Source organism: Frateuria sp. Soil773 (assembly GCF_001428405.1).
In the GTDB taxonomy this organism is placed as follows: Bacteria; Pseudomonadota; Gammaproteobacteria; order Xanthomonadales; family Rhodanobacteraceae; genus LMSL01.
Genome location: NZ_LMSL01000013.1, coordinates 1 through 97,463, shown reverse-complemented (window position 1 = coordinate 97,463; position 97,463 = coordinate 1). Strand labels below are relative to the sequence as shown.

The 97,463-nt window shown below is 65.6% G+C and carries 88 protein-coding genes and 1 pseudogene; 47 read left to right on the top strand and 42 right to left on the bottom strand.

Translation table 11 applies throughout. The features are described 5' to 3' along the window. Window positions 1-87: 87 nt before the first annotated feature. Window positions 88-885, bottom strand: a complete 798-nt coding sequence (locus ASG87_RS06530; protein ID WP_056002617.1) for a M48 family metallopeptidase — start codon at window positions 883-885, stop codon at window positions 88-90. Between the two features lie 121 nt (window positions 886-1,006). Between ASG87_RS06530 and ASG87_RS06525 the strand changes: the two genes are divergently transcribed. From ASG87_RS06525 to ASG87_RS19260, 4 genes are all read left to right on the top strand, one after another. Then, window positions 1,007-1,609: a TetR/AcrR family transcriptional regulator gene (locus tag ASG87_RS06525; protein WP_056002614.1), complete on the top strand. Its 603-nt coding sequence runs from the start codon at window positions 1,007-1,009 to the stop codon at window positions 1,607-1,609. Window positions 1,610-1,623: 14 nt separating this feature from the next. Continuing rightward, entirely contained in the window at window positions 1,624-2,553 is a 930-nt protein-coding gene (locus tag ASG87_RS06520) for an alpha/beta hydrolase (protein ID WP_056002611.1), read from the top strand. Window positions 2,554-2,904: 351 nt separating this feature from the next. Beyond that, window positions 2,905-6,495: a methylmalonyl-CoA mutase family protein gene (locus ASG87_RS06515; protein ID WP_056002608.1), complete on the top strand. Its 3,591-nt coding sequence runs from the start codon at window positions 2,905-2,907 to the stop codon at window positions 6,493-6,495. Then, window positions 6,492-7,478 (top strand): site-specific DNA-methyltransferase, encoded by a 987-nt coding sequence (locus ASG87_RS19260; RefSeq protein WP_200949019.1) that lies wholly within the window; start codon window positions 6,492-6,494, stop codon window positions 7,476-7,478. Before ASG87_RS06515 ends, ASG87_RS19260 begins: the two co-directional genes overlap by 4 nt. 24 nt (window positions 7,479-7,502) lie before the next feature. Here the strand turns inward: ASG87_RS19260 and ASG87_RS19910 are convergent, their stop codons facing one another. Continuing rightward, window positions 7,503-8,492 (bottom strand): MamI family restriction endonuclease, encoded by a 990-nt coding sequence (locus ASG87_RS19910; protein ID WP_157510924.1) that lies wholly within the window; start codon window positions 8,490-8,492, stop codon window positions 7,503-7,505. Between the two features lie 333 nt (window positions 8,493-8,825). Here ASG87_RS19910 and ASG87_RS19905 point away from each other — a divergent pair, with 333 nt between their 5' ends. Further along, the gene (locus ASG87_RS19905) at window positions 8,826-9,119 is read left to right on the top strand and encodes a hypothetical protein (RefSeq protein WP_157510923.1); all 294 of its coding nucleotides are present in this window, start codon (window positions 8,826-8,828) and stop codon (window positions 9,117-9,119) included. Between the two features lie 461 nt (window positions 9,120-9,580). Here ASG87_RS19905 and ASG87_RS06510 read toward each other — a convergent pair whose 3' ends face one another. Beyond that, window positions 9,581-10,597, bottom strand: a complete 1,017-nt coding sequence (locus tag ASG87_RS06510) for an alpha/beta hydrolase (RefSeq protein WP_235499583.1) — start codon at window positions 10,595-10,597, stop codon at window positions 9,581-9,583. 481 nt (window positions 10,598-11,078) lie between these two features. After that, a complete protein-coding gene (locus tag ASG87_RS06505; protein ID WP_157510922.1) occupies window positions 11,079-11,435 on the bottom strand; it encodes a hypothetical protein in 357 nt (118 codons plus the stop codon). A gap of 308 nt (window positions 11,436-11,743) precedes the next feature. Between ASG87_RS06505 and ASG87_RS19245 the strand changes: the two are divergent. Beyond that, window positions 11,744-12,023 (top strand): annotated as a pseudogene (locus ASG87_RS19245) (HigA family addiction module antitoxin). Window positions 12,024-12,131: 108 nt separating this feature from the next. Here the strand turns inward: ASG87_RS19245 and ASG87_RS06500 are convergent. The 8 genes from ASG87_RS06500 to ASG87_RS06465 all read right to left on the bottom strand — a co-directional run bounded on the left by ASG87_RS06500 (window position 12,132) and on the right by ASG87_RS06465 (window position 19,499). Then, window positions 12,132-12,869, bottom strand: a complete 738-nt coding sequence (locus tag ASG87_RS06500) for an alpha/beta hydrolase (RefSeq protein ID WP_056002600.1) — start codon at window positions 12,867-12,869, stop codon at window positions 12,132-12,134. A 351-nt stretch (window positions 12,870-13,220) separates the two neighbouring features. Beyond that, window positions 13,221-13,805: an urea carboxylase-associated family protein gene (locus ASG87_RS06495; RefSeq protein WP_157510920.1), complete on the bottom strand. Its 585-nt coding sequence runs from the start codon at window positions 13,803-13,805 to the stop codon at window positions 13,221-13,223. Window positions 13,806-13,851: 46 nt separating this feature from the next. Continuing rightward, on the bottom strand, window positions 13,852-14,082 hold the full coding sequence (locus tag ASG87_RS06490; RefSeq protein ID WP_056002594.1) for an Rdx family protein: 231 nt from the start codon (window positions 14,080-14,082) through the stop codon (window positions 13,852-13,854). After that, window positions 14,079-14,978: a haloalkane dehalogenase gene (locus ASG87_RS06485; protein ID WP_082582792.1), complete on the bottom strand. Its 900-nt coding sequence runs from the start codon at window positions 14,976-14,978 to the stop codon at window positions 14,079-14,081. The genes ASG87_RS06490 and ASG87_RS06485 overlap by 4 nt, the downstream gene beginning before the upstream one ends. Before the next feature lie 10 nt (window positions 14,979-14,988). After that, entirely contained in the window at window positions 14,989-15,570 is a 582-nt protein-coding gene (locus ASG87_RS06480; protein WP_056002591.1) for a TetR/AcrR family transcriptional regulator, read from the bottom strand. 384 nt (window positions 15,571-15,954) lie between these two features. After that, complete coding sequence (locus ASG87_RS06475) at window positions 15,955-17,625, bottom strand: sulfatase-like hydrolase/transferase (RefSeq protein ID WP_056002588.1); 1,671 nt, start codon at window positions 17,623-17,625, stop codon at window positions 15,955-15,957. A gap of 334 nt (window positions 17,626-17,959) precedes the next feature. Further along, window positions 17,960-18,646 carry a hypothetical protein gene (locus tag ASG87_RS06470; protein WP_157510919.1) on the bottom strand — a complete coding sequence of 229 codons (687 nt, stop codon included), beginning with the start codon at window positions 18,644-18,646 and terminating at the stop codon, window positions 17,960-17,962. A gap of 97 nt (window positions 18,647-18,743) precedes the next feature. Continuing rightward, a complete protein-coding gene (locus ASG87_RS06465; RefSeq protein ID WP_056002582.1) occupies window positions 18,744-19,499 on the bottom strand; it encodes a M90 family metallopeptidase in 756 nt (251 codons plus the stop codon). A 276-nt stretch (window positions 19,500-19,775) separates the two neighbouring features. Here ASG87_RS06465 and ASG87_RS06460 point away from each other — a divergent pair, with 276 nt between their 5' ends. The 4 genes from ASG87_RS06460 (at window position 19,776) to ASG87_RS06445 (ending at window position 25,027) form a co-directional block, all read left to right on the top strand. Beyond that, window positions 19,776-20,423, top strand: coding sequence for a glutathione S-transferase family protein (locus ASG87_RS06460; RefSeq protein WP_056002579.1), 648 nt, complete (start codon window positions 19,776-19,778; stop codon window positions 20,421-20,423). Between the two features lie 374 nt (window positions 20,424-20,797). Beyond that, window positions 20,798-21,733: a GlxA family transcriptional regulator gene (locus tag ASG87_RS06455; RefSeq protein ID WP_056002576.1), complete on the top strand. Its 936-nt coding sequence runs from the start codon at window positions 20,798-20,800 to the stop codon at window positions 21,731-21,733. A 213-nt stretch (window positions 21,734-21,946) separates the two neighbouring features. Next, the gene (locus ASG87_RS06450) at window positions 21,947-22,939 is read left to right on the top strand and encodes a VOC family protein (protein ID WP_056002573.1); all 993 of its coding nucleotides are present in this window, start codon (window positions 21,947-21,949) and stop codon (window positions 22,937-22,939) included. A gap of 783 nt (window positions 22,940-23,722) precedes the next feature. Beyond that, window positions 23,723-25,027 carry a Xaa-Pro peptidase family protein gene (locus ASG87_RS06445; protein WP_200949018.1) on the top strand — a complete coding sequence of 435 codons (1,305 nt, stop codon included), beginning with the start codon at window positions 23,723-23,725 and terminating at the stop codon, window positions 25,025-25,027. A gap of 63 nt (window positions 25,028-25,090) precedes the next feature. Here the strand turns inward: ASG87_RS06445 and ASG87_RS06440 are convergent, their stop codons facing one another. Next, window positions 25,091-25,567 carry a hypothetical protein gene (locus tag ASG87_RS06440; RefSeq protein WP_056002570.1) on the bottom strand — a complete coding sequence of 159 codons (477 nt, stop codon included), beginning with the start codon at window positions 25,565-25,567 and terminating at the stop codon, window positions 25,091-25,093. 585 nt (window positions 25,568-26,152) lie between these two features. On the opposite strand from ASG87_RS06440, the gene ASG87_RS06435 reads away from it, so the two are divergent. The 3 genes from ASG87_RS06435 to ASG87_RS06425 all read left to right on the top strand — a co-directional run bounded on the left by ASG87_RS06435 (window position 26,153) and on the right by ASG87_RS06425 (window position 29,195). Continuing rightward, window positions 26,153-26,947, top strand: a complete 795-nt coding sequence (locus tag ASG87_RS06435; protein ID WP_157510918.1) for an AraC family transcriptional regulator — start codon at window positions 26,153-26,155, stop codon at window positions 26,945-26,947. Between the two features lie 92 nt (window positions 26,948-27,039). After that, complete coding sequence (locus ASG87_RS06430) at window positions 27,040-27,693, top strand: LysE family translocator (protein WP_056002564.1); 654 nt, start codon at window positions 27,040-27,042, stop codon at window positions 27,691-27,693. Window positions 27,694-28,037: 344 nt separating this feature from the next. Next, complete coding sequence (locus ASG87_RS06425) at window positions 28,038-29,195, top strand: P1 family peptidase (RefSeq protein WP_082582796.1); 1,158 nt, start codon at window positions 28,038-28,040, stop codon at window positions 29,193-29,195. Window positions 29,196-29,343: 148 nt separating this feature from the next. Here ASG87_RS06425 and ASG87_RS06420 read toward each other — a convergent pair whose 3' ends face one another. Continuing rightward, a complete protein-coding gene (locus ASG87_RS06420; RefSeq protein ID WP_056002561.1) occupies window positions 29,344-30,246 on the bottom strand; it encodes a LysR family transcriptional regulator in 903 nt (300 codons plus the stop codon). 104 nt (window positions 30,247-30,350) lie between these two features. Between ASG87_RS06420 and ASG87_RS06415 the strand changes: the two genes are divergently transcribed. The 3 genes from ASG87_RS06415 to ASG87_RS06405 all read left to right on the top strand — a co-directional run bounded on the left by ASG87_RS06415 (window position 30,351) and on the right by ASG87_RS06405 (window position 32,136). Beyond that, on the top strand, window positions 30,351-30,599 hold the full coding sequence (locus ASG87_RS06415; protein WP_056002559.1) for a DUF2798 domain-containing protein: 249 nt from the start codon (window positions 30,351-30,353) through the stop codon (window positions 30,597-30,599). A 282-nt stretch (window positions 30,600-30,881) separates the two neighbouring features. Beyond that, window positions 30,882-31,439 carry a DUF3228 family protein gene (locus tag ASG87_RS06410; RefSeq protein WP_056002556.1) on the top strand — a complete coding sequence of 186 codons (558 nt, stop codon included), beginning with the start codon at window positions 30,882-30,884 and terminating at the stop codon, window positions 31,437-31,439. 145 nt (window positions 31,440-31,584) lie between these two features. Beyond that, window positions 31,585-32,136 (top strand): YdeI/OmpD-associated family protein, encoded by a 552-nt coding sequence (locus tag ASG87_RS06405; protein WP_056002553.1) that lies wholly within the window; start codon window positions 31,585-31,587, stop codon window positions 32,134-32,136. Between the two features lie 67 nt (window positions 32,137-32,203). Here ASG87_RS06405 and ASG87_RS06400 read toward each other — a convergent pair whose 3' ends face one another. The 3 genes from ASG87_RS06400 to ASG87_RS06390 all read right to left on the bottom strand — a co-directional run bounded on the left by ASG87_RS06400 (window position 32,204) and on the right by ASG87_RS06390 (window position 34,120). Beyond that, on the bottom strand, window positions 32,204-32,572 hold the full coding sequence (locus tag ASG87_RS06400) for a nuclear transport factor 2 family protein (RefSeq protein ID WP_056002550.1): 369 nt from the start codon (window positions 32,570-32,572) through the stop codon (window positions 32,204-32,206). A gap of 98 nt (window positions 32,573-32,670) precedes the next feature. After that, window positions 32,671-33,138 carry a MerR family transcriptional regulator gene (locus ASG87_RS06395; RefSeq protein ID WP_056002547.1) on the bottom strand — a complete coding sequence of 156 codons (468 nt, stop codon included), beginning with the start codon at window positions 33,136-33,138 and terminating at the stop codon, window positions 32,671-32,673. 271 nt (window positions 33,139-33,409) lie between these two features. Then, the gene (locus ASG87_RS06390) at window positions 33,410-34,120 is read right to left on the bottom strand and encodes a hypothetical protein (RefSeq protein WP_157510917.1); all 711 of its coding nucleotides are present in this window, start codon (window positions 34,118-34,120) and stop codon (window positions 33,410-33,412) included. A 226-nt stretch (window positions 34,121-34,346) separates the two neighbouring features. Here ASG87_RS06390 and ASG87_RS06385 point away from each other — a divergent pair, with 226 nt between their 5' ends. Further along, complete coding sequence (locus ASG87_RS06385) at window positions 34,347-34,829, top strand: hypothetical protein (RefSeq protein ID WP_056002541.1); 483 nt, start codon at window positions 34,347-34,349, stop codon at window positions 34,827-34,829. 25 nt (window positions 34,830-34,854) lie between these two features. On the opposite strand, the gene ASG87_RS06380 is transcribed toward ASG87_RS06385, so the two are convergent. Together ASG87_RS06380 and ASG87_RS06375 are read right to left on the bottom strand one after the other, a co-directional pair. Then, complete coding sequence (locus ASG87_RS06380) at window positions 34,855-35,661, bottom strand: DUF2884 family protein (RefSeq protein ID WP_056002538.1); 807 nt, start codon at window positions 35,659-35,661, stop codon at window positions 34,855-34,857. 119 nt (window positions 35,662-35,780) lie between these two features. Next, complete coding sequence (locus ASG87_RS06375) at window positions 35,781-36,641, bottom strand: DMT family transporter (protein ID WP_056002534.1); 861 nt, start codon at window positions 36,639-36,641, stop codon at window positions 35,781-35,783. A 398-nt stretch (window positions 36,642-37,039) separates the two neighbouring features. Between ASG87_RS06375 and ASG87_RS06370 the strand changes: the two genes are divergently transcribed. From ASG87_RS06370 to ASG87_RS06360, 3 genes are all read left to right on the top strand, one after another. Further along, on the top strand, window positions 37,040-37,483 hold the full coding sequence (locus tag ASG87_RS06370) for a helix-turn-helix transcriptional regulator (RefSeq protein ID WP_056002531.1): 444 nt from the start codon (window positions 37,040-37,042) through the stop codon (window positions 37,481-37,483). 34 nt (window positions 37,484-37,517) lie between these two features. Continuing rightward, window positions 37,518-37,928 carry a VOC family protein gene (locus tag ASG87_RS06365; protein ID WP_056002527.1) on the top strand — a complete coding sequence of 137 codons (411 nt, stop codon included), beginning with the start codon at window positions 37,518-37,520 and terminating at the stop codon, window positions 37,926-37,928. 132 nt (window positions 37,929-38,060) lie between these two features. After that, window positions 38,061-38,495: a DUF1801 domain-containing protein gene (locus ASG87_RS06360; protein ID WP_056002524.1), complete on the top strand. Its 435-nt coding sequence runs from the start codon at window positions 38,061-38,063 to the stop codon at window positions 38,493-38,495. A gap of 12 nt (window positions 38,496-38,507) precedes the next feature. On the opposite strand, the gene ASG87_RS06355 is transcribed toward ASG87_RS06360, so the two are convergent. Further along, on the bottom strand, window positions 38,508-38,981 hold the full coding sequence (locus tag ASG87_RS06355) for a hypothetical protein (RefSeq protein WP_056002521.1): 474 nt from the start codon (window positions 38,979-38,981) through the stop codon (window positions 38,508-38,510). A 16-nt stretch (window positions 38,982-38,997) separates the two neighbouring features. Next, complete coding sequence (locus ASG87_RS06350) at window positions 38,998-39,450, bottom strand: MarR family transcriptional regulator (protein WP_056002518.1); 453 nt, start codon at window positions 39,448-39,450, stop codon at window positions 38,998-39,000. Window positions 39,451-39,781: 331 nt separating this feature from the next. Between ASG87_RS06350 and ASG87_RS06345 the strand changes: the two genes are divergently transcribed. From ASG87_RS06345 to ASG87_RS06335, 3 genes are all read left to right on the top strand, one after another. Beyond that, window positions 39,782-40,675, top strand: a complete 894-nt coding sequence (locus ASG87_RS06345; protein ID WP_056002514.1) for a helix-turn-helix domain-containing GNAT family N-acetyltransferase — start codon at window positions 39,782-39,784, stop codon at window positions 40,673-40,675. 77 nt (window positions 40,676-40,752) lie between these two features. Continuing rightward, window positions 40,753-41,574, top strand: coding sequence for a helix-turn-helix transcriptional regulator (locus ASG87_RS06340; RefSeq protein WP_056002512.1), 822 nt, complete (start codon window positions 40,753-40,755; stop codon window positions 41,572-41,574). Between the two features lie 84 nt (window positions 41,575-41,658). Continuing rightward, complete coding sequence (locus ASG87_RS06335; protein ID WP_056002509.1) at window positions 41,659-42,258, top strand: DUF1579 family protein; 600 nt, start codon at window positions 41,659-41,661, stop codon at window positions 42,256-42,258. Between the two features lie 42 nt (window positions 42,259-42,300). On the opposite strand, the gene ASG87_RS06330 is transcribed toward ASG87_RS06335, so the two are convergent. Further along, entirely contained in the window at window positions 42,301-43,143 is an 843-nt protein-coding gene (locus ASG87_RS06330) for an SAM-dependent methyltransferase (protein ID WP_082582791.1), read from the bottom strand. Window positions 43,144-43,298: 155 nt separating this feature from the next. On the opposite strand from ASG87_RS06330, the gene cycA reads away from it, so the two are divergent. Both cycA and ASG87_RS06320 read left to right on the top strand, forming a co-directional pair. Beyond that, on the top strand, window positions 43,299-44,678 hold the full coding sequence (gene cycA, locus ASG87_RS06325) for a D-serine/D-alanine/glycine transporter (RefSeq protein WP_056002508.1): 1,380 nt from the start codon (window positions 43,299-43,301) through the stop codon (window positions 44,676-44,678). 154 nt (window positions 44,679-44,832) lie between these two features. Next, complete coding sequence (locus tag ASG87_RS06320; RefSeq protein WP_056002505.1) at window positions 44,833-45,168, top strand: hypothetical protein; 336 nt, start codon at window positions 44,833-44,835, stop codon at window positions 45,166-45,168. Window positions 45,169-45,215: 47 nt separating this feature from the next. Here ASG87_RS06320 and ASG87_RS06315 read toward each other — a convergent pair whose 3' ends face one another. Then, complete coding sequence (locus ASG87_RS06315; RefSeq protein WP_056002502.1) at window positions 45,216-46,469, bottom strand: MFS transporter; 1,254 nt, start codon at window positions 46,467-46,469, stop codon at window positions 45,216-45,218. 296 nt (window positions 46,470-46,765) lie between these two features. Then, entirely contained in the window at window positions 46,766-47,311 is a 546-nt protein-coding gene (locus ASG87_RS06310; protein ID WP_056002499.1) for a peroxiredoxin, read from the bottom strand. Between the two features lie 319 nt (window positions 47,312-47,630). On the opposite strand from ASG87_RS06310, the gene ASG87_RS06305 reads away from it, so the two are divergent. Further along, window positions 47,631-48,035: a hypothetical protein gene (locus ASG87_RS06305; protein WP_056002497.1), complete on the top strand. Its 405-nt coding sequence runs from the start codon at window positions 47,631-47,633 to the stop codon at window positions 48,033-48,035. A 198-nt stretch (window positions 48,036-48,233) separates the two neighbouring features. Here the strand turns inward: ASG87_RS06305 and nth are convergent, their stop codons facing one another. The 5 genes from nth to ASG87_RS06280 form a co-directional block, all read right to left on the bottom strand. Beyond that, window positions 48,234-48,869 carry an endonuclease III gene (gene nth, locus ASG87_RS06300; protein WP_056002623.1) on the bottom strand — a complete coding sequence of 212 codons (636 nt, stop codon included), beginning with the start codon at window positions 48,867-48,869 and terminating at the stop codon, window positions 48,234-48,236. A gap of 394 nt (window positions 48,870-49,263) precedes the next feature. Further along, window positions 49,264-49,875, bottom strand: a complete 612-nt coding sequence (gene rsxB, locus ASG87_RS06295) for an electron transport complex subunit RsxB (RefSeq protein WP_056002494.1) — start codon at window positions 49,873-49,875, stop codon at window positions 49,264-49,266. A gap of 11 nt (window positions 49,876-49,886) precedes the next feature. After that, the gene (locus ASG87_RS06290; protein ID WP_157510915.1) at window positions 49,887-50,396 is read right to left on the bottom strand and encodes a hypothetical protein; all 510 of its coding nucleotides are present in this window, start codon (window positions 50,394-50,396) and stop codon (window positions 49,887-49,889) included. Window positions 50,397-50,418: 22 nt separating this feature from the next. Then, complete coding sequence (gene metG, locus ASG87_RS06285) at window positions 50,419-52,518, bottom strand: methionine--tRNA ligase (RefSeq protein ID WP_056002488.1); 2,100 nt, start codon at window positions 52,516-52,518, stop codon at window positions 50,419-50,421. Window positions 52,519-52,635: 117 nt separating this feature from the next. Further along, entirely contained in the window at window positions 52,636-53,913 is a 1,278-nt protein-coding gene (locus ASG87_RS06280; protein ID WP_056002485.1) for an ectonucleotide pyrophosphatase/phosphodiesterase, read from the bottom strand. A gap of 260 nt (window positions 53,914-54,173) precedes the next feature. On the opposite strand from ASG87_RS06280, the gene ASG87_RS06275 reads away from it, so the two are divergent. The 3 genes from ASG87_RS06275 (at window position 54,174) to ASG87_RS06265 (ending at window position 56,377) form a co-directional block, all read left to right on the top strand. Continuing rightward, window positions 54,174-55,442, top strand: a complete 1,269-nt coding sequence (locus ASG87_RS06275; protein ID WP_056002482.1) for an MFS transporter — start codon at window positions 54,174-54,176, stop codon at window positions 55,440-55,442. Between the two features lie 2 nt (window positions 55,443-55,444). Further along, window positions 55,445-55,828, top strand: a complete 384-nt coding sequence (locus ASG87_RS06270; protein ID WP_200949020.1) for a VOC family protein — start codon at window positions 55,445-55,447, stop codon at window positions 55,826-55,828. A 120-nt stretch (window positions 55,829-55,948) separates the two neighbouring features. After that, the gene (locus tag ASG87_RS06265; RefSeq protein WP_157510914.1) at window positions 55,949-56,377 is read left to right on the top strand and encodes a hypothetical protein; all 429 of its coding nucleotides are present in this window, start codon (window positions 55,949-55,951) and stop codon (window positions 56,375-56,377) included. Window positions 56,378-57,237: 860 nt separating this feature from the next. Here the strand turns inward: ASG87_RS06265 and ASG87_RS06260 are convergent. Next, entirely contained in the window at window positions 57,238-57,750 is a 513-nt protein-coding gene (locus tag ASG87_RS06260; protein WP_056002473.1) for a methylated-DNA--[protein]-cysteine S-methyltransferase, read from the bottom strand. Continuing rightward, window positions 57,750-59,258: a DNA-3-methyladenine glycosylase 2 gene (locus ASG87_RS06255; protein ID WP_056002470.1), complete on the bottom strand. Its 1,509-nt coding sequence runs from the start codon at window positions 59,256-59,258 to the stop codon at window positions 57,750-57,752. Before ASG87_RS06255 ends, ASG87_RS06260 begins: the two co-directional genes overlap by 1 nt. A gap of 204 nt (window positions 59,259-59,462) precedes the next feature. Between ASG87_RS06255 and ASG87_RS06250 the strand changes: the two genes are divergently transcribed. After that, entirely contained in the window at window positions 59,463-60,791 is a 1,329-nt protein-coding gene (locus ASG87_RS06250; protein ID WP_162258328.1) for a S41 family peptidase, read from the top strand. A gap of 136 nt (window positions 60,792-60,927) precedes the next feature. Continuing rightward, window positions 60,928-61,116 (top strand): hypothetical protein, encoded by a 189-nt coding sequence (locus ASG87_RS06245; RefSeq protein ID WP_056002464.1) that lies wholly within the window; start codon window positions 60,928-60,930, stop codon window positions 61,114-61,116. 326 nt (window positions 61,117-61,442) lie between these two features. Here ASG87_RS06245 and ASG87_RS06240 read toward each other — a convergent pair whose 3' ends face one another. From ASG87_RS06240 to ASG87_RS06230, 3 genes are all read right to left on the bottom strand, one after another. Beyond that, window positions 61,443-62,054 (bottom strand): cytochrome b, encoded by a 612-nt coding sequence (locus ASG87_RS06240; protein WP_056002461.1) that lies wholly within the window; start codon window positions 62,052-62,054, stop codon window positions 61,443-61,445. Next, window positions 62,051-63,142 carry a catalase family peroxidase gene (locus ASG87_RS06235; protein ID WP_056002458.1) on the bottom strand — a complete coding sequence of 364 codons (1,092 nt, stop codon included), beginning with the start codon at window positions 63,140-63,142 and terminating at the stop codon, window positions 62,051-62,053. The genes ASG87_RS06240 and ASG87_RS06235 overlap by 4 nt, the downstream gene beginning before the upstream one ends. 374 nt (window positions 63,143-63,516) lie before the next feature. Further along, window positions 63,517-64,056 carry a ketosteroid isomerase gene (locus tag ASG87_RS06230; protein WP_056002455.1) on the bottom strand — a complete coding sequence of 180 codons (540 nt, stop codon included), beginning with the start codon at window positions 64,054-64,056 and terminating at the stop codon, window positions 63,517-63,519. 209 nt (window positions 64,057-64,265) lie between these two features. Between ASG87_RS06230 and hutU the strand changes: the two genes are divergently transcribed. The 3 genes from hutU to ASG87_RS19900 all read left to right on the top strand — a co-directional run bounded on the left by hutU (window position 64,266) and on the right by ASG87_RS19900 (window position 69,080). After that, window positions 64,266-65,936 carry a urocanate hydratase gene (hutU, locus tag ASG87_RS06225; protein ID WP_056002453.1) on the top strand — a complete coding sequence of 557 codons (1,671 nt, stop codon included), beginning with the start codon at window positions 64,266-64,268 and terminating at the stop codon, window positions 65,934-65,936. A gap of 113 nt (window positions 65,937-66,049) precedes the next feature. Beyond that, window positions 66,050-67,768 carry an ATP-binding protein gene (locus ASG87_RS19240; protein WP_082582789.1) on the top strand — a complete coding sequence of 573 codons (1,719 nt, stop codon included), beginning with the start codon at window positions 66,050-66,052 and terminating at the stop codon, window positions 67,766-67,768. 292 nt (window positions 67,769-68,060) lie between these two features. Further along, window positions 68,061-69,080 (top strand): DUF3800 domain-containing protein, encoded by a 1,020-nt coding sequence (locus ASG87_RS19900; protein ID WP_157510913.1) that lies wholly within the window; start codon window positions 68,061-68,063, stop codon window positions 69,078-69,080. Between the two features lie 206 nt (window positions 69,081-69,286). On the opposite strand, the gene ASG87_RS19235 is transcribed toward ASG87_RS19900, so the two are convergent. After that, the gene (locus ASG87_RS19235) at window positions 69,287-69,517 is read right to left on the bottom strand and encodes a helix-turn-helix transcriptional regulator (RefSeq protein WP_082582788.1); all 231 of its coding nucleotides are present in this window, start codon (window positions 69,515-69,517) and stop codon (window positions 69,287-69,289) included. A 282-nt stretch (window positions 69,518-69,799) separates the two neighbouring features. Here ASG87_RS19235 and ASG87_RS06220 point away from each other — a divergent pair, with 282 nt between their 5' ends. After that, window positions 69,800-70,465, top strand: coding sequence for a hypothetical protein (locus ASG87_RS06220; RefSeq protein ID WP_056002449.1), 666 nt, complete (start codon window positions 69,800-69,802; stop codon window positions 70,463-70,465). 120 nt (window positions 70,466-70,585) lie between these two features. Here the strand turns inward: ASG87_RS06220 and ASG87_RS06215 are convergent, their stop codons facing one another. The 3 genes from ASG87_RS06215 to ASG87_RS06200 form a co-directional block, all read right to left on the bottom strand. Continuing rightward, window positions 70,586-72,637, bottom strand: a complete 2,052-nt coding sequence (locus tag ASG87_RS06215; RefSeq protein WP_056002446.1) for an alpha/beta hydrolase domain-containing protein — start codon at window positions 72,635-72,637, stop codon at window positions 70,586-70,588. Window positions 72,638-73,339: 702 nt separating this feature from the next. Beyond that, window positions 73,340-74,560: a PQQ-dependent sugar dehydrogenase gene (locus ASG87_RS06205; RefSeq protein ID WP_056002440.1), complete on the bottom strand. Its 1,221-nt coding sequence runs from the start codon at window positions 74,558-74,560 to the stop codon at window positions 73,340-73,342. 702 nt (window positions 74,561-75,262) lie between these two features. Next, window positions 75,263-76,906, bottom strand: a complete 1,644-nt coding sequence (locus tag ASG87_RS06200) for an alpha/beta fold hydrolase (RefSeq protein WP_056002437.1) — start codon at window positions 76,904-76,906, stop codon at window positions 75,263-75,265. Between the two features lie 417 nt (window positions 76,907-77,323). On the opposite strand from ASG87_RS06200, the gene ASG87_RS06195 reads away from it, so the two are divergent. Further along, window positions 77,324-78,790: a PLP-dependent aminotransferase family protein gene (locus tag ASG87_RS06195; protein WP_056002434.1), complete on the top strand. Its 1,467-nt coding sequence runs from the start codon at window positions 77,324-77,326 to the stop codon at window positions 78,788-78,790. Window positions 78,791-79,269: 479 nt separating this feature from the next. On the opposite strand, the gene ASG87_RS06190 is transcribed toward ASG87_RS06195, so the two are convergent. The 3 genes from ASG87_RS06190 to ASG87_RS06180 form a co-directional block, all read right to left on the bottom strand. Next, entirely contained in the window at window positions 79,270-79,935 is a 666-nt protein-coding gene (locus ASG87_RS06190) for a dihydrofolate reductase family protein (RefSeq protein ID WP_056002431.1), read from the bottom strand. Window positions 79,936-80,296: 361 nt separating this feature from the next. After that, complete coding sequence (locus ASG87_RS20850) at window positions 80,297-80,596, bottom strand: hypothetical protein (protein WP_157510912.1); 300 nt, start codon at window positions 80,594-80,596, stop codon at window positions 80,297-80,299. 176 nt (window positions 80,597-80,772) lie between these two features. Continuing rightward, window positions 80,773-81,666, bottom strand: coding sequence for a LysR substrate-binding domain-containing protein (locus ASG87_RS06180; protein ID WP_056002426.1), 894 nt, complete (start codon window positions 81,664-81,666; stop codon window positions 80,773-80,775). A gap of 276 nt (window positions 81,667-81,942) precedes the next feature. Here ASG87_RS06180 and ASG87_RS06175 point away from each other — a divergent pair, with 276 nt between their 5' ends. Further along, a complete protein-coding gene (locus ASG87_RS06175) occupies window positions 81,943-82,353 on the top strand; it encodes a DOPA 4,5-dioxygenase family protein (protein ID WP_235499582.1) in 411 nt (136 codons plus the stop codon). Window positions 82,354-82,458: 105 nt separating this feature from the next. Here the strand turns inward: ASG87_RS06175 and ASG87_RS06170 are convergent, their stop codons facing one another. Continuing rightward, on the bottom strand, window positions 82,459-82,938 hold the full coding sequence (locus ASG87_RS06170; protein WP_056002423.1) for a VOC family protein: 480 nt from the start codon (window positions 82,936-82,938) through the stop codon (window positions 82,459-82,461). Between the two features lie 205 nt (window positions 82,939-83,143). Here ASG87_RS06170 and ASG87_RS06165 point away from each other — a divergent pair, with 205 nt between their 5' ends. The 10 genes from ASG87_RS06165 (at window position 83,144) to ASG87_RS19200 (ending at window position 97,134) form a co-directional block, all read left to right on the top strand. Then, the gene (locus ASG87_RS06165) at window positions 83,144-84,181 is read left to right on the top strand and encodes an acetamidase/formamidase family protein (protein WP_200949014.1); all 1,038 of its coding nucleotides are present in this window, start codon (window positions 83,144-83,146) and stop codon (window positions 84,179-84,181) included. After that, a complete protein-coding gene (locus ASG87_RS20575; protein WP_200949011.1) occupies window positions 84,172-84,453 on the top strand; it encodes a hypothetical protein in 282 nt (93 codons plus the stop codon). The genes ASG87_RS06165 and ASG87_RS20575 overlap by 10 nt, the downstream gene beginning before the upstream one ends. A gap of 1,751 nt (window positions 84,454-86,204) precedes the next feature. Further along, window positions 86,205-88,382, top strand: a complete 2,178-nt coding sequence (locus tag ASG87_RS06155) for a cysteine peptidase family C39 domain-containing protein (protein WP_082582787.1) — start codon at window positions 86,205-86,207, stop codon at window positions 88,380-88,382. A 37-nt stretch (window positions 88,383-88,419) separates the two neighbouring features. Continuing rightward, window positions 88,420-89,598 carry an efflux RND transporter periplasmic adaptor subunit gene (locus ASG87_RS19230; RefSeq protein ID WP_162258325.1) on the top strand — a complete coding sequence of 393 codons (1,179 nt, stop codon included), beginning with the start codon at window positions 88,420-88,422 and terminating at the stop codon, window positions 89,596-89,598. A 62-nt stretch (window positions 89,599-89,660) separates the two neighbouring features. Next, complete coding sequence (locus tag ASG87_RS19225; RefSeq protein WP_235499580.1) at window positions 89,661-90,293, top strand: ABC transporter ATP-binding protein; 633 nt, start codon at window positions 89,661-89,663, stop codon at window positions 90,291-90,293. Further along, window positions 90,290-91,504: an ABC transporter permease gene (locus tag ASG87_RS19220; RefSeq protein ID WP_082582784.1), complete on the top strand. Its 1,215-nt coding sequence runs from the start codon at window positions 90,290-90,292 to the stop codon at window positions 91,502-91,504. Before ASG87_RS19225 ends, ASG87_RS19220 begins: the two co-directional genes overlap by 4 nt. A 32-nt stretch (window positions 91,505-91,536) precedes the next feature. Next, a complete protein-coding gene (locus ASG87_RS19215) occupies window positions 91,537-92,748 on the top strand; it encodes an ABC transporter permease (protein WP_162258324.1) in 1,212 nt (403 codons plus the stop codon). A 20-nt stretch (window positions 92,749-92,768) separates the two neighbouring features. After that, a complete protein-coding gene (locus ASG87_RS19210; RefSeq protein ID WP_082582782.1) occupies window positions 92,769-93,389 on the top strand; it encodes a thioredoxin domain-containing protein in 621 nt (206 codons plus the stop codon). After that, window positions 93,386-96,178, top strand: a complete 2,793-nt coding sequence (locus ASG87_RS19205; protein WP_082582781.1) for a type 2 lanthipeptide synthetase LanM family protein — start codon at window positions 93,386-93,388, stop codon at window positions 96,176-96,178. Before ASG87_RS19210 ends, ASG87_RS19205 begins: the two co-directional genes overlap by 4 nt. Before the next feature lie 20 nt (window positions 96,179-96,198). After that, entirely contained in the window at window positions 96,199-97,134 is a 936-nt protein-coding gene (locus tag ASG87_RS19200) for a type II CAAX endopeptidase family protein (RefSeq protein ID WP_162258323.1), read from the top strand. Window positions 97,135-97,463 lie beyond the last annotated feature (329 nt).

Sequence of the window (97,463 nt, the reverse complement as noted above, 5' to 3'; positions counted from 1 at the left end):
GAACTGCGAGCGCAGGCTCCACACCAGCCTGCAATTCATCCACTTGGCGTTCCTTGCCCTCCTACTTAAAAGATTTTGAACAGGCTCTTACATGCGGCAGTTGGGCGCGTGGCCGCTGGCGCGCGCCTGCTCATACACCGGCATCAACTGCTGCGCCTGCTGGCCCAGCCGCTGCGAGCGCTTGCCCGGCGCCGGATGGGTGGACAGGAAGGCCGGCGGCTTGCTGCCGCCCTGCGATTCCATCTTGTTCCACAGCGTGACCGCCGCGCGCGGGTCGAAGCCGGCCTGCGCCATGTAGCGCTGGCCCAGCGTGTCGGCTTCGCTTTCCTGCGTGCGCGAGAACGGCAGCAGGATGCCGACCTCGGCGCCCAGGCCCAGTGCGGCGGCGGCATAGCCGGCATTGGTGCCGCGGGTGCCGGCGTAGATCGTGCCCGCGGCCACGGCGGCCTGCGCGGCCATGTTGTCCGACACGCGCTCGGCGCCGTGCCGCGACACCACGTGCGACAGCTCGTGGCCGAGCACCACCGCCAACTGGTCCTGGTCGCTGGCGATCTTGAACATGCCCTTGTTCACGCCGATGCGCCCGCCGGGCAGGGCGAAGGCATTGGCGGTGTCGTCGTCGACGATCTGCACTTCCCACTGCTGCGTGTTCCAAGGCGGCGGCAGCACCGCGATCAGCGCCCTGGACACGCAGGTGGCATAGGCGCGCTCGCGCGGGGCATCGACGAACTTGCCCTGCTTGCGCATGTCGTTGAACGCGGTCAGCCCCATCTGGCTCATCTGGCTGTCCGACACCATGATCAACTGCGAGCGGCCGGTGGGCGAGGTGGCACAGGCACCGAGCAGCAGGGCGGCGAGCGGTGCGAGCAGGTGTCGGCGTTTCATGCGGGTCCTCCATGGGGTGCGCGTGGCGGCGGCCGTGGCGTGAAGCATAACCGCGCGAAATGGCGGGGGCATCGCGTCGGCTCGTTGAAAAGAACGAACGGTCGTGCTATTTGTGTCGCCCATGAACGCGACGAACACCCCAAGCAAGCGTACCGCCACCCGCGAAGCCATCCTCGATCACGCCTATGCGCTGGCCTGCGGCGGCGGCCTGGAAAGCCTGTCGATCGGCACCCTGGCGGCCGACGTGGGCATGTCCAAGAGCGGCGTGTTCGCCCATTTCGGCTCGCGCGAGGAGCTGCAACTGGCCGTGTTCGACACGGGCCGCCGCCGCTTCATCGACAAGGTGCTGCTGCCGGCGCTGAAGCGGCCGCGCGGCCTGCCGCGCCTGCGCGCGATCGTTGCCCACTGGTTCGAGTGGTGCCACGAACACCAGAGCGGCTGCGTGCTGCTCTCGGCCACCAGCGAGTACGACGGCCGCGACGGCGCGCTGCACGACGGCGTGGTGCGGCAGCAGGCCGGCTGGCGCGGCGAGCTGGAGAAGGCGATCGGCCAGGCGGTGGAGGCCGGTCACCTGCGCGCCGATACGGAAGCCGGCCAGCTCGCCTTCGAGATCTATGCCCTGATGCTCGGCCTGCACCACGACGCCGGGCTGTTCGGGTTCGACGAGGCCGCCCGGCGCGCCGCGGCGGCCTTCGAGCGCCTCTGGCGCAGTTGGCAACCCTAGAGGAATTCCCCCGCATGTCCTCTCCATCCCCCGCCGCAAGCCGTCCGGGCTTCGCTACCCGCCTCAAGCTCGGCACCGTGCGCGCCGGTTTCGCGCTCGGTGGCCGCATCGCTCCCCGGCGCACCGCGGACCGCGCCGCACGCCTGTTCGCCACCCCGTTCGCCAGCAGTCGCAGCCGCGCGCAGGCAGCGCAGGGCGACGCGGCGATGCAGCGCGGCCACCTGGCGGTGCACGGCGAGACCATCGCCACCTACGTCTGGGGCGACCCGGCGACACAACCCTATGCGCTGCTCGCGCACGGCTGGTCCAGCTTCGGCCTGCGCTTCCTGCCGTGGGTGGCGAAGCTGCGCGCGCTGGGCTACGCGGTGGTCTGCTTCGACCAGCCGGGACACGGCCGCAGCAGCGGCAAGCTGTGCACCCTGCCGGAATTCACCGCGACGCTGCGGGCCGTCGGCCAGCATTACGGGCCGGCCGCGCTGGCGGTCGGCCACTCGCTCGGCGGCGCCGCGGTGGCGCTCGCGCAGGACGAGCACTGGCATGCCGACAAGCTGATCCTGGTGGCGCCCGCGGCCGACATGGCCGCGGCGGCCGGCCGCTTCTTCCGCCTGGTGCGGCTGGGCGAGCACCTGCGCGAGCCGTTCTATGCGTGGCTGGTGCGCCGCACCGGCGTCGGCGTGGACGAGCTGCAGGTGCATCGCCACGTCCCCAGGCTCGGCCAGCCCGGCCTGGTGGTGCACGACCTCGACGACGAGGACGTACCGTGGGGCGAGGGCGAACGCTACGCGCAGTACTGGCCGGGCGCGCGGCTGCTCACCACGCAGGGGCTCGGCCACCGCCGCGTGCTCGATGCGCCCGAGGTGATCGACGCCGCGCTCGCCTTTTTGCGCGGCGAGGAGGTGGGCAGCCGGGTGGTCGGCAGCGAGAACCTTGGGTTGTGCATGTAGTCGGTTGCTTCACTTTGCGAAAATTCCGACAGCCGCCGTCACCCCGGCGAACCCCGAAAAGGGGGCGAGAGCCGGGGTCCGGCGCCTTTATGGTTCTTGCCTGAAAGCAAAGGCCAAGGATTACCGGCTTTGCAGGAGCGACAAGCAACCCATCGTTTTTTCGAGCCCCCGCATACACGGGGATCGCGGGGAACCGATCCCGCGGAGCATCCAGGGATGAGGCCGTTCCCGCGGCCTGTAGGCTGCCGGCGTTGCCTCGCCGCCATACGTCCAAGTACGCGGCAGCGCACCGCACGCCGATGGTCGATCCACTAGAATCGTGGGGTTCAAGCCCACGATGTCGGAGTCGCCATGAGTTCCCCCGCCAAGCACGTCCCCGTCGGCGCCGCACAGGCCGAAGCCGTTCCGCTGCGCTTCGTCACCGCGGCCAGCCTGTTCGATGGCCACGACGCGGCGATCAACATCATGCGGCGCATCATCCAGTCGCAGGGCGCGGAGGTGATCCACCTGGGCCACAACCGCTCGGTGGAGGACGTGGTGCGCGCCGCGCTGCAGGAGGATGCCGACGCCATCGCACTCAGCTCCTACCAGGGCGGCCACGTCGAGTACTTCAAGTACATGGTGGACATGCTGAAGGAGCGCGGTGCCGGCCACGTCCGCGTGTTCGGCGGCGGCGGCGGCACCATTACGCCGGAAGAGATCAAGGAGCTGCAGGCCTACGGCGTGGAGCGCATCTACCATCCGAACGACGGCATGAAGCTCGGCCTCACCGAGATGATCGAGGACGTGATGCACCGCGCCGGCGACGCCGCCGCGCAACGCGCCGCGTCCGAAGACGCCCGCGTGCCGAAGGTGGACATCGACGACGAGATCTCCATCGGCCACATGCTCTCGGCGATCGAGGAGGGCAAGCTGTCCGAGTCCGAGCTGGAGCACCAGCGCAAGCAGTGGAAGCTCGCCGGCAAGCACACCCCGGTACTCGGCCTCACCGGCACCGGCGGCGCCGGCAAGTCCAGCGTGGTGGACGAACTGCTGCTGCGCTTCCTGCACGCCTTCCCCGGGATGCGCATCGCCGTGCTCGCCGTCGATCCCACCCGCCGCCGCTCCGGCGGCGCGCTGCTGGGCGACCGCATCCGCATGAACTCGCTGCGCAGCAAGCGCGTGTACATGCGCTCGATGGCTACGCGCCGCCAGCACGCGGCCACCAGCGTGGTACTGCACGACTGCATCGACTTCCTCAAGGCGCAGCCCTACGACCTGGTCATCGTCGAGACCGCCGGCATCGGCCAGAGCGATTCGGAGATCGTCGACCTGGTCGATTTCCCGGTCTACGTGATGACCTCCGACTACGGCGCGGCCAGCCAGTTGGAGAAGATCGACATGCTCGACTTCGCCGAGCTGGTCGTGCTCAACAAGTTCGACAAGCGCGGCGCCGAGGATGCCCTGCGCGACGTGCGCAAGCAGTGGAAGCGCAACCGCACCGCCTTCGCCATGAAGGACGAGGACGTGCCGGTGTATCCCACCATCGCCAGCCAGTTCAACGACCCGGGCGTGACCTGGATGTTCGCCAACCTGTGCCGCCTGCTGCGCGAAAAGGTGAGCGCGAGGCACGGCCAGGCCATCGGCAGCCCGAGCTGCGACTTCGCCCCCGAGGTCGACACCTCGCTCAAGGAACCGCGCGCCACCGTGCTGATCCCCGGCAGCCGCGTGCGCTACCTCGCCGAGATCGCCGAGCAGGGTCGCGGCATCAACGCCTCCATCGCGCACCAGGCCGAAGCCGCCAGCAAGGCCCAGCACTACTACGAGTCGCTGAAGGAACTGGACGATGACAAACTGCCGAAGCCGCTGGAGCTGTACGTCGCCGAGGACCTGCAAAACGCCGTCATCCCGGCGAAGGCCGGGATCCAGTCAAATGACTCGCGCGAAGCGCACGACTCAAATGCCAAGGCACTGGATGCCGGCCTGCGCCGGCATGACGAGCATGCGGTCGACCGCACCCTGCTGCTCCTCCGCCAGCGCTACAACGCCGCGCTGAAGGAACTCAGCCACGAGTCCATCCATCTGCTGCGCGACTGGCCGGCGCTGCGCGAGTCGGTGACCAAGGACGTCAACGAGTACCAGGTGCGCGGCAAGACCATCCGCGTGGAGAACTACCGCGAATCCCTGAGCCACCAGAAGATCGCCAAGGTCGCGCCGCCCAGGACCGAAAGCTGGGGCGATCAGCTCCTGTTCCTCGGCAAGGAAAACCTCCCCGGCCACTACCCCTACACCGGCGGCGTCTACCCGTACCGCCGCACCGGCGAGGACCCCACCCGCATGTTCGCGGGCGAAGGCACGCCCGAGCGCACCAACCGCCGCTTCCACTACCTCAGCCAGGGCGGCGCCGCCACGCGCCTGTCCACCGCGTTCGACTCGGTCACCCTGTACGGCGAAGACCCGGCGCCGCGCCCCGACATCTACGGCAAGATCGGCAACTCCGGCGTCAACGTCGCCACCCTGGATGACATGAAGAAGCTGTACTCCGGCTTCGACCTCAGCGCGCCCACCAGCTCGGTCTCCATGACCATCAACGGCCCGGCGCCGATCATCCTCGCGATGTTCATGAACACCGCGATCGACCAGAACGTGGAAAAGCACCTCAAGGAAGACCCTGCACGCTGGGCTGCCGCCGAAAAGCAGATCGCCACGCTGTACGAAGGGCGCGAGCGCCCGCGCTACGCCGGCGAATTGCCCAAGGGCAACGACGGCCTGGGGCTCGGCCTGCTGGGCGTCACCGGCGACCAACTGGTCGACGCCGAGACCTACGCCAGGATCAAGGCCGACACCCTCGCCGCCGTACGCGGCACCGTGCAGGCCGACATCCTCAAGGAAGACCAGGCGCAGAACACCTGCATCTTCAGCACCGAATTCGCCCTGCGCATGATGGGCGACATCCAGCAGTACTTCGTTGACCACAAGGTGCGCAACTTCTATTCGGTATCCATCTCCGGCTACCACATCGCCGAAGCCGGCGCGAACCCGATCAGCCAGCTCGCCTTCACGCTCAGCAACGGCTTCACCATCGTGGAGTACTACCTCGCGCGCGGCATGAACATCGACGACTTCGCGCCCAACCTGTCGTTCTTCTTCTCCAACGGCATGGACCCGGAATACACCGTGATCGGCCGCGTCGCCCGCCGCATCTGGGCCCGCGCCATGCGCGAGCGCTACGGCGCCAGCAGCCGCAGCCAGATGATGAAGTACCACATCCAGACCAGCGGCCGCTCCCTGCACGCGCAGGAAATCCAGTTCAACGACATCCGCACCACCTTGCAGGCGCTGTACGCCCTGTTCGACAACTGCAACAGCCTGCACACCAACGCCTACGACGAAGCCATCACCACGCCCACCGAAGAAAGCGTGCGCCGCGCCGTGGCGATCCAGATGATCATCAATAAGGAACTCGGCCTCAACTTCAACGAGAACCCCTGGCAGGGCAGCTACATCGTCGAAGAACTCACCGACCTGGTGGAAGAGGCCGTATACAAGGAATTCGAAGCCATCAGCGAACGCGGCGGCGTGCTCGGCGCCATGGACACGATGTACCAGCGCGGCAAGATCCAGGAAGAGAGCCTGTACTATGAGCACAAGAAGCACGACGGCTCGCTGCCCCTGATCGGCGTCAACACCTTCCTGCCCAAGGACCACGGCGGCGAGATCGCCACCGAGATCGAGCTGATCCGCTCGACGCCCGAGGAGAAGGGGGCGCAGATCGCCAACGTGAAGACGTATGGGAGTGCGCGGAACTCATTGGTGCCGGAGAGCTTGCGGACGTTGCAGAACACGGCGAGGGAGCGGAGGAATGTGTTCGAGCAGTTGATGGAGGCGGTTAAGTACAACTCGTTGGGGCAGATTAGCCATACGTTGTATGAGGTGGGTGGGGAATATAGGAGAAATATGTGAGTCTTATTGGGGAAAAACGTAAACGGACGCGAGCCTACTCCCCTCGCCCGAATGCCAGGAAGAGTAGTTCTGAGGAACTAATTACCATCGAGCAAGCGATTGAGTCGGACAAAGTAATAGTCGGGGATTGCCTGCACTTACTTAAAAAGGTGCCGAGTCGAACTGTTGACCTCGTAATACTCGATCCCCCGTACTGGAAAGTTGTGGGAGAGAGTTGGGACTACAAGTGGCGCACCGAAGAAGACTACAGACAATGGTGTCGCCTCTGGTTTGAAGAAGTTGCGAGGGTTTGTAAGCAGTCTGCTTCGGTGTATCTTTTTGGCTATGTGAGAAACTTGGCTTATTTGATTCGGGATGTATGTGATTTCGGGTTTGAGTTTCGGCAGGAGATCATAGTTGACAAGGGTATTAAGTCCATTGCTGGACGCAAGACGAGTACATACAAGCAATTTCCTAACACAACAGAGACTATTTTCTTTTTCGTATACGATGCGAAGCCAGCGATTAGGTCTCTATTACTCGCGCGCCAGCAAGAGCTCGGCTTAAGCTCAAAGGAAATAAATCAACGTCTCGGTGTTAAAACCAATGGCGGAGGCGTTTGGTCGCTTTACACCGGCAACAATATTCTTGCCCAAGTGCCGACGTTGGAGATGTGGCAAAAGCTCGAGAACGTGCTCGATTTCGAAGCTCCTGATGAACTGAAAGGTTTCGTTTTCAATCAACAAATGGGGTTGACCAACGTTTGGTCAGATGTCGATTTCTATTCCGAAAACAGAATTCATCGAACACAAAAGCCAAAAAAGCTCATTGAGCGCTTGATCTTAGCGAGCACGAAAGAGGGGCATGTCGTGCTCGACCCCTTTTGCGGATCCGGCACCACTGTCATTGCAGCTAATAATCTGGGGCGTTCAGCGCTCGCTTTCGAACTTGATCCGGAGATTGCCGCGAAGGCCAATGAGCGAATTATTGCGGAGAAGCTTTAGGCGACAATGTTCTAGCGCTTGGGTCTACGGAAGGTGTCTCGCCGACCACCGGTACATCTCTTCCGAGAATTTTGGCCCGTAAATGATTTTTGCTAGTGTGTCCGCCAACTTGGCATCGTCCCAACCATGTTTGATGCGAGCCTCTTGCAACTTCTCCAAGGCCCCTTCTCTTCTCTTTCTCCTGTTATGTTCAGGATAAATTTTTGTCCGAGGGAGACCTACTTTCTTCAAAAGCTCTTCAATCGCTTCGTCTGACAAGGTATCTGAGTTGGCGTATTCTTTAAGCGGCGCAATTGCATGTAGCTGAGCTTTATCGCGACCAGGGAATAGCTTAGTCTCCACCGAGTCATTGGGCTTTATCACGGACCAATATATTAATTCGGGCTTCATTAAGGAGAACTTCAGACTGCCAGGCCAAAGGTTAAATGGCGCGGCCGACTTGGAGTTGGATCGGATATTAAAATAATAGTCGACCATGCACAGGCGGAAGCCTAAGTTGCGTGGATCTACCGTAAAGATTTGAACATTGATATCAGTAGCGGCTGCAAGGTCGGCGAACTCAAATAGAACCAAATAATACAGTCTAGGGAGAAAAAGCTCCTTGAGTTCGCTCTCGGACTTTGGCGACAGAAGCCATTTTGAATCATCCTTCCTAACTATGTCCCTTGACCCACACGTCTCGGACGGACACAGGGTTTCTATGCTTGCGACTCGCGTACCACAGTGTTTACAAACACCCAATTGGTCTACCCGATAACAACACTTGATCTCACCCACACCTCCGCCGGGGAGCTTCAGATCGTCGCCGCGAGCCCCGGATCTCCCGCCGGGAAAGCCCGTGACAACACTGACCAGATGTTGACCAACGTATCCCATTCTCGCTTGAGGGGTCTGATGAGTGACCGCCGCCCAGCGTTGAAGATTCCTTCTCAGTGAGACGTAGAGGTCTACAAGCAAGGAGGCAGCAAACTCTGCCGTGCCGACGCCGACCGTGTCGCGTTGAGGGCCTCTCACAGCCCCTCCAACAACTCAGATAGAGTCGTTTCTAGAGCGGTGGCGAACTTGGAAAGCGCTACGACGGAGATGCTTTTTTCAGCCCGTTCGAGCATTCCCACATACGTCCTGTGAGAATGAGCCCTAAAAGCCAGCTCTTCCTGGGTCAGTCCAAGCGCTTCTCGCCTGAACTTGACCCGCCTTCCAATCTCGGATAGTAAGTCTGCATCTTTCCTCATCTTTCCAGAATGGCGAAACTTCCGTGGGGTTTCGACATACTAGAGTTGGCGCGGAGCGGGTCGTTTTTTGATGTTGCAATGTTTTTGTGCTGGGAGTGACGAGGAGAACTATGAAATGTCGGATAAAGTACAGATTGCTTTCCGAGTAGAGGGTGGTTTACTAGAAAAGGTGAGGGCTACTTTGCCTGTGGGTGAAAGCGTGAGCAAATTCGTGATTTCAAGTATGGAAGGGTTTGTTTCCGGAAAAAAGGCCTTTATTCCGGAAAAGTTCGGCGCCTTATCTGCGGTGAAGGATAAACGCGTAAGTATCAAGATCGAGAGGGCGCTTCACGATAAGGTTGCCGTTAAAGCGCACCAGTTTGGTGGTGTGAGTGGCTTAGTTCGTGCCATATTCAGGTCCGTAAGCTGACTAGGCCGATAAAGGGACGTGCGTAGCATCAAGTTTGAACGAGTACGCAAAAGAGGACGGAGGGAATTAAGCGCAGGCGAGCAAAACAATTAAAGGGGGCGTGGCTAATTAAATAGGTTCCTGGCTGCTTGCCAGCGGTGGCCGCCCACGCGGGCGGCACGCGGCAGGGCGTCCGAGGGTGGTTTCCACCATGCGCTGGAAGCGCTCGTCACCAAGCGCGCGTTCCTGGCTGGCATACGCACGCGGGTGCCGCAGGTCATCGGGCGCGATGCCTGCGTCGAGTCATTGTTGGTAGGCGTGGGCGCGTTCATTGGGGTCGCTACCCATCGCTAGTAGAGCGGGTGCGGTGTGATGAGCGGGTCGCGGGCGCGGGCTGCGGTAGCGCCGAGGCCCGGGGCGGTGTAGGTGTGCGGTGCCCGGGTTTGTCAGGAAGTGAACCTGATCCCGTCAGGTGGGCAGCCTTACTTCGGCGCGCGCTGCGTCATCCCCAGCGCTTGCCTGACCGCCTTGACCACCGCACCCGGCTGATCGATCTGAATGTCATGCGAGGTATCCGGAACGTGTACCAGCGTGCCGTGGGAGGAAGTGGCGACGATCTGCGCCTGCGTGTGAGCCCGGGCTTCTTCCAACCCCTTGCGGTCACGTGGCAGCGCATCGGCATAGGTGTTGGCGGCGGACAGCACGATCAGGGGTGTCGAGCCGTGCGTCTCCTGCTTTGACACGGGCTGCTTGAACACCTCGACATTGGTTTGGAGTACCGACAGCACGGTGTGCCAGTACGCAGGTTTCGACATCAGGGCCAGGTTTACCGCGTTGAGCTTAGCGCTGGCGAGCGGATCGGGCCCGCCGCGACACTGGCTCAGTTCCGGATTGGTAGACGTCAGTTCGTGTTTTTCGGCGGCAGCCTCGCACCGGCGAAGAAACGCGAACCGCTGTACCGAGAAGGTGTCCTCGTCCTTCTGCCAAGCGGGGGCAAACCGGCCGATGTCCTGCGCGGGCGGATCGAGCAGGACCATCGCGCCCACGTTTGCCGGATAGCGGCTCGCGTACTGCCGAACGATATTGCTGCCCAGCGAATGCCCCACCATCACCAGTGGGGTCGCAAGGCCGGCGCGCTGGATCAGCGCGTGCAGATCCGACACGTCGGCGTCGAGACCTCGCGGCATCGGCCCTTCGCTGCCGAAGCCGAAGCCGGCCCGGTCGTACGCGCAGACGCGCGCGTAAGCGGCCAGGAGCGGCTGCATCTTGAACCAGGTGGAGGAATCGGCGACTGCGCCAGCCTCCAGCACGACGGTCTGCGGTCCGCCGCCCGAACAGCGCAGGTTGAGATGGCGGCCATCGCCGAGGTCGATCAGTTTTGCCGCATGCGCATAGCTGTTTGGCATGCGCTGCGACGCGGTGGCGTGGCTGGCTTCGGTGGCCCGGGCCTGGCCGAACATCATGACCAGCAAAAGGGCGCTACCCGCTTTCAGGTGCATCTTGTTCAAGGCATGTCTCCCGTCGATGGCCCGGACAGGAGTGCCCGGGCAGGCTCCTTCATCGACTTGAGGCGGTACAGGAAGTTCAGGGGGCTTGTGGGCGGTCACGTTGCCGTAATCGGGAAGCTCCATGAAAAAGCGCGCCGGATCGCTCCGGCGCGCTTTCGGTCCAACTGACTGGATCAGCCCAGGCGGATCAGAATCCTGCTGGCCTTTCACCGCCCACTGCCACCTTCGCCTCCAGTGCCCGCCCGACGCGCCCCAGCGTGCCTTCCTCGAACAACCGGGCGGTCAAGGTGACATCGTAGGCGGAATATGGGGAATATGGGGAATATGGGACGGAGGGAATTAAACGTCCTCCGGTTGGATGTTGAATTGCCGTGGCCGACTGACCAAGCCCGACCACGTCGATCAAAACCCAAAATTGGAGTCAGAGTGCATTTTTTGGGAGGGTGCTCTGACCCCGGTTTCTGTTTGGCACTCAGTACGGCACGTCGTTTGAATGGATCGGGGTGGGAATGGGCAACTGGCTGAGCCCTTCGGCTTGCTCGCTGAGGAAGTACAGGGCGGCGAAGAGGCCTTCGGTGGTTGGCGCATCCAGCGGGCAGCAGCCGGGGTCGATGGTGTCGCTTTGGCTGTTGGTGTGGAGGTCGCGGAAGGCTTCGCTGTTGGTGAGGACGCGGGCGAGGGCGCGGATGGCGGTGGTGAGGCCGACGAGGGTGGCGGCGTCGTGCTGCTCGGGGGCGGCGTCGGCGAGGGTCCAGTAGGGGCGTGAGAGCGGGTTGGTGGGGATGCGCGTGTCGTGGTGCGCGGGTGACGTATGATTGGGGGTAGCCATGATCAACTCTCCAGAAGTTGGTTGTGGTTAGCGGGTCGCATGGGTTCCAGCCCATGCGGCCCGCGTTGCTTTTGGCCTTGCGGATTTTCCTTCGGTCGTGGTTTCGCCGGGCGGCGGCTATTGCGCTGTGGCGGTTTTCATCGTAGTGCGGAAGGAAAATAAAATCTGTCAGGTGGCTGGGATTAATTTGTAGGGAATGGACTTTATTTTGTAGTCCGTGTTTTTGATTAATTTGCGCAACGCTATGGGCGTTTTTGGAAACGCATGAGGACGCTTCGAATAACGGCGCGTCTGCTAGCGAATCGGTCATGAAGAACCTGCCCAACAAACGTCATGGCGGAGTGCGGCTTGTGGAGTTCCTGACACCCATGGGTATCGGCCAAAACGCGCTGGCGTGCGCTACCGGCATTCCGCCGCACCGCATCAACGAGATCGCTCGGCAAGCGCGGCGTCACGGTGGATACCGCCGTATGCCTAGCCGCTGCCTTGGGAACCAGTGAGCGCTTCTGGCTAGGACTTCAGGCGGACTGCGACCTGGAAGAGGTGTATCGCCTGTTTGGCAAGACACTTGAGCAGATCGCGGCGTAGCCTCGCCTAACCATGAAGACTCAACCGGCTGGCAATAAGCCAGCCGGGAGTCATTTGCTCAAACGCCTAAACATCTGTCGGAGCGCGGATTCAATCTCCGGCGTCCGGTCACGGCCCAAGCTGACGCAGGAAATCCTCGAAGCTTTTCAGGTTGGCCGCGTAGCCTTTGGGGTCGCGCGACTGGACCAGGGTGGAAGCGCCGTGTACGCCGGCCCGCGGCTGGTAGTGCACGATGTTGCTGCCGTGCGCCTTGCTCAGCACCTCGGCCACCCTGTCCGCTTCGTCCGGGCCGGTGGTGATGTAGAACGGGATCGTCACCTTGGCGGCGGCGTCCTTGATCAGGTTCTTGTCGCCGAAGTATTCGCCGGGGGAGAAGCTGGCGATGGCGGTGAGTCCCTGCGGGTGCTTGGCGGCCAGCCGTATGACCAGGGATGACGAGTACGAGCTGCCCACGGCAACGATCCTGCCGTAGTGCCTTGCGCGCGCCCATGCGAGTGCGGCATCGAGATCGGGCGCCGCGTCCAGGTAGTCCGCCGACTTGCCCAGCGCCTGGACGGTCTCGTTGTGCCCGCCGAACAGGTCGCCACCGGAGCGCTGGTCGATCGCCAGCGTGTCGTAGCCGAGCTTGTTGAACCCGGCAATCAGCGGGTCGTATTCGTGGCGGCTGGCGTCGGCCTGGTGAAACAGCAGCAACACCTTGTCGTTGTGCGGTGCGGTCTCGGTCAGCGTGCCGTGGACCGCGACGGCGTCGCTGGTGTGGAGAACCACCGGCTCGCCGGCGAACGCCAGTGCGGGCAGCAGCAGTGCGAGGAAAGAGCCGAGAGCCTTGAGTCCGCGGATACGCATGGGAGCACTCCGACACGGGGATGGGAGCGCCGAGCATACCGGACATGGCCATCCACGGCAGGTGGTTTGCCGGAACTTGAAACCGGGGCCAAAAGGGAGGGGAAAAGCGGGGTCAGGCCCACTTACGAATCCGTGATAAGTGAACCTGATCGCGTCGTTTTGCCATAGGTCGAAACCGGGGCGCCGGGAAAAGGCGACGGGGACGATTTTCGTTTGAATCCCGTCAACCCCGGCCGCTCCCGATGGCATCGCGTCTTCTTGCGTACGGTAGGGGCTTGGTGCGACGCAGGCATGCGGTTGGCTCGTGGAGTAGTGAGCCGGATCTCGCTGACGGATTCCCCCGGACGCCTGTCAGAGCACCTCGAAGGCAAGCGGCCCGGTGGTCCCGCCGCCGTTGCAGGTGGAGGCAGGGCAGGCCGACAGTGCGATGACGAGGTCCATCTCGGCGCGCAGGATCATCGAATCGCCGGCGCGGGATCGGGGCGGTGCGAACGTCAGGCGGCCGTCCGCCGCGATTTCCACGTTCATGAAGAAGTTGAAGGCGGTCGGCAACGGTTCCGGCTCGATTCCCTGCTGGCGCAACGCGGCGCAGAGGTTGTCGTGGCAGTTCGCGTGGTATCCCGTTGCGCCGTACTGCATGCGATACATCTCGATGCTGCAGGACGCGTAGAGAAAATCGTGCCGTCCTACCTCGTCGACGACGATGGTCAGCATCGGCTCGCTGCGGTCGGACCACAGGACGTCGCCGGTCGAGAGATAGACCTTTCCGTTGTAGTCAAACGTGCGGCCGTTCGAGAGGCGTTGGGCACCATCGTCGGTAAAGGCGAGCAGGTCGCCGCTCTGCCCGCCGTTGGGGTCGATGAGCCGGATCTGCTCTCCGCGCCGAAGGCGCAGCCCGGCACCCTGGCCGGCTGGGATCATTGTGGGATGGGCCATCTTCGTCTCCGTCGCTGTTGTGTCCGGTCGGCGCTGCCGCGTGGGCTCAGCCGTTCGCCTTGTAGCCGGCAACGGCCGCGACGATTTCTTCCGGGGAAGGGAAGTGCCCCTTGGCGCGCGCGATGATCTCCTTGCCGTCCGCGTAGACGCGGAACACGCCTCCCTTTCCGGGAACCAGTTCGGCATCCATGCCAAGGTGTTCTTTCAGGGCGGCCGCGGCCGCGTCGGCGCGCTTCCTGTAGCCGCAGGGTGCGCAGTATTCGATCTTGACGTTCATGGCGACATCGGCTCCCTGCGCTTTGCTTCCGCGCGCTGGATCAGCTTCACCACGCCTTCGGCGATCGCCTGCGGGTGATCCTCCTGCAGGTAGTGGGCTCCATCTCCCAGTTCCACGAGGTCGCAGTTCTTCAGCGTCCCGACGAAGCTTCGCGCAAATGCAGGGGAAACCAGCGCGCCAGGATTGCCGACGAAGAGGGTTTTCGGATACGTGGATTCCTTGAGCGCCGCATGCGCCTCGGTGAGCGCGTCATGCACCTCCCGCGGGCTTCCGGCGATAGGGAGCTCGTTCGGAAACCGCAGGGTCGGAATCCTCGATGCCTCGTCCGGGAACGGAGCGCGATAGACCGCCATTTCCTCGTCGCTGAGCTTTCGATGGATCGAGCCGGGCAGGAGTTTTTCGACGAAGACATTCTCGTGCAGCACCAGGTGCTCGCCGATGCCGGGTGTGCGGAACTTCATGAAGATGTCCCGGGCCTGTTGCACCTGGTGGAATTCGTCCCAGGACTTCATGGGACGGATGAATTCCATGAAACCCATGCCGCGGACGAACGAAGGCCGGCGCGCCGCCAGTTCGAACGCCAGCGCCGTGCCCCAGTCCTGCGCGACGACATACGCCTCGTCGATCCCGAGTTCCACGAGGAAGCGATCCAGGTAGGCGGCGTGGTCGGCGAACCTGTACGGGATGGCCGGCTTGCCCGATTGGCCGAACCCGATCAGGTCCGGCGCGATGCAGTAGGCCACCTCCGATACGGCAGGCATGATGTTGCGCCAGATGTACGAAGAAGTTGGGTTGCCATGGAGGAACAGGGCGGTCGGTTTGCGCCGGTCTCCCATCGACCGGTAGGCCATGTCCGAACCGTAGACGCTTGCCTTGGGAAGCTCGATGTCAGCCATGTGCGACTCCTTAAGGGGAGACGGTTGCGAAGAAAATCTTCCTGAAGCGGTTCAACGGCGCGATCGAGCGCTCGATCTTCATTCGGAGGATCGCCCCCTCCCAGGAGGCGAGGAAGTATTCGGCGATGTCCTGGGCCTTGAAGTCCGAGCTGAATTCGCCCAGCGACTGGCCTTCCGCGATGCACTCGGCGAACGGCTTGAGCCATTGCCTGAACACGGCCCGCAGGCGGTTGCGGATCAGCTCGCTGGTCTGGGTCATCTCGATGCCCAGGTCGCCGATGAGGCAGCCGCGCTCGAATCCATCAGCCCGCAGACGCTCGACGATCAGGTCGAGATACCGCTCCATGCGTGCCCGCGGATTCAGGCTGCGGTCCTGAAGGGCGGCCTCGACGAGGGTCTGGACATGGTCGAAGTACTGGTCCAGCACCTCCTTTCCGAACTGCTCCTTGGACGGGAAGTGGTTGGTGAACGAACCATGGGGAACGCCAGCCGTCGCAACCACGTCGCGGACGGCGGCGCCGTTGAATCCGTGCTTGAACATGACCCGGAGGCCGGCGTCCAGCAGTGCCTGTTTGTTCGAGTGTCTCGCCATGCCTGAAAGAATATGTACGTACGTACTTATTGTCAAGCGGGCAACAACGTGTTGCCTTCGCTTGCGGAATGCTCTTGGTCTGCTGCGCTACAGGCAAGCGCCTGCGGCATGTGCCGAAGAGCGGGAGGCGGAGACACTTGCCGAAGTGGGGTGGCGCCGGCGCGGCTGTCGCGTTTCTTACATTGTTCCCGATACGAAGCGCGCTTGCTCAAGCACCGTCATTCCCGCGAAAGCGGGAATCCAGTGTCTTTCATGCACCTGACAACTTGCTTTGAGGCACTGGATTCCTGTTTTCGCAGGAATGACGGAAGTGGAGGTTCGCCGCTTGGGCTGGGCACCACTTGTTGAGTCAGGCGCCGCTCGTTCCTGGCGCCGTCGTTTCCATCAATTGCCCGGTTGACCGGTCGGCAGCAGGCGCTTCTTGATCCGCTGCTCCAGCATCACCGATTGCAGTGCCTTGATGACGTCGTCGTGCGCGCGCTTCTGGCCGCAGGTGCCGGCGAGGTTGACGGTTTCCAGGGGATCTTCGCTCAGGTTGTACAGCTCGAACTCGGCGGGGCCGCCTTCGGGTTGCATATCGATGGCCTGGTCCGGGTTGCTTGCGCCGCCCCAGAACCGGGGGTTGCTGTAATAGCGCGAATACTTCCAGAGTTGCTTTTCGCCGTTCTCGCCGGGCAGATGGGTGATGACGGTTTCCACGTGGCAGGGTTCGGCGATCGGGGTGTACGGATTGCCGCGCGGGTTGACGTCGGTCAGGCCTTCGCTGACCTCGTCGTCGGTCATGAAATACAGCGCCTTGTCGCTCCCGCCGTTGGCGCCGCCGCTGCGGACCAGTTCGGACAAGTCCGCGCCGACCAGCGGATGCACTTCGGAATGGCTGGGCTTGAGCTTGGCGGCGGCGTCCTTCTGGTCGATGCCGGCGAGGCCCATCAGGGTGGGGATGAGGTCGACGTGGCTGCTCAGGGCCTCGCTGTGCTTCTGCCCGCTGAACAGTCTCGGGTTGGAGACGATGAGTGGCACGTGCACGGTTTCCTCGTACGCGTTGTACCACTTCTGGTGCATGCCGCCGTGCGCCCCCAGCATGTCGCCGTGGTCGGAGGTGTAGACCACGATGGTGTTGTCGAAGAAGCGGCTGCCGCGGAGCTTCTGGTAGACCTTCTGGATTTCTTGGTCGACCACGTACTGCAGGTAGTAATACATCTGGAAGTACTGCGGTATGGTCGGGTTGCGGAAGAACATCTCGCCGTACTTTTCGGCGTAGTCCTTTTGCGCCCTGGGCTTGCTGGACAAGTCCTCGCAGCGCGTCGGTGGCATCGGCAACTTCAGGTTCTTGATGAAATCAGGAAAGTCGTAGCTGTAGCCGAACGACAGCCAGGGCGTACCGAAGAACACGATGTCGTGGGGATTGGTGAACGAGGCCACGGTCAGCCAGGGCTGGTCGCTGTCGCCCTTCTCCAGCGCGTCCAGCAGTTGGATGACCTGGTTGGCGAAGCCGGGATCGCGGTTGATGCCCATGTCGGCCTGGGCCGAGCCGTGCGGATCGGGGCCGATCCAGCCGTCGAAGCCGAAGTCGTGCAGCTTGTTGGCGGCCTTGTACAGTTCCACCGCGCGGGGTATCGGCGTGCCGTCGTTCGTAGTGCTCTGCATGATGTTGACGCTGCCGGGCAGGTTGATGTCCGGGTGCGACAGGTGCCATTTGCCGCGGTAGAAAGTGCGGTAGCCACCGGCGCGGAAATAGTCGCCCATCGTCGGTACGGTGTTGGGGTCCAGGTAGAACATGTCCGGGTCGTACCACTGCTTGGCCATGCCCGATGTCTGGGTAACGCCGTGCAGGGAGGGGTACTGGCCGGTGTAGATGCTGGTCCGGCTGGGGCTGCAGGCGGTGCTGGCCACGTAGTGCCGGTGCATCTCCAGGCTGTTCTCGCGCAGCGCGGCAAGGCCGTGCAGATGCTGCTGGCGGAATTGCCGGATGGTCGGGTCTTCGTACGTTGGCGGATAACGCTCCTCGTCAGTGGTGATGACCAGAAAGTTCCATCGATCGTGGCTGGCTGACATGGCGGGAATTCCCTTGGCTGGGTGGAAGGGCGACGATGCGTGCGAGCGGCCTGCCGGGCAGGGCATCGCCGATGGCGGTCGGTCGAAAGGCAGTCGCTGGGCGCGGAGTGGCCGCGGCGCACGCGAGGGGCAAAGGCCGGGACCGACCCTGGATGGCAAGAAGGGATCATCCGGGTGGTTCCTTCATCGATGCGCGAGGGGCACGCGGCCCGGCCGACACCGGATACCGGCGTCGAATGAAAGCGTAGGGCCGAACGGCATCGGCTTAAACGCGAAACGTCACACTTCATCATTCGCGCAAAAAAGCCCTTTCTTCAGTGCTCCCTGGCCGGCTTTACGCAAGCGATTTTCCGAGCAGCGTCTCATAGAGCTGAAGCCGCAGCCTGACGCTGATCTGCAACACGCTCAGCCAGTAGCCAAGGACCAATGCGAAGATCAGGAAGACTTCCATCCAACTGGGATGAGGGGGCCAGCGCATGTCCTTGAACTGCAGGTAGAGCGCGATGACGACGGGCAGGGCGCCAAGCTTTTCGATCCCGCCCGTGAGCATGGGAAGTTTCTCCTTCATGCGCGCGTGCCGATAGCTGATGAACTCACTCAGCATTTTGCGTTGGTCGGGCGGGAAGGTGCGCAGCCAGTCGATCAGCGCCAGGTGGTGGGGCAAATCGAAATCCAGCTGCTCTGCAAATTCACGGCGCCCGCTGGCGAATGTCGGCCACCTCCTCGGTACCTGAGAGATGGCGGCGACAACGGCGCCTGCGATTTCCACGGCGACACCCAGTGAGCTGAGAATGACGGTATGGATGTTGTTCGGAAGCAGCTTGATGCAGAGCAGGGCAAACAGCGCACCTGCGGCTGCCAGCGCGTATCCCCATTTGGCTTTCTTCGAGAAGATTGCCGGGCCTTCCGGAAACTCCGGCAAGGCGTCTACCCTTGCGTTCAACGCCGCGAACGTAAGCTTCGGTGGCTCCATATCCCGATGCGTTGTCGCGTTCGCATCGACGCCGCCTTCCTTGCGCATGTCCCTGTCTCCCCCTGAGGCGGCGCCGTTTGCGGACCATACGCCGGCTTGGCGCCGTTCGCCATGGCGCGAGTGATCCGATGCCCTTCCAGGCACTTCAGAACGGATGCTGCCGGTAGAACCGTTCCAATTGCCGGTAGACCTCAGGCAGTTCCTGGCGCAAGGCGGCCGGCGCCTCGAAGAACTGCTCGCTGACCACCGCGAAGAACTCGGCCTCGTTTTCCAGGCCGTACGGGTCGATCGGCAAGGGCAGCCCCTTGTCGTGATCGCCGTGCAGGCGCTTCCACGCGTCGGAGAAGGCCTGCGTCCATGCGCGCCGATCCATGCGCCGGTGCAGGGGCGGGAAGCCGTTGGCGTCGCCGTTGAGCATGTCGAGCTTGTGCGCCATTTCGTGGATGACCACGTTGTGCCCGGGCCGCTTCCCGGCATCCAGCACGTCCGCCCACGACAGGATCACCGGCCCGCGTCCCCAGGCCTCGCCGGCCATCGCGGTGCGGGTCTGGTGGACCACGCCCGCCGCATCGGTGTGCGTGCGATGCGGCACGAACGCGTCCGGGTAGACGATGACGCTGTGCCAGCCGTCGTACCAGTCAAGGCCCAGTTTCAGGATGGGGATGCAGGCGTGGACCGCGAGCAGGACGCGGTCGGCATCGTCGAGCTCCAGCCCCTGGACCGGCTCCAGCGACTTGCCGTCCAGGAACAGCGTGGCAAGCACGCGTAGCGCGGCCTGGTCGGAGGCGCCAAGCCGGCGCGCCGGCGCGCACCGGCGCAATGCGTGCTGCCACAACGGCTCGGCGATGGGATGCCGGGCGACGGCGCGGCGTATGCGCCAGTTTCTGATCCTGTCGAACATGGCCCTGCGGGAGGAAGTCCAGGAGTTCCAAGCAATCTGGGCGATATCCGTTTTCTCAAGAACGTCCGGGAAAGAAAGGCGCCGGGCAGAAGTGCGCGCAGGCCCAGGCTCCAGGCGGTCGTGTCGATTTGCGCGGGGCTGGATCGTCGTATGGACGGGATGCCATGGGCGATGCCGGCAGGATGCCGGCGGCAAGGCAATCGCTTCCGACCTCCCAAGCCCCTGACAACCTGCCGGACCAGCAACCATGACCTTCCTGCCGACGAGGACCCCGCGATGACCATCACCATTACCGCCTTTGAAACGTCACCCGATGGCGGCAAGGGGCTGGCGCGCGACACGCGTGTCCGCTGGGCGCTGGAGGAGGCGGGCCTACCCTACGGGGTTCGCCTGGTTTCGTTCCAGGCGATGAAGGAGCCCGCGCACCTGGCTCTCCATCCTTTCGGGCAGATTCCGACGTACGAGGAAGGCGGGCTCGCCCTGTTCGAGACGGGCGCGATCGTCTTCCATATCGCCGAGCGCCACGCGGGCCTGCTGCCGCACGATCCCGATGCACGGACGCGGGCGATCATGTGGATGTTCGCCGCGCTCAGCACGGTGGAGCCGCCGATCCTCGAACTCGTCACCGCGAAATTCGTGGAGGCCGGCAAGCCATGGACGCCGGACCGCCTGCCGCTGATCGCGGACCGCATCCGTGCCCGGCTGGGCCAGCTTTCGGTGCGCCTGGGCGATGCCGACTGGCTCGATGGGGCGTTCAGCGCGGGCGACCTGCTGATGGTGTCGGTGCTGCTCAGGCTGAAGCCCTCGGGCCTGCTGGGCGAATTTCCGAGCCTGGCCGCCTACGTCGCGCGCGGCGAGGCGCGACCGGGCTACCAGCGTGCCTATGCCGCCCAGGCGGCGGTCGCCGCCGGCGTACAGGCATAGGCCGCCGCGCCGGATTTCGTATACGCGCTATCTCGTGTAGCGCAGGGCTGGCCTGGGTGCTGCCCGCGCCGCCGCGTGAAAGGCTCGTGGCTGCGGTGCCGAGCGATGCCGTGTCGGGGGGAGGCAACAGGCCCATGGCCTGGCAATCCAGGCGTCGGGTGGCGTGCGTTTGTTCAAGAATCACGATGGAGAAAGCGGCGCGGGAGCGAATCGTCCGGACGGTGGATTCGTCCGGAGCCAAAGACCTGCATGGCAGCCCTGGCTGCCGGGCCGCGCCCGTGGGCCGACGGCGCCTACGTGCGCAACTTGACGCTCGCCTCGCCGTTGCGCCATTTTCCGGCCATTGCCCATTGCGCACGTGAGCCGCCGGCACCATGCGACGCGAGATCGCCATCGTCGTTTTCCCGGGATTCCAGTTGCTGGACGCCGCCGGCCCGGTCGCGGTGTTCGAGATGGCGGAGCGTTTCCGGCCGGGCAGCTATGTGATCGAGATGCTGGCTCCTGGCGGCGGCAGCGTGCGCAGTTCTTCCGGCGTGTGCCTGGCGGCCGCGCCGCTGGAGCAGGGGCGTTTCGACACGGTGATCGTCTCGGGCGGCAACCTGGCGCAGGTCGAGGAGCATCAGCGCGACGTCATGGCCTGGCTGGGCGTCGACGCCTGCCGCCGCACGGCGGGCGTCTGCTCCGGCGCGTTCTTCCTCGCCGAGGCCGGGCTGCTCGACGGCCGCCGCGCCACCACGCACTGGGACGCGGCCGAGCGTTTCCGGCTGCGCTACCCGAAGGTGCGGCTGGATGCCGACCGCATGTTCGTCCGGGACGGCGACGTGTGGACGTCGGCGGGCATCTCCGCCGGGATCGACCTGGCGCTGGCGCTGGTCGAGGACGATCTCGGCCCGGCCATCGCGCGGCGCACCGCGCAGCAACTGGTGGTGCACCAGCGCCGGCATGGCGGGCAGTCGCAGTACTCCGCCCTGGTGGAGCGCGGCGGCCGGACCGGCCGCTTCGGCGACCTGATCGGCTGGATGCGCGCGCGCCTGGCCGAGCCGATGACGATCGAGCGGCTGGCCGAGCGCGCCGCGATGAGCCCGCGCAACTTCGCGCGCGCCTTCGTGGCGGAGATCGGCGCGACGCCGGCCAAGGTCGTGGAGGGTTTGCGCCTGGAGGCCGCGCGCATCGCGGTGGAGACCAGCCACCTCGGCCTGGACCACATCGCCGCCTCGACCGGGTTCGGCGACGCCAGTCGCATGCGCCGCGCCTTCGTCCGCGCCTTCGGCATGTCGCCCCAGCTCCTGCGCCGCAGCGCGGGCATCTGAGCGCGGGGCATCGCGGCAAAGCGGGCAGCGTGTGCGCGGCGGTTTTCCCGCGCTGGCCGTTTTTGTCCGGAAATTGTCCTTGCGGGCGGACGGCCGTCCATCCATAAAAGGATGCCTCGGAGCACCGGCCGGGCGGCGGGTTCGCCGACCGGGCCGCCATGCGGGCGTCCGCGCTTGCCGAGGAAATACCCCAGTCTTTGCGTGAGGATTCACATGCGTCTGATCCGGCTCGTTTCGGCCTTGCTCCTGTGCACGGGTGTCGCACAGGCTTCGACCCCCGCACCCGCTCCCGCGGGGCCCGTCACGCGGCTCGACCACATCCTGCTATGGGGACGCGGGATCGACCAGACCACGTCGGTGATGGCGGTCAAGCTGGGCTTCCAGGTGCGGCCCGGGCGCGACCCCGGCGGGGTCGCCAACCGCTACATCCGGTTCGCCGACAGCAGCTTCGTCGAACTGCTCGGCATCACCCGGCCCGAGCCCGAGTTCGATCCGGGCATGAAGGAAGACCAGCAGGCGCTGAAGGGCGGCCCGGGCTCGCGTACCTTCGGCTTCCGTACCTCGTCGCTGGATGCGATCCACGATGCGCTGAAGGCCCGGCACTACGCGGTCACGCCGTTCTTCTCCGGCCCCGACAGCGCGAAGCCGGGCTGGCGGCTGTTCGCGTTCGATCGCGCGCCGCTGTCGAGCAACACCTTCTTCATCGACTATGCCGCCGGCTACGCCCCCGACCAGTTCGACCCCGCCAATGCCGGCGACTACCGCGCGACGCGCGAGCACCCCAACGGTGCGCGCGAGCTTTCCTCGATATGGCTGGTGTCGGCCGACGCCGATGCCGACCGCCGGCAGCTCGAAAAGATGGGCTACGGCCATGCGGTGCCGGTCAAGCTGCCCGCGGTCGGCGCCAAGGGTTTCTGCGTGCCGGTGGGCCCGACCGCGCTGCTGGCGCTGCAGCCCGACGGCGAGGGCATCGCCGCGCAGACCATGGCGAACGGCGGCCCGCGCGTCCTGGGCGTGAGCTTCGGCGTGGCCGACCTCGGGCGCGCGCAGCGCTGGGTGGAGCGCGGCTACGAGCGCAAGCTGGCGACGTATCGCGGCCTGTCCGGCGAATCCGTCCTCGCCCCGACGCGGGACGACCTCGGCCTGTCCATCGAATTCCACGCGATGCAGCCGGAAAGTTCGCCTTGCGCGGGCGCGAGCCTTTAGGGCCGTAGTGCAGGACTTTCGAGGCGCCCTGAGGTTGTGCTTCCGGGGCGCCTCGATATTGCAAGCATCCTGAGGTTGCCCGCGATCCCGGAATCGCTTGGAGCCTGTTCAAAGTCTCCCAGGTATCTCCTACGAAGCGTCATCCCAGCGAAAGCTGGGATCCAGTGCCTCTAAGTTTTGGGGTGAGAGGAAAGTCGCTGGATTCCTGCTTGACCAGCCCTTCGGCTGTTGAAAAGCACCTCGCAGGAATGACGAGCGGAGAGCGTGAGGGGATCCCAGTGCAGCAGGGAGACTTCGAACAGGCTCTAAACATCATGGACATCCTGACGTTACGGACGTCCCTGACCTCGCCCGTCATCCCGGAATCGAGCGACGGTATCCGGGTTCAATCAGGAACGCTCTGAGGTTGCGGGCAACTCGATCTAGCCCGTCATCCCGGAATCGCGCAGCGATATCCGGGATCCAGCGCCTTTGCGCATCGACGGGCTGCACGAAGGCGCCGGACGACCCGCTGCGCCCGGCCTGCATGCGGGCTTGCGCTTGCCCCGCCCGACCAGCCTGGGGCCGTTGCGAAGCCTCGCGGGAATGCTGCGAAAAGGTTGCCGGGACGCCCTGGCCGATCTCCGCAGGTGTCGCCGATCCATTCGCTTACGGATGGATGGCACGACGAAGTCCGGCAGCATGGCCGTCCAATCCCGCGGCAGCCATGCCTTTTGCCAGTGGCGAACCACCCCTCGGTCGTGCCGCAATACCGGTTTGATCCCGACGAGCGAGAGTGGACCCATGAGCAACCGTCACGACGCGATGCACCCCGGCCGCCGCCGTTTCCTGCAATCCACGGCGCTGGGCGCGGCGGCGCTGCCGATGGCCATGCTGGGCGGCAACGCCGTGGCGGCGGAGGCGGGGGCGGCCGACGTCAAGCTGCCGGCGTCGATCCTCGCCCTGCAGCCGGTGAAGTCGCAGGTGGTGCCGATCACGGACGACGAGCGCCGCGGCCGGCTGGCCCGGGCGCAGGAGCTGATGGGCCGGTCCGGCATGGACGCGATCTATCTCGATGGCGGCACCACGCTCGACTACTTCACCGGCATGCGCTGGTGGACCAGCGAGCGCCTGATGGGCATGCTGCTGCCGCGTTCGGGCGACCCGGTGTACGTCACCCCCGCGTTCGAGCGCAGCCGCGCACTGGAGCAGATCCGCTTCGGCCACGACGTGCGCACCTGGCAGGAGAACGAGAGCCCCTATGCGCTGATCGCGCAGGCGATGCGCGAAAAGGGCGCCGGCACCGGCGTGCTGGGCATCGAGGACAAGGTGCCGTTCTTCCGGTCCAGCGGCCTCGCGCAGGCCATGCCGCAGGCCAGGCTGGTGTCGGCCACGCCGGTCACCGCCGGCTGCCGCGCGATCAAGAGCCCGGCGGAACTCGCGCTGATGCAGGTGGCGTGCGATGCCACGCTGGCCTTGTACAAGGCGATCTGGCAGGGCCTGGAGCCGGGCATGACCCAGCAGCACATCGCATCGTGGGTGGAGGCCGGCTACGCGCGCATGGGCCTGCGCGGCGAGGCCAGCGTCAACGTCGGCAGCTACACCGCGCAACCGCACGGCTCGCGCGAGCCGCAGGTGATCCGCGAAGGCACGCCGGTGATGCTGGACGACGGCTGCTACGTGGAGGGCTACATGAGCGACCTCACCCGCACCTTCACGCTGGGCAAGGCCAGCGACAAGATGAAGCGGGTGTTCGACATCGTGCGCAAGGCGCAGCAGGCGGCGCTCGCCGCCGCGCACCCGGGGGCGACGATGGAGTCGGTGGACGCCGCGGCGCGCAAGGTGATCGTGGATGCCGGCTACGGCCCCGGCTACAAGTACTTCTCGCACCGTCTCGGGCACGGCATCGGCATGGACATGCACGAGTGGTACTACCTCGTCCAGGGCAATACGCGCCGCATCGAGCCGGGCATGACCTTCAGCGACGAGCCCGGCATCTACATCCCCGGCGAGTTCGGCGTGCGGCTGGAGGACGACATGCACGTCACCGCCGACGGCGCGCGCTGGTTCACGCCGCAGAGCCTTTCCATCGAGCGGCCGTTCGGCTGAGTGCCGCCTGGGGCGCCACCATGCGCATGGCGGGATCGCCGCCGCGCGCATGGCCCGCACCGGCTACCAGGTCAGCGACGTGGACAGGCGGAAGCGGCGGTGGTAGTCGTTGGAGACGGAATGCTGGCGTATCTCCAGGGTGTACCCGCAGCCGGACGGCATGGCGCCCGTGTAGCGGAAGGCTTCGTTCTCGTAGAGGCCGCTCGGCGAGCCGAGCTGCTCCCATTTTCCGCTGTCCTTGAGCAGCTTGATGTAGCCGCGCCGGAGCGCCATCAGCTGGTCCAGGTCCATCAGGCCGAACCAGAGCGTGCAGTAACGGTCCGTGCAGTGGTAGCCGTCGATCTGCGCGCCCTCGGGCAGCGGTACCGCCTCGGGCCAGCCGTCCGGACGCCCGGCGACCGCGCTGCCGGCATGGCCAAGACGCTGTTCGGCGGACACGCCGGTATCGGCGGTGGGCTGCATCGAGGCGCATCCGGCCAGCGTGCATGCCATGGTCGCGGCCAGCAGGGCCTGCCGGCCCTTGCGCGTATATCGGTTCATCGGTCTCCCCCTGTCGAAGTCGGGCGGTGCGGCCACGAGCCGCACGACACCGGCGTTTCCAACGCCGTTGCCGCCTGCCTCCGCCAAGCTTAAGGCAGAAGCCCGAGCGTGGGCGAGGGAGCGGCAGCCTTGCGTCATTGCACGGTCAGAGGCGCGAACGACGGGCATGGCGGATCGAGCCAGGCACGCGCTTCTGGCCGTCCGGACGGGCGATGGATGGCCGGTGGTTTCGGCCGGGAATATCGGGTCGAAGGAAGGCCGGACCGATGGATATCGCCTGTCCCCACCCATGCCGTCCGGCCCGTCGTGCACGCGAAGCGCGGCCCAGCGTTTGCCCGCCGCCGACCGGGTGCGGGGCCTGTCGTGCCACGCTGTATTGCCGTTGCGGGAAGCGGCGTCGAGGAAATGCCGGAGGCTATGCGGCCAGGGAGGAGGCATGGCGCAGGCAACGCGGTGAGTTTACTTCGAAGCCCGTTTCTTCTATTTCGTTTTCTTCCCCGTCCCCTGGGCAGAAGAAACATGCGCAACGACCGCGACACGGCGTCCGCTGAGCGTCCCTCCGGCACGGCGGCTCGGAGCGGCCGGATGTTCTGGCGCGATCCGGCCATGCCCTTCGTCGAGAGCCGCCGCGCCTGCGACAGCCGGGCCTGCTACAAGCCGCACAGTCACCCGACCTTCTCCATCGGCGCCGTCGACCGGGGCCGCAGCGTTTTCACCGGCGCGGCCCGCGGCCCGGTGGCCCTGGGGCCGGGGACGCTCGTGTTCGTGCCCGCATGGCGCGTCCATGCCTGCAACCCGGCACCCGACACGGCATGGAGCTACCAGATGCTGCACCTGGAAGACGCCTGGCTCAAGGCGGTGCGGCAGGAGTACGCCGAGGCCGCCGCGGACGACGGCGAGCCGGTTCGCATCGTGGCCCGGCCGACGATCCATGCGCGCTTTTGCCGGCTCAACGCCCTGCTGTTTTCCCAGGCCGATCCGCACCACAAGGAAGCGGCGCTGATCGAGTTCGTCGGCGACTGCGACACCGGGCAAGGGACGGACATCGAGGCGCCGGACATCCCGTCGCGGCTGGCGGCGCGGATCGGGCCGGCGATGGAGCGCCTGCGCGACGCGCCCGCCGCCAGCATGCCGCTGGACGAACTGGCGCACCTGGCCGGGATGAACCGCTACCGCCTGATCCGCGCGTTCCGCTCCGTCACCGGCATGACGCCGCACGCCTGGCAGCTCAACCTGCGCGTCAATCTCGCCAGGGAGCGGCTACGCGCCGGCGACGACCTGTCGGACGTGGCGCTGTGCCTGGGCTTTGCCGACCAGGCGCATTTCCAGCGGGTCTTCAAGGCGTACGCGGGCGTGACGCCGGGGCGCTTCCGGGCATAGGGCCGCCAAGGCCCGTGGCTGCAATTTCCTTCAATACGGAAGAAACCGCGTTCGGCACGCTGCGGCGCAGACCTTCCTGATGCGTGTTCCCTATGCAACAGTTCCTGCTGATCGCCGCGGCGCATTTCCTGGCGCTGCTTTCGCCCGGCCCCGATTTCTTCCTGATCGCACGGACGTCGCTGTCGGCCGGCTGGCGGATCGCCAGCGGTGCGTGCGTGGGCGTCGCCGCGGCCAACGGCGTGTTCATCGTGGCCGCGTTCGCCGGCACTGCCGCACTGCGGCGCGACAGCGGGTTGTACGTCGCCCTGCAGGTGGCCGGATGTGCCTACCTCCTCTACCTCGGCGTACTGTTCGTCCGCCACGCGGGCGGCAGCGGCCTGCACGTGCCGGCGGCGGCCGGCGGCGCCTCCGCGCCAGCGCGGCCGTCCATGGCCTGGGGGCGCGCCGCGGGCATGGGCCTGCTGTCGGGCCTCCTCAACCCGAAGAACGCGCTGTTCTATGCCAGCCTGGCCGCGCTGCTGACGGGGCCGCACGCCAGCGCGGGATGGAAGACGTTCTACGGCATCTGGATGTTCGGCGTGGTGTTGCTGTGGGATGTGCTGGTGGCCGTCATGATCGGCAACCGGGCCGTGCTGCGGCGTTTCGCGCGGGCGTTGCCCTGGCTGGAACGGATCTCCGGCGTGCTGTTGATCCTGCTCGCCCTGGGGGTTGTCGCGGCTTTGCTGCTGCGCTGGCGAGGGAACTAGCCCGGAAGGCGGGACATCGGGGTCCGGCGAAGATGCGCAATGGCCTGGCCGTTCCGCACGACGGTCGATACGCCGGCAGGAAGCCGGAGCTAGGCCCCGGCTTGCGGCGATCGCCTAAGAAGCTGTTCAAAATCCCCTGGGCATTCCCTATGAAATGAAACGTCATCCCAGCGANNNTTTTTTTGGCATCAAAGTCGCTGGATGACCAGCCCTTCGGCTGTTGAAAAGCGCCTCCTGCTTTCGCAGGAATGACGAGCAGGGGAACATGAAGGGATCCCAGCCCGACAGGAAGATTTTGAACAGGCTCTAAGATGGTCCGACGCCACTCGCTCGAGGCCATCGCCATGCCCGTTGCCGCCGCCCGCACATTCCCCCTGCTCGCCGCGCTGTGCGCGTTGTCGGTGGGGACGTCCGCGCATGCGCAGCAGAAGAACCTGCGCGACTACGGCGTCGCCATCGGCGTGCTGCAACCGGGCAGGCTGAACGCGATCACCGACGTGCCGGGCGTGAAGGTGGGGCAGAAGACGCTGGTGCGCGGCGACGACGTGCGCACCGGCGTCACGGCGATCCTGCCGTACGCCGGCAATGTCTTCCAGGGTAAGGTGCCGGCCGCGGTCTACGTGGGCAACGGATTCGGCAAGCTGGCCGGGAGCACGCAGGTCGAGGAACTCGGCAACCTCGAAACGCCGATCGTGCTGACCAACACCCTGAGCGTGCCGACCGCGGCGGACGCGCTGATCGACTACACCTTGTCCCTCCCCGGCAACGCCGGCGTGCGCTCGGTCAACCCGGTGGTCGGGGAAACCAACGACGGCTATCTGAACGACATCCGCGGCCGCCATGTCGCCAAGCGGGACGTGCTCGACGCCATCGGCTCGGCCACCGGCGGCCCGGTCGAGCAGGGTAGCGTCGGCGCCGGCACCGGCACGGTGGCGTTCGGGTTCAAGGGCGGCATCGGCACTTCGTCGCGCAGGCTGCCGCCGTCGCTGGGCGGCTACGCCGTGGGCGTGCTGGTGCAGACCAACTTCGGCGGCGTGCTGAGCGTGGACGGCGTGCCGGTGGGCAAGGCGCTGCACAAGTACTACCTGAGCGACAGGCTCGGCGACTCGCCCGACGGCTCGTGCATGATCGTGGTGGCTACCGACGCGCCGCTGGATGCGCGCAACCTGAAGCGGCTCGCCAAGCGCGCGATGCTGGGGCTGGGCCGCACGGGCGGCATCGCGTCGGACGGCAGCGGCGACTACGCGATCGCCTTCTCGACCAATACGGCCGTGCGCGTGCCGTACGCATCGGACGATCCGGTGCAGAAGACCGAGGTGCTGCGCAACGACGCGATGTCGCCCCTGTTCATGGCGGCCATCGAGGCGACCGAGGAGGCCATCGTCAATTCGCTGTTCCATGCGCGGGACATGACCGGCGCCGACCGTCATCGCGTGGACGCGCTGCCGGTCGACGAGGTGCTTGGGATCATGCGGCAACACGGTTACCGGATCTCGCGCTAGCTGCGTGCGGCCATGCCGGGCAGGCGCGGCACGGCTCGCCTGCCGCGCTCCGGCCTTCCATGCGTCCCGGAGGATGCGGTACGGCCAGGCCATATGGGTCGGGCATCCGGCGTTCCCTTGCTCCCGACGCCTGCCGGACGGTATGGCCTCAATCGCGCGCGGCGGCCAGCAGCGGATCGGACTGGATGAAGCCTTCGAGGTGGCTCACCAGCGCGCGCACCCGTGCCGGCAGGTAGCGTTGCTGCGGCCACACCGCGAACAAGGGCCGGCGGCGCGGCGTCCAGTCCGCCAGCACGGCGGCCAGGCTGCCGCGTGCGATGGCGTCGCGGGTGAGCGTGGTGGGGCAGAGCAGCACGCCGAGCCCGGCTTCGGCGGCGGCCACGGCCAGCCGCATTTCGTCGACGCGCAGGCGCGCGTTCGGGCGCAGCGTGGTTTCCTCGCCGCTGGCCGGGTCGCGCAGCGGCCACGTCAGCAGCGGGGTGGCGACGATCGCGTCGTGTCCGGCCAGGTCGCTCGCATGCGCCGGCGTGCCGCGCCGCGCGAGGTAGGCGGGCGAGGCGACTAGGTGCACGCCGATGTCGCCGAGCCGCCTCTGGGTCAGCAGCGAATCGCCCTGTGCGCCGACGCGGATCGCCAGGTCCGCGCCACTGCCGACCAGGTCCTGCAGGGTGTTGCTGAGCTGGAGTTCCAGGTTCACCTCGGGGTGCGCCTGGAGGAAGCCGGTCCATGCCGGCGTCAGCGGTCCGCTCGCCAGGTTCACCGGCGCCAGCACGCGGATGTGGCCCGCGATGCGGCGGAGGTTGGCGTCGAGCGATTGCGTGGCCTGGGTGAGCGCATGCACCAGCGGCCGGCATTGCTCGTAGTACTGCATGCCTTCGGCCGTGGGTTGCAGGCGCCGCGCGCTCCGGTGCAGCAGGCGGCAGCCGAGTTCGCGTTCCAGCGCCTGCAGGCGGCGCGTCACGGTGGCGGCGGGAAGGTCGAGGCGTTCGGCGGCGGCGCTCAGGCTGCCGGCTTCGACGATGGCGACGAACAGGGCGATGGCGTCGAACATGAAGCCATGATTGCATATTTGGAAATCATAGATTGTCCAGGCGCGTATTTTTTCGGATATGGGTGATGTCTAGTCTACGCAGCGTCCCAACACGGAGTCCTGCCATGTCCCAGTCCCAACGCCTTCGCTTCGTCTTCGCCGGCCTGATGTCCCTGTGGATGTCGCTGCTGATGACCGCCTTCGTGGTCTGGCTCAACCTCGGTTTCGACAGCGCCTATTTCCGGCACTGGCGGCATGCCTTACTTGCCGCCTGGCCGGCGGCCTTCGTCATCGTGCTGTTGTTCGGCCCGACGGTGCAGCGGATCAGCCAGGCGCTCGCCGCACGCCTGCCGGCACCGGCGCATCACGGCTGAGGTGCGCGGGTCGCAGCGATCGGGCGCATGCGTTCCGCCCCAGGCACGCCCGTCGGCATGAAGCGGGCCGGGGCGAATCCATCGGGTCGATCGTTTCCCGCACCGGCGCTGGCCGTCCGCTCGGGCGGCCAGCGCCATAGGGCCTGGGCGGTTTCCATCGCGAGCCTGGAGCGTGCGTAGCCGGGTATTGCCACTCGTCCGGCAGCCTGCACCTGGCCGGGGGACGCCGCGGATTCCCGATGACGCGATAATGTGCGGTTTCCCCGCCATGGCCAGCGCCGCATGTCCATCGTTCTCACCGACTTCGCCCTCCCGCGCCTGTTCCCGCGCGAGCCGCGCCGCAACACCATCCAGGACTGCACACCCGACGAGTTCGAGCGCCGCCTCAACGAGGTGCCGCCGCTGAAGGTGCTCGACGGCTATGCGCCGTTCTGCAAGCTGCACGTGCACCGCAACTGGACGTCCACGCGCTGCCTGGCGGTGCCGGTCACCGACGGGAACCGGCACCTGCTGCGCTCGGACTACGAAGCACGCACGCGGGACGAACTGCCGGTGCTGGTGCGCTGGTTCGAGGGGCTGGAGCCGCCGGTGGCGGATTACCTGATCCCGATCCTCTACAGCCGCGGGCAACTGGCGAAGGAGGGCACGCGGATCGGGGCCGACTGGGGCGTGGTGGGCTGCATGTACACCGCAGAGCCCGAGGAAACGCCGATGGCGCCCATCACGATGATGCGCAATGCGCTCGGCGTGGAAGAGGGCGGTTCGGGCGTGCCGCTGGACCGGGATGCCTATCGTCGCAGCGTGGAGTTCTGGCGCAACCACGCCAACTGGCGCGGATGATCGCGGAGGGCCCGTGTCGCCCGTGGCTGGGTATAGGCCGGGCTGGTCGCCCCTGCCGATGGAGGTGCGGGAGGCGTCTTGCCATGCCGGCCATGAACCGGGCCGGATGGCCGTGTACCCTTCGCTGGCTTGTGGACGATCCGAGATGACCGGGAAGAAAAACGTATCCCGATTCGAAGCGAGGCTGCTGCGCCCGGCGGAGTCGCCCGATGCGTCGTGGGCGTTCTTGGTCCTCCCTGCGCAAGCCAGCGACCTGCTGCCGCGTCGCGGGCGGACGAGCGTGGAGGGCACGCTCAACGGCCAGCCCTTCCGCGCCACGCTGGAGCCGGATGGGCGGCTGAGCCATTGGCTCAAGGTGGACGAAGCGCTGCGCGAAGCGGCTGGCGCGGCCATCGGCGACACGGTCGCGCTGGAGATTGCGCCGGTGGCGAAGGAACCCGAGCCGGAGCTTCCGCCGGAACTGCGCCAGGCGCTGGACGATGCACCCGAGGCGCGGGCGACGTGGGAAGGCACGACCACCCTGGCGCGCGTGGACTGGATCCACTGGATCACCTCGGCCAGGCAGCCGGCCATCCGCGCCAAGCGGCTCGCCGACGCCTGCGACATGCTTGCCTCGGGCAAGCGACGGGTCTGCTGCTTCGATCCGTCCGGCCACTACAGCAAGGCATTCGGCGCGCCGGAAGCGGCGGAAGAGTAGGACAGCCGCGGGCTCGCCCGGCCGGCGGCTGCGCCCCGGCCGCATGCGCAACCGGGGCGCGGCGGGCTCAGGCCGCCTGCGGCACCTTGTCGAGGAAGCCGTGGATGCGGCGCGGGCGGCTTTCGTCCAGCTCCGCCGCGTCGAAGCCGACGACCAGCGGTTCGTCGGCACCGGGCGCGGTCAGGTGCCACTGGAAGCGGGCCAGGCCGTGGTGCGCGTCCACTTCGCCGGCGAGGGCGAAGCGGCGGCCGGGAAACATCTCCTGTACCGCCGCGATGGTGGCGTCGATGCCTTTCCAGCCGCGCGCCTGGATCATCGGATCGGCATGGGCGGCATGCTCGGCGTAGACGTCCTCGATCAGCGAGCGGCGGCGCAGCGGATCGGTCTCGTTCCAACTGCGGATGTAGTTTTCGATCAGTTCGCGGGTAGCGTTCATGGCGGTGCTCCGCGGTGGGTCTGGGCACAGCATGCGGTCGCCGCCGCGGCAGGGCGATTGCCTCGCAGGTAACGGAAAGCGCACGGGCGGATCGGCGGCTACCGGCCGTCTGCGTGGCAGCCATCGCCTGCCGGTTTGGGGCGCAGGAGGAAACTGTCGCTGACCCCGGCGATCAGGTCGGCGACATGGGCGCGGAAGTTGGGGCAATTGGCGACATCGTGGGCGCGGCATGCCAGGGCGTGCTCGGTCATCCGGCGCGAGCGCTGCATCTCGCGCATGCGTGCCTCGAGGTCGGCCAGGTGCGCGGCGAGGACCTGCTGCCGGTCCTCGGCGCTGCTGTCGAGCAGCGAGCGGATCTGCCGGAGGCTCATGCCCGCGGCCTTGCTGGAGACGATCGCCGCCACGCGGTAGACGTCGCCCTCGCCGTAGCGCCGGCGTCCCGCGGCGTCGCGCAAGGGGTGGAGCAGGCCCTGGTCCTCCCAGTGCCGCAGTACGTGCGTGGGCAGGCCGAAGCGTTGCCCCAGCCTGCCTACGGACCATGAGGTATTGCCGTGCCGTGGCTTCATGCGGCCATGAAGTCACGGGCGGGCGGCCGGTGCAAGTGCATGCGCGGACGCCGGCTACGGGATCGCCTGCGTGCCGTTCCGTTGCCTGGCATGAGCTCGGCTTTCCGGCGCAAGGCGAAGCTTCGTGCAGCGATGCGGGCGCGGTACGGGTGCCTGCCGGGTTGTCCCCTGCCTGCTTCGTCCGCGATGCGGCAGCGGCGCTTCGGCTATGTGCGGTTTCCCGCGGCGGCTGAGGAACCCACTCTCGAGCCTGGGGCCTGCCTGCCTTCGGCTAAGGCTCCCGCAGCGCCGCCGGGGTATCGAGCAGGCGTACGCCGGCGGTATTCCGCAGGTGCTCCCTCAGCCAGTAGCCGTGCTCGGCACCCACCGTCACCACGATCCGCTTCCCCGGGTTTTCGCGTACCGCTTGCCGGACGACGTCCAGGAAGTGGCCGTTCCACGCCTCCCAGCCGGCATGTTCGGCCGGGCCCATCAACGCTTCCTGCAGCGCGTGCTTGGCGCGAAACGCGGTGTCGGTCGTCGCGTCGTTCACCGCCGCCGGCGAGGTCCAGTGCGCTTTCAGGGCGGCGTACAGGCCTTCGGAATAGCGGCCGAAGGCTTCGGCGCGTGCGGGCTGGCGGGCGTCGAAAGCCTCGGTGTTGCCGCGATAGGGCGCAAGGATGGCGCCGTACAGCGGCTCGGCGGGCTCCATCGCGTAGACGCGGTAGCGATGGCGATCGATCAGCGGATAGATGACGGCCGGGTATTCCTGCTTGGTTGGCTCCGACGGACGCGTCGCCAGGTCGTCCGGCTGCAGCTCGACGCACAGCACGTCCGGCTTCAGCTTTTCGATGGCGCGGCCGAGCGCGTCGTTGTCGTAGGCCGGTACGTCGGCGTGCATCCGGTGCAGGGTGTCGAGCACGACGACCGTTGCCGGTGCCTGCTGCGCAGCCGCCATGATCGGCAGGGCCAGCCAAAGGCCAAGAAGGATTCGCCAGGGCATGGGCGCCTCCGCAGTGCTCGGTGCGCCACGGTAGCGGGGCGTGGACGACCGGCGCAGTGCCGAAAGCCACGATCGGAGGCTTGGGACGATCCATCGGGTCGTTGTAGGGCATCTCCGGGTGCGAGGCGGGCAGCGTACCGGCAAGGCTTGCGGTAGGCTCCGGCCAGGAGCAGGCCGTTTCCCCGCGGGTGCATACGCTGCCCGCCGGCCCCTCCGGGGAGGTTCCATGAAGGCAATCCTTGCATTCCTGTTGGCCGCCGGCGTGGTCCAGGGTGCGCCGGCCCTGGCGCAGCCGGCATCCGCCTCGCCGCTGGTCGGCAGTTGGGCCGTCGATGTGTCGCGCCTGCCGATGCCGCCGGCGGCGCGGCCGAAGAAAGTCACGATCACGTTCAAGGATGCAGGCAGCGGCAAGTGGGGCACGCGGGTGGAGATCGTCGATGCGGGCGGTACGGTGAGCCGCACCGAGGGCGTCGCGGCCCTCGACGGTACGGCCGCTCCCGTCAGCGGCAGCCCCGAGGCCGATACCGTCGCGGTGAAGCTGCCCGTGCCCGGCGTGCTGGTCATGAACCTGGTCAAGGGAGGCCAGCAGGCATCGACGCGCGTGTATGCCGCCGCCGCAGACGGCAAGACGATGATCGAGACCGCCTCCTATGTCGGGAAAGACGGCCTCCCGGTGATGCGGACGCACTATTTCGCGCGCGTCCGCTAGCGGCGAAGGCGGGCGGCTTCGCCGCCTAGTTCGCCTCGCCTGCGACGTCCGCCTTCGCCGTGGCCTCGGCGGACGTGGCAGCCGGCTCGGATGCTTTCAGCATGACCAGGGGTGTCCCCTGGTAGCGGTATTCCAGCGCGTCCTGCAACTGGCGCAGGGTGGTGACCCGGGCGCAGAGCGCCAGGGCATGGCGCTGCAGTTCCTCGCTGCGTGCGTCGACCAGCCTGTCCATTTCCTGGTCCATGCGGTCGGCGCGCCTGTCGAGGCTGTCCGCGCGGCCGGTGAACACGGCCCATAGCGCGCTGCGGCTGATGCTGTGGGCGACTTCTTCGGCGGCCTCGGCGATGTCGGCCTCGAATTTCCCGTCGAATGCCTGCTGGTCCCAGCGTCCCTTGCCGAGGCTGCCGTCGATGTCGTCCAGCGCCCGGGCGCGATGGCGTTCGAGCTTGCGCGCCTTGCGCTCGCTCCCTGTCATCATGCGGGTCACGGTGGTCAGCGCGTCGAACGTGATGCCGACCGACTCGCGGGCAATGCCGGCCACCTGCGGCATCAGCGCGCGGGTTTCCTCTTCCATCCGCCGCAGCCGCTGCGCGTCGGCCTCGCCGACAGGTTGCGGCTTGCGGTCGATGCTGAGCGTGCCGTCGTGGAACAGGATCTCCTTCGGCGCCCCGTCATGCCGGTACAGCAGCACGCCTTCGTCGCCCACCTGCACGCTGTAGGGGGTGGAGAAACCGCATTCGTGCGACGACAGGTCCGGCGCTTTCTTCGGGCCGGCATGGGCGGTGCTGGTGGCGAGCGCGAGCAGGCCGACGGTGGCGATGACGGTGCGCATAACGATCCATGCAGGCTGGGTGAGGCCATGATCGTGGTGCGCCAGCGGGCGGACGCGTGCGAAAAGTCATGCCGGCGTGGCCCGGCCCGGCCTGGGGCGAGGCGGTTCCTGCGCGTTTCTCAGGCGAAGCGTTTGGCGCCCGCCACGCACAGGATCACGACGACGGTGGACGCCAGCATGGACCAGGCGATCGATTCGTGGAGGAGCGCGGCCGCCAGCAGCAGCCCGAAGAACGGTTGCAGGAGCTGCAACTGGCCGACGCCCGCGATGCCGCCCAGGGCGAGGCCGCGATACCAGAAGACGAACCCCACCAGCATGCTGAAGACCGACACGTAGGCGAGGCCGATCCACGCCGGCATGCCGATGCCGCTCCAGCCGCCGGGCAGGGTGAGCAGGGCCAGCGGCGCCATGAGCGGGAGCGAAAGCAGCAAGGCCCAGGAGATGACCTGCCAGCCGCCGAGCCGGCGCGAAAGCGTCGCGCCTTCGGCGTAGCCCAGGCCGCACACCAGGATCGCGGCGACCATCAGCAGGTCGCCCGTGGCCGTTCCGTCGCCGCCTCTGGATAGCGCGAAGCCGGCGACCGTGGCGGCGCCTATCGTCGAGAACAGCCAGAACGCCGGCCTGGGCCGCTCGCCGCCGCGCAGCACGCCGAACACGGCGGTCGCAAGAGGCAGCAGGCCGATGAAGACGATCGAGTGCGCCGCCGTGATGTGCCGGAGGGCCAGCGCCGTCAGCAGCGGAAAGCCGACGACGCCGCCGAGCGCGACCAGGGCCAGCGGGAATACGTCGCGGCGCCCGGGGCGTGCCTGGCGAAGCGCGAAAAGGAAGGCCGCACCCAGCAGGGCGGCGATCACCGCGCGCGCGGAGGTGAGGAACATCGGCGAGAGATCGGCGACCGCGACGCGCGTCGCCGGAAGCGACCCGCTGAAGACGATCACGCCCAGGAGGCCGCTGCCCCATCCTGCGGAGGTTCGTTTCATGTGTCCTTTTCCTGGGTGGGGACGATGCGACCGGACCGGGCCCGGCGCAGCGAAGGCGAGCGTATCCGGAAGGCGTGCCGGATCTGGGGAGGAATCGGGGCAGGGCGAGGCCGATTCTGCGGCCATGCCTGGACGCGGGGCGGGAAGGATTCCAGGCCGCATCCGTCCGCGATCCGGGCAAGGTATGGACGGAGGCGACTTGTCCGGGACTTGCCGAGGTTCCCGAGCCGGCACCGCATCGTCCTTGGAATCCTGCGCGAACGCGCGTGGACCGGCGATGGGGACGCCGACGGCGGACGGGGTCCGAAGGAGGCATGGCGGCGGGAGGATGGTCCCGCTTCCCATGGCGGCCGTCCGCGCGCTTGAGCGTGGCGGTGGCCCATGGGAGGATCGTGCGGATGACCCGCAGCTCCGCCACTTCGCCGCATCTGCGCGACCTTGCCCGCCTGCGCCGGGTGCGCGACCGGATCGACCGCGAGTACGCCCGGCCGCTCGACGTCGAGGCGCTCGCGCGCGGCGCGCACATGTCGGCCGGGCATCTCAGCCGCCAGTTCAAGCTCGCCTTCGGCGAGTCGCCGTACAGCTACCTGATGACGCGGCGCATCGAGCGCGCGATGGCGCTGCTGCGGCGCGGCGACCTCAGCGTGACCGAGGTCTGCTTCACGGTGGGCTGCGCGTCGCTGGGCACCTTCAGCACGCGCTTCGCCGAACTGGTCGGGATGTCGCCCGGCGCCTACCGGCGCGAGGCGGCGGGCGCGACGGCGGGCATGCCGCCCTGCGTGGCGAGGCAGGTGACCCGACCGGTCAGGAATCGAGAAGCGCCGGTCGCCGGGCCGGCCTAGCATGGCGGCTCCTTCCACACCGAGCAGGACTGCCATGGACATCACCATTCACGCGAGCTTCCTTCCGCACACCGATCCGGACGCCTCGCTGGCCTTCTACCGCGACGTCCTCGGCTTCGAGGTGCGCAACGACGTCGGCTACAAGGGCATGCGCTGGATCACCGTCGGCCCGGCCGGCCAGCCCGGCACGTCCATCGTGCTGTTCCCGCCGGCCGCCAGCCCCGGCGTCACCGACGACGAGAAGCGGACCATCGCCGAGATGATGGCCAAGGGCACCTACGCCACGATGCTGCTCGCCACGGCGGATCTCGATGCCGCCTTCGAGCGCATCCAGGCCAGCGGCGCGGAGATCGTCGAGGAGCCGACCCAGCAGCCCTACGGCGTGCGCGACTGCGCCGTGCGCGATCCGGCCGGCAATCTGCTCCGCGTGCAGGAGCGGCGCTGAGCTCCCCGCACGGCAAAGCCGCCGGCACGCGATGCCGGCGGCGATCCCCTTCCACGGGAACGGGCGCCCTGGCCGGCGACCCGGACAGGGCGTCGGAACACGGACGATGGCGACCACGAAAAGGCGGCGACCATGAAGAAAGAGCGAAGCGGTGCGGCACGGCAGGAGGCGGGCGATCCCTCCCGGCTCATCGACGCGCGGATCGAGGCGCTTGGCGACTGGCGGGGCGAGACGCTCGCGCGGGTCCGGGCGCTGATCCGGCAGGCCGTTCCGGAGGTGGCCGAGGAATGGAAGTGGCGCGGCGTCCCGGTATGGTCCCACGCCGGCATCATCTGCACCGGCGAGACCTACAGGGACTACGTCAAGCTCACCTTCTTCAAGGGCGCCAGCCTGGCGGACCCCGCCGGTCTCTTCAACGCCGGTCTCGACGGCAACGTGCGGCGCGCCGTCGACATCCACGAAGGCGACGCGATCGACGAAGCGGCGTTGAAGGCCCTCGTTCGCGCCGCGGCGGCGCTGAACGTGTCCAAGGCCAGGCCGCGGCCGGGGGCGAAGGAGGCGGGCTGAGCCGGCCCGGTTTCAGGCGGCTGCATGCCGGGCTTCGTTCCGGGTGACGATCGGGAGGCTGGCCCAGGCGATGAAGAACGCCTGCAGCGGAATCCGGATCGCCAGATAGGAGGGACCCTCGCGATGCGCGCCCACGCCTACGTGGTGGAAGGCGGCATAGACGTTCGCCGGCAGGAAGAGGATCAGCACCGCGATGGCGAGGCCGGCCGCCAGCGTCCGCCAGCGGCGCGTGCACAGCATGACCGCGATGCCCGCTTCCAGGATCCCGGTAGCATGGATGGCCAGCCGCCGGGCAGGGAGCCACGGCGGCAGCATCTCGACCAGCTCGTCGGTGACGGCGAAGTGGCCCGCGGCGAAGTAGCCGAAGGCGAGGGCCAGGCCGGCCGCCGCCAGGGCCGCCGTCCTTCCGCGCGCGAAGTCCCGGGAAAACGCCCTCGCCACCGCGAGCGGCGCGACGCAGGCGAGTACCAGCAGCAGGTCGTCCATGTCTTTCTCCGGGCGGTCAGTGGGTGATCTTCAGCAGGTCGCGCAGGAAGCGGCGGATGGCCGCCTGCTCGGCCGGCGCGAAGCTGCGGGTGAGCGCGGTGACGGCTTTGGCATAGGGGGCGAAATGGTCCCTGATGCGGTTCATGCGCGGCGTGGGCGCGATCTTCACGCTGCGCCCGTCGCGCGGGTTCTGCACGCGCCGGACCAGCCCGCGTTCCTCCAGCCGCGCCAGCACGCGGGCGAGCGTGCTCGGCGCAAGCTCGGTGCGGGCGGCGAGCTCCTTCGGCGTGGGCGCCTCGCCGTTCAGGGTGAGGATGTGCAGCACCTGCATGTCGACCGAGAGCAGCCCAAGCGTACCTGCGGCCCGCTCGTTGAGGAGCACCAGGGCCGGGATCAGTTGCTGGAACGCCAGGAGGAGATCGTCGGCGACGGCGAGGCCGGGTTCGTCTGGATGCACGGCGTGGAGCATGGAAGGGCGCTTCCTCGAAAATTGTTCCAATATGGAATCATATGCGACGGTCGGTCGCCAGTCCCTTTGTGTGCCGCCGCGTGGAGGGCCGTGCGCATCGTCGGATGCGCGCGGCGATAGGCACGGCCGGTTCCGGCTGGGCGGCTGCGCCTGGAGGAAGCAAGCCGGCGTGCGTACTGGCTTGCAGTAAGTCTTCGTCCGGACCGTCGAGCGACGTTCCGCGATCTTGGCCGACGTCGCACTCGCGATGGCGCCAGGGGCGCCGGCACGGTTGCCTTGCGGCAACGGGCCTGCCGTTGACTCGTCCTTTTTACCTGACTAAAGTCAGCAAATGGACGAAAAGCAGATCCAGCAGGTTCGCCGTTTCAATCGCGCCGTCACCCGGCGCATCGGCGTGCTGAGCGACGACTACCTCGGCCGCGGCCGGCCGCTGGCCGAGTCGCGGCTGCTGTTCGAGATCGGCCGTGACGGCGCCGACGTACGCACCCTGCGCGCGCGGCTGGCGCTGGATTCCGGCTACCTGAGCCGCCTGCTGCGGGCGCTGGAGGCGCGGGGGCTGCTGGCCGTGCAGCCGGCGCCGCACGATGCGCGCGTGCGGCGGGCGACGCTGACCCGCAAGGGCCGGCGCGAGGTGGATGCGCTGGACCGCGATTCGCATGCGCTGGCCGGTTCGTTGCTGGCGCCGCTGGGCGAGGCGCAGCGGCAGAAGCTGGTGGCGGCGATGGCCGAGGTGGAGCGGCTGCTGCGCGCTTCGGCGGTGGAGGTGGCGCTGGCCGATCCCGCCGGTGCCGAGGCGCGCGCCTGCATCGACGCCTACCTGCGCGAGATCGACGAGCGCTTCGAGGGCGGCTTCGACGCCGCGCGCAGCGTGTCGGCCGATCCGGCCGAGCTGGTTCCGCCGACCGGCGCCTTCATGCTGGCCCGGCTGGACGGCGAGGCCCTCGGCTGCGGCGGCCTGAAGCTTGGCGCGCGCGGCGTAGGCGAGATCAAGCGCATGTGGGTGGCGCCGTCCGCGCGCGGCCTCGGCATCGCCCAGCGGCTGCTGGAGGCACTGGAGGCGCAGGCCGCCGCGATGGGCGTGCGCACGCTGCGGCTGGACACCAACCGCAGCCTCGTCGAGGCGCGCGCCCTGTACGCGCGCAACGGCTACGTCGAGATCGCGCGGTACAACGACAACCCCTATGCCGACCACTGGTTCGAGAAGCGCGGGCTGCGCCCGAAGTAGCGGCCTGCGCCAAGGGCATTCGTGCCATGATCCGCCACCGCCGCGGCGTTCGCGCCGGCCGACGCCCGGACCGAGACATGCAACCCAGCCGCGATACCCGTACCGCCCCGCACCCGCCGTTGGGCATGCTGCTGCGCGAATGGCGCGCGGCGCGCAAGCTGAGCCAGCTCGACCTGGCGCTGGCGGCGGGCATGTCGGCGCGGCACCTGAGCTACATGGAGACCGGCAAGGCGAAGCCCAGCCGCGAGGCGCTGGGGCGCATCGCCGCCGCGTTCGACATGCCGCTGCGCGAGCGCAACGCGCTGCTGCTGGCGGCGGGCTACGCGCCGGAATACCCCGAGCATGCCTGGGAGACGCCGGCGCTGGAGCGGATGCGCCAGGCGGTGGAACTGATCCTGGCGCACCAGGAGCCGTACCCGGCCTTCGTGCTGGACCGGCACTGGAACGTGCTGATGGCCAACGACGCCGCGACGCGGGTGAACCGGCTGCTGATGGACGGGCGCGAAAGCCGGCACGGCAACCTGCTGCACCAGGTGTTCGACCCGGACGACTTCCGTCCCGTCATCGCCAACTGGCCCGAGGTGGCGGAGAAGTTCCTGCATCACCTGCATGCGCAGATCGCCGCCTCGCCCACCGACCCGCGGCCGCGCCGGCTGCTCGAGGAGATCCGGCGCTACCCGGACGTGCCCGAGTCCGGCTGGCCGCAGGGCGCGCTCGCGCCGGTGCTCACCCTGGTGTTCCGCAGCGGCGCCGGCGAGCTGCGCTTCTTCGAGACCATCACCACGTTCTCGATGCCGCGCGACGTGACCCTGGAGGAACTGCGCATCGAGTGCGCCTTCCCGGCCGACAGCCACACCGCCGCCGTATGCGCCCGGCTGGCGCGGCAGGGCGCGGGCTGAAGACCGCCCGCCATAACCTCGCAGGTAATTGATCGCCCGTGCGGGCAGCCGCACGCTGGAGCCCCCCACACAGGATCAGGCTCCATGCGCAAACGTTCCCTGGCAACCCTTTCCACGATCGCGGCGCTCGCCCTGGCATGCGCGCTGCCGGCGTCGGCCGCGCCCGGCCCGGCAGATGCCCCGAAGGCCGCCGCGGCATCGCCTTCTTCCGGCGAGCCCGGCCCGCAGCATCGCCAGCTCGGCCGCCTGGCGGGGCACTGGAACGTGCGCCAGTCGCTGTGGACCGACCCGGCCAGGCCGCCGGCCGTCGACCAGGGCCATGCTGTGTTCGCCATGGTGCTCGGCGGTCGCCACCTGCGCCAGGAACTTCGCATCGACTCGGCCGGCAAGCCGTTCGAGGGGCTGGGCTACATCGGCTACGACAACGCCAGCGGCAAGTACGACGTGCTCTGGATGGACGTCAATTTCACCGGCCTGGTGCAGGCGCAGGGCGGCTACGACGCGGCCACGCAGACCTACACCTTCCTCGGCGCCGTGCCGGACCCCGCCAAGAGCGGCGCGACGACCCCGCTGCGCCAGGTCGTGCACATCCAGGACGCCGACCACTTCACCAGCGAGTACTACGAGCGCCACGGCGGCCGCGAAATGCTGGCGGTGAAACTGGAATACACCCGCGCGAAGTGAGCTGGGCGCGGACGGCAGGGAGCGCCGGCCACGGCGCTCCGTTCAGCGGCGTTGCGCCAGCACGCCGTCCAGCGCCAGTTGCGCCTTGAAGCCGGCGGTCTCCAGCCGCCTGGCGACCTCGCGCGGCACGTCGCGTCCGCTGGTGAGCTTGTTCGGGCTGCCGGTGTAGTGGAACAACCGGCCGCCGCGGCGCAGCACGCGCGCGAGCTGGCCGTAGAACGCCTGCGAGTACAGCTCGCCGGCGATGCCGAAGCGGGGCGGATCGTGCAGCGCCACGTCCATCGAAGCGTCGGCGACCTGCGCGATCGCCTCGGACACGTCGGCGTGGGCGAGCTGCAGGCGGCCGCCGCCCGCCGGCGCGTCGGGATCGGGCGACCACGGGTTGAGCGTGCGCAGCCACAGCACGTCGTGGTTCTTCTCGAACGAGCGGATGTGCGCCGCGCCGGCTTCCAGGCAGCAGGCGGCGAAGTAGCCCAGGCCGCCGCAGGTGTCCAGCACCGCCTTGCCGCGGGGCTCCACCAGGGCCACCTTGCGCCTGGCGTCCTCGAACGGCGATTCCTTCGATGTCGGCAGCATCTTGATGCCGTCGATCTCGAAGGTGGGTGCGCCCCATTCGGTGGGCACCAGTTTGATCAGCGAACCGGAGAAACGCGCCGCGGGCTCGAACGCGCCGTCGTCCCAGACATAGATCGTGCGGTCCTTCAGCTTGTGCGGGTACGGGTAGCTGCGGTCCCGCCACTGCCAGGCGTCCGCCCGCAGCGAGGCGACGCCGGCGGAGAAGCCCAGGTCCAGCGAGCCGCTCCATTCGGCCGCGCCGGCGTCGCGCGCGGCCAGCAGGGACTCGGCGACGGGGCGCGTGAGCAGGGGGCCGGAATAGTGCGGCAAGGACGGGCTCCTGGAACGGCGGCATCGGCCGCGAGACGGACGGGGCGGCATCGTAACCCGGCGGCCGCCCGCCACGCAGGCCGCGCCGGCAGCCGCGTGGATGCGGCGTGCGCTTTTCGGTATGTTGGCGCATTCCTCCTGCCAAGGCGCGCCGCATGACCGCATCGCTGGAACACCCGGACCACCTGAGGCGCAGCCTTTCCAACCGGCACCTGCAACTGATCGCCATCGGCGGCGCGATCGGCACCGGCCTGTTCATGGGTTCGGGCAAGACGATCAGCCTGGCCGGGCCGTCGATCCTGCTGGTGTACCTGATCATCGGCGTGATGCTGTTCTTCGTGATGCGCGCGATGGGCGAGCTCTTGCTGTCCAATCTCGACTACAAGTCGTTCATCGACTTCTCCACCGACCTGCTCGGCCCGTGGGCCGGCTTCTTCTGCGGCTGGACCTACTGGTTCTGCTGGATCATCACCGCGATCGCCGACGTGATCGCCATCGCCGCCTACGCGCAGTTCTGGTTCCCCGACCTCGCGCCGTGGATTCCGGCACTGCTGTGCGTGCTGCTGCTGCTCAGCCTCAACCTGGTCACGGTGAAGCTGTTCGGCGAGATGGAGTTCTGGTTCGCGCTGATCAAGATCATCGCCATCGTGGTGCTGATCGTCACCGGCTTCGCCCTGGTGCTGTGGGGCTTCCGTTCGCCGTCGGGGCACGTGGCCTCGTTCGCCAACCTGTGGAACGACGGCGGCATGTTCCCGAAGGGGATCGGCGGCTTCTTCGCCGGCTTCCAGATCGCGGTGTTCGCCTTCGTCGGCATCGAGCTGGTCGGCACCACCGCCGCCGAGACGGCCGACCCCGAGCGCAACCTGCCGAAGGCGGTCAACTCGATCCCGGTGCGCATCATCGTCTTCTACGTGCTGGCCCTAGTGGCGATCATGGTGGTGACGCCGTGGCGCATGGTGGAGCCGGGCAAGAGCCCGTTCGTGGAGCTTTTCGTGCTGGCCGGCATCCCCGCCGCGGCCAGCCTGATCAACTTCGTGGTACTGACCTCGGCCACCTCGTCGGCCAACAGCGGCATCTTCTCCACCAGCCGCATGCTCTACGGCCTGGCCGAGGAGAACCACGCGCCGAAGACCTTCGCCCGGCTGTCGCGCGTGGCGGTGCCTTCGCTGGGCCTGCTGTTCTCCTGCTTCTGCCTGCTGCTGGGCGCGGCGCTGATCTACCTGATCCCCAACCTGGTCACCGCCTTCACCCTGGTCACCACGCTGTCGGCGGTGCTGTTCATGTTCGTGTGGTCGCTGATCCTTTGCGCCTACATCGCCTACCGGCGCAAGCGCCCGCAACTGCACGCGGCGTCGAAGTACAAGATGCCCGGCGGCGTGTTCATGTGCTGGGCCTGCCTGGCCTTCTTCGTGTTCGTGCTGGTGCTGCTGACGCTGCAGTCCGACACCCGCCAGGCGCTGCTGGCGAGCCCGGTATGGTTCGCGCTGCTGGGGATCGGCTACCTGTGGAAGGGGCGGCGGGCGCGGCAGGGGTGATGGAGGCGTATGGACCTGAGGAGGGGCCGTATGCCATGGATTTACCGCGAAGCGCCCGGCATCCGGGCGAAGCATCCAATGGGTGCATTGTGATGCCGCTCAATGCCCGCCAGCAGATCCGGGGCAGCGGCGACCACGAAGTGGCGGTGATCCAATGAAGATGCTGGCGATGGCGTTTTTGGCGCTGCCTGCCGCGGTGGCGGCGAAAGCTCCCGATTGCGCGAGCTGGCCCACGAACATGGCCCTGGTGCATCTCCGGAACGCCGGCATCGTCGAGCCGGCGACGATCGACGAATCGCAGACCCGGGCGCAGCGCCTCGCCTCCGAGCAGATCGGGGCAGACCTGTTCCAGCAGGTCTACGACATCACCTTCCACGCGAAGGACGGCGGCACGATCGAGATCGTCACCAGCAGCCGGGCCTCGTCGCAGGAGTGCTCGATGGGTGCGGTGGATGTCTTCGTGGTGTCCCGGCGCCTCGGCGGCGGGTAGTCGCCGGCGGGCGGGTCGCGGGAAGGGCGTGGGCCCGTTCCGCAATGTCAGGGCGAGGCGGCTCCGGTTTCGATGGCGGCGCTTTTCGCCGCCGCGGGGCGCACGACGAACACGGCTATGATCGCCATGGCCGTGAACAGCAGCAGGCCGGCAACGGCGAAGGCCGCGCCGTCGAAGCCGTGGCGCGTGCCCCAGGCCAGCGATTGCGAGGCGAGCAGGGGCCCCAGCACGGCGGCCACCGAGTTCATGCTGCCGATGCCGCCCTGCAGCGCGCCCTGTCGCGTCGCATCCACCATGCGCGACAGGGTGCCGTTCAAGGCGGGATAGGCGAGCGCGCCGAACGCGCCGACCAGGAAGAAGGCGTAGACCTGCCAGCCGTGGGTGACGAAGGCATAGGCGAGCAGGCAGGCGCTGGCGCAGCCGAGCCCGGCGACGGCGGCTAGCCGTTCGCCCAGCCGGGCGACGAGGCGGCCGGTGACGAACAACTGCACGAGCACGGTGAGGAGGCCGACCCAGGCCAGGCTCCAGCCGATGGCGGTGGCATCCCAGCCGAAGCGGATCGTCGCCCAGAACGCCCAGGTGGACGGATACACCACGCTGCCCAACTGCCACAGGAACCAGGCGACCAGCAGCGGCGCGGCGTTGCCGGCATGGAACAGCGGGCGGAAGGCGCCGACCACGTGTGCGTCGCGCAGGCGGAACGGGCGGCGGTGTTCGGGCGCCAGCGTCTCGGGAAGGAACAGCGCCATCGACGCGGCATTGAGCGCGGCGAGTACGGCCGCCACCACGAACGGCGCGCGCGGGCCGAGCGAGGCGACCAGCCCGCCGAGGGCGGGGCCGACGATGAAGCCGATGCCGAAGGCGGCGCCGAGCAGGCCGTAGGTCGCCGCGCGCCGCGCCGGTTCGGTGACGTCGGCGATCACCGCGCCGGCGGGCCCGAACGTCGCGCCGGCGATGCCCGCGACGGCGCGGCCGACGAACAGCCAGGCCAGCGTCGGTGCCACCGCCATCAGCAGGTAGTCCATGCTGAAGCCGACCATCGCCACGATGAGCACGGGGCGCCGCCCGAAGCGGTCGCCCAGGTGGCCGAGCACCGGCCCGGCGAAGAACTGCCCGATGGCGAAGGCCGCGAGCATCCAGCCGGCGACGCGCGTGGCTGCGGCCAGGTCGAGATGGCCGAGCCGGGTGATCAGCGTGGGCAGCACCGGCATCACGATGCCGAAGCCGATCACGTCGATGACCACGGCGGCGAGCACGATGGGAACGGCGCGGTGGCCGAAGCGGAGTGCGGGGATAGGCATCGGGAGGAAAGCCGGTCGGTGGGCCTGGGCGCCATCCGGTGGCGCTGGGAGGCGGCATGGTACGTCATCCGGCGACCGGGAACGTGCCGTTCGGACGTCCGCATGCACGGGTGCCGTTGGGCGACGACTTTCGTCGGGAGTATGCGGAGAGGCGTCGGATCGCGGTTGCCTCATGCGGCCGTCGGGTTACTGGCCGGACGTGCGTCGCGTCCGTGCAGCAGCGTTTCTGCGGCGGTCGCGCGCGCTGGCGCGACCGCCGGGTTGCCTGGCGCCCGGGCATGGCCCGGGCCGCCGTTTCACTTGCCGAGCGCGCGCACGGCCGAGAGGGTTTCCTCGACGTGTTTCTTGGGATCGAGATTGGAATAGACGTGCACGATCGATCCCGTCGGCGAGATCACGTACGACGTGCGGTCGGACCACTCCGGCTTCTGCTCCAGCACGGAGTCGTATTGCCTGGCGATCTTCGCGCCGGGATCGGCGGCGACCGGGAACTTGCCGCCGCAGTGCTCGGTTTCCTTCGAGAAATCGGCGAGCTGGTCCACGTTGCCGGCGGTGACGCCGATCACGGTGGCGTGCTCTGCCTTGAACTTGTCGATGGCTTCGGAGAACAGGTGGGCTTCCAGGTTGCAGCCGGAGGTGTGGGCGGCAGGGAAGAAGTAGACCACCACCGGCCCCTTCTTCAGCGCGTCGGCGAGCCTGAAGGTGAACGGCTGGCCGGCGAGGTAGGCGGGCGCGCTGAAATCGGGCGCGTGCGAGCCGGTCTTCAGCGCGGCGAACGCGGGGGAGGCCAGCATGGCGGCGGCGAGGGCGGCGGTGGCGGCGAGCTTCGGCAGGTGTTTCATGGCGGTGGCTCCTTGGGGGACTGACGCCTTATACACCTGTCGCGGGGCGGGATCGCATGCCATGGGCCGGCGTCCGCTGGCCTCGCCGGCGCCTCGGCCGTGCCGGCGCCAACCGGGTACGGCATTCGCCGTCCTGCGGCCGGACGGCTGCGCGACGGCGGCGTCGGCGGACATGCGTGGACGGAGCCCGGATGCTTCGGCGCCGCCGGTGCTTCGGCGGCGCACCGCTGGAATGAACGGCTTTCTCTTTTTCCTTTCACGGGCATCGGCCTAAGCTCGGCGGACTGCGGCGAGCGCCGCGTTGCTCCGGAGTCGTGCCATGGCGAAGAAGATCGTTCGTTGCCTGCCCATGCTCGTGCTGGCAGGCGTGCTGCCCATCGCTGCGCATGCGGCGGCGGGCGACGCGGTGTCGAAGCAGGTCGGCACGGCCAGCGCGCATGCGGGCATGGCGCTGGGCGCGGCAGACCTGAAGATGGCGCAGACCCACCTGCACCACGTGGTCAATTGCCTGGTCGGGCCATCCGGCAAGGGCTTCGACGCCAGCGCCGGCAATCCGTGCGACGGCATGGGGCATGGCGGCATCGTCGACGCCAAGGGCGATGCCGCCACCGAATCGCGGCTGCAGACCGCGCTGACCCAGGCCGAGCATGGCCTGGAAGCCACCACGCTGGATGGCGCGCATGCGGATGCGCAGAAGGCGATGGCGACGTTGCAGGCGAAGTAGGGTGAAGCGGCTTTCAACGGCCGTAGGGCCGGTCAAGCTGGGATCCGGTGTCGTTGAGCTTCGAAGAATCAGTCGCTGGACGACCAGCCCTTCGGATGTTGATAAAACGTCTCCTGCTTGACCGGCCCTACGGCCGTTGAAAGCCGCAGGAATGACGAGGCGGCGGTTTGAGCTGACGAAAAGACCGTGAACTGGCTCTCAGGCCACAGTCTTGTCCTTGTACCGGCACAGGTCGCGGATCACGCAATGCGGGCAATCCGGCTTGCGCGCCTTGCACACGTAGCGGCCATGCAGGATCAGCCAGTGGTGCGCGTCCTGCTTGAATTCGGCCGGGATCACCTTCTCCAGCTTGTCCTCCACCGCGCGCACGTCCTTGCCGGGCGCCAGGCCGGTGCGGTTGGCGACGCGGAAGATGTGCGTGTCCACCGCGATGGTGGGCTCGCCGAAGGCGGTGTTGAGCACCACGTTGGCGGTCTTGCGGCCCACGCCGGGCAGTGCCTCCAGCGCCTCGCGGGTGCGCGGCACCTCGCCGCCGTACTGTTCCACCAGGATGCGGCACAGCGCGATCACGTTCTTCGCCTTGGCGTTGTACAGGCCGATCGTGCTGATGTACTTCTTCAGCTTCTCCTCGCCCAGGTCGAGGATCGCCTGCGGCGTGTTCGCCACCGGGTACAGCTTCCTCGTCGCCTTGTTCACGCCCACGTCGGTGGCCTGCGCGGACAGCACCACCGCCACCAGCAGCTCGAACGGCGTGGTGTAGTCCAGCTCGGTGGTGGGATGCGGATTCAGCTCGCGCAGGCGCGAGAACAGTTCGATGACGTCGGCGCGTTTCAAGGGCATGGCGGGAATCCGTTGTACGAGCGGGTCATTTCAGTGGACCCGAAGAGGCAAGAGCTGGAATCCAGTGGTTTCGCTTGGCACAGGGCTTCAAGGCGCTGGATCCCGGCTTCCGCCGGGATGACGTCGAGGCGAATGGTGACGGCGAGGGGGTCTGCGGCCGCAAGGTGTGCACGTGGTGGTTTGCTTTCGCATCCGTCTTGCCTTGCTGCTTCGACCCCGCCATTCCAGCGAAAGCTGGAATCCAGCGACGTTGCTGTGCGAGGCCGCCCACAGTGCTGGATCCCGGCCTTCGCCGGGATGACGGTGAGGCGAGCGGTGGCGGTGAGGCGAGTGAAGACGGGCGAGGCATAGGTCTGCGAGGGATGAACGCGGCAGCCCGCTCCCGCGCTCACGGCGTCTTGCCCTGCTGCTTCGCGCGGGCGCGCGCCAGCGCGGCCAGGACCGGGTTGGAGGGCGTAGCCGGGGTGTCCACGGCCGCCTTGCGCGCGGCCAGCTCGGCGTCGCGCTCGGCGCGTTCGCGCGCGAGCCGTGCCTCGCGCCGCTGGAAATGCCTGCGCGCCGCGTCGGCGTGCAGCGGGTCGCCGGCCTGTGCGGCGGGCATCGGTTCCAGCACGATGCAGTCGACCGGGCAGGCCGGCACGCACAGTTCGCAGCCGGTGCAGTCGTCGGCGATCACCGTGTGCATCAACTTCGCCGCGCCGACGATGGCGTCGACCGGGCAGGCCTGGATGCACTTGGTGCAGCCGATGCAGTCGGCCTCGACGATGCGCGCCAGCATGCGCGGCTTCTCCACGCCGCGTGCAGGGTCCAGCGGCAGTGCCGGCCGGCCCAGCAGCGCGGCCAGCCTGGCGATGCCCGCGCTGCCGCCCGGCGGGCACTGGTTGATCGCCGCCTCGCCGGCGGCGATCGCCTCGGCGTACGGGCGGCAGCCGTGGTAGCCGCATTGCTCGCATTGCGTCTGCGGCAGGAGCGCGTCGATGCGGTCGGCGAGGGAGTTCATCGGAGGCGGGGCTACTTGTTCCACGCGCGCAGCAGCGCCTCGGTGACGAGTTGCCGCAGCAGCCCGCTCGACGCGGCGCGCATGTCCGAGGCCACCGCCGCATGCGTGGCGGAGAACTTGGCCGCGTAAGGCGAACGCTTGCCCTGGGCCGCGAGCGAGCGCAACTCGTCCGGGGCGAAATGCTTCGCATAGACGGCGGCGAGGTTCTGCTCCCAGCGCGCCTGGTAATCGGGCAGCAGCCGGTGTATCTCGGTGGCGACGAGCTGCTTTGCCGCCGCGACGCCGTGTTTCCTGGACAGGGAGCCGTAGGTGACGGTCCCGGCTGCTGCCTCGTTGGCCAGCGTCTCCAGGCCGCGTCCCATGCCGAAGCGCTGCACCAGGGCGAGCGCCGGGTCGCCGGCCTCGGCCGCCGCGCCGGCGCCGCCCGGCGCCACGACCGACAGCGCGAGCAGGACGGCGGCCACGGCGAGCGCGCGGCCCCAGGCTTTCAGCGGCGTCGGCGCGTGCATCAGGCGCGGCATGGCGGTCGTGGCGGGGCGTCGCTCAGCGGACGGTGGCGCCCGGCTTCGCGCCCTGGTCGGCGTCGAGCAGGAACAGGTCGCTGCCACCGTCGCCGGCGGACAGGATCATGCCCTCGGACAGGCCGAAGCGCATCTTGCGCGGGGCGAGGTTGGCAATGAACACCACGTTGCGGCCGACCAGCTTCTCCGGCTCGCCGTAGGCGGCGCGGATGCCGGAGAAGATCTGCCGCTTGCCCAGCGCCCCGGCGTCCAGCTCGAAGCGCAGCAGCTTGTCCGAGCCTTCCACGAACTCGCAGGCGAGCACGGTGCCGACGCGCAGGTCGAGCCTGGCGAAGTCGTCGATGCCGATGAGGCCGGGATTCGCGGCGGGGGATTCGGGGTTCGGCGTGGCGGGCTTGGTGCTGTCGTTCATGGGTTTCTTCTTTGGGGCACTGGCGGTTTCGGCGGGAGCGCCGAGCGATTCCTTCGAGGCCTCGACCATCGCCTCGATGCGTTTCGGGTCGATGCGCCCGAGCAGCGGCTCGAACGCGTTGATGACGTGGCTGTGCAGCTTCGCGCGGGCGTCGTCGAAGTCGACGATCGGCGCGGCGAGGAACTGCTCGGCGGCGGCCACGGTGGCCGGCAGGATCGGCTTGAGCAGGCCGGCGAGCAGGCGGAACGCGGCCAGCGCGAACGAGCACACCTGGTGCAGCTCCTCGCGGCGCGATGCGTCCTTGGCCATCGTCCACGGCGCCTTGGCGGCGATGTGGCCGTTGACCAGGTCGGCCATCAGCACGAAGCGGCGGCTGACCTCGGCGAACTCGCCCTGCGCGTACAGCTCGGCGACACCGTCGTAGTGCTCCAGCAGGGTGTGCCACAGCGCGGTCTCGCCGGCGCCGAAGCGCGCCGCCAGGCGGCCGTCGAAGAACTTCTGCACGAAGCCGGCGGTGCGGCTGGCGATGTTCACCCACTTGCCGACCAGGTGCGAGTTGACGCGCTCCTCGAACGCCTTGAGGTCGAGGTCCACGTCCACCGGCGCGTCGCTGAGCATGCTGGCGAAGTAGTAGCGCAGGAACTCCGGGTGCAGTCCCGCGTCCAGGTAGGTGCGCGCCTGGATGAAGGTGCCGCGCGACTTGGACATCTTCGCGCCGTTCACCGTGAGGTAGCCGTTGACGTGCAGTGCGGTCGGCGTGCGCAGGCCCGCACCGTGCAGCATCGCCGGCCAGAACAGGCCGTGGAAGTTGATGATGTCCTTGCCGATGAAGTGGTGCATCTCGGCGCGGCTGTCGGCGGCGAGGAAGTCGTCGAACTTGAGGCCGGTACGGTCGCACAGCGCCTTGAAGCTGGCGAGGTAGCCGACCGGCGCGTCCAGCCACACGTAGAAGAACTTGCCCGGCGCGTCGGGGATGGGAAAGCCGAAGTAGGGCGCGTCGCGCGAGATGTCCCAATCCTTCAGGCCGCCGTCCAGCCATTCGCGCAGCTTGGCGGCGACGCCGGGGTTCGCCACCGGCGCGCCCTGCGTGAACTTGCCGGCGAACCAGTCGCGCAGCAGGTGCTCGAACTTGCCCAGCTCGAAGAAGTAGTGCTCCGAGTCGCGCAGCACCGGCGTGGCGCCGGACATCACCGAGTATGGCTCGATCAGGTCGGTGGGCGCGTAGGTGGCGCCGCAGTTCTCGCAGTTGTCGCCGTACTGGTCCGGCGTCTTGCACACCGGGCAGGTGCCCTTGATGTAGCGGTCCGGCAGGAACATCTGCTTTTCCGGATCGAACAACTGCTGGATGCTGCGCCTGGCGATGTAGCCGCCGTCGCGCAGGCGCGTGTAGATCAGCGTCGCCAGCTCGCGGTTCTCGTCCGAATGGGTGGTGTGGTAGTGGTCGAAGGCGACGCCGAACGCGGCGAAGTCCGCCTCGTGGCCCTTGCGGATGCCGTCGATGAAGGCCTCCGGCGTCATCCCGGCCTTCTCGGCGGCCAGCATGATCGGCGTGCCGTGCGCGTCGTCGGCGCAGACGTAGGCCACCTCGCTGCCGCTCATGCGCTGCGCCCGCACCCAGATGTCGGCCTGGATGTAGCCCAGCAGATGGCCCATGTGCAGCGGGCCGTTGGCGTAGGGCAGGGCGTTGGTGACGAGGTGGCGACGGCTCATGGCAGGCAACGGCTGGGAAAGACCGTGCATTATGGCATGGCCGCCGGCGCGGGCCGCCCGCCGGGGCGTGGTGGAAGGCCCCCCTGCGGCCGCCGGCGCGGCTTGCCGCGGTCCGGATCAGCGCTGCGCCGGCTTCAGCATCCCGCTGACCGCGTCGTAGTCGCCGTCGTTCGCCGCCGGCGGCAGCCCAAGCAGGTGGGCCATCAGCGGATAGACGTCCACGTTCGGGAACGGCTTCACCACCAGGCCCTGCCGGAACGCCGGGCCGTGCGCGACGAACAGCGCTTGCATGTGCGGGTCGGCGTTGTCGTAGCCGTGCTCGCCCAGGCTCGGGGTCTTTCCTTGCTTCGCCTTCTGCGCGAGGTAGTCGCCGGTGGTGATGCGCCAGCCGGCATCGGCCAGGCACAGCAGTTGCGGCACGCGCGGGTTGCTGCCATAGGCCAGGCGCGCCGGCACGCGCGTCTTGTCCCAGCACTGCATGTGCTGCTGCGGCTTTTCCATCGCCGCCTCGACCGCGGCGAAGTCGTGACCCGGCTTCGGGTTGAAGCCGGCCAGCACGCCCAGGCTCACCGTGCGCACCTGGTCGAGCGGGATCAGCTTGTCGATCAGCACGCTGTGGTCGAGCGGCACCGGCGCCATGCCGTGGTCGGCCAGCACGATCAGGTTGATGCGGTCGGCCAGGCCGCGCTGTTCGAGGCCACGCAGCAGCCGCGCCAGCGCGGCGTCGGTCTCGCGCAGCGCGGCGTCCACCTGCGGCGTATCCGGGCCGTAGGCATGGCCGGCGTGGTCGACGGCGTCGAAGTACAAGGTGAGGAAGGCAGGCCGCTGGGCAACCGGCAGGTCCAGCCAGGCCAGCACCTGGTCGACGCGCTGATCCGGCGTGACCTTGCCGTCGAACGGCCGCCAGTGGTCGGGATGGCGGCCGTGGATGTCGGCCTCCGAGCCCGGCCAGAACATGGTGGCGGTGTGCAGGCCGTGCTGGCTGGCGGTTTCCCACAGGGGCGTGCCCTCGGCCCACCAGCGGCCGTCGCTGACCGCCTTGCGGTTGCCCAGCGAGAACTTGCCCAGCCGCTCGTCGAACATGGTGTTGTTGACGATGCCGTGGTGGTCGGGACGCAGGCCGGTGACGATGGTGTAGTGGTTCGGGAAGGTCAGCGAGGGGAACGAGGGCTGCATCGATTCGGCGCGCACGCCGCCGTCGGCCAGCGCCTGCAGGGTCGGGCTCAGCCCGCGCTGGAGATAGTCGGCGCGGTAGCCGTCGATCGAGACCAGCAGCAGCGGGGCGGGAGGGGAAGTGGCCGCGTTCGCCGCGGCGGGCGCGGCGGTGGGGCGGGTGGCGCAGCCGGCGATGGCGGCGAGCAGGGTGCACAGCAGTAGGCGATGCAGGAGATTCATGCGTGGGTCCACCGAACGTCACAAACAGCCGGGCATGATCGCGCAATCGCGTGACCAATGCCCGTCACCGATGTGTCGGGCATGCGAACGGCGGGCCGCACGGTATCGATTCGCCGGGGCGATCGGCCTATCCTGACGGCGATGAAAACGTCGCCGATGAATACGTGGCCGGTGTGGGCGCGTCCAATGGAAACGGGTTGGATGAAAGCGCGCCCGATGGAAATGCGCCTATCGAGAAACAGCCGCACGGAGAAGGCGCGATGAGCGTTTCTTCCGCGGCAACACCCGCGCCCGACCCCGGCTGGATCCGCCACGGCACCGCCGCGTTCCGCCGCACCAACCTCGCCCTGTTCGCCGCCGGCTTCGCTACCTTCGGCCTGCTGTACTGCGTGCAGCCGCTGATGCCGGAGTTCAGCCGGCACTACGGCATCGGCGAGGCGTCCAGCGCGCTGTCGCTGTCCCTCACCACCGGCGTGCTCGCCTTCGCGATGCTGTTCGCCGGCGGGCTGTCCGACGCGTGGGGGCGCAAGTCGGTGATGGTGGCGTCGCTGCTGTCGTCGGCGCTGCTGGTGCTGCTCAGCGCATGGATGCCGAACTGGCCGTCGCTGCTGGCGGTGCGCACCCTGCTCGGGCTGAGCCTGAGCGGCTTGCCGGCGGTGTCGATGACCTACCTCAGCGAGGAAGTGCACCCCGACTCGATCGGCCTGGGCATGGGGCTGTACATCAGCGGCAGCGCGGTGGGCGGCATGGGCGGGCGGCTGATCACCGGCGTGCTGGCCGACTTCTTCAACTGGCGCGTCGGCGTGGAAGTGGTGGGCGCGATCGGCCTGCTGGCCGGGCTGGCGTTCTGGCGAGCGCTGCCGCCGTCGCGCCATTTCGTGCGCCAGCCGCTGCGCTGGCGCAGCCAGCTCGGGCGCTTCGCCAGCGTGCTGCGCGATCCGGGGCTGCCGTGGCTGTTCGCCGAGGGCTTCCTGCTGCTGGGCGCCTTCGTCACCGTCTACAACTACCTGGGCTACCGTCTGCTCGCGCCGCCGTACAGCCTGAGCCAGGCGACGGTGGGCCTGATCTTCGGCATCTACCTGATCGGCACCTTCAGCTCGGCCTGGATGGGCCACCTGGCCGGCAAGCTCGGCCGGCGCAAGGTGCTGTGGACCGCGTTCGCGCTGATGCTCGCGGGCGTGGCACTGACGATGGCGCGACCGCTGGCGCTGGTGATGCTGGGCATCGTCGCGGTCACCTTCGGCTTCTTCGGCGGGCATTCCATCGTCAGCAGCTGGGTCGGCCGGCGCGCCGGCGCGGCCAAGGCGCAGGGCGCCGCGATGTACCTGTTCGCGTACTACATGGGATCGAGCCTGGCCGGGGCCGGCGGCGGGCTGTTCTACGCGGCGCACGGCTGGAGCGGCGTCGGCGTGTTCGTCGGCGCGCTGGTGCTGGCCGGGTTGCTGATCTCGGTGCGGCTGTACCGGTTGCCGCCGCTGGTCGGCGTCGCCACGCCGGCCACGCCGATGTCGCGGGGCGCGATGCCATGAGCGTGACGATCGAATCGCTCGACCACCTGGTGCTGACCGTTGCCGACATCGAGGCGAGCTGCGCGTTCTACGCGCGCGTGCTCGGCATGCAGGTGGTCGCCTTCGGGCAGGGGCGCAAGGCGTTGGCCTTCGGCGCGCAGAAGATCAACCTGCATCGCCACGGCCATGAGTTCGAGCCGAAGGCCGCGCGACCCACGCCCGGTTCGGCCGACCTGTGCCTGGTCACCCGCACGCCGATGGCGCAGGTGCTGGCCCACCTACAGGCCCAAGGCGTGGCGGTGCTGGAAGGGCCGGTGCAGCGCACCGGCGCCCGCGGCCCGATCACCTCGGTGTATTTCCGCGATCCGGACGCCAACCTGATCGAGGTGAGCCGCTATCCCGACTGACCCTCGTCCGTCGATTGCCGCTGGATTGCTGAACGCTTCGATACGGCCGTGCCGTGGACAGAACGGGATCTTTATGTGCGGATGCCTAGGATGGGAATCATCCTGCACAAGATTGCATCCATGGGTATCGCCACTTCCAACGCACTGCGCCGCCTGTTCGCCTGCTCGCTGGCCCTGTTGCCGCCGGGCATCGCGATGGCGTGGCAGCAGGCCCAGCCCGCCCGGCCGGCCGCTTCAGCTGCGACGATCGACAATGCGCGCCAGCAGGCGGCGCAGTTCCAGCAGTCCGTGCGCGCGCAGCAGACGCGCGACCAGTTGCGCAAGACCCAGGCCGAGCAGCAACTGCACCAGAACGCCGCCATCGCGCTGCGCCGACCGGACGCCGCCGGCACGGCCGTTCCCGACCAGACGGAGCAGGCCGAGCAGGCGCGCAATGCGCTGTATCGCGCTCGCCAGCAGGATCTGGTGGACAAGTACCAGGACGCCGTGGCGCCGCCGGTGCGCGCCCGCCCGCGGACGCAGCCCGCGCCGGCGCATAGCGGCGGCTGAGCTGCATGCGGGATGCACCTCGAAATCCCGTCGCCCCAGCGAAAGCCGGGGCTTAGTACCTTCAGGTCGTTGGAAGCCGAAAGGCGCTGGATTCCTGCTTTCGCAGGAATGACGGGCGGGTGCCGGAGCGAAGGGGGAAACGGTCGGTTCGTGATCCCTCAAGGCTGTCGCCCCAGCGAAGGCTGGGGCCCCCAGTGCCTTCGAGTCATTGAGAGCCAGAGGCGCTGGATTCCTGCTTTCGCAGGAATGACGGGCGGGTGCCGGAGCGACGGGGGAAACGGCTAGTTCGTGATCCCCCAAGGCCGTCGCCCCAGCGAAGGCTGGGGCCCAGTGCCTTCGAGTCGTCGAGAGCCAAAGGCGNTGCTTTCGCAGGAATGACGGGCGGGAGTCGGAGCGATGGGGGAAACGGCTAGTTCGTGATCCCCCAAGGCCGTCGCCCCAGCGAAAGCTGGGGCCCAGTGCCTTCGAGTCATTGAGAGCCAAAGGCGCTGGATTCCTGCTTTCGCAGGAATGACGGGCGGGAGTCGGAGCGACGGGGGAAACGGTTAGTTCGTGATCTCCCAAGGTCGTCGCCCCAGCGAAGGCTGGGGCCCAGTGCCTTCAGGTCGTTGGAGGTCAAGAGGCANNNTGCTTTCGCAGGAATGACGGGCGGGAGTCGGAGCGATGGGGGAAACGGCTAGTTCGTGATCCCTCCAAGGCCGTCGCCCCAGCGAAAGCTGGGGCCCCAGTGCCTTCAGGTCGTTGGAAGTCAAAAGGCGCAGGATTCCTGTTCCCACAGGAATGACGGGCGAGGGTAAGAGCGAAGGGAGGCGTGGCGGGAGAAGGCGGAATGACGGGCGAGGCGGCTGGTTCGGGATTCCCTACGTCAGCGCGAACAGGTCGCCATGCGCGACCCGGTCCTCCATCGCCAGCAGGAACCGCTTCGTCGGCAGGCCGCCGCCGAAGCCGGTGAGGCTGCCGTTCGCGCCGATTACCCGGTGGCAGGGCAGCACGATGGGCAGCGGGTTGCGTCCGTTCGCGGCGCCCACCGCGCGCATCGCCTGCGGCTGGCCGATGCGTCGCGCCAGTTCGCCGTAGCTGATCGTGGTGCCGTAGGGAATCCGCGCCAGTTCGCGCCACACGTCGAGCTGGAACGGCGTGCCGAGTGGATGCAACGGCAAGTCGAACACCTGGCGGGTGCCGGCGAAATATTCCTCGAACTGCACGCGGGCGAATGCCAGCGCATCGGCGCAGCGGAGCCAACCCGGGTCGGCCGCCTTGCGATGGCGTCCGGTCTCGAACCACACCTCGCGCAGGCCGCGGGCGTCGGCCACCAGGCGCAACCGGCCGATCGGGCTGGGCATGTCGTCGTAGTGGATCGTTCCGTCGGTCATCACTGCTTCCGTTTTTCCGTCGAGGGGGCGATGGTCGCCGCGTTGTCGGCGGTGCTGCGCCACAGGTGCATCACCGCGTAGGCGCGCCACGGCCGCCATGCTTCGGCCATCGTTTCCAGCGCCCGGGTGCTCAACGCCTCGCCGCCTCCCGCTGCGGCGCGGCGCAGGATCAGGTCGGCCGCGGGGAACGCGTCCGGGTGGCTCAGCGCGCGCATCGCCATGTAGTGCGCGGTCCACTCGCCGATGCCCGGCAGCGCCACCCAGCGCGCCACGAATTCGTCCAGCGGCCGGTCGGCGCGGAAATCCACCCGGCCGTCCAGCAGCGCCTGCGCGATGCCGCGGATCGTCGCCGCGCGCGCCGTGGTCACGCCGGCCTCGCGCAGGTCCGCCTCGGCGAGCGCGGCCGGCGTGGGGAACAGCCGTTCCAGCCCAGGCGCGACCGGCGCCGGCAGCGCCTCGCCGTAGCGATGCACGATCCGCGTCGCCAGCGTGCGCGCCGCCGCCACGCTCACCTGCTGGCCGAGCACCGCGCGCACCGCGATCTCGAAGCCGTCCCAGCCGCCGGGCAGGCGCAGGCCGGGCCGGCGGCGCAGCATCGGCTTGAGCGTGCGCGAGGCGCCGAGCGCGTCGGCGATCACCTGCGGATCGGCGTCCAGGTCGAACATGCGCCGCAGCGCGGTCACCACGCCGAGCATCCGCGCCGGCTGCGGGCAGTGCAGCTCCAGCTTGAGCGCATGCTGCCCGGGCCATGCGCCCAGGCGCAGCCATCCCGGCGCATCGGCCGGGCCGAACACGCGCGCGTAGCCGTGCTCGTCGACCTGCTCCACGCCCGGCAGGGCGCGTCCGCGCAGGAACGCAAGCAGCGCCTCGAAGTCGTACGGCGGCCGGTAGCCGAGCCGCAGCACCAGCGCGCCGCCGGCCGCCACGTCGGGATGCCGGCGCAGCTCGCGCGGCGGGATGCGGTTCGCCTGCAGGAACGCCGCATTGAAGCGGCGCAGGCTGCGGAAGCCGGACGCCAGCGCCACCTCGGTCACCGGCATCGTGGTCTCCGTCAGCAACTGCTTGGCGAACAGCAGCCGTCGCGTGGTGTACACGCTCAGCGGCGGCGCGCCCAGCCGTTCGACGAACACGCGCCGCAACTGGCGCGCGCCGACGCCGACGCGTGCCGCGAGCTGGTCCAGCGACTGCTCGGCCAGTTCGCCGTTCTCGATCAGCTTCAGAGCCCGCGCCACCACGTGGTCGCCGCGCTGCCAGGCGCGGTTGCCCGGCGCCAGTTCCGGCCGGCAGCGCAGGCACGGCCGGAAACCGGCCGCCTCAGCCGCGGCGGCGCTCGCGTAGTAGCGGATGTTGGACGGTTTCGGCGTCGGCGCCGGGCATACCGGCCGGCAGTAGATGCGCGTGCTGGTGACGGCGGTGAAGAACAGCCCGTCGAAGCGCGCATCGCGGCTCAGCCGCGCCTGCTCGCAGGTGTGGGGATCGGGCAGGGTGCCGGCGTGCAGTTCCGTCATGGCGACAGGCTAGCACCGCCGCGCGGCGCGGACTCGCCGTTTTCGGACATGGATGCGGGCAGGCCGTCCTTCACTTGCCGATGCGGCTGCATGCGCCTAGCCTCGACGCTTCGCCGCAGCCGAGGGAACGCCATGCGCCGTCCGTTCGTATCCGCCGCGATCGCAATCTTTTCCCTGGCTTGCACCGCGCCAGCCGCTGCCCAGATGCAAGCTGCGTGGCGAGTCACTGGCGATGGCGCACGCCACTACCGGGTGGAAGGTTCCGGCGATCCCGCCGCAGCACAGGGCGCGACGGTGACGCTGCGCGCCGAGCATGCCGAGGACGGCAAGTTCGGCGCCTCGGTGACGATGCTCGACGCCGCGCCGTACCGCGGCCGCAGCGTGAAGCTTTCCGCCGAGCTGGCCACGCGCGATGCGGCGAAGGGCGCCACGATCTGGCTGCGTGCGGACGGCGCGTCCGGTGGACTCGCCTTTGCCAGCTCGGACGCGATGCCGGTGCGCGGCACGACGCCGGCGACGCACCGCGAAGTTCGGATCGACGTGCCGGCAGCCGCCACGCGGTTGCTTCTGGGAACCACGCTCCGCGGCCCAGGCGAAGTCGCCGCCACCCGGCTCCGGCTCGAACCGGGCGGGGGAGCGCCCGTGGCGGTCACGCCGCAAGACGTGCTGGATGCCGCGATCGGCGCCGTGCGCAAGCGTGCGCTGCATGCGCAAGACGTCGATTGGAACAGCGTCGAGCCGCGGATACGCGCAATGGCGAAGGGCGCGAAGCAGACCACGGACGTCTATCCGGCGATCCGCGCCCTGCTTGCCGCCCTGGGCGACCACCACAGCCTGTTCATGGAGCCGGGCCCCAGCCATCGCTACGAGCACCAGGGCCGCACGAGCGCGCCGCCGGTGGTCGCGCTGAAGCCCGGCGGCATCGGCTACATCGGCATGCCGGGCTACAGCGGCACGGACCCGGCGGCCAGCAGGGCTTTCGTCGGCACGATGGTCGAGGCCATCGGCCGGATCGCCCCGCAGGTCTCCCATGGCTGGATCGTCGATCTGCGCCAGGACAGCGGCGGCAACATGCGGCCCATGCTGGCCGGGTTGCGCCCCTTGCTGGGTGGTCGCCCGGTGGGCGCCTTCCGCGGCAGCAGCGGCAGGCTGTCGCCGTTCGGCGCGACGGACCCGATGGACGACGGCCTGCCGACCGGCCCGGACCTCCAGCACGCGCCGGTGGCGGTGCTTACCGGGCCGCGCACGGCGAGTTCCGGCGAGGTGGTGGCGGTGGCTTTCCGCGGCCGGCCGGCGACCCGCTCCTTCGGCCAGCCCACGGCGGGGCTCAGCACGGGCAACGCGCCGGTCGCGCTGCCGGACGGCAGCACGATCTTCCTGACCGAGGCCGTGGACGTGGATCGCAACGGACGGGCCTACGGCGGCAAGCTGGCGCCGGACGAAGCCGTGGCGGAAACCGGCGACGCCGGCCGCGACGCGCCGCTCGCGGCGGCGATGGCCTGGCTGGCGCGCCAGCCGGCCCGGTCGCGTTAGGGAAGGTTCGATGCCTTTGCCGTCATCCCAGCGAACCCCGAAAAGGGGGCAAGAGCTGGGATCCAGTGCTTCTAATCCATTGAAGGTCAAAGGCGCTGGATGACCAGCCCTTCGGCTGTTGAAAAGCGCCTCCTGCTTGCGCAGGAACGACGAGCATGAAGCGGTGTTTCCGGACATGGACGTGGACCGCAACGGATGGGCCTGCGGCGGCAAGCTGGCGCCGGACGAAGCCGTGGCGGAAACCGGCGACGCCGGCCGCGACGCTCGCGGCGGCAATGACCTGGCTGACGCGCCAGCCTGCCAGGCCGCATTAGGGAAGGTCTGATGCCTTTGCCCGTCATCCCAGCGAAAGCTGGGATCCAGTGCCTTAACCCATTAGAAGATCAAGGCGCTGGATGACCAGCCCTTCGGCTGTTGAAAAGCGCCTCCTGCTTTCGCAGGAATGACGAGCATAAAAGCTGCGCTTCCTTGAGAGTCCGTTCAAAATCTCCAGGCATCCGTCTGCTGAAGCTTCATCCTTGCTTGACCGAGCCCCGCGCCCGTTGAAAGCCGCAGGGATGACGAGCTTGCGTATGACTCGGGATTTCGGTCCAGCGCATGGATCTCGGAGAGGCTCCCAGGTTGCTTCGGCCAGCATTTCGAATCAGCGCATCAGGCCGGATCTCCCGGCTCGGCGTCCCCGGTTTCCCGGGCCGCATCGACGGTTTCGGGAAGTATCGCCGTTGCTGCACGGCGGCCGTCCATGCTCGACAGCACCCCATCGCGGCGGATCAGGCCGTGGTACAGCGCCGCGCCCATGTGCGCCAGGAAGGTGAGGTAGAGCAGCGCGGCGAGCCAGCCGTGCAGGTGGCGCAGCACCGCGAAGGCGACCGGGCTGGCCGGGAAGATCGCGGGCAGGCGCAGCGAGTCGCCGAGCATCACCGGGTAGCCGCCGGCCGAGAGCATCGCCCAGCCGATCAGCGGCATCGCCAGCATCAAGGCATAGAGCAGCCAGTGCGAGGCATGCGCGGCGAGTTTCTGCAGGGCGGGCAGATCGGCGGGCAGCGGCGGGGGCGGGTTTCGCCAGCGCACCGCCAGCCGCACCACGGCGAGCACTAGGATCGCGATGCCCAGCGGCTTGTGGATGGCGAGCAGCCACGCGTGCCGCTCCGACACCGAGGACACCATGCCGACGCCGATGAACAGCATCGCCACGATCAGCACCGCCATCAGCCAGTGCAGCACGCGGGCGGGCAGCGCGAAGGTCGTCGTATTCGTATTCATCGCGCTTCTCCCCTGGCCTTCGCATCCATGGCGGCGGTGCCGGGCAGGTGGGCTTCCTCGCTGGTGCGGCGCAGGTAGGAGTCGGCGTAGGCGGCCGAGCGCGCGGGCAGCAGCGGGTCGTCCGACGCCTCGATGCCATCGGGCAGCACCAGCGGGTCGTAGTTGACGTCGCGGCAGGGACCGCTGTCCTGCGGCGTGGTGCTTTCGATCACCAGGGTGCCGGCATCGATGCTGCGGCGGTCGTCGGGCCAGGTCTTCGTCGCGTCGTTGGTCGGGTCGCCGGCTTCGGCCAGCGTCACCAGCAGGTGCCAGCGCAGCGGCGCCTGTTGCAGTCGTCGGGCCAGGTCGGCGGCGAGGTAATCCGTATCGCCGGCCCTGGCTGCATCGCTGTCGGCTTTGGTGGCCTCAGGCACGACATGCCAGCGCACGGCATGCCGCTGCCCATGCGCATCCACGAAGAAGAACGCGTTGAGGCCATCGTAGCGTTCGGTGGCGTAGCTGGCCGAGGGTTTCGCGGTCTTCGCCCAGGCGCGGAAGGCGGCGGTTTCCGGATGTGCCGCGAAGAACGCGGCGAGCTTCGCCGGGTCCGGCTTGCCGGTGGCCGGGTCTGGCTGCTGTGCCTGCAATTGCGCGAAGAACGCCTGCGGCGTCGCCACCGGGAACACCGTCATGCTGTTCATGCCGGTGCGCCACTGCTGGCCGTTGGCCTGGGTGAAGCGCAGCGCCAGGCTGCGGATCGGCACGCTGCTGTCCGGCGCGTACGGGTTGCTGCCGGGAAGGGCGAAGCGCCCGACCACCGGCGTGCGTCCCGGCGCGAACACCTGCGCCGCCGAATACGCCTGCGCGTTGCCGTTGCTGTCGAAGTAGCCCTCCACGCAGACGCCCTTGGCGTGGTTGCGGCGATAGCCGGGAAACGTTCCGGCGTTGCGCTGGAACTGGTCGACCAGCTTCTGCGGCGTGAGCCGGTGCGGCGCCAGCCAGCCACCGACGCAGCCGATGGCGGCGACGGCGAGCGCGAGCACGGCGGCGATCAGCACCCACGACGCGGCACGGCTGCTGTGCGGTTGGGGTACGGCGGGTTTCTGCATGGTGAAGCTCCGGGGGATGAGGCTTGTCGCCGCGCCTGCCGGGCGGATGGCGCCCGGCGGCATGGCTGCGACAAGCGGTTCGTTCGGCCGGCGCCGATGGTTACGTCCGGATGTGGCGCAACCGGCTCGGCTTGCGCCGCGCCGCAGCCGAAGGCTTCCATCGAGGATGGATCGCGCATGTGCCGTGCGTCGGTAGCGCGGCATCGATACAGGCGCTGGCATCAGGCCGTCTCGATCCATGCCGGGCAGATGGTTGCGCCCAGGTGTGACGCAACCGGACCGGCTTGTATTGCGTCGCTGCCGAAGATTGCCATCGAGGATGGATCGCACACGTGCCGCGCGCCGGCAGTGCGGCATCGATGCAGCCGTGGGCGTCAGGCCGCCTCGATCGACGCCGGGCAGCGCGACTGGCGACCGGCGTGGAAGGCCTGGACTTCCGCGTCCGTCGCCGGCCGGCCCTCGTTGCCGCCATCGAACGAGACGCGCCAGACCCCGTCGTGGCCGCGCCGCCACACGGTGGCGAATTCGCCGAGGACGAAGCGTGGGTTGGCCGACGGTGCGAGATCCTCGTACAGATACGCGCCGCTGGAATACGCCAGGTCCGGATCGCCCGCGACCACCACCTGGCGCGGATACCAGCTCAGCCGCACGCCCTTGCCGGCAATCAGCGGCGCCCATCGCTTCGCGATGGCGTCCAGCCCGCGCGTCGGCCTGGCACTGTTGGCGTCGAACACCGCGCCCTTGAACACGTGCTCGGCGAACGCCGTTGCGTCGTGCCGCTCCACGCTGCGCGCGAACGACAGCTCGCGCTGCCACACCGCGCAGGCCGCCTTGCCCGGATCGGACGGCGGCGTCTTGGCGCACAGGCCGGGCGAGCAGGCCAGCAGCAGGGCGAACCAGGCAGGGCGCAACATGGCCGGACTCCGTCTCTGTGGCGGGAGACAAGAGCATCCACCGGGCGCGTGGCGCCTGCCAGTCGGCCGAACGGCCGAGGCGCCCGCCGCGAGGCAAGTCAGCCGTCCGCCGTCCGCCATTGCAGGGTCCGCCGCGGCGGCTGCCGGCCCGGCCGATGCCGGCCGGCACCTGACCTATACTCGGCAGCCTGACTCACCGGAGCCCGGCCATGACTGCACCCACCCGCATCGACACCACCCGCACCATCCGCGCGCCGCGCGGCACCGAACTGAGCTGCAAGAGCTGGCTCACCGAGGCGCCGTTCCGCATGATCCAGAACAACCTCGACCCCGAGGTGGCGGAGAACCCGGCCGAGCTGGTGGTGTACGGCGGCATCGGCCGCGCCGCGCGCAACTGGGAGTGCTTCGACGCGATCCTGCGTTCCCTGCGCGACCTCAACGACGACGAGACCCTGCTGGTGCAGTCCGGCAAGCCGGTCGGCGTGTTCCCGACGCACAAGGACGCGCCGCGCGTGCTCATCGCCAACTCCAACCTGGTGCCGGCGTGGGCCAACTGGGAGCACTTCAACGAGCTCGATAAGAAGGGCCTGATGATGTACGGTCAGATGACGGCCGGCTCGTGGATCTACATCGGCTCGCAGGGCATCGTGCAGGGCACCTACGAGACCTTCGTGGAGATGGGCCGCCAGCACTACGGCGGCTCGCTCAAGGGCAAGTGGATCCTCACCGCCGGCCTGGGCGGCATGGGCGGCGCGCAGCCGCTGGCCGCCACGCTGGCCGGTGCGTGTTCGCTGAATATCGAGTGCCAGCAGAAGAGCATCGATTTCCGCCTCAAGACCCGCTACGTGGACGAGCAGGCCACCGACCTGGACGACGCGCTGGCGCGTATCGCCAAGTACACCAAGGCCGGCGAAGCCAAGTCCATCGCCCTCCTTGGCAATGCGGCCGACGTCTTGCCGGAACTGGTCAAGCGCGGCGTGCGCCCCGACGCCGTCACCGACCAGACCAGCGCACACGACCCGGTCAACGGCTACCTGCCGCAGGGCTGGACGGTGGAGCAGTGGTTCGAGCGCCGCAAGAGTGACCCCGAAGGCACCCGCGACGCCGCCAAGCAGTCCATGAAGAAGCACGTGGAAGCCATGCTCGCCTTCCACGCCCAAGGCATCCCCACCTTCGACTACGGCAACAACATCCGCCAGATGGCGAAGGACGAGGGCTGCGAAAACGCCTTCGCCTTCCCCGGCTTCGTGCCCGCCTTCGTGCGCCCGCTGTTCTGCCGTGGCGTCGGCCCGTTCCGCTGGGTCGCGCTCAGCGGCGACCCGGAAGACATCTACAAGACCGACCAGAAGGTGAAGGAACTGGTCCCTGATGACCAACACCTGCACAACTGGCTCGACATGGCGAAGGAGCGCATCAGCTTCCAGGGGCTGCCCGCACGCATCTGCTGGGTGGGGCTGGGGCAGCGGCACAAGCTGGGGCTGGCGTTCAATGAGATGGTGCGCAAGGGTGAGTTGAGGGCGCCGGTGGTGATTGGTCGCGACCATCTCGACTCCGGCAGCGTCGCCTCACCGAACCGTGAAACCGAAGCGATGAAGGACGGCAGCGATGCCGTCAGCGACTGGCCGTTGCTCAATGCGATGTTGAATGTGGCCGGTGGGGCGACGTGGGTGTCGCTGCATCACGGCGGTGGGGTGGGGATGGGGTATTCGCAGCATTCGGGCGTGGTGATCGTGTGCGACGGCACGGCTGAGGCGGACAAGCGGATTGCGCGGGTGCTGTGGAACGATCCGGGGACTGGGGTGATGCGGCATGCGGATGCGGGGTATGAGGTAGCGGTGGAATGTGCGAAGGAGCAAGGATTGGTTCTGCCAATGCTTTAACAGCGCGAAAGAACGTCGTTCCTTGGTTTAAGTCGGTTGTCTCAAGGCAACGAGATGAGCACAGTAGTGCACTCTACGAACAATGATTCGGATTACACGGCAAGGACTGCAATATGAGAATCAAAAAGCTCCAATTTGAAGGGCATCCCATCTTGGGTTCAATTGAATTGGATTTTACTGACCCTACGACTGGTCGGGCTGTCGATGCTGTGGTTATTGCGGGCGAGAATGGCTGTGGAAAAACAACCATACTGGAAGAGATTTACAACCTACTGAGCAAGGCTTCGCCCCAACGGAAGAACAAGGCGACAATTGAATTGGAGCTGGATCAAGGAAACGCTGAGGATATTAAGTCGCGCTTCAAAGTCCCGAGCTTAGATATAGATCCTGATGCTGTTCGGTTAGTGGCTGGTGAAACCGGAGAAGACAACTGGAACAATTATAGGTTTGAAATATTCGACAGAGCTGGCACTCCATTTGATCGGGGTGCATACGAATACTTCCAACACGATGCAAATGGGAGCGTGCCGGTTCCATTCAGGGTCTTCTTTTCTGAGGCTCTAGTTAGCTTTGAGGTGGAGCCATCAGCCAGCGTGACGGCACTAGACGTAGACCAGGCTATTTCTTCTCGGCGCGGGGGTACATCACTGGCGAAGGAAATTTCGCAGCTGTTAGTGGATATTCGCGTTGCCGACAACGAAGACATGGCCCAATGGGTTGCGGAACATTCAGGACAAGCGGTTCCTGACGAAGTCATAGAAGTTCGCGTGAAGCGTTTTAAGGACGCTGTCAGCTTTATGTTTCCCCAAAAAAGACTAAGTTCAGTGCAGAACAGGGGAGGCTATTCGGTGCAGTTCGAAGAGGCCGGCGTAGATACCTCAATAAACGAGTTGAGCATGGGGGAGAAGCAGGTGGTCTTCAGGGGAGGCTTCATCCTTAGGGATCGCGCGGCCATTCAAGGCGGAGTGGTATTAGTGGATGAGCCTGAACTTGGTCTCCATCCCGATTGGCAAGCGCGAATTATAGACTTTTACAGAAAGCTTTTGCCGGAAGGCCAAGGCCGGAGCAGCCAATTTATCTTCGCGACTCATTCTCCGTTTATTGTGCACAACGGGAACACTGCAAAGGTGATCGTGCTTCGGAAGGAAGGAAGCGAAATTGTGGTTGTGGCTGAGCCCTCCTACCCAGTCGCTGGTTCGGCAAGAGTTATGCATTATTTGAACATCGATAGTATCTTGTCGTCAGCTGATAAAAATTTGGTGGTGTTCGTGGAGGGCGATACCGATGCGAGCATATTAAAGGAAGCTTATCGAAAACTTTATCCAAGCGAACCGATATTTTTCGATGTTCGGAGTTCCTATGGTGATTCGGCGCTCCGTACACTATTGAACACCAAGGGCTTGTTTGGCCGGCACCCCGGTAAAAAGCTTGTTGGAATCTTTGACTTCGATAGGGCCTTTGACCAGTGGAAAGGTGTTTGGGGGAGAGAATCGAATATAAAGACTAACCTTCCTTCTCGCGGTGTGCTGAAGAAGCACGATCAAGAACAGGGTTGGGCTCTGCTACTGCCGGTTCCAGACTTTCGCTCGTCGCTAGCTAGCTGTGAGCTTGGCGGACGATCTGTTTTATGTGTGGAACTTTTGTTCAAAGATGAGGATCACTTGCCAGGTTTAGTACAGTACGTTCCACTCCCTGCAACGAACGCAACTGTACCGCAAGTATGTGACTCAAAAAAAGTAGACTTTGCGTCGCACGTTACCTCATTGGAAGTGGAAAGTTTTGAGGCTTTTAGGCCAATATTCGAGTGCCTGCATGGTATTGCCAGAGAATAGAAAAATTTGTCAGGGACTATTTTGTGGCGGAGAAACAGGGGGCAGAGAAACAGGGGGCAGAACCAGGGGGCAGAACCAGGGGGCAGAACCAGGGGTCAGAGTGCACTTTCTTCGGGACTGACCTTAGAAAGTCGACTCTGACCGCGGTTTCGGGACAATTTCACCGTTGCGGCTGCCCTTGAAATTTTCCCTGACACCATTCTTCTCTCAATCGATAACCTCACCGCAGACTTGGATCGCGCTGAAGAAGCCCCAAGCCCTTCTCGATGTTTGAGCGAGGCATGCTGAACAAATGCTTATTTATCTCGATGAGGCCGGTACCTTTGCCGCCACGGACGCGCAGGGCTCCTTTTCCTTAGTGGCGGGTTACGTAGTCCCCGAGATCAGTCGTCCGCGGGTAACCAAGGCGCTACGCCATTTCAAGGTTGCTAACGGATTTCGCTTCGACACCGAAGTGAAGCGTAGGGACGTCAGCGAGGTGGCTTACTTCAAATTTCTGGAGGATTTGTCGGCGATTAACGCGGTCGCTTTTGCTGTTGCGACGGATGGCGCAACAAACGAAACTGCTGATCAACACCAAGCGGCACAGGTTCAGTTCATTTTGTCGAACGAGCCAAAGATGAACTTTCCAGAAGGAAAGCGTATGGTCAGGGAGATCGCGGGTTCGGTTGAAGCGCTCTCACTCCAGCAATACATCGAAATCAACTGCCGAACCCGCTTGGTCTGGACAATCGTCCGGAGCGCAAGCCTTTATTACGCCGTCCGCATCCCCGCCACGCTCAGCGCGTTCCGTTGGCGCTTCGATCAAAAAGATGTAACGCGCAACCATTTCGACGAAACGTTCGCGTCAATTACCCTTCCTTTCACCCAGGCGATTGCGCGAGACGAACCTCTGATTCAGGTGAGAGGTGCTGACTACAGTCGCTTTTCGCGTTTCTACTCCGACGGTCCGTATCCCGACTGGCTACCCCCGCCGAAGGATTCACGCCCGGATGACGGTTTGATTGACGCGAACAAAATATGGCTTGAACATCTTAAGTTTGTTGACTCGAAAGATAGCGACGGAGTCCAGGTCGCTGATTTGATTTCTAACGGTATCTACGGGCTTCTTCGGCATCGATTCAATGACAACGAACGAGCCGCGACGCTGCTCGGTAGCTTGATGGTTTCACCCGAGCGCGGGCGCCCGGTGATGGATTTCATCGCTCTTGGTGGAGGCGGAGAAGGGTTGCTGAGCAGGGATACCGCTCGACTGGTGAATCGCATGCGGGCCACGGCACGAGCCATGGTTCCGCGAACCCGCCCAGTTTGACTTACCCTCACTGGCGGCGCTAGCCAAGCCGGGCCGAAGGGTTGACGGCTAGTCTCGTTAGACGAGGGATCAAAACGGGACCAGGTTGAGATGGTCCGGGTTTGACGGACACCTTTGAACGGGGCCATCTCAGGGGCAATTTCGGGGCGGCCTGAAGAGATGGTCAAACTGTCCCTGAAACCATTTTCCCTTGACACCCATTTTTCCTACTTCTTGAGCCCTGACGCGGGCTCCAGTAGGTGAGCAGGGCTGACCTTAAGGGCTTTTGCAAGCCTATAAATATTCAGTAGCGCAATGTTGCGCTGACCGCGTTCGACGCCACCGAGATAGCTGCGGGCGAGTCCGCTTTCGAGTGCAAGGCTCTCTTGGGAGAAACCCTTAGCCTTGCGAACTTCTGCCAAGCGCTGGCCGAAGATTGTTCTGGGATCTGTGGCCATGTTGCGCTGTCCTCCTTCGTTGTGGACGAGCCTAGGGAGGTGGGCGTTATGAGGCCACGTCCTATAAGATCACTCTCTATAAGTGACAAATTCGACTATCCGTATTAGGATTGGGTCAGGGAGATGTGCTGTGGTTGCTGCGGGTATGGACCGATGTGATCCCTGCGTCGATTACGCCCCTTCGGGGGAATAAGCCCGCCGACTCTCTGCGGTTTCTAGCCTCCCGACTTCCCGTCCGTCGTCACGCCGTGGACGGGCACTTCATGGAATGAGGAGGCGACCATGTCGACGTTCGATTCGGATGATCTGGAAGCGACGGGCTATTTCCTGCCGGAGGACAGCCAGCTACGGCTGAAGCAGCTACGCGAGTACCTGAGGTTCCTGACCAATCTGGCGCGACAGCGCAGGCCGGACGAGGATCATGAGTGGTTCTCGGAGATTCGCCTGGGCGAGGTAGCGATCTGCATGGAGTTGCTGGAGGAGCAGATCGCTCAGGTGCTGGACGAACTTTCCTGGCCGGCGGAGCGTGGCGAAAGACGGGCAGCCCTCAAGGCCGATGCGGACGCGAAGGCTGGCGCGGCCGCGGAACCGGACGCCGCCGAGCCGGTGAGGGATGAGGCCGGCAAGCGCTTCCTCTTCGGGCTCACCCTGGATCAGTTCGACGGGATCGACCGGCTGCTCGCCAGTCTGCGGACCCTTGGCAATGTGGTGACCTGCAGCGATCACGCGGAGTTATCCGACGTCACGCTGTCGATCATGGGCGACGCCATCGTCCGCGACGTGATGAAGCTGCGCGACATCATCAGCGACGTGAATGCGCAGCGGCTGAAGTCGCCGCACGGCACGAAACCCGGTGTTCGCGAGAAGCGGGCCACTTACCTCGCGCTTCCCGCGCATTGGCCCTCGGACGGTGCGTCGTACGTGGTGCAGCAGCCAACTTATCAGTAGTCGGGAGTCATGGCGCTCGCCCGACAGCCTGCAAACCGGGGGTAGCCCAAGCTGTCCCCGTTCTTTGATGCCCGCGATAACGAGATGAGGATTGATCTAGTTCATGCAGGACGGAACCCTCTATCTTGCAGTTGCGCCCCGCTTGCCGAGATACCAGTCGAACTTCATCGTATCGTCCCAGTGCCTTCCCATCTTCGCGAGGATGTCTTCGCGCTGGATCGGCAATAGGAATCGCTTGGCAATCGCGTTGTCGATGGCCGCCGCGGCGGCTTTCATGAAGCCTTCCCGGTTGCCGTAGCGTTCTTCGATGGACAGCCTGGGGTCGTGTGCGGCCAGGCGTTCGGCACGCGTGCGGGCGAACGGGATGAAGGCGCCGTTGAGGCCGGAAATGAAGCCGAAGCGTGCGAGTTCCGGCGACTTCCAGTTCCAGGCGGTGTAGGTGCCGAGCGGTACCGAGGACATGGGGCCGCGCCAACCGCCTAGTTCGTTGCCGTTGGCATCGACGGCAGGCACCAGCAGCGGGTATCTCGGGCCGACATGCACCGGCTCGGTGATGATGCCTTCGCGCGCGTAGTCGGGGCCCATGCCAAGCTGCCACAACGGCGGCGGATTGGTCGGCACGCGAATGCCCGGGATCGCCGGGAATTTCAGATCGGTCGCGGCGACGAGGGTCGAGCCCAGCACCGGTGCCATCGTCGGCGGCGGCGCGACGTTGTCGACCGCCCACTTGCGAAGGTTCTCGAGCTGGGCATTCATGCCGTCGGCCAGGTCGACATTGGCATTGTAGGGATAGGCTGCTTCCATGCCGGGCTGGGTGAACTGGCCCGGAAACTTCAGCGCGTGCGGCACGCCGGCAAAGTAATAGAGCCGGCTGTCCGCGCCCAGTGCGACCGGCTGCTTGCCATCGGTGGTGGTCTGCAGCAGCGACGCATTGCGCGCCCAGTAGCCGGAGCTGCTGAGGATGTACATGATCTTGGGTACGGTGTGGTCCCGCACCGCACGGTCCAGCAGGCCGGCGTGGCCTTTGCCATCGATATCCGGCGTCGGGACATCGGCGAAGGGATACAGGTCCACGGCGCGCAAGTTGCTCATCACCGAGTTGCCCGCCTCGCCAGGCAATGCGTAACGGTGGTCGAACGAGCCGCGGCCGGAGCCGGCGGTGGTGACGAGCATGCCGTCGAACACGCGCTGGCCTTCCGGCCCGGTGTTGAAACCGTGGTAGACGAAGTCGCGCAGGAAGCGCCCGCCCTGCGAGTAGCCGAAGGCAAAGACCGCGACGGCGTCGCCGGGGCGATCGTTGATGGCGGAGGGAATGTTCCTGCTCTTCAGGTGCAGCGCGAAATCACGGAAAGCCGCCTCGCCCAGGCCCATCACCGCCGCATCCTCGCCTTCGTAGACGAGGCTGAAATACGCATCCGCTGCCGCGGGTTTGTCCAGCACGATGGCGCAGCGCGCGTCGTTTTTCCTTTCGACCGACACGGGCGCGAAATGCCAGGACGTGCGCGGCACCACGGTGCCTGGATCGTCGAAGGCGGTGAGCGAACGAAGCACCGCCTTGGGTTGCTTGGCGTCGTGCGCGCAATAAAAGGCGTTGTATGCCAGGTCGAAGCTCTTGCGGTCCGGCGTCATGTCGTCGGCCGCGAAGGTGGCTCGCGCGGCGCTGTGCACGTGCGCCACGGGGACCTGGAGGCCGAACTGGTCGGGTTCCAACCGGGCCTGCCAGCCCACCCACGCCAGCGTATAGCCGAGCTTGAAGAAGGTCGGGTCCGTCAGCTTCCCGACCTTGTCGGGCGCCATCAGGTCCAGCCCGTCCTCGGTTTCGAAGAACACGCCGTCCATCTCCGTGCGCCCGCGGTTCGCCACCTCGATCAGCGTCGTGTGGTTTCCACGGGCGGCATCGACGGGACGAATGATCACGAACGGGCCGGAGTACTCGACCAGGCCGCGCGCGTCGCGCGGTGCGAAACGGATGTCGGCGACATCGCGCGCCGACGCTCTGCGCGGATCGATGGCGTAGTGGACGGTGCCGCGCAGCACCTCGTACGCGCCGACCTGGCCGAAGGACTGGCCGCCCACCCAGGGCTGCCGGCTCGTGACCTCGACGGACGTGACCTCGGCATGTGACAGCGAAGAGGCGAGGAGGCAGGCAAGCGGGAGAACGTATTTGCGCATCGCGGCACCTTGGCGGGAGACAAGTGGGCGAGATCGCGGCCCGGCCTGCGCCGGCCCACAACGGGCGTCATGCCTGGTTCAACCTCGCTGGGCGGAGGCTGGAAGCCTGGGTGGGCATGGTCAACCGGATTGCGACAAAAGCGGTTGGAAGGCGGATGAAGCGGCAAATTTGGCGATGGATCGCCAGCGGGTGGCGGCGGGGCCAGAGAGCGCAGCTAGCGCCTCATCGGCCTCGCGCGCCAGCCGCCGTCCGGCGACTACGCGCCGGACGATTCGACGTCTTCTCGACCATGGCCTGGCAATCAGAGGGGCGAGGACAATCGATCCGGCAGGTGGCCGAATCAATTGCCTCCGTCACCTGTGATCGCAGGAAGCGATGGACGCGGACGTGATTTTCTGGCCGCTCTTTTCGAGAGGCACCGCGAGGTCGCCCAAGCCCTGTCGAGTCGGCAGGGCAGGACGGTCGTGGACGCGATGCACGGTTTCGAGGGCCTGCCTTCAGCCGGCGTCGCCAAAGCCTTCCCCGATACCCAGTTCGCGTAGGGTTTCAACCCTCTGCCCGCGAGGACGCGGGCAACCGACCCAGGTGCCAAGGGCCGCCGCGGAAGTGGACAGACGATGCATGGCCGATGGTGATGTAGCCGCTGCGTGCCAGTGTGTGCCCGAAGCGGCGGCCGATCCGCCGGATTACTTCGGCCCGGATTACTTCGGCGTGAGGCGGAACAGGCCGCCGGGACTGGCATCCTCCAGCATCCAGAGCGAACCGTCCGGCGCCTCTTCGATATCGCGGATGCGCTTGCCGATCGTCCAGCGCTGGGCCGCGGTGGCGCCGCCCTTGCCGTCGAACGTGACGCGGACGATGCCCTCGCTGACGAGCCCGCTGAGCAAGGCGCTGCCTTTCCACTGCGGGAACATTCGGCCCTTGTAGAACATGAGATTGCCCGGCGCGATCACCGGCACCCAGTAGATCACCGGCTTGGTGAGGTCCGGCCGCGTATCGGGGCTGGGGATGGGGACGCCGTCGTAGTTGACGCCATAGGAGACCAGCGGCCAGCCGTAGTTCTTGCCGCGCTGGATCAGGTTCAGCTCGTCGCCGCCGCGCGGGCCGTGCTCCAGTTCCCACAGCCGGCCATCGGGACCGAAGGCGAGGCCGTAGGGCGTGCGGTGGCCGGTGGTCCAGGTTTCCGCCGGCGTCAGGTTGGGGCCGGGGAAGGTATAGGTGCTGACCACCGGCGCCGTCTTGGCTTTCTCGGTATCGGTCGGCGGATCGATCAGCGGAATGCTGCGGGCACCGACCTTGCCGGCCCACGGATTGCCCGGCGCGGGTTTGCCGTCCAGCGTCAGCCGCAGGATCTTGCCTTCCGGCTGGTCGGGATCCTGCGCGGGGGTGAAGCGCTGGCGGTCGCCCACCGTGAGGAAGAGGTACTTGCCGTCCGGCGAGAAGGCGATCTGGCCGCCAGGCTGGCCGCCTTTGCCGGTGGGCATCTGTCGCCACAGCACTTCGAAGCCGTCCAGTCGCGGCTGCTTGCCATCCAGCACGAGCCGGCCGCGGCCCAGCGCCAGGCCGCCGCCATAGTCGCCCGGTGCGACATAGGTGAGATACACATGGTGGTCGGTGGTGTAATGGGGCGAGAGGAAAACGCCCAGCATGCCGTTCTGGCCTTCGACATAGCTGGGCGGGACGCCGGCGATCTCGGTCTTGGCGCCCTGCGGCGTGACCAGTTGGACGCGGCCGACCTTCTCGGTCACCAGCATGCGGCCATCGGGCAGGAACGCGATGCGCCAGGGCAGGTCGAAGCTCGCCACCTTCGTGACGGTGAAGGGAAGGTCGGGGTCGGGTTTCTGTTCGCCTGCATTGGTTTGCGCGTGGGCGGCGCTTGCCAGCAGGGCCACAAGAAGGATCGCGTTCGCCAGCTTCGTCATTTGCATGTTCCTTGCGTCGGAATGAGCCGGAACATCTTAGAGTCTGTTCACGATCTCCAGGTATCCCCCCACAAACGTCATCCCAGCAAAGGCTGGGGATCCAGTGCCTGTAGGCCACTGGACGCAAAGGCANGCTGTTGAAAAGCGCCTCCTGCTTGACCGGCCCTGCGGCCGTTGAAAGCCGCAGGAATGACGACAAGGCGGTCGGATCGACCGATAGATCGTGAACAGTCCCTTGGTGCTCTGAAGCCGTCTTGGTGTGACGGCTTCCTTCCATTCAAGAGACCGGCGCGGGCCTGCGTCGCTGGGACGAGGGGGAGGGCTTTTATCCGGATTTCGCGGTGCGCTTGACGGGGTAGCCAGGTGCGCGCATGGCATTGCTGGAGATCGAGGACACCCATCCATGGGTGCCGGAAAATGAAGTGGACAAGAGTCGTGCCGTGCACCGCGGTTATGGCGCCGTATTCGTGGCGGGGGGGCAAGCGCGGCGAGAGGGATTGTCTTCCTGCGCGAGCTGGATGGGCGTTTGCAGAGTGCCGGCGCGTTCGGTGCCGACCGCTTGAGGTTCGCCTGAAGACGGTCGGTGGTGGAGAGGGCTCTACTGCATGTGTCGATCAGGCACGCAAGCCGATGAAAAAGAGAACGGAGGCAATCGGGTCCCTGTGATTGCCTCCGTCTCGGGAAAGCATCCGAACGCGGGACTCAGGGCACCAGCCGCCAGCTCACCTGGTGGACGTTCGGCGGCAGCGGCAGCCACCAGCCCGTCGCCGGGTGGCCGTATTCATACGTCACGGTGTCGTGCATGGCGAAGGAGTGCATCGGCTGGGCCTGGCAGACCACGTCCCACGAGGGCATGACGCCGGAGTTCAGGTAGGCGAATTCGGCGTTGGTGGTGCAGGCGTTGTCGTCGAACATGATGCCGTGGGTGGCGCCGTTGTTCACCAGCACCATCCGCGTGGCTTGGCCATTCATGTACCGGTCCTTGAACGCCTCGGAGTAGGGCGTGGACGGGTCGAACTCGTTCTGCACCATCAGGGCATGCACCCGGGTACGCGACTCCAGGGCGCGGTCGAGCGCCGGCCGCCACGGCCAGTGCTGGCACTTGTCCACCAGGGTGGAGGCGCCGATGGCCCAGTAGGTGCGCACGTCCCTGATCTTCTGCGCGATGCCGCGCGGATCGGTGGAGCCGGAGTCGTTGCACTGCAGGACGTCGGCCATGGGGTTGAAGCTGGGCTGGGTGCGCAGGTCGGCGTAGGTCATCGCGGCCATCTGCTCGGCGCTGGCGATGTGGGCCGGATCGCCGTCCAGCGCCGTGGACATCGCATTCAGCGACGGCGACACCATGAGATCCCAGAACACCCACATGCCGGTGCCGTCGAGCGCGCCCAGTGCCTGGTCCGGCGTCACGCTGCCCATGCGGTGCTGCGAGGTGGCCTGGTAGATCCGCTGGAAGGTGGCCATCACCTGCTGCGGCGTCGTGCCCATGCGGAACTGGTCGTCGTGCCGGGCGATGAACGGGATGAATGCCTGCTGCAGGTTGAGCTGGTCCATCGCCACCCGCGACAACGCCTGCCGCTGCCAGTCCAGGCGCATCCAGTTCATGTTGCTGTCGAGCACCACGCGCTCGAACCGGTCGGGGAACATGCGGTCCGCATAGGCCATGAGGCTGCTGCCGCTGGAGACGCCCAGCAGGTCGGCATGCTGGAAGCCCAGCACGGCGCGCACCAGGTTCAGGTCGCGGGCATGGTTGGGCGTGGTGATGCCCTTGAGGAAGGTCGCGTGCTGTTGCAGGCAGGGGCCGATCGAGCGGTTCCACCAATCCTGCTGCGCGCGAACGCTCGCGGCCGTGGGGTTGCGGCTGTCGCCGTCCATGAAGTTCTCGGCGCCGCTGCGCTGCGCGTAGTCGCAGCTCACCTGGGTGCCGAGGCCGTCGGTGATGCCGCGCAGATCGACGCCGACCACCAGGTGATCGACCTGGACCTGCGGCTGCAACTGCTCGAGCATCTCGGCCATGGAGGCGCTCGAATTGTCCGGGCCGCCCGCGTTCACCAGCAGCAGGCGGGTGTGGGGCGGCGGGGCGAGCGGCCGGGAGATGCCGATGGCGATGTCGCCCTGGCCTGGGTCGGACCAGTCGACCGGCACGGTGACCAGGGCGCACTGGATGGTGCTGCCGTCGGTGAACAGCGATGGCGGGCAACTGCCCCAGTTCACGGGTTGCTGGTAGTACCTGGCGTAGGCCGGGTCGTTCGCGTGATCGTCGATACCGCGGGCGCTGGAGAGGCCCGGGAGCGCCAGGCAGCCGATCAAGGCCAACAGCTTGTACGCAGACAAGGTAGAACGTTTCATCCTGGGGTTTCCTCGGTCAGTGGGTGTGTGCCGGACGCAGGCATCCGGCCATCGTGTCCGTTGCCGTCGCCATGGCGGCATCGCCTGGCCGCGCATGACCGGTGCGGCGGCGAAGGCGCGGGTGCGACGGGCGGCCGAAGGCGATGCCTTGCAACGGGGCCGCGCCGGTCCCCATGGCCGGAAACCGGGCGAAGACGGGCGCACTGGAGCGCCGGGGGCGGCGCCCGGTGTCGTATGGAATGGTCAATCGGGTTCTCCCCTTGCTGGGCTGCCCGTGGCGGGCGGTCGTGGCGGCGGGGCCGCGTGACCGTCGCCCCGGCCGGCCGTGGCATGATGATTCTTCAGGGCGGGCAAGGCGGTAAATGACCGGTTGCGGGCTTTTTCGATGTGACCACTTCGATCCGCCCGGGGGGATGGATGGCGAGCAGGCAGCAAAGCGACGAACCGATGTATGCCCGGATCGCCGGGTCGATCCGGCGGGACATCGGCTCGGGGCGTTTCCAGGCGGGGGCGCGCCTGCCCGGGAGTCGCTCGATGGCGGTCGCCCTGGGGGTCTCGCGCACGGTCGTGTTGATGGCGTACGACCAGTTGGAGAGCGAGGGCTACCTGGAATCGCAATCCGGCAGCGGCACCTATGTGAGCGCGCTTCCCGCCGGCGAGTCCGCGCGCGAGATGCGCGTGGAGGAGCCCGGCGAAGCACCGGAAGGTCCGCGACTGTCCCGCCTGGCCCGGCGGGCCGTGCTGCCTGCCGTATCCGAGTCGGACCCGCCAGCGCCCGAAGGGGAGGCGATCGATCTTGCGCAGCCGCGCGTCAAGTCCGACCCGCGCAGCCTCAAGGCGTGGATGCAGAACCTGACGGCGCTGCTGCGCCGCCGCGACGCCCCCGACTTCCCCGAGCTGCAAGGCGCCGTCGCGCTGCGCAAGGCCGTGGCCGGCTACCTGAGCGTGGAGCGGGCCATCGCGATCGACCCGGACGACATCCTGATCGTCAGCGGTGCCCAGCAGGCGCGCGACCTCATCGCCCGCGTCCTGCTCGACGAGGGCGACGGCGTGGGCGTGGAGGAACCCTGCCACTGGAGCGTGCGCCATACCTACGAGGCGGTGGGCGCGCGGATCGTGCCGTGCGAGGTGGGGCCGCACGGCATGGACATCGACCGCCATGCGGCGGCGCTGGACGGCGTGCGGCTGGTCAACGTGGCCCCGTCGTTCCAGTTCCCGACCGGCGTGGTGATGCCCGAGGAGCGGCGCAGGGCGCTCCTGCAATGGGCCTATGCGCACGGCGCATGCCTGGTGGAGGACGATTTCGATTGCGAGCACCGCTTCGGCGTGCGAACCCCTCCGTCGCTATGGTCGCTGGACCGCCACGGCCGGGTGATCCACGTGAGCAGCTTCGCGCGCTCCATGTTCCCCGCGCTGCAACTGGGCTACATGCTGGTGCCCCGTGCGCTGCGCGAGCGGTTCCTGGCGGTGAAGTGGCTGGCCGACCGCGGCAGCATAGCGATGCAGCAGCACGTGCTCGCCGCATGCATCGCCAGCGGCCAGTACCTGCGCGACCTGCGGCGCATCGCCCACCGCCTGGCGCCCCGCCACCGGGCCCTGCACGCCGCGCTGCAGGCGCGTCTCGGCGATGCCATGGAGGTGGCCGGCTCGGTGGCGGGAGGATCGCTCTTCGTGCACCTGCCCCGGTTGCCGCGCAGCGCCACCGGGGCATTGGTGGCCGAGGCGCTGGCGCGCGGCGTGCGCATCCGCTCCGCCGAACGCTTCCACCGGACGCCGCCCGATCACGTCACGCTGGTGCTCAGCTATGCCGGGGTATCCGAGGCGAACCTCAAGCGCGCCGCGGTGCGGCTCGCGGAGGCGTATCTGGCGGTGGTTGATCGTTGAGCTTGCCGTGGCGGCGGACGGTATCTACCGCGCACGGCGGTCGACTGAGGAATAGCTGGATCGGGGGCCTTGCTTTGGATTTGGCATCCGCGCGTGTACCCGGCATGCCCGGCGGCCGCATGCTGGCGCCGGGCGATCAGTCGTTGCGCCCGGTTTGCCGATCCTTGAGCTTTCGCCGCAAACGCCGGTTCTCGCGGGACAGGCCGAGCACGACCAAGGCGATGAGCACAAGGGCGCTCCATTCGACGCCCAGGTAGTGCACTCCTTGCGATGGCGTGCAGGAACATTCCGATGCTAGCCGAATGCCATGCCGGATCTACGATCTGGCGCGCAAAGTCGTATAGGAATTGGTGGCGAAGATATTAAGGGTTGAGGCTGTGCCTGCACGCTCCGAGGTGATCCGGTACGGCGCACGACCTGCTGTAGCTGGTTGCGTGATGGCCGCGGGGGGCGCCCGACGCCAATCGCGCGCGGACGGTTCAAGCCGGCCGGTAGACGAGCGCCATGACGCCGGAGGCGAAGGGTGTGGCGCTGACCATGCGCAGGTCGACAGGGTTGCGCAGCGCGGAGAACAGCGGCTTGCCCTGGCCCAGCACGACCGGATGGATGCCGAGTCGGTATTCGTCGATGAGGCCGGAGGCGGCGAGGCTTTGGGCGAAGCTGGCGCCGCCGTGCGCGAGGATGTAGTTGCCCGGCTGTTCCTTCAGCCTGAGGATTTCCTCCGCGAGATCGCCGCTGGTCACCGTGGGGTTGGCCCATGACTCAAGGACCGCCGCGGTCGGCGTGGCGCCGTGACGTTCCGCGTTGCGCGCCTTTGCCTCGGCGAACGCTGCGGTCGTGCCGTCCGCGTGCGCGCCTTCCTTGAGTCCGCTTCTGGAGAAAATGATCTTGGGAATGTCGTTCATCGGCGGCGCGATCGGCATCTCCGAATAGGGCCAGAACGCCGCCATGTCGTGATAGCTGCGGCTCCCCATGATGTGCACGCCGGCGCCGCGAAGCGTATCGAGCACCCAGGCCGTGGAGTCGGCGCCGCCCGACGAGCGGAATATCCAGTCGGCTTCGCCGTTCGGTCCGCAGACGAAGCCGTCCAGGGAGACCGACATCTTCAACACGAGTTTTCTTTGGGATGCCGCTGCGGTAGCCATGATCTCTCCGTGGGTGTTCCGATGCTTGGTGGAACCGGGATGCCGAGGTCGATTCGGCCTCCATCCATAGCAACGACGAACGGTGTCAGCGCATTTCGACACGCTTCGACACATGGGCGCAAAGAGCCCGCAGTGGGCCGATGCGGAGCCGAGGGGCGGGAAAGCGGTAGCGCATGTCCGGAGGCGAGGCGCCGGGTTCCGTGTGACTCCCGCGTGCGGCGGGCTGGCGCTTGCGTGCCATCGGCCCGGGCAAGGCAGCCAGGGCGCGGTCGATCGGGACAGGAGGCAGGAGGGCGCTTTCCGGACTGCGCGCAGGCTTGGCCGATCCTGGCTCAGTCGATCCGGCTCAGTCGATCCCGGCTCAGTCGATCCTGATCGCGGACGAAGCGGGCGCGGGGCTGGAGTCGACCGATGGCGCGGGTTTGGCTGATGCGGGCGCGGCCGAGGTCGAGGACGCGGCCGGCATCGTGGCCCAATGCTGGCTCTGGATGTCCGTGTTCTTGCCCAGCATGGCGTCCCGGGATTTCTCGAACGACTTGTCGGCCTTCGCCGGAGCCGGGGATGTGCTGGGCGCGGGCTCGGTAGGTGCTTCCTTGGCACGGTCGGCATGGCAGCCGGCCAGGCAAAGCGCCGCGACGAAGGTGAGGGTGGCCGTTTTCATGGCTTTTTCCGCGGAGTGCGATCCGCGGATGCTTGCGCAGGGAAGTTGAACCGGACGTCAATGAGGCTCCGGGTTCAGTGGCGGGCGACGGCGCAGGTTGAGTAGCCCTTCGGCCATTGAAAAGCGCCTCCGGCTTTCGCCGGAATGACGGCGGCGGGGTCGATTCGATCTGCCGGCTACGACGGCACGCCGAACCGCGCCACCAGGAAGTCGATCGCGCTGCGCACCTTGGCGGTGGGATACAGGTCCTGGGGATAGATCAGGTACATCGGCGACGGGGTGAGCGACCAGCCGGGAAGCACCGGCAGCAAGCGGCCTGCGGCGAGATCGTCGGCGAGTACGGGCTCGGGTTGCAGCACGATGCCGATGCCGGCCAGCGCGGCGATGCGCAGGGCGTTGCCCTGGTTGGCGGTGAACCGTCCCTGCACGGTGACGGCGCAGGCGGCGCCGTCCGGGCCGACCAGTCGCCAGCGATCCGACCGGCGCCAGTAGGAAAGGCCGAGGCAGGCGTGGCCGGCGAGGTCCTGCGGGCGTGCAGGGTGCCCGTGCCGCGCGAGGTAATCGGGCGACGCCGCGAGCACGCGGCGGTAGGGCTGCAAGGGGCGCGCGACCAGGCTGGCGTCGGCGACGTCGCCGATCAGGATACCGAGCTCGTGGCCGCTGTCGGCCAGGCTGGGGCGGCGGTTGTCGAGGGTGAGTTCGACGTCCACCTCGGGATGCTGCGCCATGTATTCGGCCAGTGCCGGCACCAGGCGATGGCTGCCGAAGCTGACCGGCGCGACGATCCGCAGCCTGCCGCGCGGACTGGCCTGCAACTCCGACGCGCTGGCCTCGGCATGCGCCACTTCGGCCAGCGCCTGCTTGCAGCGCTCGTAGTAGAGGCGGCCGACGTCCGAGAGCTGCTGTCGCCGGGTGGTGCGGTGGAGCAAGGTGGCGCCGAGCCGCTGCTCGATCGCCTTGACGTGCTTGGCCACCATGGTGGGCGTCACGCCGCTGGCCTCGGCGGCGGCCGCAAAGCTGCCGGCCTCGACCACGCGCACGAACATTTCCATATTGGCCAGGGTGCTCATGATTCCAAACCCGATGGTTGGGGATGGGTCGAATCATCCTCTGTTTATCGCCTGCCGGTAAGGCGACATCCTTGCCGCCCGTCGATGCGGCGCGTGAAGGAATCCCCCATGCCCAACCTTCTCCTGGACATTCCGAGCCTGGTTGCGGAAGCATTCCGCCGTGAGCGCGAGCCGGACGCAGCGGGCCGGCGACCAGGCGCGGCGCCGGCGCGAACCGGCGCACCGCGGGCGGGCCCAGGGATGCCCACGGGCCATTCATCGAAGCGGGAGGCCCCCATGAGCGAGTCGGACATAAGCGCGGCGAAGGCGCCTTACCACGCCCACATCTATTACGACGCCGCGAGCCGGCCCCGCGCCGAGGAGGCGCGGCGCAACCTGTGCGAGGCCATGGCCGGCAACGACTGGCCGCACCTGCGCTTCGTGGGCTCGCTGAGGGATGCGCCGGCAGGACCGCACCCGTTGCCGCAGTTCGAGATCCACTTCACCCGCGATGCCCTGGCCGAGGTGCGGGCGTTCATCGCGGAGCGTGGCCTGCGCGCGCTGATCCACCCGCTGACCGACGACGACCTGGCCGACCACACCACCCTGGCCGAATGGATGGGCGAGCCGCTGCCGCTCGATACCGCGACGCTGGACCCGCCCGGCAGGAACCAGGGCGTGCCGCGTTTCGGCATCTCGGATTTCTGACCGGCGCGGCGGGCACGCCCGGCGAACCGCCCGACGAACGGGAGCGGGCACGTTTTCTTGCCCGATTTCCGCTCCCGCCCTGCCGGGAGGCTGGCAGGGCCGCCGTCAGCCGCGCACGGCCGCCTCGATCGCGGCGATGTCGATCTTGGTCATCGTCATCATGGCGTCGAACGCGCGCTTCGCCGCGGCGGGATCGGAGCCCATGACCGCATCGGTCAGGGCGCGCGGGCTGATCTGCCACGACAGGCCCCACTTGTCCTTGCACCAGCCGCAGGCGCTCGGCTGGCCGCCGTTGTCGATGATGGCGTTCCACAGGCGGTCGGTCTCGGCCTGGTCGTCGGTCGCCACCTGGAACGAGAACGCCTCGGTGTGCTTGAACATCGGCCCGCCGTTCAGGCCCACGCACGGGATGCCCATCACGGTGAAATCGACCGTCAGCACGTCGCCCTGCTTGCCGTCGGGGTAGTCGCCGGGCGCGCGGTGGACGGCGCCCACGGCGCTGTCCGGGAAGGTCTTGGCGTAGAAGGTCGCGGCATCCAGGGCGGTGCCGTCGTACCAGAGGCAGATCGTGTTCTTGCTGACCATCTCGGTTCTCCAGGTTCAGGGCGGGCGAGGGTGCCGCCTCCCTTCGACGAATGGAGGGAGCGCGGATCGACACCATGCCATTCCTTGCGCTGCGCGAGCCACACATTGATTGACTACGCATGTAGTCATGGACTAGTGTGACTACACTTGTAGTCATGCCGGTTGGCGGCCGGGCGGCGGCCGACGGCGCTGCCGGAGCGGATCGATGAACCACGCGCGCCTGTGCTGCTGCCTCCTATGGCTTGGGCTGTCGTTTCCTGCATGGGGCGCCGCTCCCGTCCACGAGAGCTGGCGCGTGCGGATGGACCTGTGGGGCAACGCGAGCTACCAGGCGCTGGAACTGGAACGGCAAGGCGAAACGTTGGGCGGTACCTTCGGCGGCGATCCGCTGACGGGGACGTGGCGGGGCGCCGCGATCCGCTTTTCGTCCACGGATGCGCGAGGCGCCACCTGCGTGCTCGATGGCACGGTGCGCGGCGCCGGCATGACGGGCTCGGCGGACTGCCCCGATCCCAATCGCGCGGGCCGGCGGGTGCGCTACCCGTTCACGGCCTCGCGACTGCCCGGGCGCCCGGCAGGCGGGCCGCGCATCGTCGACTTCACGCCCACGCGGTACGCGAACGTGTTCTCGGCCGACCTCGAACCCGTGCTCACCCTGTGGCCGGGCGACACCGTGCGCACGCGGACCGTGGATTCCGGCGGCGTGGACGAGCATGGCGTCACCCGCGCGCTGTTCGGCAACCCGCAGGTGGGGCCGTTCTACATCGCCACCGCGCGGCCGGGCGACACGCTGGCGGTGCACATCCGCCGCCTGCGGCCGAACCGGGACTACGCCGACAGCCTGGACAGCCTGGTGGGCAGGGCCACCGCCACGAGCCTGGCCGGCGATGCGGCGAAGCTGGGCAAGCCGGTGCGCTGGACGCTCGACCGCGCGCATGGCCGCGCCTTTCCGGCGGAGGCGGGCGGCGCGCTCGCCGGTTTCAGCGTACCCCTGCGCCCGATGCTGGGCGGCATGGCGGTGGCGCCCGGGTTCGGCGCGCCGCCCCTGTCCACCGGCGACACCGGCCCCGGCGGCGGCAACATGGACTTCAACCAGCTCGTGGAAGGCAACACGGTCTACCTGCCGGTGCAGCAGCCCGGCGCGCTGCTCTACTTCGGCGACGCCCACGCGCTGCAGGGCGACGGGGAGACCTCGCAGTACGCGCTGGAGACGTCGATGGAGTGGAGCTGTCGGTGGACGTGATCCACGGCCAGTCCATCCCGATGCCGCGGGTGGAATCGCCGACCCAGCTCATGGTGCTCGGCCAGGCCGGCTCGCTGGACGAGGCGGTGCGCGCGGCGACCGCGGGCATGGTCGCGTGGCTGGCGCAGGCGCATGGGCTGTCGCTGTCCGAATCGGCCCAGGTGCTGGGCAGCGCGGTGCACTATTCGATCGCCAACCTTGCCGGCCGCAGCGTGGGCGTCGCGGCCACGATCGACAAGCGCGTGTTCGCCGAGGGGCGCGGCGGGAAGTGAGCCGGCGCTCACCAGGCTGGAACCTCGGAGCCTGTTCAAAATCTCCAGTCATCCCCATTGACTGGCACCTCCCATTGACAGGCATTCCCCATTGAAACGTCATCCCTGCGAAAGCTGGGATCCAGCGCCTATGGCTTTCGGAGCATCCCGTCACCGGCTTGACTCGCTGCGCTGCCCCTTCGGGGCCAGCCTGCGGCTTTTCAACGCCCGCAAGGCTCGCGTTTGTCCTGCTTGACCGCCCTGCGGCTATTGAAAGCCGCAGGGATGACGGGGTTGCGCATAACCCGGGATTCCGGTCCGGCGGATCGGCCGTGAACAGGCCCTCAGTGCGACGGCCCGAACCAGGCGGCCAGCGCGTCTTCGAGTCCCCGGCCGGTGCCGTCGCCGACGCGCCGAGGGCCGGAAGCTCCCACCGGTCCGTGCAGGTGGCGTCGATGCGGTCGATCCGGTCGGCCCAGGGCCCGGCGTGGAGGCTGCCGGGCTTGCCGAGATTGAGCAGCAGCGGGCGGGCCGCATGCTGCAGGGTATACGTGCGCTGCGGACCATTGGCAGTGACGGGACTGCCTCGATCGCAGATTCAAGACCGCCAGCATGTAAGGGCGACGCGCGTGCTTGAGGTCGACCTTCCGGCCTTTCTGGCGCATCGGGATGCGGATGTGGCGCGCATCATCGTAGCGCACGCGCGCTTGGGCTATCTCCTGGATGAGCCGGGTCGGCGGCGCTTCCTGCAGCGGACGCTTGGATCGATATGCCTGCGTTGCCTGCGATTGTTTCAATGCCGTGCAGTTACGCCAAATGCTCGCCCCATAGCTCTTCCGAAAATAGCCGACCAACGCTTTGTGCTGCGTCGATCGCAGGGCTTCTTGAAGAACATCCTGCAGTATCGCCCTGTCCGGGCTCAGCCTCGGCATGAGTTGCTTCGACTCGCGGCCCTCTTCTTCCAGCCGTCGTAGCCGGCGCAATTTCCGGTTGCAGGACGCCGCTTCGGAAATGCCCATCCTTTTGGCGCACGTACGATATCGATGTCCCGGCTTTACTCTGGCGCAGAGCAGAACACGATCTCCTCTCGACGAAACCGTCTGCTCTCGTTGGGGCAATTGCGCCAGATTCCTTTACGGCACCGTTTTTAGGGAAGGGCAGGATCAGAGCTTTACCCCCTCGCGAAAGCGGCAAGATGTGGCGGTCCGGACGCCGATCACCCGGAAAACGCCCCAAGCCGGCACCGCTATGTTGATCGAGGTGGCGGCGCGACTGAGGCGCAATCCATAGACATTCTGGACCGCCATGGAAAGGTAACGGACCTCACGGCCAGTGTTGTTTATCGGCCGGCAGCATCGCTGCAGGGTTCGAGTCGTTCCGAGCGAGCAAGCGGGCGAGGCACCATTCAGCAGTGCCTGCCTCCTGCCGGACCGCAGTTACATAGCCGGATTGACAGACCCGGGGATGCGCTCAACAGCCTGTCAAGTCCCATTTGACGGAGAGGCCGAGTTGTACATTATGATGGGGGGCCGGTCGCTTTCGATCGGCGAAACTACCAAAGGAGTGAAGTTCCGATGAATATCGAAGCCAAGAAGGCTGTAGCTATGGAGCAGGTCGTACCCATGGCGCAGGAATTGTCGGATGAGAACCTCGACCTCCTATTCGGAGGGCTGATGGCTCAAATATGCGGGTGTGGTTGGCTTTGTTCCTACACCGGCGAGTGTGGTTGCTCTAACGGGCATTCCATTTGCGGTTGCTGATCTAGCTCCATCATGATCATGCGGTCGCAGGTTTCCTGCGGCCGCATTCCAGGTCATCCTCACATGGAGTGTGAACGCTCAATGTTCAAGCTGAAGCGAAGGAAGCCCATAGTTCGTTTCGTAAGCCAAACGGACAGATCTGATTGCGGTCATGCTTGCTTATGCATGGTTCTTGACGTCAACGGTATTCGCACAAACATATATGAAATCAAGGCACTATACCCCTCTGGCGGTATGGGTCTTTCAGCGCGTCAGTTAATCGAGGCCGCGCGCCAGCAAGGGGTTTTCTTCAAGGCATATCGAGCGACCCATCCAGGCATAAAGCCGATCACGGCCATAAATGGCCCTTTCATTGCTCACTATTCGCACGAGCATTATGTGGTGGTGGTTGGCGTGGATGCTGATCGCGTGCATGTGATGGATCCCGCCAATGGCCCTCAAGAGCTGAGTCATTCGCAATTTTTGTCTTTATGGAGCGGGGTCTATTTCTCCGTCGAAAAGGTGACTTCGCCCGGTTCCGGCGGAAGGCCTTATGGCCTTATGGAGGAGGTCCTGGGCTTTCTGCGCAACCACCATTCAGCATGGGCATTAATGGTATTTGTGGCGCTGATCACCGGTGTTACGGCTGTCACGATTCCATGGCTGCTAAGTAAGGCGCTGACACTATTTGCTTATGGCTCAGGAAGCCTCATTGATGCCTTGATGCTGGGATTTTTGGCGATGCTCGCCATGCTCGTATTCGCCCAGTGGCTGCGATCCCGTGCTTCGGTATACATCCAGGTTGCCTGTGACAAAGTTCTTACCAAGCGATTTATCGCAAAGATCATGTCACTGCCTTTGGCCGTATTCACCTCGATATCTCCCGGCGACTTCATTTCCCGGATTAACGCACTGGTTTCCGTTCGTGATTTTTTGACTTCGCGCATCGGAACTTTACTGGTGGATGCGATCATCATTCTCGCCACTATGATCGTTCTTGCGATGCAAAGCGTATACATAGTGTTCGCGTTCGTCGGGCTGTCGCTGCTGACGTGTGTGGTCCTAATGTCTCTTAGGGGGCGGCTGAAGGTGGTTGTCGCCAAGGAGGTTTCCACCTATACGCGTTATTACGAGTGCACGACCGAGACCCTGGGGTCCGCCGTTGATATAAAAGCGACAGGCAAGGAATCTGCATTCGAACGCCGTTGGAACAAGCATTTCGATGCGCACCAGACCGCCATTGAAGCCCGCGGTAGACTCGGTGCAGTTATCGAGGCCGTCTATGCTTATCAAGAGCGCGTGGTTCCGATTGCATCGCTTCTTATTGTTGCTCTGCTTTCGTCCAAGGGAAGCATCCAGGATACACAGATGTTCCTGGCATACTTTCTAATGATTTGGACTGCGCCTTCGCTACGCGGCCTACAAGCATTCGCAATGCAGCTGGTCGCAACGAGCATCAACAATGAGCGCATTCGCTCCATTACTAGCCTGGATCCACAGCATATTCCCAAGCATGCGATGGTAATGAGGTCTGATGTCGCGGAGATCGATACGGCTGTCGAACTGGATTCCGTTACGTTTTCCTACCGCGGCACCAGTTCGCCGATTATCGATCAACTGAATGGTACGTTCAAGGCAACTGGCTTGAAGGTGATCATGGGACCTTCTGGCTGCGGTAAAAGTACGCTATTACGACTCATGGCTGGTCTACTTGCCGCAGACAAGGGGCGCGTTATCGTATCTCATCCTGAACTCCAACCCGATAGACCGGTGATCGGCTATCTGAATCAACATCCGACCCTGTTCGCCGGAAGCATCACTGAGAACATATCCGTTTTCGAGGACCACCCGGACTTGGGGCGGGTGCAAGCCTGTGCCATGCAGGCTCGTATCCATGATGAAATCATGATGCTCCCGGATCGGTACGATTCACGCTTGGCAGATCGGGGCGGAGAACTTTCGTCGGGTCAGCGTCAACGTATCGCCTTGGCCCGACTGTTCTATTCCAATCCCCACATTTATCTCCTGGACGAGTTCACCAGCGATTTGGATAGTGAATGCGAACAATCAATCATCCAGAACTTAAGGAACATGAAGTCGCTGGTCATTATCGCAACGCATCGTATGGGCTGGATACGGGAGGGGGATTTTGTGATGGATCTAGGGAAGAAGCGGGAAAGCTCCAGTTCCACATGTCCGGCACTGGTATGAATGTATGCGAATGAGTAGATCAAGGCTGATTGCAAGTTTGCTGCTCGCACTTGTCTTTGTCATTGGTTCCGTTTTTTTATATTCCTCGAAGAGCGAAGATGCAGCGGCGAAGATTGGCTATCAGAGCGCTGTGGCGAAGTCGCGTGATATCGTTTCTACCATTATCGCTGATGGAAAAGTGGAATTCGAAAGTCAAGTTGCTGTCTCATCCGAAGTTATTTCAAAAGTAGAGTCGGTGCTGGTGAAGCCCGGTGATGTCGTTACTAAGGGACAGGTTCTCGTTCTGTTGGATGACAAACAGATCAAGGCTCAGGTTTCGCAGAGTCAATTCAGCCTGGACGCTGGCAGGAGTGAGGCTGCAAAGGCACGCGTAATGCTCGAATTGGCCAAACAGAAGTTGTCTCGCATGAAGGGCCTCATAGACAGGCATTACATCTCGCAGGATGATTTGGAAACGCAGGAGAATCAGGTTCTACAGGCCAAACAGTCACTGAGAACAGCGATCGCCAATCAGGAACTGGCTCGGGCCTCACTTGATGAAAGTCAGGAGCTACTGCGTAAGACCGTAATCCGCGCGCCCATCGCGGGTACGGTCTTATCCGTAGACACCACGGCCGGCGAGACGGCCGTCCCAAGCACACAGTCCTTTGCAGGTACCGCACTCGTAAAAATCGCGAAAATGGGACAGCTGCTCATAAAGGCCGACGTTGGCGAGGCTGATGTAAATAGGATTAGCATCGGAGAGCACGCGAAAGTCTATTTCCCTGCGCTAAATGGCGTAGCCATGAACGCCCGCCTCGTGCGCATTGCGCTTGCGGCGGATACGAACAGTGGCAATGGTACCGGCACAGGCGCGTCACCTGGGAGTGGTTCCGTTAATTTTCCAGCGACCTTTGCGCTAACTGACGTAGATGCCAAAGGAATCCGCACAGGCATGAGTTGTCGCGTCGAGCTTGCGCGCCGCAATGGCAATGAAGGGATGGTTTCTGTGCCGGTTCAAGCGATTCGCCCTGCAGCGGGTGGCGCGGAAGACCAGTTCATTGTCTGGAAGATATCTGGAGGTGGAGAGATTGCGCCGGTGAAAGTCGTGCTTGGTATCGCCGATGACACCTACCAAGAAGTCTCTGGCCTGAAAAGCGGCGATCGCGTGGTGACTGGGCCAGCTGATTTCCTGAATCAACTGCGCGATGATCGACTAGGACATAATCGGAAATGACCGCGGCACGAGTGATTAGACTTGATGATGTTACTCGAGTCTATAAGCATGGACTGGCCCAAGTGGAAGCGCTTAAGGGAATAAGCCTGAGTGTCGATGAAGGAGAGTATCTGGCTATTGTAGGTTCTTCTGGTTCTGGCAAGTCGACGCTAATGAATTTGATTGGATTGCTCGATCGTCCGACGTCGGGCATTTACAGCCTCAATGGGATGCGTGTTGACAAACTGCACGACCGTGAGTTGTCAGCCCTCCGAAATGGACACATCGGATTCGTTTTCCAGAGCTTTCATCTGTTGCCACGGATGACGGCGATTCAAAACGTGATGTTGCCGCTTAGCTACCGAGACGTCAGCCGAAGGGATGCAAGAGCACTCGCGACTAGTGCGTTGCGAACGGTTGGTTTAGGAGGGAGGCAAGAACATAAGCCGAACGAGATGTCCGGTGGCGAATGCCAAAGAGTCGCCATTGCCCGGGCACTGGTCGGCCGGCCTCGGCTGATTCTCGCCGATGAGCCTACAGGAAATCTGGATTCCGAGACCACTGAAGAGATCATGCTGCTTTTCGAGGAACTGGTCGCGATGGGCAATACACTGCTGATTGTGACTCACGAAAATGATGTCGCCCGTCGAAGCAACCGCATCGTACGTATGCGAGATGGACGTATTCTCGAGGACTTCAGGAAAGAAGGGCTGTGATCATCCGGTGGACCAATAGTGTTGCCGATGCCTTGCTGTCGCTGCGCGTCCACTGGCTTTCGACAGCCTTTGGACTGGTCTCAGTCGCCGCTGCAGTGGCTGCATTTTCGACAACGCTGCTAGTCAGTGGGGCCATGACTGATGTGCTCGGAAAGCGTTTTGAGTACCTCGGCCGGGATGCCATGACCGTATCGGTGGCTGATGGCGAAAACCACAACCTGCCGATGAGCATTTCGACGTACCGTGCTCTTGCGAGAATAGCGGGCATCTCTGCAATCGCACCGATAATCGAATTGTCAGGTAAAAATTCACGCGCATCCCATGGCAAGCATTCTGTGGTAACTCAGGCGATTGCAACTACCTCGGATTACTTTCGCGTCAGTTCTTTGTCATTAAAATTTGGGCGTGGACTCGCGGTTGCCGACGATCAACGAGCGACCAAGACGTGTGTAATCGGAAGCGAGCTCGCCGCCAGACTTGGATTACAAAATAATCCATTGGGTCAGTACATGCAATTGGGTGAGGCAAGTGTGCGTGTCATCGGGGTTCTTGCGCCGACGATGGAGTCGGGTAAGTTCATCTCACTTGATTATGTCGTCATCATTTCCATGGAGACTGCACGCGCAATCGGGGTAGATACGGGTCAAATCGACCGCGCGCTGGTGATGCCCTCGAATACAGCCTTTGCCGGTGACCTCAGAGACAGGATGGCACGCTTAGTGAGCACACGGGAATGGGCCGAGAAGGGAAAGGGGGGGCTGTCTGCTCGCGTGGAAACGCGGGATCAACTGATCAAGGCGAGCAAGGAAGCGAGCGAGAAGCAGGGTCTAGTGGTATCGCTCATTGCGTCACTGTCGTTGCTCGTCTCCAGCATTGGCATTATGAATGTTGCCTACCTCGGCGTAACAGAGCGTTTTCGCGAAATTGGCCTGCGGAGGGCTGTTGGCGCGTCCTCGGTCGGGATTCAGCGGTTGCTGTTGATTGAGTCGCTCTTGGTATCGATTGGGGGGGATTTTATCGGGATTGGTATCTCCATGCTGGCGGCGCAGCCCGTTGCCAGGCTGTTTGGTATTCAACAGGCCCTGCCGCTGGATTTTTCAAAAATCGGTCTGGTCAGTCTGCTTGCGATTGGAATTACGGTCGGATTCTGTCTTGCCCCCGCACGGCGGGCAGCGACCGTAGATCCTGTTGCGGCCCTGCGCTCGGACTAAAAAGTTCTCGTATGTCAGGACGACTTCATAGCATGCTCCAAGGGAACGCCACGGCTCTTTTTCGCCTCTATCCGATGCGAGCGGCTTTGGCGGTGCTGAGTATTGGCATTGGCGTTGCAGCAGTCGTGGTCGTACTTGGCCTTGGCTATACGCTTCGAGCCTCGTTGACCGATACATTTCGACACCTCAATTCTCGTTCTATCATCGTGCGTGGCGACCCCAGCTATGATGCGATTCGTCTGGGCAATTCCATTGGCCTCACAATGGCTGATCTCCAGGAGCTGTCAATTCGCCTGGACCAAGCCATTGCGGTTGCTCCTAAGGTTCGATACGGGGGCTGGAAGACTCGTGTGTCGACAGCCGAGCGCACGACCAGCACCGTATTGTACGGGAGCACGTATGCCTTAGCGGCCACTGGCGAGATTGATCTTGAGTCGGGCCGGTTTCTAACGATTTCAGATGAGAGGTCGCAGACGAACGTCTGCGTGCTCGGTAAGAGCGTGGCTGTCAAATTGTTTTCAAGCCAGGATGCATTGGGATCCTACGTCCATGTAGGGGAAGTATGGTGCCGAGTGGTCGGAGTCCTTCGAGGTAAAGGTTCAGCCCTGGGGTTTGATTACAGCGACGAGATCCTCGCGCCGCTCAGTGTCGTGCAAAGGCTCCCAGATGCGGACTCACAGATGGATCTGGAGATCCACGTACTTCTCCCGTCCAGCATTTCCGATCGGGAGTCGGCATCGCGAATCCAGTTCGTCATTCATCGCGGTCGTCAGGCCGAAAATCGTTCCGGCGGGCCATTTATCGTAATCACTGGCGAGGCGTTAGGAAATTATCTTGACGCATCCTTGAAGCCGGTGAGGCTAGGGCTGCTCGCACTGGTTTTGATCACGCTCCTAATTGGCGGATTGGGCATTATGAGCGTGATGTTGTCGACGGTCCGCTCAAGGACCGCAGAAATCGGACTCCGACGCGCCATCGGCGCATCGCGTGCAGAGATCTTTATACAATTTTCTGGTGAGGCAATGGCGATAGCCCTTGCCGGCGGAGTGGTGGGCCTCGCTCTGGGATTGACTATCCAGTTCATCATAGTGCTTTTGACGCCGTTTTTCGGTCATTTCATTATGCCCTTTTCATCCGTTGCAACCGCTTTGTTGGCAGCCATGTGTGGGGGCATTTTCTTTGGGACCTGGCCGGCTTTAGTTGCTGCGCGTATGGAGCCAACGGATGCGCTCAGGAAGCGATAGGCACCATTAAGGGAGGGGGTATGAAAAAATTCTTGGTCGGCCTTTTTATTATTGGTTTTGGCGTCAGTTTTATCGCAGTAATGGGCTACGTTCTGGTCCGGACTGGCCACGCTGCCCCAATGAGTTCTTTGGATACCCGAGAAGTTCTTTCAGATGGGCTGCAGACGGCACCCAACGAATTGATTATTTTCTCGGATTATCTATGCCCGGCATGCAGGCGATTCTTTAATGAGGTAACCATGCCGGTATTGCGCCCAATGGTCAAGTCGGGTCGTTTGCGGATCGTATTTGTCACGTTCCCGATTCGGCCGGGTTCGACGAATGTCTCCAGGGTGCTTTTGTGCGCGATTAAGCGTAAACGGACTTCGCTGTATGCAATTTATGACCATGTGTATAACGCCGATTATCAGCGCAGGGATATGGCGTGGATTGCCAATGATCTTGCCGATGCCCGGCTTGTTGAGGGTGATGCCGGCGCATTGTTAACCTGCGCGAAAAGCGAGGCTACAATCAAGGAAGTCGATCGCTATAAATACGATGCCATACTGCATGGTATTGGTGAGACGCCCACCGTGGCCCTGAATCGGGTTGTGCTGGAGAATCCGTGGAACATCAAAAGACTTAAGGAAGAGCTCAAATGATAGAAGTGTCCCCCCGGCCTTCATTGCGCTCACTGAAGCACGAATGCGATCTGGACAAATACTACATCGCACATTTTCAGTGGACGCGCCTTGCGGATGCCATCGAGCGCAGTGTCGAAACCACGAGAGACCTTCCGCCCAGTTATATGGACTGTCTGCGTCGAGGTGTGGCCTCGTACTTGACGCAACGTGTGTGCTGGTTTTTCCAGAAGGTCTTTGTCTATGAGCTCAATCAGTTCACGGGTAGTGCCGATGACGAGGAGTCCTTCAATCGATATCTGACCCATTTGAGTAGTCTGCCGATTCAGGAGGAAATGGCGCTTCGCTACGCACCGCTATGCACCCGAGTACAGTTGTTCCTCGATAATTTTGTCCGGTTCGTACACGAACATATCCAGCATTGGCATAGTGACAAGCAGGAGCTTATCGATGCGGGATTTGCACGCTCGAACAGCCCGGACGAAATCAATTTTGGCTTGGGCGACCCGCACCGGGGCGCTAAGTCCACTATCAGAATCGTATTTGGCGCGGATACACTTTATTATAAGCCAAGATCGTTGCAGCTCGATCGATTGTTCGCAGAATTTCAAAAACACGCCGCGCCATGGATGAAGTGTTTGGAAACCATCGTTCGCGACGGTTATGGTTGGCAGAAGGGCATTCGCGTCAGCCACCCCTCCGGAGAGGACGCTGCGAGAACCTTCTTTCGGCATGCGGGCTCTGGTCTGGCTATTTTATATCTTCTCTCTGGCACTGACTTTCATAGCGAAAATTTGGTATCGGACGACGATGGTTGCCCGTATTTCGTGGACATGGAAGCCCTGTTCACGAACCGCAACTACGTCGAGCCTCCCAGGCGCGACCCAGTACAACGTACATCCGCAGAAAAAGAGTTTCAGAATCTGATCAAAGACTCCATTTTTTCGGTCGGACTCGTCCCATATACACTTGATCGGGTTGGAGCCTTCGCAGGAATCGTGGATTCCACCGATGCAACTGCCCCTGTGTCGAGAGAGGTGGCTGTTGCGGAAAAGCGCGGAAACATGCATTTGCGCAGGTCGTCTGAGTCGATACAGATCGAGAGCGCCGTACCCAGGATTGAGGGTGTCTTGGCCAATGCCAAGGATTTCATAGATGATCTCGTGGATGGCTTCTCCTCAGCCATGCGTCTCACCGTTGAACACAAGGTCGAGCTGCAGGGACTACTGAGCGCCTCCTCGTGGCATTCGAGGCAGATATACCGCAATACCTACGTGTATTTCCTATTCCTCGCCGAGAGTACGCATCCGTCGATTGCTTCAAAAGAGGATGGCTTTGCGGAGCTGATGACGAAGTTGGTGCGTGAGCATTCGGTTAAACCGTTTCTGTCGCGGACTTTCGATGCCGAGCTGGAGCAGATGTACGCTTTTGATGTGCCGCTTTTTTTGACCCGGGCAGATGAAACCGCGGCGTACTGTGGGACATCGCGATTCGATGATTATTTCACGATGCCCGTGATGAGCGATATTTATCGCAAGATCGATAGCATCGGTGAAGATGCCATTGATTTGCACGTCGATTTTTTACGCAGGACCTACGCGGCAGCACATCATTTGCCGCTGACTGCATCCGGGGAAAGAGCCGCTGTTCGGTCGATTGCCGATACGCTCGCTTCGCGTGCAATTCTCGGCGCCTCAGATGGTTCCTTGACCTGGATGTATTCTCCTCCGGTAGACGCGTCCAGTGATAAGGTGGCTGTGACCGTCTTGGGTCCAGATCTCTATTCAGGCATGGGGGGGATGTTGTGGTTCATCTCCGAGGCTGCCTATGCGCTGGGCGATGCCACTTTGCATGCTTTATGCGAAAAGGTACGTTCGAGCGTATGCATGCACCTTAAGCAGCGTGCTGGGTTCTATCGTGCTGGAGCGATGACGGGATATCAGGGGCTTGTATGGGCGCTTGCCCAAGATGCGCTCCGCCATGGCAACCACCGGGATTGGATGCTGTGGAAGCGCGAGTTGTGCAGCGAGTCGTTTTTCGAGGGGGTCGTGTCGTGTGACGTCGTCGATGGGCTTGCCGGTTGCGTATTGCAATTGTTGGCGTTGCACGAAATGTCCGCTGACCAAGATTTGCTGGAACGTGCCGGTGAACTGGTCAGACGCGTACTGGCCCATTCTAGGATCGGGGCGTCATCGGGACTGTATTGGGAGTACGCTGCAATGCAGCGCCCGTTACTGGGCTTCGGCCATGGTGGAGCTGGCATAGCCTTTGCCATCAATGCTTATGCTGGTGCAATACATGACGAGGTATTGCAGGAAAAGGTTGTAGATATCTTCAATTTCGAGGATCAGTATTTCAACGAGAAGATGGGGCTCTGGCCGGACTTAAGAATTGGTCCTGACCGATATACTACGTCCTGGTGCAATGGGCTGGCCGGACACGTTCAAGCACGGCTTCATTGCTACGGCGTATTGACGTCACGACAACGAGAGATCACGCTTATGGCGGCTGAAAAGCTCATGTTCTATGCTGCCGAAGGGGATAACGATTCGCTCTGCCACGGTACACTCGGAACCGTGGAGGTCCTCCGCGAAGCGGCGATAGTGTTGAAAGATCCCAGGTTCTCCGATGTTGCCAGCGATGTGATTGATTGCATTAGCCAGCGCGGAGTATTTCGTTCGGGATGGAGTACGGATCAGGCGAATCCAGGTGTCATGGTTGGAATTTCCGGATATGGCATGACCAAGTTGCGTATGCTTGGCGTCGGCGCTCGTTCGCCGTTGACATTCATGATTGCACCGCGTCATTGATTGCTAGGGAGTGCGGCAACGTGTCCTGGAAGCATTTTTTCTGTTACGAAGAGCCCCTGTTACCTATTTGGAAGCGTATTTTCCTGCGTTCACCAGCATCCAGATTGCTATGGTTCGCTGGACTCCTGCTTATAGCTAGTGGCGTACTGCACGTCGCGTACGTATTGCTGGGGGTCGCCGGCTCGAGCGGGCATGGCATCACTTTCTTTCCGGGATTCATCGAGCGTATCGTACCGCCACTTTTGGCCTACCTTGCCCTTGTCGTATTCATCGAACGCCGTCGTATAAACGTAGGCACATTCAGGCTCTCTTTAATTGGAAGAAGCGGCATTGCGCTTTTGTGCGGGGCGCTACTGGCCGGAACGATTTTCCTGACGATATTGGGGCTAAAGGGCGCCACTTTGACAGGCTGGCGAGAAGGGGTTCCTTGGATTGAGACAATTCTCGTTTACGGCTTGACTACATCCGTCGGCGAGGAAATCGTGATGCGTGGCGTGATTTTCAATACGCTGGATGAAGGGGCCGGCCCTTGGGTGGCGTTCGCGGTCTCCATACTGATTTTCTGCTTGACCCACTTAACCAATCCGCATGCGACTGTGTGGAGTGCCATCGCATTTACTGTCCAACACGGCCTTCTGGCTCCAGCGGTCTATCTTTTTGTTCGTCGTTCCTTGACGGTCAGTATCGCCGCACACATGGGGTGGGCGGTCGTACAAACATGCTTGCTAGGAAAGTATGGCCTGATTGCCTACCAGACGCGCGGGCCTACGTGGCTGTCCGGAGGCCCGGTATTTGGTGAGCAGGCATCGATCATTTCTTCGATTTTGTGTATCGTCGTTGCCGGTCTGCTTCTGGGCATGCATTCGAGGAAGGCCGCGTGCGCGACGCTGGAAGACCTTTCGCGACAGCCTCCTAGCGGTAAGGCCGCAACGCCGCTTGCTGGTCCGGCAGCGTGACCAGCAGCGTCATGGGATCGAGCAGCAACGGACCGAAGCCGAGTCGTTCGTAGAAAGCCTTGGCGCCAGTTGAAAGCCCATGCACTTGCAGGCGGCGAGCGCCAAAATCGCATCGGCGGCCTGGACGAGACGACAGCCGGCGCCCCTTGCAAGGCCTTTCTCCTGTTGCGATGAGTCGGCTCGTAGCCTTCCTCGTCAAGTAGCGCACTCGAAAGGAGAAGTTTGCCGCTTGCAGTGTTCGCGAAAGACACTCGGTGGCAGGTTGTCGAGTGACTCATGCGGCCGTTCTTGGTTGTAGCGTTGCAGCCAGGTATCGGTGATCTCGCGCA

Bases quoted from the DNA above. Each gene is read 5' to 3' on its own strand.
- ASG87_RS06520 (WP_056002611.1), top strand. From the start codon at position 1,624: ATGTCCTCTCCATCCCCCGCCGCAAGCCGTCCGGGCTTCGCTACCCGC.
- ASG87_RS06290 (WP_157510915.1), bottom strand. From the start codon at position 50,396: ATGCCGCGCCTGATGCACGCGCCGACGCCGCTGAAAGCCTGGGGCCGC.
- ASG87_RS06265 (WP_157510914.1), top strand. From the start codon at position 55,949: ATGGGTATCGCCACTTCCAACGCACTGCGCCGCCTGTTCGCCTGCTCG.
- ASG87_RS06205 (WP_056002440.1), bottom strand. From the start codon at position 74,560: ATGACGAAGCTGGCGAACGCGATCCTTCTTGTGGCCCTGCTGGCAAGC.
- ASG87_RS06345 (WP_056002514.1), top strand. From the start codon at position 39,782: ATGGACGAAAAGCAGATCCAGCAGGTTCGCCGTTTCAATCGCGCCGTC.
- ASG87_RS06400 (WP_056002550.1), bottom strand. From the start codon at position 32,572: ATGAACGCTACCCGCGAACTGATCGAAAACTACATCCGCAGTTGGAAC.
- ASG87_RS06380 (WP_056002538.1), bottom strand. From the start codon at position 35,661: ATGCGCACCGTCATCGCCACCGTCGGCCTGCTCGCGCTCGCCACCAGC.
- ASG87_RS06415 (WP_056002559.1), top strand. From the start codon at position 30,351: ATGTCCCAGTCCCAACGCCTTCGCTTCGTCTTCGCCGGCCTGATGTCC.
- ASG87_RS19215 (WP_162258324.1), top strand. From the start codon at position 91,537: ATGCTCCAAGGGAACGCCACGGCTCTTTTTCGCCTCTATCCGATGCGA.
- ASG87_RS06375 (WP_056002534.1), bottom strand. From the start codon at position 36,641: ATGAAACGAACCTCCGCAGGATGGGGCAGCGGCCTCCTGGGCGTGATC.
- ASG87_RS06250 (WP_162258328.1), top strand. From the start codon at position 59,463: ATGCAAGCTGCGTGGCGAGTCACTGGCGATGGCGCACGCCACTACCGG.
- ASG87_RS06165 (WP_200949014.1), top strand. From the start codon at position 83,144: ATGAACCACGCGCGCCTGTGCTGCTGCCTCCTATGGCTTGGGCTGTCG.
- ASG87_RS06260 (WP_056002473.1), bottom strand. From the start codon at position 57,750: ATGACCGACGGAACGATCCACTACGACGACATGCCCAGCCCGATCGGC.
- ASG87_RS19905 (WP_157510923.1), top strand. From the start codon at position 8,826: ATGTCGGATAAAGTACAGATTGCTTTCCGAGTAGAGGGTGGTTTACTA.
- ASG87_RS06410 (WP_056002556.1), top strand. From the start codon at position 30,882: ATGTCCATCGTTCTCACCGACTTCGCCCTCCCGCGCCTGTTCCCGCGC.
- ASG87_RS06310 (WP_056002499.1), bottom strand. From the start codon at position 47,311: ATGAAACACCTGCCGAAGCTCGCCGCCACCGCCGCCCTCGCCGCCGCC.
- ASG87_RS06190 (WP_056002431.1), bottom strand. From the start codon at position 79,935: ATGGCTACCGCAGCGGCATCCCAAAGAAAACTCGTGTTGAAGATGTCG.
- rsxB (WP_056002494.1), bottom strand. From the start codon at position 49,875: ATGAACTCCCTCGCCGACCGCATCGACGCGCTCCTGCCGCAGACGCAA.
- ASG87_RS06500 (WP_056002600.1), bottom strand. From the start codon at position 12,869: ATGCGTATCCGCGGACTCAAGGCTCTCGGCTCTTTCCTCGCACTGCTG.
- ASG87_RS06480 (WP_056002591.1), bottom strand. From the start codon at position 15,570: ATGGCGAGACACTCGAACAAACAGGCACTGCTGGACGCCGGCCTCCGG.
- ASG87_RS06320 (WP_056002505.1), top strand. From the start codon at position 44,833: ATGAAGATGCTGGCGATGGCGTTTTTGGCGCTGCCTGCCGCGGTGGCG.
- hutU (WP_056002453.1), top strand. From the start codon at position 64,266: ATGACTGCACCCACCCGCATCGACACCACCCGCACCATCCGCGCGCCG.
- ASG87_RS06460 (WP_056002579.1), top strand. From the start codon at position 19,776: ATGACCATCACCATTACCGCCTTTGAAACGTCACCCGATGGCGGCAAG.
- ASG87_RS06525 (WP_056002614.1), top strand. From the start codon at position 1,007: ATGAACGCGACGAACACCCCAAGCAAGCGTACCGCCACCCGCGAAGCC.
- ASG87_RS06195 (WP_056002434.1), top strand. From the start codon at position 77,324: ATGGCGAGCAGGCAGCAAAGCGACGAACCGATGTATGCCCGGATCGCC.
- ASG87_RS06335 (WP_056002509.1), top strand. From the start codon at position 41,659: ATGCGCAAACGTTCCCTGGCAACCCTTTCCACGATCGCGGCGCTCGCC.
- ASG87_RS06175 (WP_235499582.1), top strand. From the start codon at position 81,943: ATGAGCGAGTCGGACATAAGCGCGGCGAAGGCGCCTTACCACGCCCAC.
- ASG87_RS06450 (WP_056002573.1), top strand. From the start codon at position 21,947: ATGCGTCTGATCCGGCTCGTTTCGGCCTTGCTCCTGTGCACGGGTGTC.
- ASG87_RS06235 (WP_056002458.1), bottom strand. From the start codon at position 63,142: ATGCAGAAACCCGCCGTACCCCAACCGCACAGCAGCCGTGCCGCGTCG.
- cycA (WP_056002508.1), top strand. From the start codon at position 43,299: ATGACCGCATCGCTGGAACACCCGGACCACCTGAGGCGCAGCCTTTCC.
- ASG87_RS19900 (WP_157510913.1), top strand. From the start codon at position 68,061: ATGCTTATTTATCTCGATGAGGCCGGTACCTTTGCCGCCACGGACGCG.
- ASG87_RS06305 (WP_056002497.1), top strand. From the start codon at position 47,631: ATGGCGAAGAAGATCGTTCGTTGCCTGCCCATGCTCGTGCTGGCAGGC.
- ASG87_RS06455 (WP_056002576.1), top strand. From the start codon at position 20,798: ATGCGACGCGAGATCGCCATCGTCGTTTTCCCGGGATTCCAGTTGCTG.
- ASG87_RS06490 (WP_056002594.1), bottom strand. From the start codon at position 14,082: ATGAACGTCAAGATCGAATACTGCGCACCCTGCGGCTACAGGAAGCGC.
- ASG87_RS06420 (WP_056002561.1), bottom strand. From the start codon at position 30,246: ATGTTCGACGCCATCGCCCTGTTCGTCGCCATCGTCGAAGCCGGCAGC.
- ASG87_RS06395 (WP_056002547.1), bottom strand. From the start codon at position 33,138: ATGAAGCCACGGCACGGCAATACCTCATGGTCCGTAGGCAGGCTGGGG.
- ASG87_RS06470 (WP_157510919.1), bottom strand. From the start codon at position 18,646: ATGCGCAAGGAAGGCGGCGTCGATGCGAACGCGACAACGCATCGGGAT.
- ASG87_RS06230 (WP_056002455.1), bottom strand. From the start codon at position 64,056: ATGTTGCGCCCTGCCTGGTTCGCCCTGCTGCTGGCCTGCTCGCCCGGC.
- ASG87_RS06220 (WP_056002449.1), top strand. From the start codon at position 69,800: ATGTCGACGTTCGATTCGGATGATCTGGAAGCGACGGGCTATTTCCTG.
- ASG87_RS06465 (WP_056002582.1), bottom strand. From the start codon at position 19,499: ATGTTCGACAGGATCAGAAACTGGCGCATACGCCGCGCCGTCGCCCGG.
- ASG87_RS06495 (WP_157510920.1), bottom strand. From the start codon at position 13,805: ATGGCCCATCCCACAATGATCCCAGCCGGCCAGGGTGCCGGGCTGCGC.
- ASG87_RS06350 (WP_056002518.1), bottom strand. From the start codon at position 39,450: ATGCTCCACGCCGTGCATCCAGACGAACCCGGCCTCGCCGTCGCCGAC.
- ASG87_RS06170 (WP_056002423.1), bottom strand. From the start codon at position 82,938: ATGGTCAGCAAGAACACGATCTGCCTCTGGTACGACGGCACCGCCCTG.
- ASG87_RS06390 (WP_157510917.1), bottom strand. From the start codon at position 34,120: ATGCCCTGGCGAATCCTTCTTGGCCTTTGGCTGGCCCTGCCGATCATG.
- ASG87_RS06215 (WP_056002446.1), bottom strand. From the start codon at position 72,637: ATGCGCAAATACGTTCTCCCGCTTGCCTGCCTCCTCGCCTCTTCGCTG.
- ASG87_RS19210 (WP_082582782.1), top strand. From the start codon at position 92,769: ATGAAAAAATTCTTGGTCGGCCTTTTTATTATTGGTTTTGGCGTCAGT.
- ASG87_RS06435 (WP_157510918.1), top strand. From the start codon at position 26,153: ATGTTCTGGCGCGATCCGGCCATGCCCTTCGTCGAGAGCCGCCGCGCC.
- ASG87_RS06425 (WP_082582796.1), top strand. From the start codon at position 28,038: ATGCCCGTTGCCGCCGCCCGCACATTCCCCCTGCTCGCCGCGCTGTGC.
- ASG87_RS06255 (WP_056002470.1), bottom strand. From the start codon at position 59,258: ATGACGGAACTGCACGCCGGCACCCTGCCCGATCCCCACACCTGCGAG.
- ASG87_RS19235 (WP_082582788.1), bottom strand. From the start codon at position 69,517: ATGGCCACAGATCCCAGAACAATCTTCGGCCAGCGCTTGGCAGAAGTT.
- ASG87_RS06280 (WP_056002485.1), bottom strand. From the start codon at position 53,913: ATGAATCTCCTGCATCGCCTACTGCTGTGCACCCTGCTCGCCGCCATC.
- ASG87_RS06200 (WP_056002437.1), bottom strand. From the start codon at position 76,906: ATGAAACGTTCTACCTTGTCTGCGTACAAGCTGTTGGCCTTGATCGGC.
- metG (WP_056002488.1), bottom strand. From the start codon at position 52,518: ATGAGCCGTCGCCACCTCGTCACCAACGCCCTGCCCTACGCCAACGGC.
- ASG87_RS19205 (WP_082582781.1), top strand. From the start codon at position 93,386: ATGATAGAAGTGTCCCCCCGGCCTTCATTGCGCTCACTGAAGCACGAA.
- ASG87_RS06315 (WP_056002502.1), bottom strand. From the start codon at position 46,469: ATGCCTATCCCCGCACTCCGCTTCGGCCACCGCGCCGTTCCCATCGTG.
- ASG87_RS19240 (WP_082582789.1), top strand. From the start codon at position 66,050: ATGAGAATCAAAAAGCTCCAATTTGAAGGGCATCCCATCTTGGGTTCA.
- ASG87_RS06275 (WP_056002482.1), top strand. From the start codon at position 54,174: ATGAGCGTTTCTTCCGCGGCAACACCCGCGCCCGACCCCGGCTGGATC.
- ASG87_RS06445 (WP_200949018.1), top strand. From the start codon at position 23,723: ATGAGCAACCGTCACGACGCGATGCACCCCGGCCGCCGCCGTTTCCTG.
- ASG87_RS06385 (WP_056002541.1), top strand. From the start codon at position 34,347: ATGAAGGCAATCCTTGCATTCCTGTTGGCCGCCGGCGTGGTCCAGGGT.
- ASG87_RS06530 (WP_056002617.1), bottom strand. From the start codon at position 885: ATGAAACGCCGACACCTGCTCGCACCGCTCGCCGCCCTGCTGCTCGGT.
- ASG87_RS06240 (WP_056002461.1), bottom strand. From the start codon at position 62,054: ATGAATACGAATACGACGACCTTCGCGCTGCCCGCCCGCGTGCTGCAC.
- ASG87_RS06370 (WP_056002531.1), top strand. From the start codon at position 37,040: ATGACCCGCAGCTCCGCCACTTCGCCGCATCTGCGCGACCTTGCCCGC.
- ASG87_RS06360 (WP_056002524.1), top strand. From the start codon at position 38,061: ATGAAGAAAGAGCGAAGCGGTGCGGCACGGCAGGAGGCGGGCGATCCC.
- ASG87_RS06365 (WP_056002527.1), top strand. From the start codon at position 37,518: ATGGACATCACCATTCACGCGAGCTTCCTTCCGCACACCGATCCGGAC.
- ASG87_RS06155 (WP_082582787.1), top strand. From the start codon at position 86,205: ATGATCATGCGGTCGCAGGTTTCCTGCGGCCGCATTCCAGGTCATCCT.
- ASG87_RS06180 (WP_056002426.1), bottom strand. From the start codon at position 81,666: ATGAGCACCCTGGCCAATATGGAAATGTTCGTGCGCGTGGTCGAGGCC.
- ASG87_RS06340 (WP_056002512.1), top strand. From the start codon at position 40,753: ATGCAACCCAGCCGCGATACCCGTACCGCCCCGCACCCGCCGTTGGGC.
- ASG87_RS06510 (WP_235499583.1), bottom strand. From the start codon at position 10,597: ATGCACCTGAAAGCGGGTAGCGCCCTTTTGCTGGTCATGATGTTCGGC.
- ASG87_RS06475 (WP_056002588.1), bottom strand. From the start codon at position 17,625: ATGTCAGCCAGCCACGATCGATGGAACTTTCTGGTCATCACCACTGAC.
- ASG87_RS06440 (WP_056002570.1), bottom strand. From the start codon at position 25,567: ATGAACCGATATACGCGCAAGGGCCGGCAGGCCCTGCTGGCCGCGACC.
- ASG87_RS06515 (WP_056002608.1), top strand. From the start codon at position 2,905: ATGAGTTCCCCCGCCAAGCACGTCCCCGTCGGCGCCGCACAGGCCGAA.
- ASG87_RS20850 (WP_157510912.1), bottom strand. From the start codon at position 80,596: ATGAAAACGGCCACCCTCACCTTCGTCGCGGCGCTTTGCCTGGCCGGC.
- ASG87_RS06430 (WP_056002564.1), top strand. From the start codon at position 27,040: ATGCAACAGTTCCTGCTGATCGCCGCGGCGCATTTCCTGGCGCTGCTT.
- ASG87_RS06485 (WP_082582792.1), bottom strand. From the start codon at position 14,978: ATGGCTGACATCGAGCTTCCCAAGGCAAGCGTCTACGGTTCGGACATG.
- ASG87_RS06405 (WP_056002553.1), top strand. From the start codon at position 31,585: ATGACCGGGAAGAAAAACGTATCCCGATTCGAAGCGAGGCTGCTGCGC.
- ASG87_RS06355 (WP_056002521.1), bottom strand. From the start codon at position 38,981: ATGGACGACCTGCTGCTGGTACTCGCCTGCGTCGCGCCGCTCGCGGTG.
- ASG87_RS06505 (WP_157510922.1), bottom strand. From the start codon at position 11,435: ATGGCTACCCCCAATCATACGTCACCCGCGCACCACGACACGCGCATC.